Consider the following 112753-nt stretch of genomic DNA (forward strand, 5'->3'; position numbering starts at 1 on the left):
TCCCGCCTTCTCCGCCAGTTCCTCGTTCTCGGTCGCGACGACCTGTGCCGCTGCCTCCTGCAGTGCCAGGTAGTTCGTCGCCGCGGATTCGTCGAGCGCCGTGGTGGCGGTCGCATCCGCTGCCGCATCCCGGAGGGCTACCACGGCGTCGTTGCGGGCGGAGAGATGTGCGGTCTCGAACGCGGGAGCTGCAGAGGCTGCCGCGGTCATCACAGCCAGGCCGCTGCCGGTGATCTCCTTCTGCGCCGCAGAGACATCGGCGGACGCCGTCGTCAATTCGTCGGAAAGAGTGTCCACATCGTCGCGGTGCTGCTCCAGCTCGGCTGCGGCGCCGAAAAGCTCCCAGAACCACGAGGGTTTCGCGCCGACGGAGGGGATGTCGGTGCCGAGGATGTCGTCCGCGTCGGAGGCTGCCGAAGTGCCTGCCGCGACCGCCGCCGAGAACGCCGCTTCGACCTCAGCCGTTACGGCGATCGGCTGGTTCCCGCCGGCGAGGATGAGTTCGCCCGCGTCCGTGGCGCCGCGCAGATCGGCGGTGGCAGTGCGGACCTCAGCCTTCGCTGTGGTGGCGGCCTGTGCAGCGTCCGCGTACTCCGACGCGGTGCTGTCGTAGCCGAGGTTGGCTGTCAACTGCGTGATGGCCAGCGCGGCGACCACGGTGGCGCCGCCGAGCAGGCCGACGACGAGGCCTCGGCGGTTCTTCCGAGGCTTCGACGAGGAGCCGGGGGAGAGGGCGCCTGCCGAGAACTGCACGGGCAGGAGGTGTCCGCCAACCGTGGGCGGCGAGGGACGCTCGGCGGCGCCAGGCCGCGTCTGGTCGGTCACGTCGTGGCCATTCGATGGTGCCTTCTGGTCGGAGACGGTGTGCAGCGATGCTGTCAGCGTATTCGACGGGACGGGCACAGATGCGAGAAGGCCTCCACCGATGGTGGAGGCCTTCTCGAGCGGAGGGGCTGACGGGAATCGAACCCGCATCATTAGTTTGGAAGACTAAGGCTTTACCACTAAGCTACAGCCCCGGAATCGAGCTTCTGGAAAGCTCGATGCCGACTCATCGACTATACCGGACTCTGACGCATGCTCAGGTCCGTTAGACTCGGTGGGGCTGAATCCGCGTGCGGATTCCCCGGGGCGTAGCTCAGCTTGGTAGAGCGCCCGCTTTGGGAGCGGGAGGTCGCAGGTTCAACTCCTGTCGCCCCGACACAGACCCACAGACCTTACAGCCGCGATTCGAAGCGGAAATCACAAGGAGAACACACCAGCATGGCGAACAGCACCGTCGAGAAGCTGACCCCGACCCGGGTCAAGCTCAGCATCACGGTCACCCCGGACGACCTCAAGCCCAGCATCGCTCACGCCTATGAGCACATCGCTCAGGACGTCTCGATCCCCGGCTTCCGCAAGGGCAAGGTCCCGGCTCCGATCATTGATCAGCGCATCGGGCGCGGCGCGGTCATCGAGCACGCCGTCAACGAGGGCCTCGACAAGTTCTTCCGCGACGCGACCGTGGAGCACAAGCTGCGCGTCGTCGGCCGCCCGGCCGCAGACATCACGCAGTGGCCGAACGAGAAGGACTTCTCCGGCGACCTGCTCGTCGACATCGAGGTGGACGTCCGGCCCGAGATCGAGCTGCCCTCCTATGACGGCATCACGGTGACGGTCGACGCGGTCGAGGCCGACGAAGCCGCCCTCGATGCAGAGCTCGACAACATGCGTGCTCGTTTCGGCACCCTCATTCCGGTCGACCGTCCCGCCGCCAAGGGCGACTTCGTCGAGCTCGACCTCGTCGCCACGATCGACGGCGCCGAGATCGACCGTGCCGAGGGCGTCTCGTACGAGATCGGCTCCGGCGAGCTGCTCGAGGGCATCGACGACGCGATCGAGTCGCTCACCGCCGGTGAGGACACCACGTTCCGCTCCGCTCTCGTGGGCGGCGACCACGCCGGCTCCGAGGCTGAGGTCTCTGTGACCATCAAGGCGGTCAAGGAGCGCGAGCTCCCCGAGGCCGACGATGACTTCGCTCAGATCGCGAGCGAGTTCGACACGATCGCCGAGCTCCGCGAGAGCCTGGCCGAGCGCGTCGCGCAGCAGGGCGTCTTCACGCAGGGCTCCGCCGCACGCGACAAGCTGGTCGAGACGCTCCTCGAGCAGATCGAGATCCCCGTCCCGCCGCAGCTCATCGAAGACGAGGTGCACAGCCACCTCGAGGGTGAAGGCCGCCTCGAAGACGACGAGCACCGTGCCGAGGTCACCGAGGCGAGCGAGAAGCAGTTCCGCACGCAGGTGCTGCTCGACACGATCGCCGAGCAGGCCGACGTGCAGGTGTCGCAGGAGGAGCTCAGCCAGTACCTCATCCAGTCGGCTTCGCAGTACGGCATGGCTCCGCAGGAGTTCGTCGAGGCTCTGCAGTCCTCGAACCAGCTCCCCGCGCTCGTCGGTGAGGTCGCCCGCAACAAGGCCCTCGCAGTCGCGCTCGGCAAGGTGAAGGTCGTGGACAGCAACGGCAAGGCCGTCGATCTGTCCGACTTCATCGTCACTGACGACGAGGCCGAGACCACCGAGGCCGCGGCCGAGGAGAAGCCGGCCAAGAAGGCCCCGGCCAAGAAGCCTGCTGCCAAGAAGGCTCCGGCCAAGAAGGCCGATGCGGCTGATGACGCCGAGCCGGCCGAGAAGCCCGCTGCGAAGAAGCCTGCCGCCAAGAAGGCTCCGGCCAAGAAGGCGGCTGACAAGGCCGAGTGATCGGACACGATCCAATGAAGAGGGTGGATGCTGCGGCATCCGCCCTCTTTTCTATCGAGGGGAGAGCGCACTGATGAAGAGCTGGGATGAGCGCATCGAAGCCGTGTGGGCGGACGCGAGCGGAGAAGAGGTCGGCGACGACACGATCGCCCGCATCGACACCCTCGCCGCCGAGCGTGGAACGGACGACGCGCGCGCCGAGTTCGAGCGCGCGGGCGCCCGGGATTCGGCTGGCCGGCCGGCCGAAGCCGTGGAGCTGTACCGGCATGCACTGGTCCTGGGGCTCGACGACGAGCATCGACCGCAGTGCGTGATCCAGCTGGCGAGCTCGTTGCGCAACCTCGGGCGGTACGACGAAGCCCTCGCCGTCGTCGTCGCCGAGGAGGAATTGTCAGCATCGGGGCCGTACCGCGACGCGGTCGCCGCCGTCCACGCTCTCATCCTCGCCAGTGCCGGGCAGCCGGCGCAGGGCCTTTCGGTTGCTCTGCTGGCCCTGGTTCCCCATCTCCCGCGCTACCACCGGTCGATGACGGCGTACGCCCTCGAGATCGCGGACGCCGACACCTGATATGCCGACGGCGAACACGGCCTGAGCGCCGCGTTGACGCCGGTAGATTCGAATCACTGAAACACAGAATCAGGAGCTGACATGGCTGCAGAACCCCTCGTCGCAACGAGCGTCTTCGACAGACTGCTGAAAGATCGCATCATCTGGCTGGGCTCAGAGGTGCGCGACCAGAATGCCAACGAGATCTGCGCGAAGATCCTTCTTCTCGCCGCAGAAGACTCTGAGAAGGACATCTACCTCTACATCAACTCGCCCGGCGGTTCCATCACCGCAGGCATGGCGATCTACGACACGATGCAGTTCGTCCCGAACGACATCGTCACGGTCGGGATCGGCATGGCCGCATCGATGGGCCAGCTGCTGCTGACCAGTGGCACCAAGGGCAAGCGTTACATCACGCCGAACGCCCGCGTGCTCCTGCACCAGCCGCACGGTGGTTTCGGCGGCACGTCGAGCGACATCCAGACCCAGGCGCAACTCATCCTCTCGATGAAGAAGCGTCTGGCGGAGATCACGGCAGGACAGACCGGCAAGTCTGTCGAGCAGATCAACGAAGACGGCGACCGCGACCGCTGGTTCACGGCGGACGAGGCTCTCGCCTACGGCTTCGTCGATCACATCCGTGAGCACGCCAGTGACGTCGCCGGTGGCGGCGGTACCGCGGACGCCGCAGAGTAACCCGGATTCGAAAGGACAACATGTACACCCCTACTTTCCAATCCGCAGGCGACATGCCTTCCAGCCGCTACGTTCTCCCGCAGTTCGAGGAGCGCACGGCATACGGCTTCAAGCGTCAGGACCCGTACAACAAGCTGTTCGAAGACCGCGTCATCTTCCTGGGTGTCCAGGTCGACGATGCGTCGGCGGACGACGTGATGGCGCAGCTTCTCGTTCTGGAGAGCCAGGACGCCGAGCGCGACATCACGATGTACATCAACTCGCCCGGTGGTTCGTTCACCGCGATGACGGCGATCTACGACACGATGCAGTACGTCGCGCCGCAGATCCAGACGGTCGTGCTCGGACAGGCGGCCTCCGCGGCGTCCGTGCTGCTCGCTGCAGGTGCACCGGGAAAGCGTCTGGCTCTGCCGAACGCCCGCGTTCTGATCCACCAGCCCGCCATGGGCGAAGCCGGTCAGGGACAGGCATCCGACATCGAGATCCAGGCGGCGGAGATCCTCCGTATGCGTACCTGGCTCGAAGAGACGATGGCGAAGCACACGGGCAAGCCCGTCGAGCAGATCAACCGCGACATCGACCGCGACAACATCCTCTCCGCCGCGCAGGCGCTGGAGTACGGCATCGTCGATCAGGTTCTCACCTCGCGCAAGCGCGTCTGAGCCCGTTCGATCAGAAAGGGCGCCCGTCATCATGACGGGCGCCCTTTCGGCGTTTCCGGCGAATGCGCAGACGCCTCCGGCCGAAGTGCGCATATGAGCAAGTTGGTGCGCGAACGGGGGATTGGGCCTACGCTGGGGGAGGAAGGAGGATGCCGTGGAAGAAGATCTGCTCATGGTTCGCGTCGCCGAGCTGTACTACGACGAGGACAAGACCCAGGACGAGATCGGCGGACTCCTCAAGATCTCGCGCTGGAAGGTCGGGCGTCTGCTGACGCAGGCCAAGGAGCGCGGCATCGTGCGCATCGAGATCGTGCACCCGCGTGCGCGTCGCCTCGGCCTCGAAAGGCTCCTCGTCGAGCGGTTCGCACTGACGGATGCCGTGGTCGTCCCCGCGCCGGACGGAGATGACGGCACGCTCGAACGTGTCGCGCAGGCCGCAGCAGATTTCCTGACTGCGCTTCGGCCGGTCCCTCGCACACTCGGCGTGAGCTGGGGGCGTACGCTCCGCGCAGTCGCGGAAGCGCTCCCGGACGGATGGGCGAACGGCGTGACCGTCGTGCAGCTCAACGGGGGAGTGAGCCTGAACCGGCGCTCCGGTGGCGCTGCCGGACTCGCCGTCACGATCGCTCAGCGCGCCTCGGGCCAGGTCTCACTCCTGCCGAGTCCCGCCATCCTCGAGCGAGTGGAGACGAAGCAGGCGATCGAGTCCGACCGCACCGTCGCGGCTGTTCTCGAAGAAGCAGCCGAAGCGCAAGCGTTCCTGTTCACCGCCGGACCTTGCGATGCTTCGTCCGCCCACGTCGAGAACGGATACCTCAGTGCGGAGGACGTCGACGAGCTCGCACGTCGCGGCGCGGTCGGTGACGTTCTCGGGCGCTACGTCGACGCCGAGGGGAACATCGTCGACTCGCAGCTCGACGCGCGGACGGTCGGCGTCTCGCTCGACCGACTGCGCGGAGCCGCCCGTGCGATCTTCGTCACGGCCGGCCCCGCCAAGCACGACATCGCACGCACAGTCGTGACCAGTGGCCTTTGCGGCGTTCTGGTGACCGATGAGACCACAGCACGAGCATTGTTGGAGGAACAGTGACGACCAAAGAACTCAGCCGCAGGACGGCGGTGGACGTTCTCGGCGGAGAGCCCGACGACGCCACGCTCCGGCGCTTCCTGCACGGGCTTCCCGGCGTGGACGCCGTCGGCCTCGAGCAGCGCGCTGCCGGGCTCGGCACCCGCTCGATCAAGACGACGTCGAAGGCCTGGGCGCTCGACACGATCATCAAGCTGATCGACCTGACCACGCTCGAGGGCGCGGACACGCCAGGCAAGGTGCGCTCGCTCGTCGCGAAGGCCAAGAACCCGGACGCCGCCGACGCCTCGACCCCTCGGGTCGCAGCGGTCTGCGTCTACGGCGACATGGTCGGCGACGCGGTCACCGCTCTCGGCAGCCTTCATGGCGACCCCGACGACGGCCTGATCTCGGTCGCCGCCGTGGCCACGGCGTTCCCGAGCGGCCGCGCGTCGCTCGCGATCAAGCTCGCCGACACCGCCGAGGCGGTCGCCGCCGGTGCGGACGAGATCGACATGGTCATCGACCGAGGAGCATTCCTCTCCGGACGATACGGCCTCGTCTTCGACCAGATCTCACAGGTGAAGGACGCTTGTCGTCGCGAAGACGGCTCGTACGCCTCTCTCAAGGTGATCCTGGAGACGGGTGAGCTGAACACCTACGACAACATCAAGCGCGCCTCCTGGCTCGGCATCCTGGCCGGCGGCGACTTCATCAAGACCTCGACGGGCAAGGTCCAGCCTGCCGCGACGCTGCCGACGACTCTCCTCATGCTCGAGACGGTCCGCGACTGGCATCGAGGCACGGGCGAGAAGATCGGCGTGAAGCCGGCCGGCGGGATCCGCACCTCGAAGGACGCGGTGAAGTACCTCGTCACGGTCGCCGAGACCGTGGGCGAGGAGTGGCTCCAGCCGCACCTCTTCCGCTTCGGCGCATCCAGCCTCCTCAACGACGTGCTCCTGCAGCGCCAGAAGCTCAGCTCCGGCCACTACTCGGGCCCCGACTACGTCACGATCGACTGACGGGAAGACGAACATGTCATTTCTGGAATACGCTCCCGCACCGGAGTCCACCGCCGTCCTGAACCTCAAGGACAGTTACGGCCTGTTCATCGACGGCGAGTTCGTCGACGGCTCCGGCACACCGTTCAACACCATCTCCCCGGCGACGGAGAAGCACATCGCGGAGATCGCCTCGGCCAGTGACGAGGATGTCGACCGTGCGGTCGCTGCAGCTCGTCGCGCCTACGAGAAGACCTGGTCGAAGATGAGCGGCCGCGACCGCGGGAAGTACCTCTTCCGCATCGCCCGTCTCGTGCAGGAGCGCGCTCGTGAGCTCGCGGTCGCCGAGAGCCTCGACAACGGCAAGCCGATCAAGGAGAGCCGCGATGTCGACGTGCCGCTCGTCGCCTCCTGGTTCTTCTACTACGCGGGTTGGGCTGACAAGCTCGATCACGCCGGGTTGGGTGCGAACCCTCGCGCTCTTGGCGTCGCCGGTCAGATCATCCCGTGGAACTTCCCGCTGCTGATGCTCGCGTGGAAGATCGCGCCCGCTCTCGCCGCCGGAAACACGGTGGTGCTCAAGCCCGCCGAGACCACGCCGCTCACGGCGCTGATCTTCGCGGAGATCCTGCAGCAGGCCGACCTTCCGGCGGGCGTCGTGAACATCGTGACGGGTGCCGGCTCCACCGGGTCGACTCTCGTGCGCCACCCCGATGTCGACAAGATCGCCTTCACCGGCTCGACCGGTGTCGGCCGCGACATCGCACGGGCGGTTGCGGGCACGAACAAGAAGCTGACGCTCGAGCTCGGCGGCAAGGCTGCGAACATCGTGTTCGACGACGCCCCCATCGACCAGGCGGTCGAAGGCATCGTGAACGGGATCTTCTTCAACCAGGGTCACGTGTGCTGTGCCGGAAGCCGTCTGCTCGTGCAGGAGTCGATCCACGACGAGGTCGTCGACCGGCTCAAGACGCGCCTCTCGACACTTCGTCTGGGCGACCCGCTCGACAAGAACACCGACATCGGCGCGATCAACTCCGCGGCACAGCTCGCCCGCATCCGAGAACTCAGTGACATCGGCGAGGCCGAGGGTGCCGAGCGCTGGACCGCCGACTGTGCGATTCCGGAGCAGGGCTTCTGGTTCGCGCCGACGATCTTCACCGGCGTCGAGGCGTCGCATCGCATCGCCCGTGACGAGGTCTTCGGACCCGTGCTCTCGGTGCTCACCTTCCGCACGCCCGCCGAGGCGATCGCGAAGGCGAACAACACGCCCTACGGCCTCTCCGCCGGCATCTGGTCCGACAAGGGATCGCGCATCCTCGCAGTGGCCGATCGCCTGCGTGCCGGTGTCATCTGGGCCAACACCTTCAACCGCTTCGATCCGTCGAGCCCGTTCGGCGGCTACAAGGAGTCCGGGTTCGGTCGCGAGGGCGGCCGCCAGGGCCTCACCGCCTACCTCAAGGGAGCCGCAGCATGAGCAAGCGTCTGACCGTTCCGAAGACGTACAAGCTGGCGATCGGCGGGGCCTTCCCGCGGAGCGAGTCCGGCCGCACGTACGAGGTGCTCACCGCGAAGGGTGCTTTCCTCGCGAACGCCGCGAAGGGCTCCCGCAAGGATGCCCGCGACGCCGTCGTGGCCGCTCGCGCTGCTGTCAAGGGCTGGTCGGGTGCGACCGCCTACAACCGCGGTCAGGTCCTGTACCGCGTCGCGGAGGTGCTCGAGGGTCGCCGTGCGCAGTTCATCGACGAGATCTCCGCGCAGGAGGGCGTGTCGTCCGCGGCCGCAGCCTCCCAGGTCGACGAGGCCATCGACCTCTGGGTCTGGTACGCCGGCTGGTGCGACAAGTACGCCCAGGTGGCGGGCAACGCGAACCCCGTCTCGGGCCCGTACTTCAACATCTCGGTTCCTGAGCCGACCGGCGTCGTGGCGATCGTCGCACCCCAGGACTCGGCGCTGCTCGGCCTGGTGTCGGTCGTCGCCCCAGCCCTGGTCGCCGGGAACGCGGTCGTGGTCGTCGCGAGCGAGCAGCATCCGCTGTCTGCGATCAGCCTCGCCGAGGTGCTGGCAACGAGCGACGTCCCCGGCGGGGTCGTGAACGTGCTCACGGGCTCTCCCGCGGAGATCGCACCGTGGCTCGCCTCCCATCAGGACGTGAACGCTCTCGACCTCGCCGGTGCCGGGGGCCTCGACTGGGTCGACATGCAGATCGCTGCGGCTGAGACGCTCAAGCGCGTCCTGACGCCGGGTGAGGTCGTCGCCTCTCCGGAGCGGATCGGCGCCTTCACCGAGATCAAGACCGTCTGGCACACCAAGAGCATGGTCTGACGAACGTCGGAACGATGAAGGGCCCTGCCGCGCACCATCGCGCCGCAGGGCCCTTTCTCGCGAAGGGGCGTTGCGGGAGCGACACTGTGGTTTCATGGCGGCATGACGATCACGCCACGTCGGAATCCTTCCGCGCTCTTGTCGCTCCTGCTCGCCGGGGCACTCTTGCTCGGGGGATGCGCCGTGGTGTCGACCGAGACGGGTGGTGCCGAGACTCCGTCCACGCCTGCGCCCACGCCCACGGCGGCGTGTCCCCAGATCGACGGTGTGGTGCTTCCCCCGGAATGCGCGCCGTACGATCCAGATCACGCCATGGCGCAGAACGACCGACATCGGGATCGCATGGACCTCTCGGACGAGGCGGCGGCAGCCGCGGTGCAGCCGGTGTCCGACCTTCGTGTGCGTCTGGAAGCACTGCGGGCGGAAGGCGAGATCTCGGTCCAGGCCGTCGAGGGGGCGTTTCAGGAGCTCGGCCTCCCGGACGCCGTGGTCCGCGGTGACGAGGGTGCCGTGGAGTTCGGAGCCGCCGCGCCGGAGGGCGGATGCGTGTTCGGCGAGGTGCGTCACGACGCGGTCCTCGTCGAGGCGGGCGGATACATCATGGACGGAGGCTGCCTGCCCGCGCAGTGAGTCCGGATCCGACTCGCCCCAGACGCGAGCTCGCCGGTATCCGTAACGCGGTCCGCGCCAATGCGGCCCGGTGTCGTATGCAGCGGTTAGGCTCGGAGGACGATCTCTGATCCCCCATAGGAGGACGCGCATGGCCCGCATCGGTGAAAGCGCTGACCTGTTCAAATGCTCTTTCTGCGGAAAGAGTCAGAAGCAGGTCCAGCAGCTCATCGCTGGCCCTGGCGTGTACATCTGCGACGAATGCGTCGAGCTGTGCAACGAGATCATCGAGGAGCGGATGGCGGAGTCTTCCGCTGACGGTGTTGCGGAGTTCGAACTCCCCAAGCCGCGCGAGATCTTCTCGTTCCTCGAGGAGTACGTCGTCGGCCAGGAGCCCGCCAAGAAGGCGCTTGCTGTCGCCGTCTACAACCATTACAAGCGCGTCCGCGCGCTCGGCACTCTGCAGACGGCCGAGCAGAAGGCCGAAGAGGTCGAGATCGCGAAGAGCAACATCCTGCTCATCGGTCCGACCGGCTGCGGCAAGACGTATCTCGCGCAGACGCTCGCGAAGCGCCTCAACGTGCCCTTCGCCGTCGCCGACGCCACGGCGCTGACCGAGGCCGGCTACGTCGGAGAAGATGTCGAGAACATCCTCCTCAAGCTCATCCAGGCCGCCGACTACGACGTCAAGCGTGCCGAGCAGGGCATCATCTACATCGATGAGGTCGACAAGATCGCCCGCAAGGCCGAGAACCCCTCGATCACCCGTGATGTCTCGGGCGAGGGCGTGCAGCAGGCGCTTCTGAAGATCATCGAGGGTACGGTCGCATCGGTGCCGCCGCAGGGTGGTCGCAAGCACCCCCACCAGGAGTTCCTGCAGATCGACACCTCGAACGTGCTGTTCATCGTCGCCGGTGCCTTCGCGGGCCTGGAAGACATCGTGTCGGCTCGTGTCGGCAAGCACGGCATCGGCTTCGGTGCCCCGCTGCATGACAAGGGCAAAGACCTCGACCTGTTCAGCGAGGTACTGCCGGAGGACCTGCACAAGTTCGGTCTGATCCCCGAGTTCATCGGTCGTCTGCCCGTCGTGACCTCCGTCTCGCCGCTCGACCAGGCCGCCCTCATCGAGATCCTCACCGGCCCGCGCAACGCTCTGGTGAAGCAGTACCAGCGCATGTTCGAGATCGACGGTGTGCAGCTCGAGTTCGAAGAAGAGGCATTGCGTTCCATCGCCGACCTCGCCGTCGAGCGCAAGACCGGTGCCCGAGGGCTCCGCGCGATCCTGGAAGACGTCCTCGGACCGATCATGTTCGAGATCCCCTCTGCGGAAGACGTCGCCAAGGTCATCGTGACCCGTGCGGCCGTCGATGAAGGCGCACCGCCCACCATCGTGATGGAGCGCAAGCGCAAGAGCGCATGAGCGCAGAGCCGGCTCCCTGGAAGACGGTGGCGCGAAAGACGCTCGTCGCTGATCGGTGGATCCGGCTGCATGCCGACGATTGCGAAGACGTCGAAGGACACTCGATAGCGCCGTACTACGTACTGGAGTATGGCGACTGGATCTCGGTGCTGGCGCTCGACCGGAACGACGATGCGATCGTGGTCGAGGAGTATCGTCACGGTGCGGGTGTCGTGGCCGTCGGCACCATCGGCGGGGGAGTCGAGGCGGGCGAGACGCCCGAGGATGCCGCGGCTCGGGAGCTCTTGGAGGAGACCGGCTTCGTGGCCGACGACCTCATCGACCTCGGAGCGACGTGGGCGAACTTCGGCAGCCACACGAATCGCGTCCACCATTTCCTCGCGCGTGGATGCACACGCGTCTCGGAGCAGGCGCTCGACGAGAACGAGGCGATCACCGTTCACGTCCTGTCGCTCGATGGACTGGGCGACCTCCTCGGCCAGAGCTACCACCAGCTCACCTGGTACAAGGCGATGGAGTGGCTCGGACGCTGACGCCCGCCGATCCGGTGCGCGTCGTCTCCGGCGTCAGGCGGTCGGCATGATGAGGTCGGTGCGCAGCTCCGCCGGCGGCGTGCTCGGATCGGAGACGTAGACCTCGATCCAAACGCCACCCGGTTGCACCCCCTGGGTTCCTGCGCGCTCGACGAGACCGCCCCACGCGCCGCCCAGCTCCTCGTAGGAGCCGAACAGGGTGGTCGCGACCGCGGGGCCCGCGGGCAGCGCCGAAGCGACGATGACACGCCCGTTTGTCGTGGGGATCGGGTTCTCGGGCGGTGACTGCACGGGGAAGCCGAGCTCGAGGTCGAAGACGCCCATCGGATCCCCGTGATAGATCGCCAGCGCCGGGCCGGTCGGGACCAACACGTCGCCGGCGAAAGTCAGGGCGATTGCCGAGTATCCCGCATCAAAGGCGGCTTGGAGGTCAGAGATGCGGATGCCCTTGTGGCGGATGACGGCGAGGGGGACGGCGTCGAGATCGAGGCGGTCCGCAGGGCCGAACGGTGCGTCGGGAAAAGCGTTCATGCGCTCAGAGTCTCACGACTCATGAGCCGAGTCCACGACGCTTCAGCAGAGGTGCGATCTCGGCGTCGCGGCCGCGGAAGTCACGGTACGCCTCCAAGGGATCCTTCGAGCCGCCCACCCCGAGGAGACGCTCGCGGAACAGGTCGCCGTTGCCCCGCGTCAACCCGCCGTTCTCCCGGAACCAGTCGACTGTGTCGGCGTCGAGCACCTCGCTCCAGATGTACGAGTAGTAGCCCGCGCTGTAGCCTCCCGAGAACACATGGGCGAAGTAGGTCGACGAGTACCGGGTCGGGACCGCAGGATCGTCCAGGCCGATGTCGGTGAGTGCGGCGGCCTCGAACCCGGCGACGTCGTCGACCTCGGTGTCGGTGCCGAGTCGGTGCCAGGCTTGGTCGAGCCAGGCTGCCGCCAGGTACTCGCTGGTCGCGTGGCCCTGGTCGAACGTCTCGGTCGCCCGGAGTCGTTCGACGATGGCAGGGTCGAGCGGTTCTCCGGTCTCGTGGTGGCGGGCATAGTTGTCGAGCACCTCGGGCCACAGGATCCACATCTCGTTCACCTGGCTCGGGAACTCGACGAAGTCGCGGAACACGTTCGTCCCGGCGAAGTGCGGATACGTCACCGTCGCGAAGAGTCCATGCAGCGCGTGGCCGAACTCGTGGAACAGGGTCGTGACCTCGTCGAGGGTCAGCAGCGTCGGCTCACCGTCTCCGGGCAGGGGCACATTCAGATTGTTGACGACGACGGGCGCTGTGCCACGCAGCCGGGACTGACTCACGATCGCGTTCATCCAGGCCCCGCCGCGCTTGGAATCGCGGGTGTACAGGTCGAGCACGTACAGGCCGACCGGGGAGCCATCGGCGTTGCTCACCTCGAACACACGAGCGCCGGGGTGGTAGGCGACGAGATCGTCGCGCTCGGCGAAGGTCACGCCGTACAGTCGCGTGGCCGCGAAGAAGACGCCGTCCTGCAGGACACGCTCCGCTTCGAACCACGGCCGCAGGGCGCTCGAGTCGATGTCGTAACGGGCGGTGCGCACCCGTTCGGTGTGGAACGCCCAGTCGTGCGCCTCGATCCCGAACGGTGCCGTCTCAGTCTCGTCGACGATCGACTGCAGGGCCGCGCGTTCGGCGAGTGCGTTGCGTGCCGCGGGTGCGGCGAGGCGTCGCAGCATCTGCTCGACGGCGTCCGGGGTGCCTGCGGTCTCGTCGGCGGTCACATACGCCGCGTGCGACTCGTAGCCGAGGAGCTTCGCGCGTTCGGCACGCAGGCGCACGATCTCGAGGAGCACTGGGCGATTGTCGTTCGCGTTGTCCCGAGAGGCGCGTGCGAGCGACGCCGCCATGATGCGCCGTCGAGACTCGCGCACGCGCAGCTGGGCCAGTGCGGGATGGCCGGTGAAGAGCGGGAGGGTGATCAGGAGGCTGCCGTCGAGCCCTCGGTCGGCTGCTGCGCGCGCGGCAGCGGAGAGCTCGCCCGCGCTCAGTCCGTCGAGCTCGTCAGGGGAATCGAAGACCACCGCGAGGTCGTTCGTGTCGTTCAGCAGGTTGCGCTCGAACGTGTTGGTCAGCGTCGACAGCTTCTGGTTCAGTGCGGTCAACTGCGCCTTGGCCTCGTCGTCCAGACCGGCACCCGCGTGCGTCATCTCGCGGTGGTGTCGCTCGACGAGGTAACGCTGCTCGGGGTCGAGATCGAGGGCGCCACGCTGCTCGAACACCTGCTGCACTCGCCAGTAGAGCTGCCCGTCGAGCGTGATCGCGTCCTGGTGGGCGGCCATGAGCGGTGCGAGCTGTTCGTCGATCGCCTGGATCTCTGGCGTCGCATCCGCGGAGCTCACGGTGTAGAACGCATGCGCCACCCGGTCGAGAAGCTCGCCGGAACGCTCCAGCGCCTCGAAGGTGTTCTCGAACGTCGGCATCGATCGCACCATCGTGATGCGTCCGATCTCCCGGAGATGCTCCTCGAAACCCGCCTGGAACGCGGGGAGATAGTATTCGGGCCGGATCGCGCGATAGTCGGGGAGTCCATAGGGGAGCGTCGACGGCTGCAGCAGCGGATTCGTGGCATCGGTCATGCTCCGAGCCTAACCATCGACACCCACCCTTCTCAGGAACCGTCTTCGCTCAGGCGCGTCATCACGACCCTCAGGGCTTCGACGACCACACGCACCGATCGGCGGCGCAGATTCTCCGGTCTCGCGAGCAGATCGATCATGCGGTGCGTGCTCACGCCTTCGAGCGGGATGCGCACGATGTCGCGGTCGTCGAGGCTGCGAGACGTGAATCGGGGAAGCATCCCGATCACACCGCCGGCGGCGACCACCGCCGATACTGCACCGTAGTCGTTGATGCGGTGGAGGATGTCGATCGGTCTGTTCGCAACGGCCGACACCGCGCGGAGCACGTCGTCGGGGGAGTAGCCGATGCGGCTGGTGACCCAACGTTCCGAGGCGACATCTGCCGGAGTGAGAGTCGAGCGTCCGGCGAGGGCATGGGATGCGGAGACGGCGACGTCGAGAGGCTCGCGTACGAGTGTGAGGCTGCGCACGCCCTGCGTCGGCCAGGGTTCGGAGTGCTCCATGCGGTGCGCGAGGACCAGCTCGTAGCTGGCGGTGAGTGCGGGGAACTCGCTCTGCGCGACGTCTTCGTCGGTGAGCTGCACCGTCGGGGCGTCTTCCGACCTCGACAGCTCACGCAGCAACGGACCGAACAGCGCCTGACCGACACTGTGGAAGCCGCTGATGCTCACGACGCCCGTCGTCGCGCCCTCGAAGTCGTCGAGGGCGTGCCGTGCCGCCGCCATCGCATCGATCGCCTCTGCCCCCGCTGCCGCCAGCACCTCGCCGGCCGGGGTGAGTGCGAGCGTCCTGCCGAGTCGTCGAGTGAGCGGTGTCGGAAAGCCGCGCTGCAGGGCTGCGAGCTGCTGGGAGACCGCCGAAGGGGTCACTCTGAGGGCTTCGGAGACTGCGGTCACGCTGCCGAGCGCACCGAGTTCCCGCAGGATCTGCAGCTGATGGAGTTCCACGGGAAAAGTGTAGACCGATCTACATCGATGATGCAGACGATGCCGATTGCTCTACAGGGTGGGATGCTGTGGGATCGAGGACATGAAGGCATTGTTCAAAGGCGCACCGGGGGCCGGGCTCGAGCTCGTCGAACGCCCCGAGCCGATCGCCGGCACCGACGACGTCGTCATCCGGGTTCTGCGCACCGGGATCTGCGGCACCGATCTGCACATCCTCCGCTGGGACGACTGGGCGGCGTCAGCGATCGCGGCTCCGTTGATCCCGGGCCACGAGTTCTACGGAGAGGTCGTGGAGGTCGGTCCCGGCGTGCACGACATCGCCGTCGGCGACCGCGTGTCGGGTGAAGGGCACATCGTGTGCGGCACGTGTCGCAACTGCCGTGCGGGTCGCCGCCAGATGTGCATCCGCACCATCGGTCTCGGACTGCAGCGTGACGGTGCCTTCGCCGAGTACCTCGCTCTTCCCGCGGCGAACGTGTGGGTCCATCATTCCGAGGTGACTCCCGAACTCGGCGCGATCTTCGACCCGCTCGGCAACGCCGTCCACACCGCGCTCACCTACCCGCTCGTCGGGGAGGACGTGCTCGTCACGGGGTGTGGCCCCATCGGACTGATGGCGATCGCCGTCGCACGGCACGCGGGCGCACGATTCATCACGGCGACCGATGTCAGCACACCGCGTCTGGAGATGGCCCGTCGGATGGGCGCCGACGAGGTCGTCGACGTCTCGGTCCGCGACATCCGCGACGCCCAGCAGGCTCTCGGCATGCGGGAGGGCTTCGACATCGGATTCGAGATGAGCGGTGCGCCTTCGGCCCTGCCCGCCATGATCGACAACATGAACCACGGCGGCCGGATCGCGATGCTGGGTCTGCCGAGTGCGGGGTTCGGCATCGACTGGGGCAAGCTCGTCACCCACATGCTCACGATCAAGGGCATCTACGGTCGCGAGATGTTCGAGACGTGGAACGCGATGGGGGCGATGCTGCAGACCAGTGCGCCCCTGCGGGACGCCATCGGTCGCGTGATCGCGGAGGTCGTTCCCGCGCGTGACTGGGAACGGGGATTCGCCGCGGCGGAGTCCGCCGGAACGGGCAAGATCATCCTCGACTGGACGGAGCTGTGATGTACGGGACTTTTCAGAAGCATGTTGCTGGCGAGCTGGCGGGTATCGAGGAGGCCGGACTCACCAAGCACGAGCGCGGCATCCGCGGACCGCAGAGCGCCGAGATCACCGCAGACGGCGCCGAGGTGCTGAACTTCTGCGCCAACAACTACCTCGGCCTCGCAGACGACCCGCGCATCCTCGACGCTGCGACAACCGCCCTGCAGGAGTGGGGGTACGGCCTCGCGAGCGTGCGCTTCATCTGCGGCACGCAGGAGCAGCATCTGGAGTTGGAGCGCCGGCTCGCCGACTTCCTCGGCACGGACGAGGCGATCCTGTACTCGTCGTGCTTCGACGCGAACGGAGGAGTGTTCGAGACGCTCTTCGCAGCCGACGACGCCATCATCTCGGACGAGCTGAACCACGCCTCGATCATCGACGGCATCCGGCTCTCGAAGGCACAGAGATTCCGCTATCGCAACCGTGACATGGCAGATCTGGAGGCGCAGCTGCAGGCCGCTTCGGGTGCTCGCTTCCGGGTGATCGTGACGGATGGCGTGTTCTCGATGGACGGCTACATCGCCCCGCTCGCCGAGATCTGCGACCTGGCCGAGCGGTACGACGCCCTCGTCTTCGTCGACGACTCGCATGCCGTCGGCTTCGTCGGCGAGAACGGCCGGGGGACGCCTGAGCTCTGTGGGGTCGCCGACCGCGTCGACATCTACACCGGCACGTTCGGCAAGGCGCTGGGCGGAGCATCCGGTGGGTATGTCGCATCGCACTCCGAGATCGTGGCGCTGCTGCGCCAGCGATCGCGTCCGTACCTCTTCTCGAACACGCTCGCCCCGGCGATCGTCGCCGGCACGTTGACCGCACTCGACCTGGTCGAGGGATCGGCGGATCTTCGCGCGCGTCTGCGCAGCAACGCCGCTCTGTTCCGCGAGCGCATGACGGCCGAGGGCTTCGACCTGCTGTCGGGGGAGCACCCCATCGTTCCCGTGATGTTCGGCGATGCCGCGAAGACTGCACGCATCGCGCGGGAGATGCAGGAGCGAGGTGTCTACGTGACCGCGTTCAGCTTCCCCGTCGTGCCGCGGGGGCTGGCGCGGATCCGTGTGCAGCTGTCGGCGGCGCACACCCCGGAGCAGGTGGAGACCTGCGTCGAGGCGTTCGTCGCCGCGCGCGCCGCGACCGACTGATCACAAGTTGCAAAGAAACGCTTGCAAAGATTCCTTTGCAACGGTACCTTTGCATGCATGACGAATGAGACGCAGGTCAGAACCCTTGACGCCAGTGCGCTGAAGGCACTGGCGCACCCGCTGCGGGTGAAGATCTTCGACCTTCTCGCCGCGCGGGGCCCCCAGACGGCCAGTTCGCTCGCCGCACTCGTGGGGGAGACGTCCGGGTCGACCAGTTACCACCTCCGTGCCCTCGCCGCGCACGACCTCATCCGCGAAGTCGAGGGACGGGGCACCGCTCGCGAGCGGTGGTGGGAGCGACCCAAGGGGCGTATCGACGTACCCGGTCCCGATGAGATGACCTCGCCGGCGAACCGCGCCGCCGCTCAGATCGTGACGTCGGAATTCTTCCGACTGCGGCACGAGACGCTGATGACATACCTCAACCGCCCGCAGTCCGAGGTGCCGGAGGCCTGGCGAGAACTGGGCATCACCATCACGACGCACCTCGACATGACTCCCGAGCAGGCCATGACGCTTCGCGAGGAGCTCGAAGCGATCGTCGAGAGCGCGATCGAGCGATACCGGGGCCAGACGGGCCCCGAAGTTCGTCGGGTCTCGCTTCGGGCCGAACTCTTCGATCTTCCGACGCCGCGATCCGTGACGTCTGGACCCAACGACGACACTGTGGAGGAATCATGACCAGCGCGACACTTCGGCTGGTGGCTCCGACGCAGACCGAGCGCGGTCTGCTTCGACTCGCCGACCGCCTCACCGCCTATGTCGAGCACCGCATCTCGCGGCGTGCCGAGCGGCGTGTGATCGCTCTCGACCTGCTTCGTGAGCAGCAGACCCGCAAGCACGACCCCCGCGCGGTCGACCACGCACTCGCGCAGCTCGGGCTTCCGCGGCGCTGAGGCGCCTTCTTCGAGGGTCAGTCCTGGAAGGGGCGGGCGGTCACTTCTCCGGACGGAGTCTGGAAGACCTCCCACCCCGCATCGAGCTCCGCGATCGCGCGGCCTTCGAGCCAGGTGAGGGTCCAGTGACCGGTGTGTCCCTTCGCTTCGACCGCGGCGATCGCGGGTCGCAGGGATGCGGGGACCGAAGCCGGAGCCTCGGATCCCGCTGCCCAGCGTGTGCCCAGCTGCATCAGGACGCCTCGACCGGGGCGAGCTCGATCGCGGTGACCGCGAACGCCTCCGCCTCGGTGAACTCGAGCTCGGCGATGCGTCCGACCGCCCGGAGGTCATCGGCCGCGGCACGGAGGGCATCGAGCTTCGCGGCGGGGGCGGCGATCGCGGCGCGCGAGACCGGAGTCTTCTGCGAGGCCTTCGCCTCGGTCTTCGCGCGACGGATGCCGATCAGCGCCTCGCTCGCCGCGGCGAGAACCGCGGGGTCGCCGTCGATACCGAGCGGCGTCGGCCAGGCGGCGGTGTGCACCGAGCCCTCTTCGAACCAGGACCACGATTCCTCTGCGGCGAAGGACAGCACCGGCGCGAGCAGTCGGAGAAGCGTCGACAGAGCCAGACGCAGCGAGAGAGCGGCGGAGGCCTGACCCACATCTGCCTGGTTGTAGGCGCGCTCCTTCACCAGCTCCAGGTAGTCGTCGCAGAAGGTCCAGAAGAACGCCTCGGTGAGTTCGAGCGCGCGCGTCGCCTCGTACCGCTCGAACGCCTTCGTCGCCTCGACGACCACGCCATCGAGGGCGGTCAGCATCGATGCGTCCAGCGCGTGCGTGACCTGTGCGCCTTCCGGCACGGGGAACGAGAGCACGAACTTCGCTGCGTTCAGCACCTTGATGGCCAGGCGGCGGCCGATCTTCACCTGCGTGGGGTTCTGCGGGTCGAACGCGGCATCCATGCCGAGGCGGCTGGAGGCTGCCCAGTAGCGCACCGCGTCGGAGCCGTGTGCTTCGAGCACGTCGGCCGGGGTGACCACGTTGCCCTTCGACTTCGACATCTTCTTGCGGTCGGGGTCGACGATGAAGCCGGAGATCGCGGCGTTGCGCCACGGGGTCCGGCCGTCTTCGAGGGTCGAGCGCAGCATGGTCGAGAACAGCCAGGTGCGGATGATGTCCTGACCCTGCGGGCGCAGGTCGAACGGCGCGGTGAGCTGCCACAGCTCTTCGTCGCGCTGCCAGCCTCCCGCCAGCTGCGGCGTGAGGGACGAGGTCGCCCAGGTGTCGAGGATGTCGGCCTCGGCGTCGAACCCGCCGGGAACGCCCCGCTGGTCTTCGGTGTAGCCGGCGGGGATATGCGTCGTCGGGTCGATCGGGAGGATCGCAGCGTCCGGGGTGAGCACGCGGTCGTAGTCGCGGTCGCCGTTCTCGTCGAGTGCGTACCAGAGCGGGATCGGCACGCCGAAGAAGCGCTGGCGCGACACGAGCCAGTCGCCGGTCAGGCCGCCGACCCAGTTCTCATACCGCACGCGCATGAACTCGGGGTGCCAGGCGAGTTCCTGCCCGTGCGCGATGAGCGTGTCGCGCAGCTCGCCGTCGCGGGCGCCGTTGCGGATGTACCACTGGCGCGTGGAGACGATCTCGAGCGGACGATCGCCCTTCTCGAAGAACTTCACCGCGTGATTGAAGGGCTTGCCGACCGCGGTCAGATCGCCGGTCTCCTGGAGCTTCTCGACGATGGCCTTGCGCGCGCTGAAGACGGTCTTGCCTGCGAGCTCATCGGCGTACCAGGTGACCGCTTCGGGATTCCCGACAGAGGCGGGGGCTTCGGGCAGGAAGCGTCCGTCAAGGCCGATCGTGGTCATGTTCGGCAGCGGCTCGTTCTCAGTGGTGCGCAGCTCACGCCACCACACGATGTCGGTCACATCGCCGAAGGTGCAGACCATCGCCGCTCCTGTGCCCTTGTCGGGCTGCGCGAGGTGGTGTCCGTGGATCTCGATCTCGGCGCCGAAGAACGGAGTCTTCACCTTCGTGCCGATGAGGTGCTTGTGAGGACCCTCGGGGTGCGTCACGAGCGCGATGCACGCGGGAAGCAGCTCCGGGCGTGTGGTGTCGATGGCGAGGGCGCCGGAGCCGTCCGCGAAGGGGAACTCGATGGTGTGGTACGCGGCCTGCTGGTCACGGTCCTCGAGCTCGGCCTGCGCGATGGCGGAGCGGAAGTCGATGTCCCACAGGGTCGGAGCCAGCGCCTGGTAGGCCTCGCCGCGCTCGATGTTGCGCAGGAACGCGAGCTGGCTCTGACGGATGGTGTCGTCCGAGATCGTGCGGTAGGTCTGCGTCCAGTCCACGCTCAGCCCGAGCTGACGGAACAGCGCCTCGAACTGCTTCTCGTCTTCGAGCGTGAGCCGCTCGCAGAGCTCGATGAAGTTGCGGCGGCTGATCGGCTGCTGGTCGGCTGCGCGACTCGACTTGTTGTCGCCGCCCTCGAACGGGGGAGTGAAGTCGGAGGTGTAGGGCAGGGTCGGGTCGCAGCGCACGCCGTAGTAGTTCTGCACGCGGCGCTCGGTGGGCAGGCCGTTGTCGTCCCAGCCCATCGGGTAGAACACGGTCTTGCCGCGCATGCGCTCGAAGCGGGCCTTCACGTCGGTGTGCGTGTAGGAGAACACGTGTCCGATGTGGAGGCTGCCGGATGCCGTCGGCGGCGGGGTGTCGATCGAGTACACACCCTCACGGCCGGCCTGTGCCGCGCGCAGACGGTCGAACAGGTAGGTGCCCTGCTCCGCCCACGCGGAGTCCCACTTCGCTTCGAGGCCTTCGAGTGCTGGCTTGTCGGGAATCTGGTTCAGAGCGGATTCAGAAGCAGGCATGGAGGTCTCCTCGAGCGATGTATGCGGCACTGTGTGAGCGTGCCTGAGTGTGGGGTTGTGCCGCCCAGTCTACCGAGCGCCGCCGGGTCCGAAGGTCGTCGCAGATCGACCCGGTCCAACAATCGGCCATAGGATGGATGCATCCCGACCCGTTCGTCCTGAGGAATCGCCATGCCCGCAAATCCTGTGCGTCGTCTCCTGCCCTTCGCCGCGCTCGCCGCTGCCACCGCACTGGTGCTCAGTGCCTGCGCAAGCCCCGGTTCCGAAGGCGACGGGGAGCTGGTGTGGTCCATCGAGGGCGCGAACCTCTCGGCCGGGCACATGGACCCGCAGGTGAGTCAGCTCGACGTCTCCGGCATGGTGCAGCGGGCGGTGCTCGACTCGCTGGTGTTCCAGGAGAACGACGGAACCTTCAGCCCGTGGCTCGCGAAGAGCTGGGAGGTCTCGCCGGACAGCACGGAGTACACGTTCGTGCTCCGTGACGACGTGACCTTCACCGATGGTGAGAAGTTCGACGCTGCGGCGGTCAAGGCGAACTTCGACCGCATCGTCGATCCGGAGACGGCATCCGCTCAGGCGGCCAGCATGCTCGGCGCCGACTTCTACGAAGGAACCGAAGTCGTCGACGACCACACGGTCAAGGTGACGTTCACCCAGCCGTACGCACCGTTCCTGCAGGCGGCGAGCACGCCGCAGCTCGGCTTCTACTCGCCGGCTGTCCTCGCGAAGTCTGCGGACAAGCTCAAGGCGGGCGGACCCGACATCACCGTCGGTACCGGTCCGTTCGAGCTCACCGAGTACACGCCGGACCAGGAGATCGTGTACACCCGCAACGACGACTATGCGTGGGGTCCGCACGACACGAAGGCGCCGAAGTTCGAGACGCTCCGGGTGGAGATCCAGCCGGAGGCCTCGGTCCGTACCGGTGTGGTGACGAGCGGCGAGGCCGACCTCGCCAGCAACATCCCGCCGAACCTCGCGAAGGATCTCGGCGATGGCATCACGGTCGACTCGATCGAGTACCCGGGCCTGCCGTACTCGCTGTACCTGAACGAGAAGTACGGAGTCTTCGCCGACGAGAAGGTGCGTCAGGCGTTCGCGCGGGGCATCGACATCGACGCGGCGGTGGAGGAGATCTACTTCGGCCAGTTCCCGCGTGCATGGAGCATCCTCGGCTCGACGACCCCGGGTTACGACGCGTCGCTCGAGGGCAGCTGGCCGTTCGACCAGGATGCCGCCAATGCGCTCCTCGACGAGGCCGGATGGACCGAACGCGACACCGACGGCATCCGCATGAAGGATGGCAAGCGGCTCTCGGTGCGATGGATCGCCTGGACGCCCGTCCCCGACGACCGCGCCGCGCTTGCGAACGCGATCCAGTCCGACCTCAAGGGGATCGGCTTCGAGGTCGAGCGCGAGGTGCTCGAACCAGGCGCCTACAACGAGCAGTACGAGCCGAAGACGTTCGACCTGACGGACTGGGGCTTCTCTGGCGTCGACCCCGACCTGCTGCGCAGCCACCTGCACACCGACGGGTTCCAGAACGCCTCGCAGGTCAGCGACCCCGAGATCGACGCACTCCTGGAGCAGGCCGTCGCCAGCAGTGATCAGGACAAGCGCAATGAGCTCTACACCCAGCTGCAGCAGTGGAACGCCACGTACACGGCGATCGTGCCGCTGTACAGCCCGTCGGCGATCACGGCCGTCGGCGAGCGCGTCGAGGGACTCGAGTACGACCTGTACGGTCGTCCCCTGTTCTACGATGTGACCGTCGGCTGAACCGCCGGCTGAGCGGAGGGCACGAGTGGTGAAGGCTGCTCTCGTCCGCGTCGCCGGCCTGGCCGCGTCCGTCGTCATCGTCCTGTGGGGAGCGGCGACCGTCACGTTCCTCGCGTTCCGGGTGATCCCGGGAGACCCGGTGTCGGTGATGCTGGGGCCCCAGGCGCAGGTGAGCGAAGCTGTCAAAGACGGCATCCGCGCCGACCTCGGGCTGGACCGCCCGCCGTTCGAGCAGTACCTCGGTTTCATCGGACAGCTCGCTCGGGGGGACCTGGGGGAGTCGTACCAGCTGCGGATGCCGGTGGCGGACGTGATCGGCCGCCAGCTGGGGGCGACGCTGCAGCTCTCTGTTCTGGCCCTTCTGATCGCGCTCGTGCTCGCACTCGCTGTGGCGGTGTTCGTGCGTGGCCAAGTGGGTCGGGCGGTCGCCGCGGGGATCGAGCTCGTGGTGCTGTCGTCGCCGGTCTTCTGGATCGGGCTGGTCCTCCTCAGCGTCTTCGCGTTCGGGCTCGGATGGTTCCCGGTGTCAGGGGCGCGCAACCCCGCCACGCTCGTGCTGCCCGCCATCACGCTCGCACTCCCGGTCGCGGCGCTTCTGAGCCAGGTGCTGCGCGACGGCCTGGTGCAGGCCGAGCGGATGCCGTTCGCAGAGACCGTGCGTGCCCGTGGCGCGAGCCCGACCCGGTTCACGCTCCGGCATGGACTGAGACACGGCGCGGCGTCTGCGATCACCCTCGCCGCGTACCTCACCGGCTCCGTTCTCGGGGGCGCGGTGCTGGTGGAGACCGTGTTCGCCCGTCCCGGTCTCGGCCGGGTCACGCTCGCCGCGATCAGCGACCGCGATCTTCCCGTGATCACCGGGATCATCCTCCTGAGCGCGCTGGTCTTCGTCGCGGTGAACCTCGTCGTCGAACTCGTTCATCCATTGATCGATCCGCGCGTCAGGGGCGTCCGATCCGGTGGCGTCCGATGAAACGGGCGCAGCGAGTACTGCTCTGGGTTGCGATCGTGGTGCTCGCGACGATCGCGTTCGTCGCGCTCTGGCCCGGCGTCCTTGCGACGCACGATCCGTTGCAGACCGACGTCCGCTCCGCCCTGCTTCCGCCGAGTGCCGAGCATCTGTTCGGCACCGATCAGAGTGGCCGCGACGTGTACTCGCGCGTCATCTACGGTGCAGGTCGATCCCTGGGCATCGGGCTCCTCGCGACCGCGGTGGCGCTCGCGGTCGGGCTCGTCATCGGTGCGCTCGCGGGAGTTGCACCGCGCGGTGTCGACACCACGGTGATGCGGGTGAACGACGTGCTGATGGCGTTTCCGGAGTTCCTGGTCGCGCTCGTCGTGGTCGCGGTGCTGGGGCCAGGTCCCGTGAACATCGCCATCGCGGTGACTCTGGCCGCGGTGCCCGTGTACATCCGGCTCGCGAGGGTGCAGACGCAGACGCTGCGGGTCGCCGAGCACGTTGAAGCCGCTCGCATCCTGGGGGTTCCCCGCGTGCGGGCATTCACGCGGCACGTGGTGCCGGGAGTGCTCGGTGCCCTGAGCGTGCTCGCGACGATCGGCATCGGGTCGAGCATCCTGGCTGCGGCAGGCCTCAGTTTCCTGGGTCTCGGCCCGTCCGAGCCGACGCCCGAGTGGGGGCTGATGCTCGCGGGTGGGCGCAACGTGCTCGGACAGGCATGGTGGATCTCGCTCTTCCCCGGTATCGCGATCACTCTCTCGGTCGTGTCGGCGACGGTGGTCGGGCGCATCCTGCGGGCACGTGCGGACGGAGGGGTGGCATGAGCGCGGCGCTCGAGATACAGGGGCTGCGCATCGCGTTCGACGCGACCCCGGTCGTCGACGGCGTCTCGTTCGCGGTCGAACGGGGGGAATGCGTTGCGATTGTCGGTGAGTCGGGGGCTGGTAAGACACTCACGGCTCGCGCGCTGCTCGGGCTGGTGCCACGGGAAGCCGCCGTCACCCTCGACCGGTTGGTCATCGACGGTACAGACGCGTCGGGTCTCGCCGAACGTGAGTGGCGTCAACTGCGGGGGGCGGGCATCGCACTCGTCTCCCAGGATGCGCTGGTCTCGCTCGACCCGCTGCGCCGCATCGGAGCCGAGGTCGCCGAGCCGCTGACCCTGCACCGGATGGTGCGGGGGCGGGTGCCAACGGCAGCACGTGTGCGTGAGCTCCTCGAGCGGGTGTGGATGCCGGAGCCCGACCGTCGTGCGCGACAGCATCCGCATGAGCTCTCCGGCGGGCTGCGGCAGCGCGCGCTGATCGCCTCCGCGCTCGCCGCGGCGCCCGCCGTGCTGGTGGCCGACGAACCGACGACAGCCCTCGATGCCACAGTGCAGGCGCGGATCCTCGGCCTGCTGCGCGAGATCACGGCTGCGGGCACAGCCCTTGTGTTCATCAGTCACGACTTCGCCGCGGTCCGCCGGGTCGCTGATCGGGTGATCGTGATGAAGGGTGGGGCCGTGATCGAGTCCGGCCCGGTCTCCGAGGTGTTGGAGAACCCTCAGCAGGACTACACGAAGCAGCTCATCGCCGCCACGATTCACGAGCCCCGCTCCGCTGCGGAGTCTGCGCCCGCACCGGTGCTGGTTGCCGCCGATCTCTCGAAGACCTTCGACGGGGTGCCCGCGATCATCGACGCCTCGTTCACCGTGTCGGAGGGGCAGACTCTCGGCATCGTGGGGGAGTCGGGATCGGGCAAGACGACACTCGCGCGCATGATCGTCGGCGTCGAGGCGCCGGACAGCGGTGCTCTGCGCTGGACCGGCACACCCCGGGTGCAGCTCGTGCACCAGAACCCGCTCGGTGCCTTCGACCCGCGATGGACGATCGGCCGTTCGTTGAGGGAGGGGCTGGAGGCCGGCGGGGTGCCACGTGCCCGCCGCGGCGCGATGGTCGCCGAGCTCCTTGCCGAGGTCGGACTCGCACCAGAACTCGCCGACAGGCGTCCGAGCGCTCTGTCGGGCGGGCAGCGTCAGCGGGCGGCGATCGCCAGAGCGCTCGCCGCCGATCCTGAGGTGCTGGTGCTCGATGAGCCCGTCTCTGCGCTCGATCCATCGGTGCGGGAGAGGGTGCTGCGGTTGCTCGCGCGGTTGCAGCAGGAACGGCGGCTGACCATGATCCTCGTCTCGCACGACCTAGACGTGGTCGGGGCGGTCGCCGACGAGGTGCTCGTGATGCAGGACGGGCGGATCGTCGAGCAGGGTGTCACGGCGGATGTGTTCGCAGCGCCGCAGCATCCGTTCACTCGGGAGCTGCTGGAGGCGAGTGGCCCCGTCGAGCCTTGAACTGTCGGTCAGCCCTTGACCTGGATGCCGAGGCCGGCGGCGAACATCGGCGCGAGCTGCTGCACCTGGAACGAGGTGAGGGTGGCGCCGCGGAGACTGTTGGCGTCGAGGTAGGCCACGGCGTCGAGGCCGCGCAGGTCAAGGTCTTTCGCACGCATGCCGCGCGGGTCGACCTCGTCGCTCGACGTGGCGGTGAACCGCACACGGGTGAGTTCTGCCCTGGGCATGTCGATCGTGCGGATGGCACAGCCGGTGATCTCGAGATCGGTGACCTTCGCAGCGCCGAGATTGAGGTAATCGATCCGCACATCACGCAGCTCGAGCTCGGAGATGCGGGCCTCGCTGAGATCGAGCGTGCCGATACGGCCTCCGCTGACCCGCAGCCGTCGCACTCCGGCGTCGCGCATGCGGAGGGAGGCGATGCGTGCCCCGGACATCTCGACGTCTATGACGGTCGCACCCGTGAGATCGACCGCGTCGGCGTCGGCGCTCACCGTGCACTGCTCGAGCGTCGCGTAGGAGAGATCGACGGTGCCGGTGAGGTCGAGGCTGGCGGCGAAGAGGTCGGCGCTGCGTGCGGGGGAGGCAGCCTCGAACACGGGCGGCAGGTCGGGAGCGGTCGTGCGCGGTGGGGCAGGGGACTCGGATGTGCGGGCCATCCTTGAAGGCTATGGCCTGGTGCGGACAGAGCGCGGCCGGGGCGCGGCCGAAGGCGCTGCGAGGCCTCGTGCAGGAGGGAAGCCGCGTACACTGGAGGCACGAGCATCGATCCGGCATCACCGGGGAGCTCTCGGAAGAACGGCGAATCCTTCGGGAAGCGCTCAGTAGAACCGAGCGGGGCAGGCCCGTCACAGCCGCAGTGAGAGTGGTCCCGCCGTGAGGCGTGGCACGCGAGGTGGTACCGCGGTCCGCGAGGGTCGTCCTCGCAGGAGCATCCGCCACGACGACCACTGCGAGACACGATGACCTACCCCCGTTCCTCCTTCGGCCCCGCCGCCGATTCCGTCGCGCCCAGCCCCCGCTTCCCGCAGATCGAGGAGGAGGTGCTCGACTTCTGGAAGTCCGACGACACCTTCCGCGCCTCGATCGAGCAACGCGAGGGATCGCCTGAATGGGTGTTCTACGACGGCCCTCCGTTCGCCAACGGACTCCCGCACTACGGGCACCTGCTCACCGGGTACGCCAAGGACGTGTTCCCGCGCTTCCAGACGATGACCGGCCACAAGGTCGATCGCGTCTTCGGGTGGGACACGCACGGTCTTCCCGCCGAGCTCGAGGCCATGAAGCAGCTCGGGATCACCGAGAAGAGCCAGATCGAGGAGATGGGAATCGACGTCTTCAACGACAAGGCGAAGAGCTCGGTCCTGGCCTACACGCACGAGTGGCAGGACTACGTCACCCGTCAGGCGCGTTGGGTCGACTTCGATCGCGGCTACAAGACGCTCGACCTCGGCTACATGGAGAGCGTGCTCTGGGCGTTCAAGACCCTGTACGACAAGGGTCTCGCCTATGAGGGCTACCGGGTGCTGCCGTACTGCTGGCGCGACGAGACCCCGCTCAGCGCGCACGAGCTGCGCATGGACGACGACGTGTACCAGATGCGTCAGGACCCCTCCGTCACCGTGACCTTCCCACTGACGGGAGCCAAGGCCGAGGCGCTCGGGCTCACCGGTGTGCGCGCCCTCGCCTGGACGACGACGCCCTGGACGCTCCCGACGAACCTCGCGCTCGCCGTGGGACCGGACATCGAGTACGTGGTGCTCCCCGCCGGCCCGAACGGCGCAGCAGACGTGCACCAGGCCGCAGGGACGGCGGATGCCGCGATCGAGGCCTCAGCGCACCGCTACCTGCTCGCCCGCCAGCTCGTCGGCGGCTATGCCAAGGACCTCGGGTACGAGAGCCCCGAAGACGCACTCGCGGCCGTCGACGCGACCGTCCGCGGCGCCGAGCTGCAGGACGTGACGTACGACCGGCTGTTCGACTACTACGCCGACACCGAGACGTACGGCACCGAGAACGCCTGGCGCATCCTGGTCGACGACTACGTCACCGTCAGCGACGGCACCGGCATCGTCCACCAGGCTCCGGCCTACGGTGAAGACGACCAGCGGGTCGCCGGTGCCGCCGGAATCCCCACGATCCTGTCGCTCGACGACGGCGGCAAGTTCCTCCCGAACGTCACCGATGTCGCCGGTCAGCTCTGGATGGACGCGAACACCCCGCTCGTGCGCCTGATCCGTGAGAACGGCCGACTGATCCGCCTGCAGAGCTACGAGCACTCGTACCCGCACTGCTGGCGCTGCCGGAACCCCCTGATCTACAAGGCCGTGTCGAGCTGGTTCATCCGCGTCACGGACATCAAGGACGACATGCTCGCGAACAACGAGCAGATCACCTGGGTGCCGGAGAACGTCAAGCACGGCCAGTTCGGCAAGTGGCTCGAAGGCGCACGCGACTGGTCGATCAGCCGCAACCGCTACTGGGGCTCTCCGATCCCGATCTGGAAGAGCGACGACCCCGAGTACCCGCGCATCGACGCCTACGGTTCCCTGGCGGACCTCGAGCGCGATTTCGGCACGCTGCCGCGCAACCCCGAGGGCGAGATCGACCTGCACCGGCCGTACATCGACAACCTGACGCGTCCGAACCCCGACGATCCCACCGGCAAGAGCACCATGCGCCGCATCGAAGACGTCTTCGACGTGTGGTTCGACTCGGGCTCGATGCCCTACGCCCAGGTGCACTACCCGTTCGAGAACCAGGAATGGTTCGACTCGCACTCGCCGGCCGACTTCATCGTCGAGTACATCGGGCAGACCCGCGGCTGGTTCTACGTGATGCATGTGCTGTCGACCGCGCTGTTCGACCGTCCGGCGTTCACGGGAGTGAGCTGCCACGGCATCGTGCTGGGCAGCGACGGCTACAAGATGTCGAAGTCGCTGCGCAACTACCCCGACGTGTCAGAGGTGCTCGACCGCGACGGCTCCGATGCGATGCGGTGGTTCCTGATGTCGAGCTCGGTGCTCCGCGGCGGCAACCTCGCCGTCACCGAAGAGGGCATCCGCTCCGGCGTGCGCGAATTCCTGCTGCCGCTGTGGAGCTCCTGGTACTTCTTCGCGACGTACGCCAACGCCTCCGGTTCCGACGGCTACGAGGCCTCATGGCGCACGGACTCGACCGATGTGCTCGACCGCTACATCCTGGCCCGTCTCGGCGACCTCGTCCGCGAGGTGCGCGCCGACCTGGAGGGACTCGACTCCACCACGGCGGCGGCGCGTCTGCGCGACTTCGTCGAAGTGCTCACCAACTGGTACATCCGGCGTTCGCGCGACCGCTTCTGGACCGGTGTGACAGACGAACCGAAGAGCCGTGAGGCCTTCGACACGCTCTACACGGTGCTCGAGACGCTCACCCGCGTGGCTGCTCCTCTCGTGCCGCTGGTCAGCGAGCGGGTGTGGCAGGGTCTGACCGGCGGACGCAGCGTGCACCTGACCGACTGGCCCGACGAGGCGTCGTTCCCCGCGGCGGACGAGATCCGTGACGCGATGGATGCCGTCCGTGAGCTGTCGAGCGTCGGCAACGCGCTGCGCAAGAAGGAGAAGCTGCGTGTGCGGCTCCCGCTCGCCCGATTCACGGTCGTCTCGCCCTCGGCGGCGCTGCTCGGACAGTTCGAGGACATCCTCCGTGAGGAGCTGAACGTGAAGTCCGTCGAACTCGTCCCGCTCGCCGATGACACGGCAGGGGAGTACGGCATCGCGCACCGCCTGAGCGTCAACGCCCGCGCGGCGGGTCCGCGTCTGGGCAAGGACGTGCAGAAGGCGATCCAGGCCGCGCGCTCGGGAGACTGGAGCGAGGTCGACGGTGTCGTCACGGCGGGTGGCATCGCCCTCGAGCCGGCCGAGTACGAGCTCGTGCTCGAGACGACGGGCCGCCCGGAGGGCGAGGCGCTGGCCATCGTCCCGACCGGTGGCTTCGTGCTGCTCGACACGACGACGACCCCGGAGCTGGAGGCCGAGGGACTCGCGCGCGATGTCATCCGCGCCGTGCAGGAGACCCGCAAGAACGCCGACTTCGACGTCAGCGACCGCATCACACTGGTCCTGCGATTCCACGACGATGCCGACACCAGGGCTGTCGTCTCTGCGTTCGATCTGGCCGGTATCGCCGCCGAGACGCTGGCCGAGGAGTACTTCGTGATCGACGCGCACGGCGACTCGATCTTCGGACACGGGGCGATCCTGGCCGCGGCCGGGGGAGTGACGCCCGAGTTCTCGGCTGATATCCCGGCAGGCACCTACGCCAATGCCGGCGACTTCACGATCGCCGTCACCAGGAAGGGAGTCGGAGCATGAGCGCCAAGGACAGGGCGGATGCCGTCTACGAGGCCCTGCTGAGCCGAGCAGGAGAGCGCTGGGTGCAGCCCCGCAAGGAGCGCACCGCGCGCATCCTCGCCTTCCTCGACGACCCGCAGCGCACCTACCGCGTCGTGCACATCACCGGCACGAACGGCAAGACGTCGACCGCGCGGATGATCGAGAGCCTGCTGCGGGCACACGACCTGCGCACCGGATTGTTCACGAGCCCGCACCTGGAGCGCTTCACCGAGCGCATCATGATCGACGGCGAACCCATCGCCGATGAGGCCGTGGCGGACGCCTGGGACGAGATCGAGCCGTTCGTCGACATCGTCGATGCCGAGCTCGAGGCCGCGGGCGATGCGCCGCTGACCTTCTTCGAGCTGCTGACGGTGCTGGCTTTCGTCGCCGTGGCGGACGCACCGATCGATGTGCTGGTGCTTGAGGTCGGGATGGGCGGGGAGTGGGACTCCACGAACACGGCAGACGGCGACGTCGCGGTGTTCGCCCCGATCGACATCGATCACGCAGATCGGCTCGGCAGCACGATCGCGGAGATCGCCGAGGTCAAGGCCGGAATCATCAAGGAGGGCGCAGCCGTCGTCTCGGCTCAGCAGCCTGCGGAGGCGGCTGAGGTGCTGCGCCGTGTGGCCGCAGAGCGCAACGCGACCATCGCGTTCGAGGGTGAAGAGTTCGGCCTCACCGAGCAGAAGCTCGCCGTCGGCGGGCAGCTGCTCACGATCCGCGGTCTCGCGGGGGAGTACGCCGAGAAGTACCTGCCGCTGTACGGCGCCCACCAGGGCCACAACGCAGCCCTCGCCGTCGCCGCTGTCGAATCGCTCATCGGTGGAGCCACACAGCGCATCGCCGCGGACATCGTGACCGGCGGCCTGCAGGAGAGCACATCGCCCGGCCGGCTGCAGCTGCTCGGCATCGCGCCGACGGTGATCGTCGATGCCGCGCACAACCCGCACGGTGCCAAGGCGCTCGCCCAGGCGCTGGACGACAGCTTCGACTTCGACGAGTGGGGTCTGGTGCTCGGCGTCCTCGCCGACAAGGACGCCGCTGGTATCGTCGCCGAGCTCGCTCCGGCGGTCGCACACGTGTTCGCCACTGCTCCCGACTCCGATCGCGCGAGCGAAGCCGATGCGATCGCCGACCTGGTCGAACAGGCCGGCCAGCGTGCGACCGTGCACCACTCGCTCGCCGATGCCGCTGACGCCGCACGCGAATGGGCGGCATCCTCCGATCGTCGTGCCGTGATCATCGCGGGTTCCGTCGTGCTCGCCGGCGAGGCCATCGCGTTGGCTCAGGCGGAGGACTGGAAGTCGGGGTGGCGCGCATGAGCGCCGATGCGACCCCTGTCCGTCCGCCGCGCACCCTCGTGCAGAAGCTCGCCCCGATCGTGCTCGGCTTCGAGGCGATCGTGGTGTTCCTGGTCGGGCTCACGATCTTCGGGCTGCGCCAGCTCCCCGCCGGGATCGAGCAGTGGTGGGGCATCGTCGGCGGCGCCGTGCTGGCCCTGGCGTGCATAGCCATCGCCGGGATGATCACGAAGCCGTGGGCGATCACGGCCGGGTGGGTCGTGCAGGCCATCGTCGCGCTGTCGGCGTTCTTCGTTCCGTCCATCCTGCTCGTCGTCCTGATTTTCGGCGGCATGTGGGCGTATGCAACCATCGGAGGGGCTCGGTTGGACGCACGACGCCCTGCCGAACCCACGACCGAGACTCAGACAGAGAGTGAATGACATGGCCACCGAAGAAACCCTCGTCCTCGTCAAGCCCGATGGTGTCGCCCGCGGCCTCACCGGCACGATCCTCGCCCGTATCGAGGCGAAGGGATACTCCCTCGTCGACATCCGCCTGGTCGAGCCCGACCGCGATGTGCTCGCCGAGCACTACGCCGAGCACGAGGGCAAGCCGTTCTACGAGCCGCTGCTCGAGTTCATGCTCTCCGGCCCGTCTGTCGCGATCCGCCTCGCGGGCAACCGTGTGATCGAGGGCTTCCGTTCCCTCGCGGGCACCACCGACCCCACGACCGCTGCACCCGGCACGATCCGTGGCGACTTCGGTCGTGACTGGGGCCTCAAGGTGCAGCAGAACCTCGTGCACGGGTCGGACAGCCCCGAATCCGCCGCGCGTGAGCTCGGCATCTGGTTCGACTGAGAGCCGTCAGCAGCGAAAAGCCCGTCCGCCGTTTCTCGGCGGGCGGGCTTTCGTCATGGGGCGGTGGAGATCAGAAGAGGATCCTGGCCATCTCACCCAGGAAGTCGAGTCCCTGCAGCTGCGCCATGAAGATGATCAGCGCGTAGGCGACGACCGTGGCCAGCGGCACCCACGGCATGAGCCTATCGGCGCCCGCTTTCACCTTCTCGTTGCTCGTGAACGTGCCGTTGCGGGTCAGATGGATCATCGTCGCGAAGAACGTGGGGATCGTGACGGCCCAGGTCACCATGCACCACGGGCACAGCACGAAGAGGTCGTACAGGCTCTGGCCGATGAGCCAGCACACGAGGCCGAAGGCGAACGTGATGCCGACGCCGAAGGCGGCCCAGAACCAACGAGGGAACCGGGCGCCCGCGAGGATCGCGACACCGACCACCAGGGGAGCCATCCATCCGGTGAGGCCGAGGAGCGGGTTGGGGAAGCCGAAGACCGATCCCTGCCAGGACTCGAGGTTGGTGCTGCACTGGATGAAGGGACTCAGGTCGCAGGAGAGCGCTTCCTTCGGATTCTCCAGCAGCGCGAACTTCTCGATCGTGAGCTGGAAGGCCGCGAACCAGCCCACCACACTCGCGATGATCAGCCAGACGGCATAGAAGACGGGGCGGGTGCGCTGCTCGCTCATACTGGGGATTATCCCAGCGTCGGCTATGGATGTGCGCAGAACAGGCCGGGGAAAAACGCTCGGCAAGTGAGGTGATGCCGCGAACGGCCCCACTTGATGCGATAATGGCCTGTGATGCGATGAACGGTGTTGCCGCGACACGCATCGAGCAGACTTCGGGGTCCTATGCCCCACGCGATCAGAGCCATGAGCCGGTCGCAAACCGAGTGAGTTCGCGGAACCCGCGGGTACCGCATGAGATTTCACGGAGCACCCAGTGTCCCGTGCAGGGAGTACGCCAGAGATGGCCGATGAGAGCAATGACAACAACAGCCCTACCCTCGACTTCCCGGCTGATGCCGCGGGAGAGCTGACGGAGCCCATCGCTCCCGAAGCGGATGACCTCTCGGGGGCATCGAGCGAGGTCGACGAGCAGTCCGACGCGGCGGAGACGGCAGCGGATGCTGCCGCAGACGACGTCGCTGCCGGATACGCGGCAGACGATGACGCAGCGGCCGCTGCGGATGACGCCGCCGCAGTGCTGATCGCCGAAGCCCAAGCTGCCGCAGAGGCAGAAGACGGTGAGGGCTCTGCACCGGTCGACGACTCGTCGGTCGCGGATGCCGAGGTGGTCGCCGAGACGATCGTCGAGGGTGCCGCCCTCGCCGAAGAACCCGTGGCCGAAGAACCCGTGGTCGACGCGCCCGTGGCCGAAGAGGCCCCGGTCGAGGCGCCGGCTGCGAAGGATGCTCCGTCTGCTGTCGAGGCATCGGCTCCCGAGGCTCCGGCGCCGGTGACGGCCGTCTCCCTCGGCCTGCTGCCCGAGGTGTTCGTCTCCCAGGTCTCCACCCAGCTGCACTTCTACGCTCCGGAGATCGTGCCGCTGCCCGCGCAGCCCGGCCGTGAGCGCATCTTCGACCGCATCGCCGAGCGCGACCAGCCGCAGGAGGAGTCGACAGGCCGCGGTCGTGGCCGTCGCCGTCGCGGTGGTTCCGAAGGCGACGATCAGCACGAAGAACCGCGTCAGCGCCAGCGGGTCGTCGAATACATCACCGAGCCGAAGGCGATCAAGGGATCGACCCGTCTCGAGGCGAAGAAGCAGCGCCGCCGCGACGGTCGCGATGCCGGTCGCCGCCGCCCGGTCGTGACCGAGGCGGAGTTCCTCGCCCGTCGTGAGTCCGTCGACCGCAAGATGGTCGTGCGCTCCAAGAACGGCCGCACCCAGATCGGCGTCCTCGAGGACGGCGTGCTCGTCGAGCACTACGTCGCCCGCAATCAGGACGCGTCGCTCATCGGGAACGTGTACCTCGGCCGCGTGCAGAACGTCCTCCCCAGCATGGAGGCGGCATTCGTCGACATCGGCCGCGGACGCAACGCCGTGCTCTACTCCGGCGAGGTCGACTGGGACGGTGTCGAGACCGGCAACCAGCCCCGTCGCATCGAGCTGGCACTCAAGCCCGGTGACCGTGTTCTCGTGCAGGTGACGAAGGACCCCGTCGGCCACAAGGGTGCGCGCCTCACCAGCCAGATCTCTCTTCCCGGTCGCTACCTGGTCTACGTGCCCGGTGGATCGATGAACGGCATCAGCCGCAAGCTTCCTGACAACGAGCGGGCACGCCTCAAGCGCATCCTCAAGGAGGTGCTGCCGGAGTCGTCCGGAGTGATCGTCCGCACCGCGGCCGAGGGCGCCACCGAGGACCAGCTCACCCGCGACGTGCAGCGCCTCACGGCGCAGTGGGAGCACATCCAGAAGCAGGTCGAGAACCAGCAGGCTCCCGCTCTCCTGCACGCAGAGCCCGACCTGCTCGTCAAGATCGTCCGTGACGTCTTCAACGAGGACTTCACCAAGATGCTGATCCAGGGCGAGGATGCACAGCAGACGATCCGCGCCTACCTGGAGAGCGTCGCGCCCGACCTGCTCGAGCGGGTGGAAGCCTACGAGGACGAGACCGATCCGTTCGACGCGTTCCGCATCACCGAGCAGATCGAAAAGGCCCTCGACCGCAAGGTCTGGCTGCCCTCCGGCGGATCGCTCGTGATCGACCGCACCGAGGCGATGACCGTCGTCGACGTCAACACCGGGAAGTTCGTCGGCACCGGCGGAAACCTCGAAGAGACGGTCACCAAGAACAACCTCGAGGCGGCGGAGGAGATCGTCCGCCAGCTGCGTCTGCGCGACATCGGCGGCATCATCGTCGTCGACTTCATCGACATGGTGCTCGAGTCGAACCGCGACCTCGTGCTGCGACGCCTGATCGAGTGCCTGAGCCGCGACCGCACCAAGCACCAGGTCGCCGAGGTCACCTCGCTCGGTCTGGTGCAGATGACGCGCAAGAAGCTCGGTCTCGGCCTGCTCGAGACGTTCAGCGAGGCGTGCGAGGTCTGTGCCGGCCGCGGTGTCATCGTGCACCACGACCCGGTCGTGAAGCACCGCTCCAGCAGCAACGGCAGCGGCGGTGGAAGCAATGGCGGCAACGGCCAGAGCGGCCGTCGCCAGCGCGGGAACGCCGGTGGCAACAACGGCAACAGCAACGGCAACGGTCAGAGCCAGAATGCGCCGGCCGCGCCGAACGTCACCCACAGCATCACCGAGGGTGCCAAGTCTGCGCTGGCCCAGATCGCGGCCTCCACGATCGCTCCGGCGGCCGAGGGTGCAGCAGAGGCTGAGCCGGTCGAGGTGGCCGCAGAGGCTCCCGCGGCGACGGAGCGCCCGAAGAAGGCCCGTAAGAAGCGTGGCGACCGCAAGGGACCGAAGTCTCCTGCCGAGCAGCTTCTCGACTCGGTGCTCGACGCCCTTCCCGAGCCGAAGGCTCCGGGGCAGGGGCGAGGACGCCGTCGGGTGAGCACGGCTGCGCTGACCGGAACCCCGATCTCGGTGAACTCCGAGACGTCAGCGCCGCCTGTCGCGGGCGCGGATTCGCAGTCCTGAGGCGATCAGACGGCGCACCAGTTCTTTGCCCTTGACGTGCTGGGCGCCGTCGGCGACGAGGCGGGGGATGATCTCCTCCGGCACGTCGTAGTGGTCGAGGTCGAACGCGCGCGCGGGCACATCGTTCGCGCGTGCGAAAGCGTGCAGTTCGTCGAGGCTCTCATCGCTGACCAGATGCGCCCACAGGCGTCCGTGGGCGGGCCAGAGCGGGTCGTCGACGAGTACGGTCACCCCGTCAGCCTAAGTCCGCACCGGCATGGTCGGGCGTGGGAGCAGGGGAGGGACGCTCCGAACTCGGCTCGCTTTGCGACACCGACCCGCATCCGGTAAAGTAGTCCCTTGGTGCGTATGCCGCGTCGTCCTCGTAGGTCGAAGCGGAGAGCCTTGCGTTCGCGCCCGTCGTTCTGCGGCGCATGCAAGCAACAGTCTTCCCGTGAGATCTCGGAGCCGCGAGCTCCCCAACGAAACAGGTATGAAGTGGTTTACGCAGTAGTGCGCGCCGGTGGGCGGCAGGAGAAGGTCGAGGTCGGCACGATCGTTCAGCTCGACCGTGTCAAGGCTGCCCAGGGCGAGAAGATCGAGCTGGCCGCAGTGCTGCTCGTCGACGGCGCCACGGTGACCACCGACGCTGACTCGCTGGCGAAGGTCAAGGTCACGGCTGAGGTCATCGGCAACCTCCGCGGCCCGAAGATCATCATCCAGAAGTACAAGAACAAGACCGGTTACAAGAAGCGCCAGGGCCACCGTCAGGAGCTCACGCGCGTCAAGATCACCGGCATCAAGTAAGCCCGAGGGGACTAGGACATGGCACATAAAAAGGGCGCAAGCTCAACCCGTAACGGTCGTGACTCCAACGCTCAGCGCCTCGGCGTGAAGCGCTTCGGCGGTCAGCAGGTCCTCGCAGGCGAGATCATCGTCCGCCAGCGCGGCACGCACTTCCACCCCGGCGTCAACGTCGGCCGTGGCGGCGACGACACGCTGTTCGCTCTGGCCGCCGGTGCGGTCCAGTTCGGCGCGAAGGGCGGCCGCAAGGTCGTCAACATCGTCGCTGCAGCTGAGTGATCTCAGCACGACACTAGTCATCCGGTTCGGGGCGGGCTTCGGCTCGCCCCGTCCGTGTATCTGCACACCGTCATAAACAGGAACCCAGGGGAACCCGCACATGGTCACGTTCGTCGACACCGTCACACTGCACTTGCGTGCGGGTAAGGGCGGCGGCGGCTGCGTCTCCGTGCACCGCGAGAAGTTCAAGCCCCTCGGCGGCCCCGACGGAGGAAACGGCGGCGACGGCGGCGACGTCGTGCTGGTCGCCGACCCGCAGACGGGCACGCTGCTCTCGTACCACCACTCGCCGCACCGTTCCTCCGGCAACGGCGGCCCCGGCATGGGCGACCACCGCTCCGGTTTCCTCGGCGAGACGCTCGAGCTCCTCGTTCCGGTGGGCACCGTCGTGAAGAACACCGCGGGTGAAGTCCTCATCGACATGATCATCCCCGGCGAGCGGTTCGTCGTCGCCAAGGGCGGCATGGGCGGGCTCGGCAACGCGGCTCTCGCCACCCCTAAGCGCAAGGCTCCGGGCTTCGCTCTGCTGGGTACGCCGGGGTACGAGGGCGACGTCGTCCTCGAGCTCAAGACCGTCGCCGACATCGCCCTCGTCGGCTACCCGTCCGCGGGCAAGTCGAGCCTGATCGGTGCGATCTCCGCCGCTCGACCCAAGATCGCCGAGTATCCGTTCACGACCCTCCACCCGAACCTCGGTGTGGTGCAGGTCGGCGACTTCCGGTACACGGTCGCCGACGTGCCAGGCCTCATCGAAGGCGCGAGCGAAGGACGAGGACTCGGACTCGAGTTCCTCCGTCACGTCGAGCGCTGCTCGGCGCTGCTGCACGTGCTCGACTGTGCGACTCTCGAGCCCGGGCGCGACCCGATCTCCGACCTCGACGTCATCCTCGCCGAGCTGGGGGCCTACGAGGTGCCAGAGGGACAGACTCCGCTGCTCGAGCGCCCGCAGTTCATCGCCCTGAACAAGATCGATGTGCCCGAGGCGCGCGATCTGGCCGAGCTGGTGCGCCCCGACCTCGAAGCCCGCGGGTTCCGCGTGTTCGAGATCTCCACGGTCTCGCACGAGGGCCTTCGTCCGCTCACGTTCGCGCTGGGTGAGCTCGTCGAGAACGCCCGCGCCGAAGCTGCGCTCGAGGCGCCGCCCGAGCGGGTCGTCATCCGTCCGCGTGGCAACAAGAAGGGCTTCACCATCCGCGTCGAGGGTGGTACCTACGGCAACGTCTACCGGATCATGGGTGAGAAGCCGGTGCGCTGGGTTCAGCAGACCGACTTCCAGAACGAAGAGGCCGTGGGCTACCTCGCGGATCGACTCGAGAAGCTCGGTGTCGAGGATGAGCTCTTCCGCCTCGGCGCTGTTCAGGGCTCGACGGTCGTGATCGGCGAGGGCGACAGCATCGTCTTCGACTGGGAGCCGACCATGACCTCGGCGGCCGAGCTCATGAGCGCGCCCCGTGGAACCGACCCCCGTCTGGCACCGAATGCGCGCCGGACGACCTCGGAGCGACGAGAGCAGTACTACGAGCGCATGGACGCCAAGGCCGAGGCTCGCGCCGAGGTGGAGACTCAGCGTCTCGCTGCATATCGCGAGGACGGCGAGTGACAGCACGCACCCGTGCGGATCTCGCCACAGCGGCCCGAATCGTCGTGAAGGTCGGATCCTCCTCGATCAGCGGAGAGTCGTCCTGGCGGATCCCTCTCATCGTCGAGGCTCTGGCTGCAGCGCATGCACGCGGGGCCGAGGTCGTGCTGGTGTCGTCGGGTGCGATCGCCTCCGGAATCCCGTTCCTGCGACTGGACGCCCGTCCGACCGACCTCGCGACCCAGCAGGCAGCGGCAGCGGTGGGGCAGAACATCCTGATGTACCGCTACCAGGAGTCGCTGCGTCCCTTCGACATCGTCGCCGGTCAGGTGCTGCTCACGACCGGTGACCTGGAGAACCCGACGTCGCGCTCCAACGCCCGTCGCGCGATGGAGCGGCTGCTCGGGTTGCGAACCCTGCCGATCGTCAACGAGAACGACACGGTCGCGACGCAGGAGATCCGCTTCGGAGACAACGACCGGCTCGGCGCCCTGGTCGCCCAACTGATCGAGGCCGACGCGCTCATCCTGCTCAGTGACATCGAGTCGCTGTACACGAAGCCCCCGACTGATCCCGGAGCCGAGCCGATCGACATCGTCGCGCCCGACGCCGACCTCACCGGCCTCGAGTTCGGGGCGACGGTCGTCAACAGCGTCGGTACCGGCGGAGCGGCTACCAAGGTCTCTGCGGCACGCCTTGCCGCAGCCTCCGGCATCGGCGTCCTGGTCACGAGCGCCGACCTGGTCGATCAGGCTCTCGCCGGCGCTGAAATAGGAACCTGGTTCGAGCCGGCCACCTCATAAACTGGGCGGATGACCGACCAGACTCCGCAGGTGCGCCTGGAGCGTGCCAAAGAGGCCTCCCGTGCCACCGCCGCGCTCACGAGCGATGACAAGGCCCGGGTGCTCGAGGCGATCGCCGTCGCCCTTCTCGACGCCGCGCCGCGCATCATCGAGGCGAACGGTCGTGACATCGCCCGTGGACGCGAGGACGGCATCGGGGACTCTCTCATCGACCGGTTGCGGCTCGATGACAGGCGCGTGGGCGCTCTGGCAACCGCGGTGCGCGAGGTCGCAGCTCTCGCGGATCCGGTGGGCCGCGTGGTCGGCGGGCATCGGATGCCCAATGGCGTGGCCCTCGAGCAGGTTCGGGTGCCGTTCGGCGTGGTGGGTGCGATCTATGAGGCGCGCCCGAACGTGACCGTCGACATCGCCGCACTCGCGTTGCGATCGGGCAACGCCGTGGTGCTGCGTGGCGGGAGCGCCGCTCGCGAGTCCAACACCGTCCTCGTCGACGTCATGCGCAGTGCGGTCGAGAGCGCCGGTCTGACGGCAGAGGCAATCCAGACCGTGGACGACTTCGGGCGTGAGGGCGCGAAGGCCCTCATGCACGGTCGGGGCCTCATCGATGTCCTCGTGCCGCGCGGGAGTGCGGGTCTCATCGAGACCGTCGTGACGGAGTCGACCGTTCCCGTCATCGAGACCGGAGCGGGCAACGTCCACATCTTCCTCGACGAGACCGCCCCCGACGACTGGGCGCGCGACATCGTCGTGAACGCCAAGGTGCAGCGTCCGAGCGTCTGCAACGCCGTGGAGACCGTGCTGGTGCACCGTCAGGCGGCGCCGCGCCTCGTTCCTCTGGTCGCCAGCGCGCTCCAGAGCGAGGGCGTCGCGATCCATGGCGACGACATGGTCGTCGGGCTCATGTCGAACGTGATCCCGGCCACCGAGGAGGACTGGGAGACCGAATACCTGAGCCTCGACATCGCGTTCAAGGTTGTGGAGTCACTCGACGAAGCACTCGACCACATCCGTAGATACAGCACGGGTCACACCGAGTCCATCATCACGACCGACTCGCGCAACGCCGAGCGCTTCCTCGCCGAGGTGGATTCCGCCGTCGTGATGGTGAACACCTCCACGCGCTTCACCGATGGCGGCGAGTTCGGATTCGGGGCGGAGGTCGGCATCTCGACCCAGAAGCTGCATGCACGAGGACCGATGGGCCTGTCCGAGCTGACCAGCACGAAGTGGCTCGCGCGTGGGGCGGGGCAGACCCGCGGCTGAGCGCTAGACTGGGGGACGCTGTACCTCGCAGGATCCCGAACAGCACGCCACGAAACGGAGTCAGGATGAACCTCGTCGCACAGATCGCGATGGCCGCTGCCGAAACCGAGCACCACGGCAACGTCGCGCTCGAAACGGTGATCTTCGGAGTCATCGCGGCGATCGTCTTCGCATTCCTCGGGCTGGTCACGTTCTCCTACAAGAACGTCGCCAACCGTCACTCGGCCAAGGCCGAGGCATGGGCCGCGAAGCACGGCAAGGACGGCCACGAGGCAGGACACGGCCACTAGGCCCCCATGAACGATGCTGCGACCCCGCGCCCCCCGCGCATCGGCGTGATGGGCGGAACGTTCGACCCCATCCACCACGGCCACCTGGTCGCAGCCAGCGAGGTCGCCAACTCGTTCGATCTCGACGAGGTCGTGTTCGTGCCCACCGGTCATCCGTGGCAGAAATCGGGCGTCTCCCCGAGTGAGCACCGCTATCTGATGACCGTGATCGCGACGGCTTCGAACCCGCAGTTCACGGTGAGCCGCGTCGACATCAACCGCGAGGGCCCGACTTACACGATCGACACGCTGCGTGATCTGAAGCGGGATCGACCGGATGCTGAACTCTTCTTCATCACCGGAGCGGATGCCGTAGCGCAAATTCTCAGTTGGAGGGACCATGATGAGTTGTGGGAGTTGGCCCACTTCGTCGCGGTCTCTCGCCCTGGACATGTCCTGAGCACAGACGGCCTCCCGAGCGACAACGTCAGCCAACTGGAAGTGCCGGCACTGTCGATCTCGTCGACGGTCTGCCGTGAACGCGTTCGCGACGATCAGCCGGTCTGGTACCTGGTCCCTGATGGGGTCGTTCAGTACATCGCGAAGCATCATCTGTATCGGAGCAAGGCATGAGTACATCGGATCAGCAGGAGCAGGGTCCGCTGACGCGAAAGCAGCTGCGGGAGATCCGTCTGACGGGTTCCACCCCGGTCATCTCCAGCGAGGAGGCCGCTGCGGCGGCTGAAGCGGCGCCACCGGCGCCGCCGTTGCCGCGTGCCGTCGAACCTGCCGCCCCCGTCGAGGTCGCGTCCGAGTCCACGGCGGTCGTCGATGACGATCAGGGCGACACTCCGCTGACCCGGCGTCAGGCCCGTGAGCTGGAGAAGGTCCGGACCGCATCCGTGCCTGTCATCGGCGCGGATGATGCCGACGAGACTGAGCAGTCGGTCGAAGCCCGGAGTGAGGCTGACCCCGTCGCGCCCGATTCAGGTACGCAGACGGAGATCGTGTCGGGCGTCCCGAACTTCACCGCGAACGAAGAGCCGGGCGATGCCGACGATGACGATGTGGATGACGAGGTCTCCGTGGCTCCGGTCCGCGCGTCGGGCGTCGCCGAATCGGTGGGTGTCGTCCCACTGGAGGTTGTCGAGGAGCCCGTCGAAGACGCCGAAGGCGAAGACGACGTCGAGTCGGCTCTCGGCATCTCCACCGAGGCCGAAGACGGAGCTGTCGACGACGTGCTCGCCGACGTCGACGATGATGACGATGACATCGCCGAGGTGCGGCCCACGGTCAATCCGGCCTTCGGCGAGGGGATCCTCTCGGATGCTCCCGAAGAGCACGCGCCTTTCCGTCCGTCGTTCGACGAACTCCTCACGGTGGGTGACTCCACCGGTTCGCAGCACTCCGCACCGAACGCACTGATCTTCACCCCGTCTCCGGGGGAGGGGTCGCTCTCGGGCCCCGTCGCATCCACCGGCGAGATTCTCGTCACCGGGTCATACGAACTGCCGCAGGGCATGGGCTCCCAGGGCCATGCATTCGGCACGACCGACGGCAAAGACGTCGACGCCGTTCTCATCGACGGCGAGCTGCCTCCTTCCTCGTCGCCCACGCCGATCGCCGCGAGCTCGGCGGTCAGCACCATCAAGCCCGCGGGTGAGGTCATCCGACCTCCTGCCCCCGAGAAGGGGAACCGCCTCATGGTGACCCTCGCCATCATCGCCGGCGGACTCGCCCTCGCGATCGGCGTCGTTCTCGTCATCGCCTTCACCACGAAACTGATTTGATGCAATCTCCTGAAACAGCCGAAGAGATGCTGCGCCTCGCAGCACAAGCCGCCATCGACAAGGGCGGTGAGGACCTCGTCGCGCTCAACGTCTCCGAGCCCCTCCCGCTCGTCGACATCTTCCTGCTCGTCACGGGAAACAGCGAGCGCAACGTCGCCGCTATCGCCGACGAGATCGAGGACCGACTGATCGAGTCGGGGCACAAGCGTGTTCGCCGTGAAGGACGTGCGGAAGCACGCTGGGTCCTGCTCGACTTCGGCGACCTGATCGTGCACGTCTTCCACCAGGAGGAGCGCGTGTACTACGGGCTCGAGCGCCTGTGGAAGGACTGCCCCGTCGTGCCGATCGACGTGGTCGAGCCTGCCGCAGACCCCAGCTGATATGCCGACGCACCTGATCACCGGTGCGGGTTCCGGCATCGGCGCGGTTCTCTCGCGTCGCCTGCTGGATCGCGGCGATCACGTCGTGGCTTTGGCTCGCGACGCCGGGCGTGCCAGGCAGATCGCAGCGGAGCTCCCCGGTGCTTCGGTGTTGGTCGGAGATCTCGCTCAGCCAGGACGCCTGTCATGGGCGCTGTCGAAGCAGCATCTGCCCGATCGTATCGACGCGCTCGTGCACGTCGCCGGCGTCGTCGACCTCGGCGATGTGGCGGATCTGGCTCCTGCGCTCTGGGAGCAGCAGCTCGCGGTGAACCTCATCGCTCCGGCCGAGCTCACCAGACTTCTTCTTCCTGTCCTGCGCGTATCGCAGGGCCAGGTCGTCTTCGTGAACTCGGGTGCCGGCCTACGTGCCAACGCCGGGTGGTCCGCCTACGCGGCGTCGAAGCACGGGCTCCGTGCCCTCGCCGATGCGCTGCGGGCGGAGGAGGCGCAGCACGGTGTGCGGGTGACGTCGATCTATCCCGGGCGCACGGCCACTCCGATGCAGGAGCGCGTGCACCAGCAGGAGGGGCAGGATTACGACGCCGGGCGTTTCATCACTCCCGACGCCGTCGTCACGACCATCCTCACCGCCCTCGATCTTCCGCGCGACGCGGAGATCACCGACCTCACGGTGCGGCCGGGCCGCTGATTCGGCGCGTCGGTCGCGGCCGGGGCTCAGGCCGTCAGCCGGGTTCGGCGCTCCAGCATGCCCCGTTCTGCTCGGGTCTGGGGCGGGATCGCCGACAGCAGCGACCGGGTGTACGGGTGCTCGGGGTGGCGGTAGACGTCTTCGGTCTTCCCGATCTCGACCATGTTCCCCAGGTACATCACCGCCACACGATCGGCGATGTGGCGCACGAGCGACAGATCATGCGCGATGAACACGATCGACATGCCCAGTCGTTCGCGCAGCTCGCACAGCAGGTCGATGATCTGGGCCCGGATCGACACGTCCAGCGCTGACACCGGCTCGTCGCACACGAGGACGTCGGGGTCGAGCGCGAGGGCCCTCGCGATGCCGATCCGCTGACGCTGGCCGCCGGAGAACTGGTGGGGGAAGCGCGAGCCCATCTCGGGGGTGAGCCCGACGAGTTCGAGCAGCTCTGCGACACGTCGGCGCCGGGACACCGGGCTTCCGGTGTGCGTCGCGGCGAGGGGTTCAGCGATGATCTGCTGGACGGTCATCCGCGGGTTCAACGACATGTACGGATCTTGGAACACCATCTGTACTCCGCGGCGAAGGATCTTCCGATCGCGGAGGCGTCCGCGCGTCACGTCCTGGTCGCGGTAGCGCAGGGTGCCGGCATCCGGTGAGTCGAGTCCCACCAGCATTCGCGCGAGTGTCGACTTGCCGCTGCCTGATTCGCCGACGATCGCCAGGATCTCTCCGTGTCGCAGCTCGAGGTCGACGCCGGCGACTGCGGCGACACGGTGCGCACGACGCCCGCTCCCGGATCGGAAGGTGCGCTCCAGGCCTCGTCCTTCCAGGATGGGAGCAGTACCGTCTTCGTCGGTGGCCGCGCTGACGTCACGCGGCATCGAGTGCAGCAGCTGGTTCGTGTACGGATGCTGCGGGTTCGTGAGCACCTCGTCGGCCGAACCGGACTCCACGATGAGGCCCGTGCGCATGACGGCGACCTGGTCGGCGACCTCCATCACGACGCCGAGGTCGTGGGTGATGAGCAGGATTCCCATACCGAGGCGCTCGCGCAGCGACAGCAGCAGATCGAGGATCTGCGCCTGCACCGTCACATCGAGCGCGGTCGTCGGTTCATCCGCGATGATGAGATCAGGATCCAGTGCGATCGCCATGGCGATCAGGATGCGCTGGCGCTGACCGCCGGAGAACTGGTGCGGATAGTCGTGCACACGCTTGTCGGGGGTGGGGATACCGACGAGGGTCAGCAGCTCGACCGCGCGCGCCTGTGCGGCGCGGCGGCCGATGCTGCGATGTGCGCGGATGAGGTCGATGATCTGGTCGCCGATGCTGAGGACCGGGTTCAAAGCGGAGAGGGCATCCTGCATGACCAGACTGACTCGCACGCCACGCAGGCGGCGGTGCTGTTCCGGCGTGAGGGAGAGGAGGTCGGTTCCGCCCAGTGTCAGGGCTGTCGCTTCGACGTCGCCGTTGTCGATGAGACCCATGATCGCGCGGGCGGTCATCGATTTGCCGGAGCCCGACTCGCCGAGCAGCGCGAACACCTCACCGCGCCGCACGGCGATGTCGATGCCGTCGACGACGCGATTGCGGCGGCCATCGCCGGTGAGGGTGACGGTGAGGCCCTTGACGTCCAGGACCACGGCGTTCTGGGGGGCGGATGTGTTCTCCATGGATCACATCATGCCAGCTTCCACGTTCTGAATTGTTTCGAACAGGAAACATTTCAGCCGAAGATAATCACAACAGTTGACATCTGCGCCGAATTCCTCCAGATTCGAGGAAACTCCCGCTCGTTGACCGGGAGTGGTACCCCGCATCATCGAACCGAAGGAGCGCATCCGTGCTCGAACAAGCTGGCCGGTACTCCGGCTACACCGCGTACGACTACCTGGAAGCCGGCAAGGACTACCGCGAATTCCGCTACGCCAAGCAGATCGGCCGCGTGCCGGCCTACGATCTCGGTCTGAGCGACACGCAGCAGGAGCGCACCGAGCGTCTGCTCCGCGAAGAGACCGTCATCTCGCTGCACGAGCACGTGCAGGTGTTCCCCGAGGACATGGGCGAGCTCCGCGATCACATCCGTCAGGGTCGGGAACCCACCGGCTACCAGGGCCTCGCCCGTTCGGGTCTGACTGCCGTGTTCGACAACGGCATGGACGGCACCTGCTGCATCTCGAGCGACGCCGGGTGGAAGTACCAGGACGTCCTGTTTGACCTCGGTGTACGCATGGCCGACCTTGCCCACCAGGACTTCGTGATCAAGGCTGAGTCGATCAAGGACATCCGCCATGCGGCGGAGACCGGACGCGTCGCGCACATCTTCGCTCTCGAAGCCTCGACCATGATCGAGAACGAGGTCGACCGCCTCGACGTGCTGTACGGCTTCGGCGTCCGGCAGATGGGCATCGCCTACTCCGAGGCCAACATGCTCGGCGGCGGGCTCAAGGAGCGCGGCGACGGCGGGCTGACGTACTTCGGCGAGCGCGCGGTCGAGCGGATGAACAAGCTCGGCATCGCGATCGACATCTCGCACTCCGGTGACCAGACCTGTCTGGATGTGATCGCGCACTCGACCAAGCCGGTGTTCATCACGCACGCCGGTGCGCGTGGCCTGTGGCCGACGAACCGCATGAAGACGGACGAGACGATCATCGAATGCGCCAAGCGAGGCGGCGTGATCGGAATCGAGGCGGCCCCGCACACGACGATCTCGCCTCAGCACCCGAAGCACTCGCTCGATTCGGTCATGGATCACTTCCAGTACTGCGTCGACCTCGTCGGCCTGGAACACGTCAGTTTCGGCCCCGACACGCTGTTCGGCGACCATGTCGGCCTGCACGACGCGTTCTCGTCGAACCTGTCGCTCGGCCAGGCGCACGCCAACGTCGAGTACGAGAAGCAGCCGTATGTCGACGGCATCGAGAACCCGGCCGAGGCTTTCTACAACATCATCGGCTGGCTCGTGAAGAACGACTACTCCGACGACGAGATTCGCGCCGTCGTCGGTGGGAACACCATGCGCGTACTCGAGGAGGTCTGGGTCTGATGAAGTACAGCAAGTTCATCGCGCTCGGTGCGGCCGCGGCTCTCGCCGTCGGTCTCGCCGCCTGCGCCCCGTCTGCGCCGGAACCGGGGGAGTCCTCGGGCGCCACCGGACCGAGCGACGAGACGATCAGCATCGGCACCACGACGGATGTCGTGAACTTCAACCCCGTCCTCGGCAACAGCCGGACGGACTCGTGGATCACGAATCTGATGTATCCCCATCTGCTGAGCATCAGCGACGACGGCACCAAGGAAGCCCATGTGGCGACCGACTGGGGCTACGTCGATGACACCACCGGGTTCTACGAGATCCGCGACGATCTCACCTGGAGCGATGGCGAGCCGCTCACTGCGGAGGACGTGGCCTGGACGCTGAACGCGGTCAAGCGCGACCAGGCTCCCGGCACGTTCTACGGACAGTTGGGCAACCTCGACACCGCGACCGCTGTGTCGGACACCCGTGTCGAGCTCACGCTCACGCAGCCGGACTCGTCCATCATCGAGGAGATCGGCTTCTGGGGTGTCGTCGTGCCGAAGCACGTGTTCGAGCCGCAGGGTTCGATCGCGGAGTTCGCGAACGACGGCAGCGACGGCGGCTGGGTCGGAATGGGACCGTTCATCATGAGCGACTTCCAGGTCGGCCAGCACTACACGCTCAAGCGCGTCGACGAGTACCCGCTCGTCAAGGGCGGAGTCCCCGGCCCCGCCGAGGTCGTGTACCGCGTCTACCCGGACGTGAACACCGAGATCCTGGCGCTGCAGAGCGGCGAGATCGACGTGATCGCGAACGCCCTGCCACCCGCACAGGTGGAGCAGCTCGGCAACACCGACGGGCTGCAGGTCGTCGAGGCTCCGGGGCTCGGCTACGCGCATCTGGTCTACAACATGGACAAGCCCGACCTCGCCAAGACCGAGGTCCGGCAAGCGCTCGCTCAGGCGGTCGACTACGACGCGATCCGCACGGTCGTGCTGCAGGGGCAGGCCGTCTCGACCGGCTCCAGCGCGCTGATGCCGGTGCTCGCGAAGTACTACGACAAGTCGGTGAAGGAGTACGAGTTCGATCCCGAGAAGTCGCGTTCCCTGATGGAGAAGGCCGGCTACACCGCAGACGCCAGCGGGAACTTCCCCGTCTCGTTCCGGCTGATCTACTCGCTGCAGGACAGCGTGACGAGTCAGTGGGCTCAGATGGTCAAGGACAGCGCGGCCGAGGCCGGCATCACGATCGAGCTGCAGGGCACCGAGCGGAACACGTACCTCTCGATGACCAGCGAGGGCGACTACGACATCTATGCGGGCAACTTCGCCATCATGGACGACCCGGTGACGAACTTCGCCCTGTCGTACCTCCCCGGCGGGGCGATCAACTACACCCACGTGGACGACGCCGACCTGAACGCGCTGATCGAGGAGGGCATGGTCGCCTTCGATGAGGACGAGAAGATCTCGATCATGCGCGAGGCGAACAAGATCGTGCACGAGCAGGTCTACGACAACATCATGTACACGCAGAACCTGTTCTTCGCTGCCAGCGACGAATGGGCGGGCTTCATCTCGAAGCCGAGCGAGCTGCTCTCGATCGTGAACCCGCTTTCGCTCGCGAGCGCGCACCCGGTCAAGTAACAACAAACTGAAATCTCGAGGAAGGTCGCCCGGGTGTCCCGAGCATCGTTCATTCTCCGTCGCATAGGTAGAGGTCTGCTCACGATCTGGTTCGCCGTGACCGTGACGTTCCTGCTCCTGCGTCTGCTTCCCGGTGACCCGGCGCTCGCGCTGGCGAGCCCGAACATGACGGACGACATCCGGGCGACCATCCTCCAGCAGTACGGCCTCGATCAGCCGCTGATCATCCAGTACGGGCTCTACATGTGGCAGCTGTTGCAGGGCAATCTCGGCATCTCCTTCACGCAGTCGATCCCGGTCACCGACGTTCTCGTGCAGCGGCTGCCATGGACACTCCTGCTCACGATCACCGCGCTTGTGCTCACGATCCTCATCGGGGTGCCGCTGGGAGTCGCGGCCGCTTCGCACAAGGGGAAGTTCATCGACCGCGCGGTGCAGATCATCGGCGTGACGGGGCAGTCGCTGTTCGTCCCGAGTGTCGCGATCCTCCTCCTGTTCGTGTTCGGCTTGAACCTCGGCTGGTTCCCGATCGGCGGTGCGTACACCAACAACACCTACGGTTTCGAGTGGTATCTCAGCGTCGCTCAGCACCTGGTGCTCCCCGCTGTCTCGCTCATGCTGATCCAGGTCGGCTCCTATGTGCTCACGATGCGTTCGACCCTGATCGAGACGCTCGGTGAGGACTACATCCTCCTGGCGAAGGCGAACGGCATCCGCGGCAGCCGCATCCTCTGGAAGCACGCGCTGCGCAACGCCCTGCTGCCCACCACGACCCTGATCGGTCTGCAACTCGGCTTCCTGGTCGGCGGTGCCGTGCTCACAGAGACGGTGTTCGCCTACCCGGGCATCGGTCGCGGCATCTACGAGGCCGTCACGCAACTCGACTTCCCGGTGCTGCAGGGCGCCTTCCTCATGCTCGCCGCCACCGTCGTGGTCGCGAACACGATCACCGACATCATCTACGGCTACCTGGACCCGAGAGTGAAGACCTCATGACCGCTCCGATGCCCTCCTCAGAGACCCTCGCTCCGAGCGAGCCGACAGCCGCCGGAAGCGAGCGGGCGAGCGCGCACACCTGGCGTGCGTTCCGACGCGATCCGCTCGGGATGATCTCCCTGGGACTGCTGATCCTGCTCGTGATCGTCGCCCTCGCGGCTCCTCTGATCGCACCCTACCCGGCCAGCTACGGACCTGACGTGTTGCAGCCGCCGAGCGGCGACCACTGGTTCGGCACCGATGCGCTCGGCCGCGACGTCTTCTCCGAGGTGATCTGGGGAACACAGCAGAGTGTGCTCGTGGCGGTGGCTGCCTCGCTGATCGCGATCGTGTTCGGCACGATCATCGCGGTGCTCGGCGCCTACTTCCGCAGGCTCGACGGTTTCATCAGCGTGATCGTCGATATGACCCTCTCGCTGCCGGTGCTCCCGCTCATGATCCTGATCGCCGCGCTGGTGGGACCGAGCACCTCGACGATCATCTTCGTCGTCGCGGCGTTCTCCTGGCCGGAGGTGACCCGTCTCGTGCGTTCGCAGGCGCTGACAGTGGTAGGTCTGCCCTACGTCGACGCGTCGCGCCTGATGACCACGTCGCCGGTGTGGATCATCACGAGGCACGTGCTGCCTGCGGTGACACCCGTTGTCGTGGTCTCAGTGGTCGTGACGGCGTCGAGGGCCGTGCTGTCGGCTGCAGGGCTCGCCTTCCTCGGCCTCGGAGACCCGACCACCTGGTCGTGGGGCCGCATCCTCTATGAGGCGCAGCAGGCCGGCGCGATGGTGAGCGCCTGGTGGCTGACGCTCTTCCCCTCGATCGCGATCCTCATCCTGGTGCTCTCCGCCACGCTCCTCTCGATCGCCTACAACGACGCGCGCAACCCGCGTCACCTCGCTCGATAGGAGCATGTGATGACCGAGTTCGACCAGCGTCTCGCGCCGGAGTTCTTCGACCGCGTGCAGACGCGTGTGCGGGAGCGGATGGGTGAGGAGGGCTTCGACGCCTTCCTCACCGACCACCCCGAGGACATCGCGTACCTCACCGGCTTCTTCCACCACCCGTCCGAGCGCCCGGTGGCGATCTGGATCGAGGCGAACGGTCGGGTCGTGATGCTGCTGCCGGAACTCGAGCGCGAGTACGCGGATTCGCAGTCCTCCCGAGCCGAGCTCGTGGCGTTCTTCGAGTTCCCGGGGGTCGTCGCGCCGTTCGAGGTGTTGGCCCTGGCGGTCTCTCCTCGAGGCCGTGTCGGGTTCGCGGCGACGATGCCCTACTCACGCCTCTCGGCGGTACGACAGGCGATGCCCGATGCCGACCTCGTCGCCTCCGATCTGCTCACCCGTGCCCGCTACGTCAAGTTCCCCGAGGAGGTGGCGCTGCACCGCGAGGCGGCCCGTGTCACCGACCGGATGCTCGACGCCGGGGTGGCGCTGGTGGCTGACGCCGTCGCCGCTGGCGGAGAGCTCCCCACCGAGGCTGAGCTCGAGCGACACGTCACAGCGGCCGGCACCGGCATCATGTACGCCGAGCACCGCAACGTGGTCGTGGCTTCGCTGCTGGCCGGGGGACTGGTCTACTCGGGGGCGAACTCCGCTTTCCCGCACGGCCTTCCCTCGGTGAACCGCCTCAAGGCCGGAGACACCTTCATGCTCTCGCTGGGTTGCGCTGTCGGTGGTCGCTTCATCGAGGGGGAGCGGACCTTCGTCCTGGGCGAGGCCACGGCCGAGCAGCGGCGCTACCACGACACGATCCATGCGGCTCAGCTGCTCGGCCGCGAGACGATCCGCGCCGGACTCGAGTGCCGAGAGGTAAATCGTGTCTGCCTCGACGTGATTCGGGAGGCCGGGCTCGGCGAGTTCATCCGCCACCGCCAGGGGCACGGCATCGGTCTCGGCATGCACGAGGCGCCCTGGCTCGAAGACGGCGATCTGACAGTGCTGGAAGCCGGGATGGTCGTGTCGAACGAGCCCGGCATCTATGTGCCGGGACACGCCGGGTACCGCATCAGCGACAGCATGCTCGTGACCGCCGCCGGCGCCGAACCCCTGACCACCTTCCCCCGCAGCCTCGACGACTGCACCATCGCGCTCTGACGCCCCGGAATTCGAGAGAGAAGTAGAGAACATGACATCAACGCCGCCGGTATCCCCGGAGTTCGCCGCAGCCACCAGCGCCCACGAATGGGTCGAGATCAACGGGAATCACCTGGCCGTCGAGGTGCTGGGGCCTGAGGGCGCTCCCGTCATCATCACTCACCACGGAGCGCCGGGTCTGGGGTCGAGAGCCGAGCCTCGTGCGAGCTTCGGGCGCCTGGCCGATGAGTACCGCGTGGTCGTGTTCGACGCGCGCGGCAGCGGTGCGAGCGAGGGTGAGGGCACCTACAGCCATGAGCAGTGGGCCGCCGACATCGATGGTCTGCGCGAGTGGGTCGGCGCCGAGAAGATCGTGTTGGCCGGCGGCTCCTATGGCGGGTTCATGGCCATGGAGTACGCCTTGCGGTATCCGGATCGCGTGGCCGCGGTCGTGCTGCGAGACACCTCAGCCGACAACGGAAACGCGCATCTGGCGCGTGAGAATGCGCTCGCCTCCGACCGCGTGACGATCGACATGGAGAAGTTCGACCGCATCGATGTCGGCGAGGTCTACGACGATGAGGATCTCAAGGACTGCTGGCGCGAGATCCTGCCGCTGTACGACTTCGTCTACGACCCCGAGGCCACCGAGCGCAAGGTGCAGGCGACGCCGTACCGCTACCGCGCACACAACTACGCCTTCTCCGTCAACCTCCCCAACTACGACCTCAAGCCGCGGCTGCACGAGATCGGTGTGCCGACACTCATCACCGTGGGCCGGACGGACTGGATCACGCCAGTATCGTGTAGCCAGACGATCGCCGATCTCATCCCGGACTCCGAGATGGTGGTGTTCGAGAAATCGGGGCACTCCCCGCAGATCGAGGAGGCAGAGGCGTGGACCAAGACCGTGCGCACGTTCCTGCACCGGGTGTACCCGCCGACCCGATGAGCGGTGCCCATCCGACGAGGGAAGTGAGCGACCTCGATCGGCGGATCGTCGTCGCGTTGCAGCAAGACGGACGAGCGAGCTGGACGTCGATCGCCGAATTCGCCGGCGCCTCGGTATCGACCGTGACCCGCCGCGGGCAGCAGCTGCTGGCCGAGGGGCTGGTACGGGTCGGGATCGTGCCGACCCTGGGCAGCGAAGGACATGTGGAGACCTTCTTCGTGCGCATCAACTGCACGCCGGGGTCGCAGCTGCAGGTCGCGCAGGCGCTCATCGGCTCGCCGTACGTGCGCTTCGTGACGCTCGTCACCGGGAAGTTCGATGTGTTCGCCGAGGTCGTCATCCCCGGAGACTCGGCGACCTACGCGCATGTCCTCACCGACCTTCAGGCGATACCCGGTGTCGAGCGCTGGCGCAGCGATCTGGTCGTGCACACCTACAAAGTGAGCTTCGACTGGGGTCGCCAGCTCTACGACGCGCACGCCGAGGCCACCACCGACCCGAAGTCCTACATGCCGGCGCCGAACACGTGCGACCCGACCCACTTCGACGATGCCGACCGGGCGATCGTCGAGGAATTGCGTGACAACGGCCGTGCCTCGTTCCAGTCGATCGGCGACAAGCTCGACATGAACGAGAGCAGCGTGCGCCGTCGGTACGAGCGGATGCGCAACGCGGGGTGTCTGACGACCGTGACGATGGTGCCGGCATCGGCACTCGGGATGAGTGCGGAGACGCTGCTGATCCTCCGAGTCGAGCCCTCGCGGATCGCCGCAGTCGCCCAGACGCTCGCCCAGCACGTGTCGGTGCGGTTCCTCGCCGCGGCACTCGAGGAGAACTCGCTCTACTGCGAGATCATCCTCCCGACCACCGAGACTCTGCACGACTTCCTCACGGGGACGATCGCGCACCTCAAGGGAGTCAGGGGCTGGAATGCGGCGATGGAACTCGTGTTCATGAAGCGCGGCTTCATCGAGACGCCCTGGTGGCGCGTTCAGGTCGCGTCCGCCGGTGCCACGGATACCAGCTCTTAGCGCACCGGCCCGCCCAGGCATCGTGCAGGGATCGTGTCAAGGGGCTTCCCCAGCCGCCGCCCGTGCCGCATGCTCTCTCCAGAGAGAGTCCTGGAGGGCCCCCAGATGTCTGAACTTCCGGATCCGCGTTTCATGTTGAATCGCATCACGGCGTCGGAGTGGGTGATCAACGACCTTCGTTACTCACCCAACGATCCGCGACATGTGGTCGCATGCGTGTACGAGATGGCCGAGACCGAGGTCGAGGTGACGTGGCTGCGCGATCTGCCACTCGCGACCCGCTATGGAACAGTCTTCGAGGTGCTCGAAGACGTCGAGAGGATGCGCGGTGTGAGTCGGGCGACGCGACCCGTGTCGATCCCGCACCACCCGCCACTCCTTGCGACCTAGACCGCCCAGCTACTGTCGCCGCACGCAGAAGCGCACCCCTCGATCGTCGAGGTGGTGCGCTTCTGTGTCTTCGGTTGCGTGCGAACTCAGAGCAGCTGCAGGCTCGTGATGCAGGTCGGGTCGTCGGCCGCCATCGTGGAGACGGGAGCCCTTCCCGCGAGACCCTCGTGCTCGATCGTGAGCGTGGCCTCGATACCTCGGGCGACCCAGAGTCCGGTGAAACCGTTGTCGTAGGTGCGCCGGGTCTCATCGATCAGCACGGCTCCGTCGTCGGAGGTGAGGGTGATCCGGATCTCGGCGTCGGAGAGCTCACCGAGACAGGTGGTCAGACTGTGGAAATGGCACTCGTGAGTCTGATCTCGGAACGGCGCGACAGAGATGTAGACCTCGTCTTCCGGCATCGGCAAGCGGCTCTCCCCGCCACTCTCGTCCTTCAGCACGAGCGCGTCGGGCTGCACGGATGCGAGCAGACCGGAAGGGCGGTCGGCGACGGGCATGGTGTCGAGGCGCTCGATCACTTCGGCGACGTCGAGGCGATCCAGGTCATACGCCGCGAGGATATCCGGCGCGTTGGTGGACTGAGCGGCTCCGGTCGCTCCGGTGCCGGGTGCGGCGACGCAGCCGGCGAGGGCGACGCCGGTGGCCACCAGCGCGGCGAGGGCGGTGAACAGCTTCATTCGGTGCGGTGAGGCGGGGGAGGGGCGGGTGAGGTCGTTCATGGTGTGATCCTTCGAAAGCAGGTGGGCCGATGCCCGGCCGTAGTGGCAGAGCATCGGCCCGGAGGAGGGGTCAGAGAGCAGAGAGGAGAGTCTTCATCTCCTGGATCTCTTCGGTCTGTGCGTCGATGATCTTCTGCGCGAGCTCGACCGCGTCGGGGTTGCTCCCGTCGTCGACCTGCACCTGCGCCATCTCGACAGCGCCCTCGTGGTGGACGATCATCTGCTCGAGGAACAGCCGCGATGCTTCGGGGCCATCTGCTGCCTGGAGTGCGGCGAGGTCGTCCTCGCTCATCATCCCGTCACCGTGGTCCATCCCGCCCGTGTCCTCGTCATCAGGACTGACGCCCCAGTCGGTCAGCCAGCCCTGCAGCTGCTCGATCTCGGGGCCTTGAGCCGCCTTGATCTGCTGGGCGAGCTCGGTCACCGCCGGGTCGACACCGTCGGCGGCGAGGACGATGTCGCTCATCTCGATCGCCTGCTCGTGGTGCACGATCATCATCGACGCGAACATCGCGTCGGCTTCGTTGGCGTCGGCGGACGGCGCCGACGAGCCGTGGTCCATGCCGGGCATGGACTCCTCACCGGCGCCGGTCGCGCATCCGGACAGGGCCAGGACGGCAGAGAGGGCGAGTGCGGCCGTTGCCGCAGCACGAATCTTCATGGTGTTCTCCAATATGCACAGTCGTTGCGCACGCAGGCCAAGACGGCTGCGCACGGGTGTGAGCGGGGGAGAGCCCTGGCGAGAGAACGCGGGCTCTACTCCGCTCAGGTACGACTGATGCAGAGAACGTGCAGAGAAGGTGCGCGGGGGCGAATCTGCGCTGTGAGGTCCTCGACGAGGGATGGTCGGAGGAGGGATCGCGTCCAACCGCGCAGAACACGAGGGGGAACGACGAGGAGCAGGGCGAGCAGAAGAGCGAGCACGCACATCATCGCCATGCCGGCGTGGTCGTCGGTGGTGCATCCGGCGCACGACATGTCGCCGCCGCTCGTGGAACCCGCCGGGGCGTGCATCTCGGCCGTCGTGTGATGGGCGGCGGGCTGATCAACAGCAGGCGACATCGACATCGTCGCCGGTGCGTCGGCGGCTGCGGTCCCGTGCAGGTTCAGGGTGTGCATCGCCAGGAGGCCGAGGATGACAGCGGTGACGAGCATCACACCCGACAGCACACCCCGGAAGACGCTGGAGGAGCCTCTTCCGGACCGCGTCGCCGCCACCGGTGCCATGAGAGGAAGTCTACGGGGGTCGTCGAGCGATCACGGCTTCGGATGCGCCAGGAGGAAGGCCTCGAGTGCGAGGGGAATTCGTCCGGTGAGGGTCGCGACATCATCGCTGACCGGTGCCATGACATTGCTGCGGATCGCGGTGTAGGTGCTCACCCATGCGTCGAGCTGCCACTGCGGGGCTCCGTATCCGCTGCGGGAGGCATACGCCTCATCGATGCTCTCGTCGTGGAACACGACTGCGCTGTCCCGGACTCGAGCGATGATCGCGGCGACCTCTGCGAGTGAAAGGGCCGCAGGTCCCGTGATGTCATAGGTGCGTCCGGCGTGCGATGCCGGATCGACGAGGATCACGGCGGCCGCGCGGGCGACATCCTCGCGGGTGACGATTGCGCACCGGCCGTCGCCCGCGGGGCCACGGATCACGCCGTCCTCACCGACCAGCGCCTCCATGAAGTCGATGTAGAAGCTGTCGCGCAAGAACGTCCATGACATCCCCGAGGACTTGATGTACTCCTCGGTGACGTAGTGGTCCCGAGCGAGAGTGAAGGTGGCGTCGGGAGCGGCGGCGATGAAGGAGGTGTACACGACATGCCGAACGCCTGCGGCTGCCGCAGCGTCGATGAAGGCGCGGTGCTGGTCCAGCCGGTCGGCGCTCTCGGCAGCCGACACCATGAAGAGAGTCTGTACCCCGTCCAGCGCTTCTCGTGCGGCGCTCTGATCGCTGTAGGTGAAGGAGTGTACCGAGGTTCCGAGTATCTCGGGTGCCTTCGAGGGGGTGCGCACCAGCAGGCGGTGCGGAATTCCGCGACCGGCCAGGTCGCGAGCGACGAGGCCGCCGAGAACGCCGGTCGCGCCGGTGACGGCGAGAGTGGTTTCGATGGTGTTCATGAGGATGCTCCTTCAGGCGAGGTGGTGCTGCTCGGTGCTCCTGCGGCCTCGAATCGCTCGCGGGCTTCGAGGATGGGGGCCATGTGCGCCTTCGCCCAGTCCTCGAGTCCCTTCAGCGGATCTCGCAGGGTGTGGCCGGCCTCGGTGAGCTCGTAGTCCACTCGTACCGGAACGGCGGCCGTGACGGTGCGGCGCACGAGCCCGTCCTGCTCGAGGCCTCGCAGCGTCTGGGTGAGCATCTTCTGCGAGACCCCGTCGATGCGGGCGGCGAGTTCGGAGAAGCGCAGCGGGCCGTCGGCCAGCGAACCGACGACGAGGACAGTCCATCGGTCGCCTATGCGGTCCAGAAGCTTGCGCGTCGGGCAATTGCGGTCATACGGATTCCACTCGATCATTTGATCACCCCAAGTTACCAAAATACTTGTAACGCACCTTTTGGTGCCTTATTAATTTTCCGTTGTAACTCTCTTATGGTAACTCATGGATCGACCGCCGGTCGCATCCGGAGCAGCCGACACCCGGCCATCCATGAAGGAGAATCCCATGTCCGACCCGACACCCACCACCCCCGCCGACGTCGTCACGACAGCTGTGAAGGCGTTGTTCGGTGATCGCGATGTCTCAGCGATCGGGGCCTATTTCGGCCCGACCTACACCCAGCACTCCACGCTCGCGACCGATGGCACCGATGGCCTCGAGGCCCTCGTCTCGTCATTGACCGACAGCTTCCGTTATGAGCCCGTGCGTGTGATCTCAGAGGGCGACCTCGTCGTCACCCAGGGCGCATACTTCGGTTTCGGCCCGGATCCTCTCACCGGATTCGATGTCTGGCGCGTCCAGGGCGGGCGCATCGTCGAGCACTGGGATGCACTTACGCCGATCATGACCGAGACGGCGAGCGGGCGTACGCAGACCGATGGTCCTCGCGAGATCGCCGACCTCGACCGCACGGCGCAGAACAAGGCGCTCGTCCTCGATTTCGCCGAGAAGGTGCTCATCGGCGCCGACTACAGCGTGCTGACCGACTACATCTCGACCGACACCTACGATCAGCACAACCCCGAAGCGGCCGATGGCCTCGCCGGCTTCGGTGCCGCGGCGGAGAAGTGGGCGTCCGAGGGCAAGATCCTCGCCTACAAGAAGGTGCATCACATCATCGCCGAGGGTGACTTCGTGTTCACACGGGCCGAGGGCGACTTCGGCGTTCCGTCGATCTACAACGACCTCTGGCGTGTCCAGGACGGCAGGATCGTCGAGCACTGGGATGTCATCGTCCCTGTGCCGGCGGAGCTGCCGCACGACAACGGCGTCTTCTGAACGAAGAGGCGCCGAGCCGAAGTGGACCCGAGGCGTCTAGAGCTGAGCCGCGCGGGGGTGATAGACCGACTGATCTTCCACCGGGGATGCGGCGAAATCGCCATCGCCGTTGATCACTTGCCCGCGGCCCAGCACGATCCCGGTGGCGCGTCCCCGGCCTTTGAGGACGGCGCCTCGGAGGTCGGCGTCGGGTTCGCGGTAGCTTCCTCCGCCGGCAAGCGATACGTTCACCGCGTTGATGTCTCCGAGGATCTGAGATCCGTCCTCGAGGACGCTGACTCCTGCGACCTCGATGCGTCCCAAGAGTCTGACGCCTCTGCTGATCGCGATCGCGGCACCGGGGCGATTGGCCATGAGGGTCACCGCATGCGGGCCGAACTCGTTGTCGGAGTCGATGGCGACGTGACCGCCGCCGGTCGCATCGATACGGGTGCCCTCGAAGAATCTGTTGTTGTCGCCGATTCGCACGGTGCCGGGGACCGCGTCGATCCTGACGTACGGATAGAACACGTTTCCCGTGCCGATCCGAGCGTGCGTCGAGATGAGGGCGGAGTACGGGTCGATGAAGATGTTGTCGCCATCGGCGAGGAGCCTGCTCACGGTCCGATAGCCCTGCAGCGTGCGCACCCGGTCCGCGTAGGCGAGGGGAGTCTCGGCCATGTGATCTCCTGAGCGCTCGTCGTCTGCATTGCATCTGCTTCGAGAACGAAGAAAGCCCCCGGGGTGACCCGGGGGCTTCTCTGTGGACCTGAGGGGATTCGAACCCCTGACCCCCTGCATGCCATGCAGGTGCGCTACCAGCTGCGCCACAGGCCCAGATGCCGCTCCGTAGAAGCCGGAGCAACTTGAAAAGAGTACTACACGAATCTGCGCGAGCACCAATCGGGAACGGGCGCCCGGGAGTGTCGCCGCCCGGTGGAACAACTGCGCCGGGCAGGACGTTCTTCTCTGCGTGAGCATCCTCGACAGTGTGGTGATCGGCGCAGGGCAGGCCGGTCTCTCGGCATCCTTCCACCTGTCCCGATTGGATATCTCGCACGTGGTCCTCGATGCAGGGTCACGGCCAGGAGGAGCATGGCAGCACCGCTGGGATGCACTGACGATGCGTGACGTGCACGGCGTCGCAGAACTCCCCGATGACACGCCACCGCCGCGGGACGACGCGCGCGCCAACATCGCAGTCCCCGGCTACTTCGCCGCGTACGAGACGAAGCATGCGCTGCCGGTTCTCCGCCCGATCCATGTCGAGCGGGTGGAGGATGAGGGCGGACTGCTGGTCGTGCGAGCCCGTGAGGGGGAGTGGACGACCCGCACGCTCGTGAATGCGACAGGGACCTGGTCTCATCCGTTCCTGCCGCACTTCCCCGGCATGGAGACGTTCGTGGGTGAACAGCTGCACACGGTGGACTATCCGGGGCCGGAGCACTTCCTCGGCAAACGGGTGCTCATCGTCGGCGGAGGCGCGTCTGCTGTGCAGTTCCTCGGCGCGCTCGCTCCGATCACCGAGACGCTGTGGGTCACCCGCCGTGAACCGGTGTGGCGGCACGACGACTTCACGCCGGAGGCGGGAGCAGCCGCGGTCGCCCTCGTCGAGCAGCGCGTCGCCGCCGGGCTCCCTCCTGAGAGCGTGGTCAGCGTCACCGGACTCATGCTCCGCCCGCAGGAGCGTGAAGCGGAGCGTCTGGGTGCTTACGCTGCTCGACGCCCGATGTTCGAGCGCATCGAGCCGGACGGCGTGCGCTGGGCAGACGGCAGCTTCGAGCAGGTCGACGTCATCCTGTGGGCCACCGGGTTCCGCCCTGCGATCAGTCACCTGGCGCCCCTGCACCTGCGCAGTGCGGCCGGCGGCATTCAGCTCGATCGGAACGGTCGCGGTACCACGGCCGTCGCCGATCCTCGTGTGCAGCTGGTCGGCTACGGGCCGTCCGCCAGCACGATCGGTGCGAATCGTGCCGGGCGCTCCGCCGCGAAGGGCGTGCAGCGGATGCTGCAGTCCACGGGCGCGAACATCACCAGCGGTTGAGCACCTCTTCGGCGAAACCCTCGATGCCGTCGACGTGCACGCGGGTTCCGGTGTCGTCGAGCGCCCACCCGGTCCAGACGCCGAACAGCTGGTCGGTCCTGCTCTCGATGACCAGGCGTTCGTGCGCGAGCGCTTGTCGTAGAACGGTGTGAAGGTCAGATCGGCTGTGGCGCCATGCACATGCCACGGCTGCATGAAGCGCTCGGGGTCGTAGTCCCAGACGAGCTCTTCACTGATCTTCGACAGACGCCCGTCGACGAGCAGCGCGTTCTCCGTCGCCCCTGAGCCGTCGGTCCATTTCGAGCCCAGCTGCAGGCCGATGACACGGCCATCGACGATGCCGCTGCCTGCCGCCCAGTTCCATTGCACGCGGTACGGCCAACGCCCGCGGCCATGGTCGAGCACTGCCCAGCTCCCTGCCGCGATGTCGTGCGCGACGCCGTCCACCGTCACGGTTCCGGTCGTCGGCCGCGCCACATCCTTGACCGTGTACTGAAAGTGCGGGACGTCGTCGCCGCGCCGCCACGGCACCACGACGCCGAGCGATTCGTGTCCCGCCGGGCGAGCGGCATGCAGATCGAACGACAGTCGAGGTGCGGTGCCGCGCAGGCGCGTCCCGTCGAAGGTCTCGTCGATGTCGAGGGTGATGCGGCGGGTGCGAGCTCGTGCCGGTCCTTCGCCGAGAGATGGTGGCAGCACGGCACTGCGTCCCCCTGGGGCGATCACCGTCGATCCGATGTCGACGCCGGTCGCGCGATCCAGCACCCAGACCTCGTGCAATGCCATGTAGTCGACGTTCGAGATGGTGAAGGCGATGATGTGCGACGGGGTCATCACGTTCCAGTACTCCCACCGCTTGTTGCGGCCCCAGCGACCGCGGCCCGGGATCCCCGAGGTGTCGTGAACCGGTGTGCGCGACCAGCCCAGCGCATCGCGGTTCAGGGCCCCGTCGGGCGTGGTGAGCGACACGTGCGCGGTGATCTCGCGCTCGATCAGCGGTGTGGGCATCGTCGTCCTGCTGTCGGGAGGGACGCCGTCTCGGGTCGGCATCGTTGACCTGAGTGTAGAGGACCGAGTCTCGAACGATGTGGGACCGGGTGCGGAATCTGTGTTCGGGAGGGAATCGGTGGCTGGATACCCTGAGGGCATGCTCCGCATCGTGTTCTTCGTCGTCTGGCTGCTGCTCTCCGCCTGGCTCGTCATCTGGGTCGGCGAGGGTCTGTTCGGAGTCGACCAGAGACAGTCGATCCTCCCCTTCTCCGGTGAGGACACTCTCGGCGCTCCGATCATGATCGGGGTCGCCTGGGGTCTGCTGCTGACCTTCGGCGGGATGCTGTCGGGTCTCGGGCGCCGCAAGACGGTGCGCGGTGAGGCGCAGATCGGTGTCGGCACGATCGTCGAGGTCTCGCGCACCGGATTGACCGTCAACGACGTTCCGCAGTACGACCTGTTCATCCGCGTGACGCCGAGCACCTCTGAGGAGTTCATCGCGCAGCTTCGGATGCTCGTCGACGCGGCCGACTTCGCCACGCTTCAGGTCGGGCTTCCGGTACCGGTGCGTTACAGCCTGACCGACCAGGACAACGTCGAGCTCGCGGATCTCAGCGATCCGGCCGTGCGCGACGCGATGCTGCAATGGCGGATCGAGCGAGGGCTGATCGATCCGACGCAGGTGCGCGCGCGTACGAGCGGCACTCAGGTGTCCGCATCCGTGCTCGAGGTGCGACCGACGGGGCGCCGTCGAGAAGGGCAGGCCGAACTCGCACTGCGTGTCCTGATGGCGCCGGACGGGGCGGCGACGTGGGAGGCCGACACCACGGTCTTCGTGTACCCGCAGGCGATCCCGCATCTGCAGGTGGGCGCGCCCATCTGGGCGTTCTACCGCCGGGAAGATCCGCAGACCGTCGCGGTGACGATCGAGAAGGAGGCGGGGCGATGAACCCGATGGACACGCTCATCTGGCTGGTGAACTTCCCGGCATCTCACGGCTACGCGATGGTCTTCATCGCCGGGTTCTCGATCCTCGGCCTGTTCGCGTTGTCGGCACGCGGTGCGGTGCCGGGAGGAGCGCTCCGGGCCGTTCGCGAGCGGGAGGGGCTGCTGCCGCTGGACGCTCGGCCGCGTGGACGGGTCTGGGGGAGCTTCGTGCGCGTCGGCGCCCGGATCCTGGCCTTCCTGATGCTGGGCTCTCTCGTGATCGGAATCCTCAGCCTGACCGGCGTGCCGGTGACCCGGGCGTACATCTACGACAACGGCCGTCCGACGTCGGCGACGATGCAGGGCGACTGGGTGACGTTCACGACGGCGGAAGGGGTCGAGTACACGCTCGAGAGCAACTTCTTCACACCTGCCGTGTACCCCGATCGTGACGCCTACATCCCCGGCGGTGAGCTGATCGTGGTGCGCTACCTGCCCAGCCACCCGCAGGCGTTCGTGATCGACAGCGACCAGACCCCGCGCTGACGTCGGACAGGGCGCGTAGGGTGAAGGCATGTCGCGCATCATCGTCTTCGGCGGCCATGGCCGCATCGCCCTTCTGCTCGCGCCGCTCCTCGTCGCACGAGGAGACGAGGTGACCGGAGTGATCCGGAATCCGGATCATGCGGCCGAGGTCGAAGCGGGTGGGGCGACGGCGCTGGTCGCCGATGTCGAGAACATGGACGTCGAGGCCATCGCCGAGATCATCAGCGGGCACGACGCCGTCGTATGGTCGGCCGGTGCCGGTGGGGGCTCTGCGGAGCGCACCTACGCCGTCGATCGCGACGCCGCGCAGCGATCGATGAATGCGGCCGAGCGTGCGGGGGTCCGACGCTACGTCATGGTGTCCTGGCTCGGGTCCACCGCCGATCACGGTGTTCCGGAGGGCGACTCCTTCTTCCCGTACGCCGACGCCAAGTGGGCTGCCGATGAGCACCTTCGGGGCACCGGGCTCGAAGGCACGATCCTCGCACCGGGCACGCTCACCTTCGACGATCCGACCTCCCGTATCCAGATCGACCCCGCCGGTCGTGGAGCGGTGTCGCGCGCCGACGTCGCCACGGTCATCGCAGTCTCCCTCCACGAGCCCTGCACGATCGGCCGGACGATCCGTTTCGGCAACGGCGACGCGGAGTCCGCGGTGCCGATCGCCGAGGCGCTCGCCTGCTGACGCCGACCGTCTGGAGGCAGAGCACGTGATGTCTCGACACCGTGGATGGGCGGCGGCCTCTCTGGCAGCCGTCGCGGTGGCGGGACTGTGCATCTCGCCGGTCGCATCGGCCGCAACGCTTGACGTGTCCGTCTCAGCGTCCGCCTCCGCATCTGGGGTAGTGGCCGCCTCGCCGAAGTCTGCCGCCGCAGAGCGTGCGACCGCGCTGGTGCAGGGCATGTCTGTCGCTGAGCAGGCTTCGACCGTCGTGATGGGGCATGTGGCGGGAACCGACCCCGCCGCGCTCCGGTCGTACATGGAGTCGGGCCTCGGCGGATTCATCCTCATGGGTGCGAACATCCCGTCGTCCGAAGCGGAGCTGCAGAACCTGACCGCGTCGTTGACCGTCGACCCCGATCTGCCGCCGCTCATCGCCGTCGATCAGGAGGGTGGTCTGGTCTCGCGCCTGCACGGCGATGACTACCCCGCGTCCACGTCGTTGAAGAGTCTCCCCGTCGCCGATACGCTCGCCGCCTTCGCAGCCCGTGGGTCGCTGGTGGCGCGTGCGGGGATCACCGTGAACTTCGGCACCGTGGCCGACTACACGCCCGATCCAGGCTCGTTCATCCACGGACGCGCCCTCGGCACCGATCCGAAGAGCGCCGCCGATCGGGTGGCGGCTGCGACGATGGCGCAGGAGCAGTTCGTCGCGTCGACTCTCAAGCACTTCCCCGGGCACGGAGCGGCACCGGGCGATTCGCACCGCGCGATCCCGAGTACGACGATGGGGCTCGAGGAGTGGCGAGACACCGAGGCCGTCCCATTCGCGGCCGGTATCGACGCCGGCGCATCCATGCTCATGTACGGCCACCTCGCCTACGCGTCCGTCGATGCGCTTCCGGCGTCTCTGTCGCCGAAGTGGCATGCGATCGCCAGAGACGAGCTCGGCTTCGAGGGCGTTGCGGTGACCGACGATCTCGGGATGCTGTTGTCGTCAGGCGACCCGGCGTATGCCGATCCGGTGGCGAACGGTGTGGCGGCGATCGCCGCGGGAAACGACCTGGTGCTGATGATCGCGGGTTCCGACGCCCAGACGGCGGGAGCGATGGCGGCCGGAATCGCGTCAGCGGTCGAGACGGGAGCGCTGCCTGCGGAGAGGCTCGAAGAAGCCGCGACCCGTGTCGTCACCTTGCGTGTGCAGGTCGCCGGAGCCACCGCCAGATGGGCGGTCTGTGCCGACTGCGAGCCGGCGGGCTGACCTCAGGCAGCCTCGCGGGCACCGTCACCGAGCCAGGCGTTCAGCAGCGCGGCGCGAAGAGCGGCACCGCGATCGGCGAAGACGCGCTGCCGTCGCACGTACTCCGCCTTTCCCTCGGCCGTCTCGATGGGCACCGGGGTCATGTCCCATGCCGAGAGGTCGTAGGGCGCGGCCTGCATGTCGAGAAGACGGATGTCGCGGGCGAGCTCGAACGAATCCAGGAGAAGCTCCCCGGGGACGAGAGGCCCGAGTTTCGTCGCCCACTTGTAGAGGTCCATGCCCGCATGAAGACAACCAGGCTGCTCGAACAGCGGCTGGTCATCGCGGCTCAGCGCAGTGCGGTTGCGGGGCACGGCCTCCGGGGTGAAGAAGCGGAACGCGTCGAAGTGCGTGCAACGCAGATCGTGGCTCTCGACGACGGCATCGGTGCCCGCCTGTCCCAACCTCAGCGGCACCGCGTGCCGGTGCTCGTCGGCGCGGTACACCATCGCCCACTCGTGCAGACCGAAGCAGCCGAACTGTCCGGGGCGCGATGCCGTGCGGCGCAGCATCTTCTCGATGAGGGCCGCCAACTCCGCCTTCTCATCGCCGAAAGCTCGGGCATCGGGAACGGCGCTGTCGGCGGCTCGTCCCGGGGAGTACCAGCGCCAGTCGAGGCGTTCGGTGGCGTCGGCAAGCTCCACACCGGCGCCGGGATGCCAGCGCCGCAGCTGTGCAGGCTTGTAGGAGTAGTAGGTGAACAGGAAATCCCACACCGGATGCCTCTCGGCACGCGTCGCCCGGTCCCGGTGCCGAGCGGTGAGAGCGTCGGCACGTTCGCGGTGGGCTTCCTCGCGGAGGGCCCAGTCCTGTCGGGCGATGGTCATGTCAGTGCAGGATGCCGGCTTCGCCGAGCAGGTCGCGAAGGCCGGCGCCGTCTTCGGCACTCACCCACGGTGCTGTGCCCTCGGAGTGCGGTTCGTGGCCGGTGCGGCCACCGGCGAGCACAGCCTCGGCAGGCAGCAGACGACGGATCGCCACGCCCGCGACGGAATCGGGGTACTCGTCCATGAACTGACTGTAGATCGACTCGTCGTGCTGGCCGTCGTCGCCGATCAGCAGCCACTTCACGTCGGGGAACTCGGTCGCCAGTCGACGCAGGTTGGTGAGCTTGTGCTCACGACCGCTGCGGAACCAGCGTTCGTGCGTCGGACCCCAGTCGGTGAGCAGCATGGAGCCGGCGGGGAAGAGATGCCGACCGAGGAAGCGCCACAGCGTGGGGGCCACGTTCCACGCACCGGTGGACAGATAGACCATCGGGGCGCCCGGGTGCTGCCGCAGCAGCTGATCCAGGAGAACGGCCATCCCCGGCACGGGCAGACGGGCGTGCTCGTCGAGCACGAAGGAGTTCCAGAAGGCGATGAAGGGGCGGGGGAGCGCCGTCACCATCACCGTGTCGTCGACGTCGGACACGACACCGAACCTGATGCCCTCGGCGACGATGAACACGCGCGCCTCGATGGGCTCCTGGCCCTCGACCGAGAAGGTGAACGTCTGCCAGCCGGGCTCCAACTCGACGCGGATCATCGCATCCACGACACCGCCGCGGTCAGCCGCCACCTGGTGCGTGGTGTCGCCGATGTTCACGGTCACCGCGGCGAATCCCACGGGGATGCCGACGAAACTGCGCCAGCCCCGGACACTGGCAGGTTCTCCGTCGCGGGTACGACGCTGCGGGGGCACGATCAGCACTCGACCGACGACCCGAACCCAGCCGGGTCCGCCGTAACCGGGGAACGGGAGGATGGTCGCGACGCGGCCGCGACGGCGCGCACGACCTTCACGCCAGACATGGAGGCGATGCTCGAGTCGGGCGAACCAGTGGATCCGGGGGGCTGGGGGAGCCGATGCCATTGGCTCAGTCTTTCATGTCGGCGTCGGCCTCAGCCTCCGGAGCCTCCAGGTGGCGAGCTTCACGACGCTGCAGCAGCTTCTTGCCGAGGAAGGCCAGCAGCAGGAACAGCGCGATCACCCCGACGAAGATGTACCCGGCGAAGTGCACGCGATCGACGAGCTCGCGGAAGCTGCCGGCAGCGAGCGACGTGACGCTCACATACGCGGTGGCCCACAGGATGCACGCCGGGGCGGTCCAGGCCAGGAACTTGCGGTACGGGTACTCGCTCATGCCGACGGTGAGGGGGACGAGGGAGTGCAGCACGGGGAGGAAGCGGGACAGGAAGATCGCGATGCCGCCGCGGCGCTCGAGGTAGTTCTCGGCGCGGACCCAGTTGTGCTCGCCGATCCGGCGGCCCAGCCACGACGCCCGGATGTGCGGGCCGAGCCAACGACCGAGCCAGAAGCCGATGCTCTCGCCGATAAGTGCGCCGATCACGACGGCGACACCCATCGCGATGCCCTCGAGAGGAGTCGCGACTCCCATCGAGGCGATGATGACGATCGTGTCACCGGGGACGATGAGGCCGATCAGGATGCTCGTCTCCAGCATCACGGCGAGCCCGGCTATCAGCGTGCGAGTGACCGGATCGATCGACTGCACGGTGTCGAGGAGCCAGATCAGGAGGTCGTCCACCCCATGAGGATACGGGAGCCGACCGGTCCTAGGCTGGCAAGGTGCCCGAACATCTGACTGCTCGATCGCTTCCCTCCTGGGTGGAGCCCTCGTCGGTGTTCGGCATGCTGGAGGCCAGGGCGGCCGATGTGTTCTGGCTCGACGCGGGCACCGACGCCGCGACGGGGTGGAGCTTCGTCGGGACCGGGGAGCAGTCGGTGCTTCCGCGAGAGGTTCGCATCGACGTCGCCCCCGCCGATCCCGCACTCCCGCCGTTCACCGGGGGATGGGTCGGCTGGCTCGACTACGAGAGCGGCGCGGCCGTGGCGGGTGCGCCGGTGGCCGGTTCCCCCGACGCGACAGCCGGCGCATGGCTGCACGTCACCCACGTCGTCGCTTTCGACCACGTCACGCAGTCCGTCTGGGTGCTCAGTGCCGCGGAGGATCTCGAGAACTGGGAGGCAGAAGTCGCCACGGTGGCAGAGGCCGGAGGGGACGCATCCGCGTCCACGACAGGCGTCGACCCGCGGGGACCGCTTCGCACCGCAGAGGCCCGACACGACCCACGCCAGTACGCCGCTCTGATCGAACGCTGCCGCGACCTCATCCGTGCGGGTATCGCATATCAGCTGTGCTTGACCACACGCTTCACTGTCACGGGTGCGCATGACGCCGTCGACATCTACCGAAGGCTTCGCACCGCGACCCCGGCCCATCACGGCGGATTCCTGCGGATCGGCGACCGCACGCTGTTGAGCGCGAGCCCTGAGCAGTTCCTCCACGCAGCGGGGGGCGTCATCCGCACACGCCCCATCAAAGGCACCAGACCCCGCAGCATCGATCCGGTCGAAGATGCCGCGCTCGCCGCGGAACTCGCGATCGATCCCAAGGAACGCGCCGAGAACGTCATGATCGTCGATCTGATGCGCAACGATCTCTCCCGCGTGTGTGAGCCTGGCAGCATCCGCGTCGACGGTCTCTGGGTCGTGGAGAGCTATCCCGCCGTGCACCAGCTCGTGAGCACGGTGAGCGGTGTGGCGGCTGAGGCGACGACGGTCGGGGCGCTGCTGGAAGCGACGTTTCCCGCGGGCAGCATGACGGGGGCCCCGAAGCTCTCGGCGATGACTCGGCTGCACGAGCTGGAGGGCGGGCCTCGTGGGGTCTACGCCGGATGCTTCGGTTACATCGGCGACGACGGGGCATTGGATCTCGCGATGGTGATCCGCAGCATCCTGATCGAGGGGGAGCAGGCCGTGGTCGGTGCCGGCGGGGGGATCACCTGGGGCTCGGTTCCCGCCGCCGAGGTCGCCGAGGTCGCGACCAAGGCTCTGGCGCCTCTCGCGGCGCTGGGCGCTGGAATGCCTGTGCTCTGGCGTTCCGATATCCTGAACTGATCCCGCTTATTCCACCAGATTGGTCGTGCGTTCGTTGTCTGAGAACCTGTCCGCCGCTCCTGCCGACGACGAGACTCCGTCGGCGCACGCCATCCAGAACAAGTGGCAGAAGTATTGGGCGGAGAACGGCACGTTCCTCACGGGCGGCGACGACGACACCCGCCCGCGCAAGTACGTGCTCGGGATGTTCCCCTACCCATCGGGCGACATGCACATGGGGCACGCCGAGAACTACGCCTACGTCGACATGGTCGCGCGGTTCTGGCGTCATCGCGGGCACAACGTGCTCAATCCCATCGGCTGGGACTCCTTCGGGCTGCCCGCCGAGAATGCGGCGATCAAGCGCGGCGCAGACCCCCGCGAGTGGACCTACGCGAACATCGACCAGCAGAAGCAGAGCCTGAAGGAGTTCGGCACCTCCTACGACTGGACCAGGGTTCTGCACACCTCCGACCCCGAGTACTACCGCTGGAATCAGTGGCTGTTCCTGAAGCTCTACGAGCGTGGGCTGGCGTACCGCAAGAAGAGTGCGGTGAACTGGTGCCCCAACGACCAGACGGTGCTGGCGAACGAGCAGGTCGTCGACGGCCGCTGCGAGCGCTGCGGCGCCGAGGTCATCAAGAAGAAGCTCACCCAGTGGTACTTCCGCATCACCGACTATGCCGACCGTCTGCTCGACGACCTGAACCAGCTCGAGGGCTTCTGGCCGCACAAGGTTCTCCAGATGCAGCGCAACTGGATCGGCCGCTCGATCGGTGCGGATGTCGACTTCGTGATCGAGGGTCGGGCCGAGCCGGTGACGGTCTTCTCCACGCGCCCTGACACCCTCCACGGTGCGACGTTCTTCGTCGTGGCCCCCGACTCCGACCTGGCTTCCGAGCTCGCGGCCGATGCGTCGGACGATGTGCGGAAGCGTTTCCAGACGTACCTCGAGCAGGTGCAGAAGGAGACCGACATCGCCCGGCAGTCGACGGATCGCCCGAAGACGGGTGTGTTCCTCGAGCGGTATGCGATCAACCCGGTCAACGGTGAGAAGCTCCCCGTGTGGGCTGCCGACTACGTGCTGGCCGACTACGGTCACGGTGCGGTCATGGCCGTTCCCGCGCACGACCAGCGCGACCTGGACTTCGCCCGCGCGTTCGACCTGCCCGTCAAGGTCGTCGTCGACACGACGGCCCCCGTCACCGGTGCGATGCCGGTGATCGAGGTCGACGAAGAAGGCGTCCCGATCGACACCGGCGCCGCTCTCGACGAACAGAATCCGGCTTCCACCGGGCTCGCGCTGACCGGCGAAGGCCGCTTGATCAACTCCGGTTCGCTGAACGGGCTGTCCAAGCGCAACGCGATCGCTCGCGCGATCGAGCAGCTGGAGGCATCCGGCACCGGGCGCGCTGCGAAGAACTACCGCCTGCGCGACTGGCTGATCTCCCGCCAGCGCTTCTGGGGTACTCCCATCCCGATGCTGCACACCGAAGACGGCCGGATCATCCCGGTGCCCGAGGACAAGCTCCCCGTGAAGCTGCCGCGTGTCGACGGTCTCGACCTTTCGCCCAAGGGCACCTCGCCCCTCGGGGCTGCCGAGAGCTGGGTGCGCACGACCGACCCCGAGACGGGCGACCCGGTGCTGCGCGACACCGACACCATGGACACGTTCGTCGACAGCTCCTGGTACTTCCTGCGCTTCCTCTCGCCGAACAGCGACACCGTGGCGTTCGATCCGGCCCAGGCTGATCGCTGGGCGCCTGTCGATTCGTACATCGGTGGTGTCGAACACGCGATCCTGCACCTGCTGTACGCGCGCTTCATCACCAAGGTGCTGTTCGACATCGGGCTGATCGACTTCACCGAGCCCTTCACGACGCTGATCAACCAGGGCATGGTGCTGCTCGACGGATCGAAGATGTCGAAGAGCAAGGGCAACCTCGTCGAGTTCGCCTCGAGCATGATCGACCCCGGTGCCGATGTCGTCCGCGTCGCGCTGGCATTCGCCGGCCCCGTCGAAGACGACATCAACTGGGAGGACGTGTCGACGGCCGGGGCACAGAAGTTCCTGGCACGCGCCCTGCGGATCGCAGGCGACGTCTCGTCCTCGGTCGACGTGGTCTTCGACGGCGGAGACGCTGCATTGCGCCGCGCGACGCACAAGCTGTTGTTCGAAGCGCCCGGCCTCGTCGAGCAGACGAAGTTCAACGTGCTCGTCGCGCGCCTGATGGAGCTGGTGAACATCACCCGCAAGACGATCGATGGTGCAGCGGGCGCGGCCGACCCCGCCGTTCGCGAGGCCGCCGAGACGCTCGCGGTGATGCTCGACCTCTTCGCACCGCACACCGCGGAGGAGATGTGGGAGATCCTGGGTCACGAGCCGTCCGTCGGTCTGGTGACGTGGCGTTCCGCCGATCCTGCGCTGCTGGTCGAAGACACGATCACGGCAGTCGTGCAGGTGGGTGGCAAGGTCCGCGCCCAGCTCGAGGTCCCCGCGCGAATCGGCGAGGCCGAGCTCGAGGCACTGGCACGTGCCGATGAGCGCGTGATCCGTTCGATCGGTGACCGCGAGATCGTGAAGGTCGTGGTGCGCGCGCCGAAGATCGTCAGTTTCGTCGTCAAGGGCTGATCGACTTCTCCACGGCGGCCTCTCCACGCGGGTTGTCCACCGTGGGCGCTTACCGGGCGAACCGGGACTGTTGACCGCGCCTAGCTTGGCCGGATGGCATCCCCGCAGGCACCTCCTCCGTCCCGGCGTCGGTTGCGCCTGAGCATCGGTGCGGCGGTGGTGTTGGCGCTGGTCGTGCTGTCGGCGGCCGTCGGCCTCGGCATTCTTCGCGGGCAGGCGGCACCGGTCGAGTCCGTGCCGTTGGCCGATGAGGGTGCCGCTGCCGAGCCGACCGGTGAGCTCTACGTGCACATCCTGGGGGCCGTGGAAGCACCAGGCCTGTACGTCCTCGACCTGGATGCGCGAGTCGTCGACGCGTTGGCCGCAGCGGGTGGGACGACCGAGGTCGCCGATCTCGCTGCGGTCAACCTCGCTCGGGTGCTCGACGACGGGGAGCAGATCGTGGTGCCGACGGTCGGTGCTGCCGCGGATGCCCCGGGATCTGCCGGACTCCCGGCTGATGGCCGGATCGACCTCAACAGTGCGGATCAGGCGGCGCTCGAGACGTTGCCACGCATCGGGCCTGCACTGGCTGAGCGGATCATCGCCTGGCGGGATGAGAACGGCAGGTTCGCCTCGGTCGACGATCTGCTCGCCGTGCCGGGCATCGGAGAGAAGCTGCTTGAAGGTGTGCGCGACGGGGTCAGGGTGTGAAGCCGAGAGATCTCCGGCTGGTGCCGCTCGCCGTGACGGTGTGGGCGACAGCGCTGCTGTGCGTGATGGTCTCAGAGGTCGTGTGGTGGTGCGCGGCAGTGTGCTTCGGCGCAGGTGTCGGCGCATTGGCGGTTCTTCATCGACGACAGCGACGGGGCAGAACACCGCTCGTTTACGGCACGCTTGCGGTGGTCGTGCTTGCCGCGTCGGCAGGCACGGCGTTGTCGGTGGGGTTCGCGCTCCCGGCGCGCGAGCAGGCGATGGCATGGGACGGCCGCGTCGTGGAGATCGAGGCGGAGGTCACATCTTCCGCTTCGCTGGGGCGGGACGGGAAGCTGTGGGTGGAGGTGCTCACGACGCGACTCGGCCCACCGGGAGGTGCTGCCGTCGTGGCGGTACCGGTGCGTATCGGGACAGACCAGGTGGATGGGTTCGACCTGGGTGCGCATATCCAGGTGGTCGGGGAGGCGTCGGCGACAGATACGGGGGAGCGCTCGACTCTGGTCGTGTTCGCGAGCGAGGCCGAGGTCGTATCGCCCGCTTCCGGCGTGTTCGCTGCCGCGGCGACTCTCAAGAACGGGATCGTCGAACGGTCGCTGCGCCTCCCCGAGCCCGGAGCCGGCCTCCTTCCAGGGCTCGCGGTGGGAGACACCCGGGCTGTGACGGAGGCCCTGAACGACGACATGCGCACGAGTGGCCTCAGCCACCTCACCGCGGTCAGCGGCGCGAACTGCGCGATCGTCGTCGGCGCGATCTTCTGGCTGACTGCACTGTGCGGCGGCGGGCGCTGGTTGCGAGTGCTGCTGTCGCTGGCGGGCTTGGCCGGTTTCGTTGTCCTGGTGACTCCCGAGCCGAGCGTGATCCGTGCGGCGGTGATGGCGGCGGTCGGCATGCTCACCGTGCTGCTGGGCCGACCCAGCGCCGGGGCCGGCATGCTCTCGCTGTGTGCGGTGGGAATCCTTGTTGCCGATCCCTGGCTGGCGGCGACTCCCGGCTTCGCCCTGTCGGTGGCGGCTTCCGGCGCGCTGATCCTGCTCGCGCCACCGCTCGCCCGGGGGCTCGGCAAGGCGATGCCTGCACCTGTGGCGCTGGCGATCGCGGTGCCGCTCGCCGCACAGCTGGCGTGTGGTCCGATCATCGCCCTGTTCGCCGAGCAGCAATCGCTGATCGGTATCGCCGCGAACCTGATCGCCGCACCCGCGGCCCCGGTCGCTACGGTGATCGGGCTTCTCGCCTGCCTTGCGATGCCCCTTCCCGGTCTTGCCGACCTGTTGGTGGCGGCCGCCTGGCTCCCCACCGCCTGGATCGCGACGACCGCGACGACCACCGCCGGGTTGCCGGTTGCGCAGATCCTGCTGCCGGCCGGAATCGGCAGCGCTGTGCTGGTTGCTCTTGTGAGCGGAGCCATCGCGATCGTCTTGATCCGGCGCCCGACGGAATCCCGGAAGCGCACAGACGCACGCCCGATCCGATGGATGCGGGCAGGTGCAGCTGCCGTCCTCGTGGTGGTGCTGTCGCTCGCGGGGTCCCGCATGCTCCTCGACGGCCCACTGGCTACAGCAACGGCACCGGCGGGCTGGTCCATCGCGGCGTGCGACGTCGGACAGGGAGATGCTGTGCTCGTCCGCTCCGCGACGAAGGTCGCTCTCATCGATGCAGGGCCAGACCCGGAGCCCCTGGCTGCTTGCCTACGGTCTCTCGGCGTCGAGCGCATCGATCTTCTCGTCCTCACACATTTCGACCTCGACCACATCGGCGGGGTCGCCGCCGTCAGAGGGCGGGTCGCCGCGGTTCTGCATGGCCCCGTGGCAGAGGAATCCGACCGCCGGCTCCTCGCAGATCTCGCCGATGCGGGCGCACGTGTCGATGAGGGATCGGCAGGGCAGCACGGCATGCTCGGCGACGCGAAGTGGCGGGTTCTCTGGCCGCTACGGGGATCCGCTGCCTTTCCCGCCGGCAACGATGCGAGCGTGGTGATGGAGTTCGACGGGGGAGGCGTGCCCCGCTCGATCTACCTCGGTGACCTCTCGGCCGCGCCCCAGCGCATGCTGCTGCGTACGGCCAGGCTCGGCCACTACGGGGTGGTCAAGGTGGCCCACCATGGCAGCGCTGATCAGGATCCCGGTCTGTATGAGGCGATACAGGCTCGTGTTGCTCTGTTCAGCGTCGGAGCGGACAACGACTACGGGCATCCGCGCGCAGAAACCCTCGATCTCCTGGCCGCGTCCGGCGCGTACACTCTGCGGACCGACGAGCAGGGCCGCATCCTGCTCGGCCTCCGCGATGACGAGCTCGAGGTCTGGACGGAACGGGCGGCGCGGTAGTCCCGCAGCGGGGCTCTGTCGGCGACCGCCGGTAGGCTGGATCCATGGCAGCTTCGCGTCCTCCTTCCCGCGGTGGCGCGAAGCCCACCAAGATCCCGCAGGTCTCGTGGCGCGAGCCGCGTCCCGCCCCCATCGTGCTCGTCTCCGGGCCGGAAGAGGTCTGCGCCGAGCGAGCGATCGCCGGGGTGCGTGACTACCTCCGTGCGGAGGATCCTGCGCTCGAGGTCAGCGATGTCCGTGCCGATGACTACGCGCCGGGAACCCTGCTCTCGCTCACCTCGCCCTCCCTGTTCGGGGAGCCGCGTCTGGTGCGTGTGTCCGGCGTGGAGAAGTGCTCCGATGCCTTCATCCAGGAGGCGGTGTCGTACCTCGACAACCCTCAGGAGGGGGCGACCGTCATCCTCCGCCACACCGGCGCGAGTGTGCGGGGCAAGAAGCTCCTCGATGCGCTCCGTGCCGGGAACGGCGGGGGGATCGAGATAGCCTGCGCCGCGATCAAACGCGACGGCGACCGTGTCGACTTCGCCGCCGGCGAGTTCCGGGCCGCGAAGAAGCGCATCGCTCCTCCCGCACTGCGTGCGCTGGTCTCCGCCTTCGCCGACGATCTGACCGAGCTCGCGGCGGCCTGCCAACAGCTCATCGGCGACGTCGAGGGCGACATCTCAGAAGAGATCATCACCAAGTACTACGGCGGCCGGGTCGAGGTATCGGCTTTCGTCGTCGCCGACACGGCGATCGCCGGTCGCTACGGAGAGGCGTTGATCGCCCTCCGCCATGCTCTCTCATCCGGTGCCGACCCGGTTCCGATGGTCGCAGCTTTCGCGATGAAACTCCGCACGATGGCTCGCGTCGCCGGCAACCGCGAGCCCAGTCGCCAGCTCGCACAGCGCTTGGGGATGAAGGATTGGCAGGTTGATCGCGCCCGCCGCGACCTCGCCGGCTGGAACGAGAGGTCACTCGGTCTGGCGATCCAGGCGACGGCCAGAGCCGATGGTGAGGTCAAGGGCGCGGCTCGTGACCCGATCTTCGCTTTGGAGCGCATGGTCACCGTGATCGCCACGCGTCGACCATTCGGCGAGTAGCCGGTCGATTCTGTGTCCGGGCAAGCGCACGGGAAGACGAAGAAGGCCCGCCCCGGTAACGGGACGGGCCTTTCTCAGATGCTTCAGCTCAGAGAGAAGCGACCTGCTTGGCGAGAGCCGACTTGCGGTTCGACGCCTGGTTCTTGTGCAGGACACCCTTGCTGACGGCCTTGTCGAGCTTGACGGCCGCCTTCTTCATGGTGGCCTCGGCTGCTGCCTTGTCGCCGGCGGTGACTGCCGTGCGGGTCGAGCGGATGAGCGTCTTGAGCTCGCTCTTGACGGCCTTGTTGCGCTCGCGAGCCTTCTCGTTGGTCTTGTTGCGCTTGATCTGCGACTTGATGTTTGCCACGTGTGGACGCTTTCTGTACAGGAGTGTTCGGAATGCCGGCAGCAGAAGAGGGCTGCTGCACAGCGGTCGTGAGGGAAGAACCCACACGCAAGCCAAGAGTCGAGTCTACCAGCAGACGGGGTGTTGACGCGAAACGGGGAAGAGATCACGACACTCGGTCGCGGATTCGATGGTACCGGGTGCAGAATCATCACTATCCCGACACTGATGTCAAGGAGCCACATGACCCCCGAAGCCGTTCGTCCGTCCGCGCCCGCAGGTCTCCGCTGGTCTGCGGCGACCTCTGCGTTCCAGATCGAGGGTTCCCGCCCCACAGGGCCAGCCGGAAGATCCATCTGGGACGACTTCCTCGAGAGGCCGGGGGCGATCATCGACGGGTCGACCGCGGAGCCCGCGTGCGACAGCTATCGGCATCCTGAGTCCGATGTGGCTCTGGCCTCCGGGCTCGGTCTCGACCGCTACCGATTCTCCATCCCGTGGGCACGCGTCCAGCCGGACGGCAGGGGAATCGGTGAAGTCGCGGTTCTCGACCACTACTCCCGTCTCATCGATCTCCTGCTCGACGCCGGAGTGGTCCCGTTCCCGACTCTCTTCCACTGGGAGATGCCCAGTGCGGTCGAAGCGGAGGGCGGATGGCTCAACCGGGACACGGCCGAGCGCTTCGCCGAGTACACGGACATCGTGGCCGAGCGCCTCGGCGACCGGGTCGCGCACTGGTACACCCTGAATGAGCCGGCGATGACGACGTTGCAGGGCTATGCGGTCGGCGCCCTGGCGCCGGGCAGGCAGCTGCTCTTTGACGCGCTGCCGACCGCCCACCACCAGCTCCTCGCGCATGCCCGAGCGGCGGCAGTGCTTCGAGAGAAGGGAGCAGAAGCGGTCGGACTGGTCAACAACCACACCTGGGTGCTGCCGTTGCGCGACACCGCCGAGGACCATCAGGCCGCGGCGGTCTACGACCTGATCCACAACAGGGCCTTCAGCGAGCCGCTCCTGGCGGGTGCGTACCCCGATCTGGAGGCACTCGGCCTGCCGCCGATGCCCGTGCTGGACGGCGACCTCGAGGAGATCGGGCGTTCGATCGACTTCTACGGGATCAACTTCTACAACCCGACCACGGTCACCGCAGCCGAACAGGGGAGTCCGATCCCCTTCGACATCGTGCCGACCCCCGGAGTGCCCGTCACCGGATTCGGTCCCGAGTGGCCGATCATGCCGAGCGCGCTGCGCGACCTCCTGGTAGACCTGCACGCCCGGCATCCCCAGCTGCCGCCCGTGATCATCGGGGAGAACGGTGCATCGTTCCCCGAGCCCGAGCGCGCCACCCGCGTCGACGACACCGATCGGATCTCGTATCTGGCCGAACATCTCGCAGCAGTCGGGGAGGCGATCAATGCCGGTGTGCCGGTGGAGGAGTACACGGTGTGGTCGCTCCTGGACAACTGGGAATGGGCAGACGGCTACACCCAGCGATTCGGACTCGTCCACGTCGACTTCGAGACGGGTGAACGAACGCCCAAGGCATCTTACGACTGGTACCGCGAGCTCATCGCGAGTACGCGAACGAGTGGGACAGCGTCGGAGGCCACGAGATGATGACCGCGGCCGGGCCCCGCACGGTGAGAGCCGGTGCGAGGTGGATGTCTCTGTTCACGCTGGCATGGCTCGCGATCTGGACGGTGCAGCTCACACCCGTCCAACTGCTTCTGCCGCTTCAGCTCGACACTCCGGAAGACGACTGGATCCGCGGGGTCGTCTCGTCGGGGCTCGTGCTCGGCATCGGCGGGCTCGCCGGCATCATCGCCGGCCCCGCGGCAGGTGCGCTCTCAGATCGCGTGGCGGCAGGGCATCATCGTCGCCGCCCGTGGGCGCTGGGCGGCGTGCTGTTCACCGCTGTCTGCCTGGTCCTCACCGGTTTCGCCGAGGGCCCCTGGGCCGTAGGTGCGGGCTGGGTCGGGGTCTCGATCGGCGTCGCCGTGTCGTCTGCCGCCTTCACCGCACTCATCGCCGACCAGCTCCCGTCGACGCAGCGCGGCGCCGCCTCCGCAGCCGTGGGTTCCAGCCAGGCCGTCGGCATCGTGGTCGGGGTCGGACTCGTCGTCCTGCTCCAACTCGAAATCGGCGCCGGGTATCTGCTGCTCGCAGGGATCATCGCCGTGGTCGGCACAGCGGCTGCACTGCTGCTCCCCGACCCGCCCAGCACCGAGGCGATGCGGCCGAAGCCGGCACGAAGGCGCCCGCTCGCATCCCTCCGGGATCGTGACTTCGCCTGGATGCTCTCGGGCCGTCTGGTGACCAATGTCGGCAATGCGCTCGGAACCGCACTGTTCCTGTTCTTCCTGCTGCACGGACTCGGGCAGCCGAGTGCGGTCGCCCAGGACAACCTCCTGCTTCTGATCGTCGTGTACACGGTGTTCGTGGTGATCGCCTCGGTGATCACCGGCATCGTGTCTGATCGAACCGGGAACCGGCGGACCCTCGCGGTCGCCGCGACGGTCGTGCAGGCGGCATCGGGTGTGGCGATCGCGCTCGTGCCGACGTTCGAGATGACGATGGTGGCGGCAGCCCTGATGGGCCTCGGCTACGGCGCCTTCTCGACGGTGGGCCTCGCGTTCGCCGCCGATCTCCTGCCGGATGAGCAGGATCACGCCAGAGATCTGGGCATCGTGAACGTCACAGCAGCTCTCGGGCAACTCATCGGCCCGGTGCTCGGGGCAGGCTTGGTCGCGCTGGTCGGCGGCTTCTGGCTCGTGTTCATCGCGGCCGCAGTGCTGTCGCTGGTCGGAGGTCTTCTCACCGCGTTCGCGAGGCAGCCGGTCAGGGAGTCATGAGTCTGCTGCGCCCCGCGCGATGTCACCCTCCACAGTGGCGATGGCGAGCTGCAGCACCGCATTGAAGATCCGTGGACGCATCGCGGTGACCAGATGGGTCGTGCGCGGCACGATGATCAACTCGGCGTGCGGTGCGAGTCGCCGGAACAGGGACTCATTCAGGCGCAACTGGTCGTACTGCCCGTTCACGAACCAGAGCGGCACCGTGATGCGGGGGACCGCGGCGGCGATGTCGAGCGCGGCAAGGCTGCGCAGCGCCGCGTCCTGGGTGTCCAGCGCATAGCCGCCCGCAGCGAAGTCCGATCGGGTCTCGGAGGGGATGGTGGCCTCGAGGATCCTTCCGGTGAGCCACATCCCACGGTCGGGGAGTGAATCGACGGCTCGGGTGAAGAGCCGGTATGCGCGCAGACCGGCGCCGTGGGGGAGCGAGGTGCAGGACGCCGCGACCAACCCGGCCACCGGCGGCCGTTGCGCGCCCCCGACGTACGCGAGGCAGAGCAGGCCGCCCATCGAGTGCCCCACCAGCACGACAGGGCCGTTCTCCGCTGCGGCGCGCACCGCGACATCGATCGTGTGCAGCGCCTCGTGGAGGGTGAAGTCCTCGTGCATCCTGGAGCCGTGTCCGGGGAGATCGACGGCTGTGAACGCGTAGCCGCGCTCTTCGAGGTAGACAGCCTGCGACCGCCACATGGTGGCGGACGTGCGGATGCCGTGCACGAAGACGATCTGTGCGTTCACGCGTTCAGCATAGAGAAAGCGGGGCCCACGCCGCAGGCCCAAGTCAGTTGCACGACCTGCGCGATCGGAAGAGTGGTGTCTTTGCGCCTAAATACGGAGTGCTATCGATTCATGCGATAACCAATATATTCTTTGCAGATCTGTGGTTCGGAGACGTATCCGCGACGCCTTGTGCGATTCTTGTCATTCATTGATTGACCGGAGGTTCGCATGACCAGAGTTGTGAAGAAGGCTGTCGTGGGGATGCTGTTTGCCGGCGTTCTCGCTGCGGGTGTGGCGGGAGTAGCCGTGCAAACGAGCTCGACGTCGTCCAGTATCCAGGCTAGCTGGAAGTTTGCTCCCGCAGATGGCGCAGGGGGTGGTGGCGGCGGGTGCATAACACTCGCCGGTTGCTCGACATTCTGAGCAGAGTCGGACGGGGCGGTGGGTAACCATCGCCCCGTCCTTTTGCGCGCCGACCGCGGTGAAGGAGGATGGCGAGGTGCCGCGCGGTGCAGTATCGCATGGGCATCGCGAGGGCAGGTATGAAGTCAACGATGATTGTTGTGTCGACGAGATATTCGCGGATACGGCTGGGCGATTCAGGGAGAAACAAAGACATCGCAGGCTCAAATTGAGCGGGGCCGGTGGATGAACCACCGACCCCGCTTCGACACGATGTGTGTCAGAGAGTGTTACTTCTCCCAGCCGACGTTCTCGACCGGCTGGATGCCGAACAGGTCGAGACCGACGTAGGGCTCAGGCGTGAGGTTCGCCAGGCCTTCCTTGACGGTGTAGATCTGCGGGCCGTTGTACAGCGGGATGAGACCCCAGCGCTTGTAGATCTCGGGCTCGAGCTTCATCGCAGCCGCGGTCTGCGCCTCGGGGTCGGTCTGCGACTCGACCTTGTCCTTGATCTCGGCGTCGAGCTCGGCGTCACCGACACCCGACAGGTTGAGGCCAGAGTCCGAGCAGTACAGCTGGCAGAACCAGGCAGCACCGAACGGGTCGGAAGCCGTGAAGCGGAGTCCCGAGACATCCCAGTTCTTCGAGGTGTAATCGTCGGAGAACTGGCTGGAGGGACGCACCTCGACCTTGACGTCGATGCCGATCGCCTTCTGCTGAGCCTGCAGCGACTGTGCGAGCGCCTTCTGCGTCGCCGAGTCATTCCAGATCGGATAGACGACGGAGAGCTTGACGCCGTCCTTCTCGCGGATGCCGTCGGAGCCTTCCTTCCACCCGGCCTCGTCGAGGAGCTTCTTGGCGCCCTCGACATCGAACTTCCAGCCGGCTTCCTTCATGGAGTCGGTGTAGCCCGGCTGGAACGAGTACAGGGTCAGCGAGCCGGCCGGGTCCTCGGTGTAGCCGAGGCCGTTCCAGGCGATCTGCTTCTGCTGGTCGATGTTGATGGCCTTGAAGAACGCCTCACGAACCTTGACGTCCTCGAACTGCGGCTTGGTCGAGTCGACCTGCAGGATCGTGTTGGCGGTCTGCTGAGCGCGGTACACCTTCGCACCGTCGACGTCCTTGACCTGGTCGATGAGCTCCTGGGAACCCGTCTCGACCATGTCGACCTCACCGTTCTTGAAGGCGTTGACGCCGGCCTGCGAGTCCATGCCGGTCATCGTGACCTTGTCCAGCAGCGGGGCGTCGCCCCACCACTCGGGGTTCGGCTTGAACGAGATGTAGTCCTTGTTGGCGTCGAACTCATCCACGGTGTACGGACCTGCGCCCCACTCGGGGTGCGGGTTGTCGATCATCGCTTCGTTGAAGTTCGTCGGGTCGGCGAGAGCCGGGTGCAGGACGCCGCTGTTGAACGGCATCTGCGGCCAGGCGAACTCGCCCTTGAACGTCACGATCGCGGTCTTCGCGGTGTCGCCCTGCTCGACGGACTCGATGTCCTTATAGCCGTCGGTCGCGTTGGGGTTGAAGCTCTCGTCGTACGAGCGGTTGGCCTTCCACGTGGCATCGATGGCGGTCCAGTCCATGTCGGTGCCGTCGTTCCAGTGCGCCTCATCGGTGAACGTGAACGTCAGGACGGTCTTCCCGTCCTTCACCTCGTTCTTCCACTCGCTGAGGTAGTTGTCGTTCTTGTACTGCGTGCCATCCGGCTTCATGAGGATGATCTGCGGTGTGTACCAGGCGGCGACGCGCGCGGTGTCGGCGCTGCCGTCGCTGTTGAACGCGTTCAGCTGGTCCGGAACCTCGCGAATGGCGAAGTTGACGTCGCCGCCCTCTTTGAGGTTCTCGCGGGGCTGGGGGTTGTAGTTCGCCATCTCGACCGCGGCTGCTTCGCCGTCGTCGCCTTTGTCGCTACTGCCGGTGTTGCCGGCAGCGCACCCGCTGAGCGCGAGTGCGAAAGCGCCGGTGAGTGCCAGCGCTCCCATCAGCTTGTACTGCTTCATGGTGCTCCTTTCGCCTTGCGGCGTGTCATAAGGGGAGAATAGTTCGCCCGGTGCACGAATGCTCCAGCGGCAAGTGAATCTGGACTAACCGTTATCGGACGGTGATCCGTCGCCCGATCAGGAGGCGACGGTCCGAGCGGACTCGGTCGCGGGGTCGAACACGATCCGCTGGCGCGTGCGCTCGATATCGGGGTCGGGGACCGGGATCGCCGACAGCAGCGCCTTGGTGTACGGGTGCTGCGGGTTGTCGAAGACGTCGTCGACATCGCCGTGCTCGACGAAGTCGCCGAGGTACATCACGGCGACCCGGTCGGCGATGTGACGGACGACCGAAAGGTCGTGCGCCACGAACAGGTACGACAGGCCGAGCTTGACCTTGAGGTCATCGAGCAGATTGATGACACCAGCCTGGATCGACACGTCGAGCGCGGAGACCGGCTCGTCGAGCACCAGGATCTTGGGGTTCGTCGACAGCGCCCTGGCGATGCCGATGCGCTGGCGCTGTCCGCCGGAGAACGCCTGCGGGAAGCGATCGCTGTGCGCCGGATTGAGCCCGACGAGGTCCATCAGCTCTTCCACGCGCTGGTGTGCCTCGGCCCTCGGCGTGCCGATCGCTGAAAGCGGCTCCGAGATGATGTCCGCGACGGTCATACGCGGATCCAGGGCGCCCATCGGGTCCTGGAACACGATCTGGATGTCGCGGCGCAGTGCGCGCTCCACCTTGTGGCTGTGGATGTCGTTGACGCTGGTGCCGGCGATGATGATGTCGCCGTCGGTCTGCTTGACCATGTCCATGATCTGTAGGAGCGTCGTGGTCTTGCCGCTGCCGGACTCGCCGACGATGGCCAGGGTCTCGCCCTCTCGCACATCGAAGCTGATGCCCTTGATCGCATGCACCTCGCCGACCTTGCGCTTCAGGAACGCGCCCTTGAGCAGCGGGAACGTCTTGGTGAGATTCTTCACCTCGAGCGTGATGGGGCGCTCCTCGCGGGGGAGCCGGGTCAGCGCGCTCTCGGGCGCTTCGCGCACCGGATACACGGGGAGGCCGCCGAGCAAGCCTCCGTCGGTGATCTCGTTCGCACGGATGCACGCTGCGCGGTGTTCCTCGCCGCCGCCGGTCAGCACCGGGAGAAGTTCGGGCTCGCTGGTGCGGCATGCGTCCATGACGATCGGGCAACGGTCAGCGAACGGGCAGGCGTCGGGGAGGTTGATCAGGAGGGGCGGATTGCCCTTGATCGGGGTGAGCGGCTCCTTCTCGGCCTTGTCGACACGTGGGATCGCGCCCAGGAGGCCGATCGAATACGGCATCCGGGTCTGGTGGAACAGCTCGCGCACCGGCGCCTGCTCCACCGGCTTGCCGGCGTACATCACCATCACGTCGTCGGCCGTGCGTGCGACGACACCCATGTCGTGGGTGATCATCATGACGGCGGCACCGGTCTCGGCCTGGGCCTTCTCGATGAGGTCGAGGATCTGCGCCTGGATCGTGACGTCGAGTGCCGTGGTCGGCTCGTCAGCGATGATCAGCTTCGGGTCGTTGGCCATCGCGATGGCGATGACGACGCGCTGCCGCATGCCTCCGGAGAATTCGTGCGGGAACGACTTCATCCGCTTCTCGGGCTCAGGGATTCCGACAAGCTTGAGGAGCTCGATCGAGCGCGCGGTCGATTCCTTGATGCTGAGGTTGCGGTGCACGGTCAGCGCCTCGATCAGCTGGGCGCCGATCGTGTACACCGGCGTCAGAGAGGTGAGAGGGTCCTGGAAGACCATCGAGATGCCGTTGCCCCGGATGGCGGAGAGCTGTGCATCGGTCTTGCCGAGGAGCTCCTGGCCATCGAACACGATCGAGCCGGAGACCTTGGCGTTCTCGTCGAGCAGGCCCATGACGGCGAGCGAGGTGACGGACTTGCCGGAACCGGACTCACCGACGATCCCGAGGGTCTTTCCTGCCTCGAGATCGAAGGAGACGCCGCGGACGGCGTCGACGCGGCCGGCCTCGGAGGCGAAGCTGACCCTGAGGTCGCGGACGGAGAGTACAGGGCTCATGCGCGGCCTCCTGCAGCCGAGGTGGGATCGAGGGCATCGCGCAGTCCATCGGCGATGAGCGCCATGGACACGGTCAGCAGAGTGAGGATCAACGCGGGGAAGTAGAACAACCAGGGCGCGCTGATGATGGAGGAGCTACCCTCGCCGATCAGCGACCCGAGCGACACATCGGGGATCTTCACCCCGAAGCCGATGAATGACAGACCGGTTTCGGTCGTCACCGCGGCGACGATGCCGAGCGTGAAGTTGATCACCAGCAGCGACCCGATGTTCGGGATCAGGTGCCGCGTCACGATACGGAGGCCCCGGACACCCATGTAGCGCGCGGCCTGAACATACTCGCGCTCGCGCAGCGACAGCGTCATCGTCCAGATGATCCGCGCGGGGAAGAACCAGCCGACGAAGATCATCACGAACGCGATGACCCACCACACGCCGCCGGAGTCGTTCGAGATGATCGACAGGAGAAGGAAGGTCGGCACGACCATCATGAAGTGGATGAAGAGCAGGGCGAAGCGTTCGAACCAGCCGCCGAAGTAGGCGGCTGCGGTTCCGACGAGCGCCGAGAGGATCGTGGTGCCCACCGAGACAGTGATCGCGATCATGAGGGATCGCTGCAAGCCGATGGCCGTCTGCGTGTAGGTGTCGTTGCCGGCACCGTTGGTTCCGAACCAGTGCGTCGCCGACGGCGGCTGGCTCAGCGCGAGGAAGTCCATGCTGTCGACCGCGTAGGGAGACAACAGCGGTCCCAGCGTCGAGAAGAGGACCAGCACCAGGAGGACGACGACTCCACCAACGGCCGCCTTGTTGCGCATGAATCGGCGGGTGTAGAGCGTCCACTTGGACAGCGACTTGCCCGTGGTGCGCCCTGCGGTCGGCGGGGCTGCCGGCGGCTCGACGAGGGGATCGATCATATCGGTGGTCATAGTCAGCTCACCCTCACTCGCGGGTCGAGAACGACGACGACGATGTCGGCGAGCACAGCGCCGATCGCGGTCAGCACGGCGCCGAAGGCGGCGACGGCGACGACGCCGTTGATGTCGTTGTTGTTGATGGTGTCGAGGAAGTATCTGCCCATGCCCTGCCAAGCGAAGATCCGCTCTGTCAGGATCGCGCCGGTGAAGATGGTCGGGATCGTGAAGGCGACCTGCGTCGCGACGGGGATGAGCGATGTGCGCAGGGCGTGCTTGCGAACCGCCTGCGCCTTGGTCAGGCCCTTGGCCCGCGCGGTGCGCACGTAGTCGGCGTTGATGTTGTCGAGCAGGAGCGAACGCTGCAGGAAGTGGTACTGGGCGTATCCGACGATCACCAGCGCGATCGTCGGCAACGTGAGGTGCTGCAGCGTGTCGACCAGGACGGGGAAGAAGCCGGTGACGCCTGGACTGGACGAGCCGGTGACGTAGAAGATGCGGACGCCGGTCCACTCGTTGAGGGAGATAGCGAGAAGCACCACGGCGAGACCGGCGACGATGATGTTCACGTTCATCGTGATGATCGAGGTCGCCTGGCCGATGCGGTCGGCGAGCTTGTACTGGCGCGAGGCCGTGTAGACGCCGAGCCAGATGCCCAGCACTGCGGCGATGATCGTGGCACCGAGCACGAGCTCGGCACTGACCCACATGCGATACGAGACCTGCTCGTTGACTGATTGCCCGGTCGGACTCACGCCCCAGTCCCAGCGGAACAGGATGCTGCTGAACCAGTTCCACCAGCGCTCGATCAGAGGAACCGTGTCGCTGAGGTTGCGCGGGGTGAGGACGTTGTCGATCTGCTCCGGGGAAAGCGGAGGTCGGCGGCCGACGTAGTTGCTGCGGGGATCGAGGAACCCCCACGCCAGGAAGAACGTGAGGTTCGTGGCGACCACGATCATGAGCAGCCAGCCGAGTGCTCGGCGCAGGAGGTACTTGATCAAGGGGGGTCAGTCTTTCTCTTCTACAGACGCGCTCGGGATCTGCCGACGCAACGCTGAGTCAGTTGGATACACAATCGCCATCCACCGAACTCTGCGATGCGACGACCATCACGGGGTGTGTGACGGAGTCTTATCGCTTGCGGGATCCGGTGTCACGGATTTTCCCTGGCAACTTCGGGAGACTATCACCGGTATGGCCGAATCGGGGATTAGCCTCCCCTGACCGTACAATCGAGTGGACATGTCCCCACGCGCTCTCACCCCTCTTCAGCCTGCCTCGACGCCGGCTGCGCAGATTCGTAACTTCTGCATCATCGCCCACATCGACCACGGCAAGTCGACGCTCGCCGACCGCATGCTCCAGATCACGGGAGTGGTCTCTGATCGCGACATGCGCGCGCAGTACCTCGACCGCATGGACATCGAGCGCGAGCGTGGCATCACCATCAAGAGCCAGGCCGTTCGGATGCCATGGGAACTCGATGGGCAGACCGTCGCGCTGAACATGATCGACACGCCCGGTCACGTCGACTTCACCTATGAGGTCTCGCGCTCGCTCGCAGCTTGCGAGGGAGCTATCCTGCTCGTCGACGCGGCCCAGGGCATCGAGGCGCAGACGCTCGCGAACCTCTACCTGGCGCTGGAGAACGATCTCCACATCATCCCGGTGCTGAACAAGATCGATCTTCCGGCCGCCGACCCGGAGAAGTACGCGAAGGAGCTCGCCTCTCTCATCGGCGGCAAGCCGGAGGACGTGCTGCGTGTCTCGGGCAAGACCGGTGTCGGTGTGGAGGATCTGCTCGACCGGCTGGTGAAGGAGATCCCGGCGCCCGTGGGCGATGCCGACGCTCCCGCCCGCGCGATGATCTTCGATTCCGTGTACGACTCCTACCGAGGCGTCGTCACCTACGTCCGTATGGTGGACGGCAGCCTGTCTCCGCGTGAGCGCATCCAGATGATGTCGACCGGTGCGAACCACGAGGCGCTGGAGGTCGGCGTCTCGAGCCCCGAGCCGGTCCCGTCCAAGGGCCTGGGCGTCGGCGAGGTGGGCTACCTCATCACCGGTGTCAAGGACGTCCGTCTGTCGAAGGTCGGCGACACCATCACGACAGCCCGCAAGCCGTCGACTCAGCCCCTCCCTGGCTACACCGACCCCAAGCCGATGGTCTTCTCCGGTCTGTACCCGATCGATGGCAGCGACTACGCGGAGCTCCGCGAGGCGCTCGACAAGCTCAAGCTCTCCGACGCCTCGCTCGCCTATGAGCCCGAGACCTCGGTGGCGCTCGGATTCGGTTTCCGCTGTGGATTCCTCGGTCTGTTGCACCTCGAGATCATCACCGAGCGTCTCGAGCGCGAGTTCGGTCTCGACCTCATCACCACCGCACCCAGCGTGATCTACGAGGTGCTCACGAGCGACACCGGCGAGACCGTCACGGTGACCAACCCGAGCGAGTACCCCGACGGGCGCATCGGCTCGGTGTCGGAGCCGATGGTGAAGGCAGCGATCCTGCTGCCCAAGGACTACGTCGGCACCGTGATGGAGTTGTGCCAGTCGCGTCGTGGAACGTTGCTCGGCATGGAGTACTTCTCCGAAGAGCGTGTGGAGCTGCGGTACAACATCCCGCTCGGTGAGATCGTCTTCGACTTCTTCGATCAGCTCAAGTCGAAGACGCAGGGCTATGCCTCGCTCGACTACGAGCCCTCAGGGCAGCAGGAAGCCGACCTCGTGAAGGTCGACATCCTCCTCCAGGGCGAGAAGGTCGATGCGTTCAGCTCCATCGTGCACCGCGACAAGGCCTACGCCTACGGCACGATGATGGCCGAGCGCCTTCGCAAGCTCATTCCCCGCCAGCAGTTCGAGGTTCCGATCCAGGCGGCGATCGGTGCACGCATCATCGCCCGCGAGACGATCCGCGCTATTCGCAAGGACGTGCTCGCCAAGTGCTATGGCGGTGACATCACGCGTAAGCGCAAGCTCCTCGAGAAGCAGAAGGAGGGCAAGAAGCGCATGAAGATGGTCGGCCGCGTCGAGGTCCCGCAGGAGGCGTTCATCGCCGCGCTCTCCGGTGACGTCGAGGGCAAGGACAAGAAGTAGCGGGACCGGATCGCGCCCGGGGATGTGACGCCCTGCGGCGCGTGGGGGTGTTCGCTCAGGCAACGCGAAGTAGGGTGGATCTCATGCGGCGCGGGACTTTCCGAGACGACACGGTGGACTATGCGGCCGTGGGTGCGACCCACGCCCCCGATCTGATGCAGTACCCGCCGGAGCGCAGTACCCCGGCGGAGGAATCCTGGCGGATCGGCAGCGGCGTCGAGCGGTTCCAGACCGCCGGCGAGGCGCTTCTCTCCTGGACGGCGCAGCGTGCCGCGGGCCTTTCGGTCGAAGACGTGCGCCCTGCTCCCGGCCCGGCCTATGCGGGTGTGAGCTTCGACGCGGAGGGCAATCCGATCGCGCCGAGCAAGCGCGATGTCGAGCCACGCTACGACGCGGAGGGCATGCCGTTCGTCGGCGCGGGGATGACCCTTCACCTCCGGGGCCGCGTCGGCGGGATGCGTGCCGACTCCGAGCTCCGTGTGATCTCGGTCACCGAGGAGACCCGACGCATCGGCTTCGTGCTCGGGACCGTCGGCGGTTCGGTCGTCAGCGGCGAGGAATCCTTCGACGTGGACTGGCGTGAAGACAACGACGAGGTCTGGTTCACGGTTCGCGCCTTCGACGCGCCCAACGGTCTGCTGTACCGCACCGTTCCGGCTCTCGTGAAGCGTCGCCGTCGCGAGCTCTTCGCACGATACCTCCGGGCGATCTCGCCGCTGTACGCGACCCCCCTCTGATGGCAGGACCGCTTCCCCTCGGAGATCCGGCGCCGACGGACGGGCATCTGCCCTCCGACCTTCCGATCGACACGAGCGTGCCGTTCTCCGCCTACCTGCACATTCCGTTCTGCACGGTGCGCTGCGGCTACTGCGACTTCAACACCTACACGTCGACCGAGCTGCGCGGTGCGAAGCAGGAAGACTACGCGTCGACGTTGATCTCCGAGATCGCACTCGCCCGTCGAGTGCTGCACGACGCAGGCGCGCTGCGGCCGATGGACACCGTCTTCTTCGGGGGTGGAACGCCGACACTCCTCCCCGCCGGCGATCTCGCACGCATGCTCGAGGCCGCGACCTCGTCGTTCGGCCTCGCTGAGGGAGCCGAGGTGACGGTCGAGGCCAACCCCGACACCGTGACCCCTGCGGTCGCGCGGACGCTGGCCGACGCCGGAGTCACGAGGATGTCGGTCGGCATGCAGTCGGCCGTTCCGCACGTGCTCGCCGCGCTCGATCGCACGCACCGTCCGGAGAACGTGCTCACCGCCGTCGCTGCGGCGAAAGACGCGGGACTCGCCGTGAGTGTCGATCTGATCTACGGGGCACCGGGGGAGTCGCTCGCCGACTGGGAGGCGTCGCTCGATGCGGCGCTCGCGCTCGAACCGGATCACATCTCCGCCTACGCCCTCATCATCGAGGACGGCACGAAGCTTGCCAGGCAGATCCGCCGCGGCGAGGTCCCGACCCCGGATGACGACCTGCAGGCTGACATGTACGAGCTCGCCGACGCGCGCCTCGCTGAGGGCGGGTTCGACTGGTACGAGGTCAGCAACTGGGCGCGCACGCCTGATCAGCGATCGCGGCACAACCTCGCCTACTGGCGAGGGAGTGACTGGTGGGGTTTCGGCCCGGGGGCGCACAGTCATGTCGCGGGGCTGCGGTGGTGGAATGTGAAGCACCCCGCCGCGTATGCGCAGCGGCTCGCGGCATTCGAGTCACCAGCAGCCGGTACAGAGCGTCCTGACGACGAGTCGAGGACGCTCGAGCGCATTCTGCTGCTCAGCCGGATCCGCGAGGGGATCGCCGTCGACGACGTGCCGAGCGACAACCGGAACAGGGTCGCCGGCCTCATGGCGGATGGTCTCGTCGATCCGGTCGCCGCTCTCCAAGGCCGCATTCAGCTGACCCTGCGCGGTCGCCTTCTCGCCGACGCGGTGGTGCGGGAGCTGACGGACTGACCGCTGCCGCCCGGATCAACCGGGCAGGAGGTCCAGTCCTGCTGTGCGGCGCTGCGCGACGGTGGCGCTTTCCGTGTCGAACACGCGCGTCCTGCGGTCGGGCCCGAAGGCGGGCCAGCCGGGATCGCCATCGGTGATGAAACCGATCCAGGCCTTGTTCATCTCGACTGCGAGCTGCTGCGGGGCATCGGGGCCCGCCATGCGCTCGGCCTCCTCGTCACGGAGTCCATCGAACACGAATCCGAGCTCGAGCGCGTGGGCCGCCCGCAGATCTCGCACCGGACTCTGCCACGCGAACTCGTAGACGTGGGTCGTTTGCGGACGTGCGGTCGCCACGCGGGTCAGCGGCGCACGCAGCATCATGTCCGTGACGAGCTGCCCGAACACCTCTCCTGTGCTCGCTCCCGGGAACGCGGATCGGTACTCGGCGACCGCGCGACGAGGGATCCGGGAGAGGAGGCGCGCCGCCTGCAGCTTCAGCTCGCTGATGGCGGCGAGCGCCTCGGGCGGGAACCAGAGCCGATACTCGTCGGTGTTGCTGCCGATCAACAGCGGGGTGTCGATCTCGCCGAGCACCTCGTGCGGAGAGCGCGGGAGGCTGTCCTCGTCGATCGCGAACTGGAAGCCGGGGGCACCGCCGAGGGGCGACGAGCCCGCAGACTGCGCCCTGCGTGCCTCGAGCAGTTGCTCGGGCGTCAGGGCGACGAATGAATCGCGGTCGGCTCTCACGCCGAGCCGCTTCGCGAGCTGCGCTGTCACGCGCCCTGCCTTCTTCGCGGTCTGCGCCTGGAGTGGGCCCGACTCGATGATGGCTCGGGCGACCAGCGCACGAGAGGCGTCTCGGGCGAGGAGGCCGGCGACGATCGCGCCGCCGGCGGACTCGCCCATCACCGTTATCCGCCCAGGATCGCCGCCGAAGGCCTCGACCTCCTGATGCACCCACTCCAGCGCGGCGGCGGCATCGCTCAGGCCGAGGTTGCGGGGTGCGCCTTCGAGCACCGAGAAACCCTCCGAACCCAGGCGATAGTTGATGGAGACGAAGACGATGCCCGCTTTCGCGAACACCGTGCCGTCGTAGAGCGGCAGTGCCGCCGTGCCGCGTTCGAGCGCGCCGCCATGGATCCACAGCAGGACAGGCGCACCGGATCCCTCTGCCGGGGCCCAGACGTTCGCCGTGAGGATGTCGTCGCCGTCGATGTGCACCGAGCCCAGGAGCTCGCCGATCGCACCCGAGTACGGAACCTGGGGCGGCGTGGGACCGAACTGCGTCGACTCTCGCACGCCCTCCCAGGCCACGACAGGTTGCGGCGCGCGGAACCTGTTCGCCCCGAACGGGGCCTGGGCATACGCAATGCCGAGGTAGCGGACGATCCCGGCCTCCTCGGTGCCGCGGACGTTGCCGCTCGACAGGGTGGCCTGGGGGGAGGTGGTCATGAGCGTCATCCTAGGGTCGTGCGCCCGCGGTACGGAAAATCCCGAGCTGCACGGGGTAGGATTGGCACTCTGAACGTCCGAGTGCCAGCGGAAGGGAAGGGCGATGGTCACAGAGCGAGGACTCCAGGTTCTCCGAGCGATCGTGCAGGACTACGTCGAAACCCACGAACCCGTCGGCAGCCGCTCGATCGTGGACCGGCATTCGTTCGGCGTCTCCGCCGCGACGATCCGCAACGACATGGCCCTGCTCGAAGACGAAGAGCTCATCACCGCACCGCACACCTCGTCCGGCCGCGTGCCCACCGACAAGGGCTACCGCGTGTTCGTGAACCACCTCGCCCAGCTGCGGCCGCTTTCATCCGCCCAGCGCACGGCGATCGAGTCGTTTCTCGGCGAGCCCGCCGACCTCGACGACCTGATGGTGCGCACGGTGAGAGTGCTCACGCAACTGACCGGTCAGGTCGCTCTCGCCCAGTACCCGTCGTTCGCCCGCGCCCATGTCTCGCACGTCGAGCTCGTGGCGCTGGCGCCGAATCGACTCCTGATCGTTCTGGTGACCGATGCGGGCGGCGTCTCGCAGCGCATGGCCGTCGTCTCTGAGGCGATCGACGATGCAGCACTTGCGGTGCTGCGCGGGCGGCTGTCCGCGTTGATCACCGGTCAGGCCATCAGCGACGCCTCCGACCGACTCCAGGCGCTGCTCGCTGCAGATGAGACGCCTCAGGACCTCGTCCTGCGCACGGTCGCGGTCGTCGTCATGGACGAGCTCGGCAGCTTCCGGCAGGAGCGGCTGGTGATGGCGGGAGCCGCGACCCTCGCGCGTCGGGAGCAGGACTTCCGCGGCAGCATCCATCCGCTTCTGGAGGCGATCGAAGAGCAGGTCACACTCCTGCGACTTATGAGCGAGATGGTGACGGACGAGCACGGGCTCGCTGCCAGCATCGGTACCGAGAACGCCCCGTTCGGTCTCGGTGAGGCATCGATCGTCGCCAGCAACTACGCCGCGCCCAGCGGCACGGCGCGGGTCGGCGTGATGGGCCCGACACGGATGGACTACCCGAGCAACCTCGCAGCAGCGCGGGCCGTGGCCCGCTACCTGTCGCGGATGCTCGACGAAGACGAGGCCGGCCGCTGAGGCGGCCGCCGACAAGACACACGCAGAAGGGCGATTGTGGCGGACCATTATGAGGTTCTCGGGGTGTCCCGAGACGCTTCCACCGACGAGATCAAGAAGGCGTATCGACGCCTAGCGCGACAGCTGCACCCGGATGTGAACCCGGGAGAAGACGCTTCCGAGCGCTTCAAGCTGGTCACCCACGCGTACGACGTGCTCAGCGACGACGAATCGCGTCGCCGCTACGACATGGGCGGTGGAGACGGCGCCGCCGGCAACTTCGGCGGGTTCGGTGGCTTCGGCGACATCTTCGAGACCTTCTTCGGAGCCTCGCAGGGCGGCGGGCGCGGTGCGCGTCCGCGTTCGCGTCGAGAGCGCGGGCAAGACGCCCTCGTTCGTGTGACGCTCGACCTCGGCGATGTCGTGTTCGGCGCACACCGTGACATCGACGTCGACACCGCCGTGTTGTGCGAGACGTGTCAGGGCTCGTGCTGCCAGGAGGGCACGTCGCCCGTCACCTGCGACATCTGCGGCGGCTCCGGCCACGTGCAGCGTCAGGTGCGGAGTCTGCTCGGCAACGTCGTCACCTCGCAGCCCTGCGGTACCTGCGAAGGCTATGGCACGACGATCCCTTACCCGTGCGGTACCTGCGGCGGTCAGGGGCGCGTACGTTCGCGCCGCACGGTGTCGCTCGACATCCCGGCCGGCGTCGAGACGGGGCTTCGTCTGCAGCTGCCCGGTTCGGGCGAGGTCGGCAAGGCCGGCGGGCCGAACGGCGACCTGTACGTCGAGGTCACGGTGAATCCGCACGCCGCGTTCAGCCGCGATGGCGACGACCTGCTCGCCACCCTCGAGGTGTCGATGACCGATGCGATCCTCGGCACCGAGACCAAGATCCAGGGACTGGATGGCGAAGTCGACCTGGAGATCCGGCCCGGCGTGCAATCCGGCGACGTGCTCACCATCAAGGGCCGCGGCATCACTCCTCTGCGAGGCACGCAGCGCGGCGACCTGCGCGTCGGCGTGCAGGTGCTGACGCCCACCAAGCTCGACTCTGCACAGCGCGCACTGATCGAGGACTTCGCGAAGAAGGCGAAGTCGCCGGCCCCCGAGCTCGCGCAGTTCCAGCAGGGACTCTTCTCGAAGCTTCGCGACCGCTTCCGCAACCACTGATCATGGCACTGCACTTCCTGGTCGAGTCGTCGACGGGCGCCGGTGTCGGCGACGTCGTGTCGTTGACCGGTGCTGAGGCGAAGCACGCGGCCGTCGTGCGGAGGCTCCGCGTCGGCGAAGCGGTCACGGTCGGCGACGGCGCCGGGGTGTGGCTCACCGGGGTCGCCGAAGAGGTCTCTCCGACTCGAGTCGAGGTTCGTATCGCGGAGCGCACCGAACACCCCGCTCCAGCGCCGCGGATCGTCCTGGTCCAGGCGCTCGCGAAGGGTGATCGCGATGAACTCGCCGTGCAGGCCGCGTGCGAACTCGGCGTCGATGAGATCGTGCCGTGGCAGGCGAGCCGCAGCGTGTCGCGCTGGGAAGGGCCGAAAGCGGTGAAGGGCCGAGAGCGATGGGCGACCATCGTGCGCGAAGCGGCCAAACAGGCGCACCGGGCCTGGGTTCCTACGGTCTCGGCGCCCATTTCTACGGCGGAGCTCACCGCGCGGACCGCCTCCCACCGCGTACTGCTACTTGATCCGAGCGCGCCGACCCGTCTTTCGGAGCTCGAGCCCGACGGTCGTGACATCGTGCTGGTGGTCGGTCCGGAGGGCGGCATCTCGGATCACGAACTCGCGATGCTCTCCGACGCCGGAGCCGAGCGCGTGCTGCTCGGCTCCACGGTGCTGCGCACATCGACGGCAGGGCCTGCAGCGATCGCCGTCCTCTCTGTGGCGCTCGCTCGCTGGTGATGCGAAGAGGGTGCGCGTCCGACGGACGCGCACCCTCTTCGTCGTGAAGACGATCCGGAGATCAGGGCACCAGCGGCTTGAGCTCTGTCCACTCGGCGAGTGCGCGGGCGCGTGCCGCGATCACACCGACCAGTCCCAGTCGCACCCGTCGGATCTGCGGGTCGTCGTCGAGAACGCGCGCATCGTTGAAGAAGCGATCGATGTGCGGAGCGAGCTCGCGAAGTGCGCCCAGGAAGCTCTCGATGTCGCCTTCTTCGCCCAGAGCGTCGTCGAAGCGGCGGACTTCCGCAGCGAACGCGGCGTCTCCGGCGTCTCCGCCCTCGATGATCTCTCCGACCACGTCAGCAGGTGCGATGTTGACGACTCGCAGCAGCGCCTCGAACTCCGCAGTGAAGTTCTCCGAGGCGAGCCAGGATTCCAGAGCGCTGATCGTGCGATCGGCCGCGCTCGGACTGCCGACGGCCGGGAGCGCTGCCCGGACTATCGCGATGTCGTGGCCCTCGGAGACGAGCTGCTGCGAGTAGCGCTTCTCGAGCACATCCACCACCGCAGCGCGGACCTCGTCGGACACCTCCAGTCCTTGGGCGGACAGGCCGGACGCCGCGTGAGCGATGCCGGTGTCGATCGTGATGCTGATGCCCGGGCGGCTGCGGAGAACGCCGATGATGCCGCCGGCGATCCGACGGATGCCGAACGGGTCTGAGCTGCCGGTCGAGCTGATCCCCACGGTCGTGAGGCCGGTAAGGAGATCGAAGCGATCGGCCAGCGAGAGCACGGCGCCGGGCAGGGTCTCGGGCAGTAGAGCTCCGGAGAAGCGCGGGCGCTCCATCTCCTCGAGGGCGATGCTCGTCGCCTCGTCGAAGCCGGCCCGCCTCGCGTATTCCTCGGCCATGGTCCCTGCGAGACCCGAGAACTCGATGACGAGCTGAGAGGCGAGGTCGAACTTCGCGACGGCACCGGCCTTCTGCACGACCGCCTTCGATGCCGCATCGAGCTCTGCGATCTCAGCGAACTCCGCGGCGAGGGCGTCGATCCGTCGCGAGCGGTCGAGGAAGGAGCCGAGGCGATCCTCGACGAGAAGCTTTTCGAGCATCAGCCGGAACTCCGACGGCGTCTTCTCGAGGTCGGCGCGCCAGAAGAACTTCGCGTCCTCGAATCGTGCACGCAAGACGTTCTCGTTGCCGCCGCGGACGACATCCTCATCGAACGGGCCATTGGCGACGATGATGAAGGAGTTGCTCAGAGCTCCATCGACCCAGATCGGAAGGTAGCGCTGGTGCTTCTTCATCACGGTCGTGAGCACCGAAGATGGGACTTCGAGGTACTCGGCGCTGAACGAGCCGAGAATCGGGCCAGGAGCCTCGACGAGATCTGTGATCTCGTCGATGAGCTCCGCGTCGGTCTCCGCGTCGATCGCGCCGCCGACGGACGCGGCGAGCCTCTCTGCGGCGGCGACGATGACCGCGCGTCGCTCTGCGCGGTCGAGGATGATCTGCTCGTCGCGGAGGATCTGGTCGAAGTCCTCGAGCGAGCGCACCTCGCGCACAGGAGGCTCGCTCGTTCGCAGCACCCGGGTGCTGCGCGAAGAGGCGACGGTGGAGACTGCGAGCGGGATCTCGACAGTCCCCCAGAGGGCGAGGAGCCAGCGGATCGGACGGACGTAGGTGAGCTCGGGGTCCGACCAGCGGATGTTCTTGTGAGCGCGGAGGCCCACGACGACCTGCTCGAACACGGTGGAGAGGACTTCCGTGACCGGACGCCCCGGGAGCGTGCGGGTCACGGCGACATGGCGGACACCGTTGACATCGACCTCGACGATCTCGTCCGGGTCCGCGGCGTTCTTGCGGAGGAACCCGTTCAAGGCGTTCGTCGGAGCGCCGGCGTCGTCGAATGCCGCCGTCCAGCGCGGACCGCGAGCGACATGCTCGAGTTCTGCCTCGACGGCCGGGACGCCGGAGAGCCGCACGACCACTCGGCGCGGCGTGCTGTCGACACGAAGATCATCGAACGCGAGGCGAGTCGTCGCGAATGCTCCCTGGAGAAGCTCGCGCACGCTTTCTGCGATCGCCGGGACTTCGGAGGCGGGCAGTTCTTCGAGGCCGATCTCGAACAGCACATCGGCGGGGGAGGCGTCAGGTGCGACCACGGCGGCATCGGCTCGCACCGCCTTCTCCGAGACGGCCGATTCTCCGAGGGGGTGATCCAGTTCGTCGCGGATCTCGACCCAGAGCTGTGCGCAATCACGGACCAGATTGCGCATGAGCTTGAATGCCTTCGTGCGCTCCGTCGTGCTCACGGCACCACGGGCATCGAGGATGTTGAACGCGTGGCTGCACTTCAGGGCGAAGCTGTAGGCGGGCACGGGAAGGCGGTTCTCGACGAGGCGGCGTGACTCCAGCGCATAGGCGTCGAAGAGTGCCCGCGTCGTCTCGATATCGGCGTCGTCGAGGTAGTAGCGGCTCATCTCGTACTCGGACTGACCGAAGATCTCGCCATACGAGACGCCGTCGGAGTACTCGATCTCCTTGAAGTGATCGACACCCTGGAGGGCCATGAGAATCCGCTCGAGCCCGTAGGTGATCTCCACCGGGATCGGGCTGAGGTTGATGCTGCCGAGCTGCTGGAAGTAGGTGAACTGCGTGATCTCCATGCCGTCGAGCCAGACTTCCCAGCCCAGGCCCCACGCACCGAGCGCGGGCGAGGCCCAGTTGTCCTCGACGAAGCGGACATCATGCGCCTGCAGATCGACACCGATGGCCTCGAGGCTCTTGAGATAGAGCTCCTGCGGGTTTCCCGGCTCCGGCTTCAGGATCACCTGGAACTGGTGGTGCGTCTGCAGACGGTTGGGGTTGAGGCCGTACCGCGAGTCGTCGGGTCGCACACTGGGCTCGACATATGCGACCGCCCACGGTTCCGGACCGAGCACCCGAAGCGCGGTCGAGGGGTTCGCCGTACCGGCTCCGACCTCCGCGTTCAAGGGTTGCATCACCATGCAACCGACGCCTGCCCAGTACTCCTGGAGCTTCAAGATCGCATCCTGCATGGAGAGCGCGTGCTTCGTCACCTGTACCTCGGTTTCTCGAACACCCCCGATTTCGGGCGACGCGATCGACGGCGCGTCAGTGACTCCGAGCGGTGGGTGTCCACCCATCCTAGCCGCCGGTGCGGAAGGCTCAGGGCTGCGCGGACGCGGCGATCAGTAGACTTGTGGGTATGACGGAACCCTCGATCTTCACCCGCATTCTGAACGGGGAGATCCCTGCCGAGATCCTCGGTGAGACGGACCGCCTCTTCGCGCTGCGCGATATCGCACCGCAGGCGCCCGTGCATCTCCTCGTCGTACCCAAGGTCGCCGACTACCGTGACGTCGCTGAGCTCGCAGCCGGCGACCCGAGCCTGCTCGCCGAGATCGTCGTCTTCGCGAAGAAGCTGGCAGCCGACCACACCGAGGACGGCGACTTCCGCCTCGTCTTCAACACCGGCGCGAATGCCGGGCAGACCGTGTTCCACGTCCACGCCCATGTCCTGGCCGGCGGACTGACCGAGAAGAGTGTCGGTGCCTGAGAATCACGAACCGCAGGAGCGGAGCCTGGGCGGTCAGCCCCCTGAGGCGGTCGAGAAGATCTATGTCGACGGCATCGCCATGGTCCAGCTTCTCGGACCGCAGGACCGACTCCTGCGCATGCTCGAGAAGGAGCACCGCGATGTGCAGGTGCTCGTGCGCGGCAACGAGATCACCCTCAGCGGTGGCACAGACGCCGTGGCGAAGGCGAAGTCGTTGGTCGACGAGCTGCTCGCCATGACCAAGGCCGGGAATGATCTGGCTCCGAGCGACGTCGCGACCTCCGCGCGCATGCTGCGGGAAGAGGGCGGACCGCGTCCCAGCGAGGTTCTCGGCGAGGCGATCCTCACGACTCGTGGCAAGTCGATCCGCCCGAAGACGCTCGGGCAGAAGGAGTACGTCGACGCGATCGAGGAGAACACGATCGTGTTCGGGATCGGTCCCGCCGGAACCGGCAAGACCTACCTCGCCATGGCGAAGGCCGTGCAGGCACTGCAGCGCAAAGAGGTCTCGCGCATCATCCTGACCCGTCCAGCCGTCGAGGCGGGGGAGCGGCTGGGATTCCTCCCCGGCACACTCACGGACAAGATCGATCCGTACCTGCGGCCCCTGTACGACGCGCTCAACGAGATGATGGACCCCGAGATCGTCCCGCGTCTGATGGCGACGGGAACGATCGAGGTCGCACCTCTCGCCTACATGCGCGGACGCACCCTGAACGACTCGTTCGTCGTTCTCGACGAGGCCCAGAACACCACGCCGGAGCAGATGAAGATGTTCCTCACGCGCCTCGGATTCGGAACGCGGATGGTCGTCACCGGCGACATCACGCAGGTCGATCTTCCTCAGGGGGCTTCCGGCCTCCGCCTGGTCACCCGCGTGCTCGACGGCATCGACGACATCCACTTCTCCAGGCTCACCAGCGATGACGTCGTGCGGCACTCGCTGGTCGGCCGCATCGTCGACGCGTACAGCGAGTACGACGAGAAGCGCACTGCGCAGCGGTTCGAGCGCGAACAAGCAGCCGAGTTCGCCAACCGCGCCGACCGCAGGGGCGCACAACGACCAGGACCGCGTGATCGCACGCCGAAACGAGGACTCTCATGATCGAGATCAACAACGAGTCAGCCATCGACGTCGACGAGACCGTGCTGCAGCGGCTGACCGACTACAACCTCGCGCAGCTGCACGTCAGCCCGGACGCCGAGGTGGCGATCGTCCTCGTCGACGAGGGCGCCATGGAGGCTCTCCACGTGCAGTGGATGGACGAACCCGGTCCCACCGACGTCCTCAGCTTCCCGATGGATGAGCTGCGCCCTGGGACCGAGGACCGGCCGACCGCTCCCGGCCTGCTCGGCGACATCGTGCTGTGCCCACAGGTGGCCGAGACGCAGGCCCAGGCCGCCCACCACACTCTGATGGACGAGCTCATCCTGCTCACCACGCACGGGCTGCTCCACCTCCTGGGATTCGATCACGCCGAGCCCGACGAGGAGCGTGAGATGTTCGGACTGCAGAAGGAGCTCATCCAAGGCTTCGCCGCGGCTGAACGCCGTCGATGACAGCGACGCTCCTCCTCGTCGCCGCCGTGCTGCTGGTGGCGTTCGGCGGTCTCATGTCGGCGATAGACGCCGCCTACGGCGTCACCTCGCGCGCCGGCCTCGCCGACATGGCGACGCAAGGGCGCAGAGCGAAGGCTCTGGGTCGGATCGCTGGCGACCTCGATGCGCACGTGAACGCGGTCGCCTTCATCCGTGTGCTGGCTGAGGTCACCGCTGCGGTTCTCGTCACGGTCGCGTTCACGATCCTCATCGACAACAACTGGTGGGCGATGCTCGCCGCCGCGGTCCTCATGACCGCGATCACGTTCGTGCTGGTGGGGGCGAGTCCGCGATCGTTCGGACGTCAGCACGCCGAGGCGATGATCCGCGGCACCGCGTCCATCGTGCGCGGGCTTCGCATCTTCCTCGGTCCGCTCGCCCAGGGACTCGTGCTGCTCGGCAACCGGGTCACCCCTGGTACCGGTCGCAGCTCCTTCACCAGCGAGGACCAGCTGCTCAGCATGGTCGACGAGGCTGCCTCGAACGACCTCATCGAGGAGGATGACCGTGACCTCATCCACTCGGTGTTCGACTTCACGGACCAGTTCGTCCGGGCCGTCATGGTGCCCCGCACCGAGATGGTGACGGTGGATGCCACTGCGACCACCGATGAGGCGATGTCCCTGTTCCTGAATCGTGGCGTGTCCCGGATGCCGGTCGTCGACGACGATGCCGACGACGTGGTGGGTGTGCTGTACCTCAAGGACCTCGTGCAGTTCGCCTACCGTGACGACAGCGCCTGGCGCGCGGCATCCGTCCGTCCGATCGCCCGACCGGCGACCTTCGTCCCGGAGTCGATGCGCGCGGAGACGCTCCTGCAGCAGATGAAGCGCGATGCCGTGCACGTGTGCCTCGTGATCGACGAGCACGGCGGGATCTCCGGGCTCGTGACCCTGGAGGACCTGATCGAGGAACTCGTCGGGGAGATCTCCGACGAGTACGATCAGGTATCGGCGGAATTCGTCGATCTAGGTCACGGACGATACCGCGTGAGCGCCCGGCTCTCGCTCGAAGACGTGGGCGATCTTTTCGGTCTCGAGCTCGAGGACGAGGATGTCGACTCGATCGGCGGCTTGCTCGGCAAGGCGCTGGGACAGGTACCGCAGCCCGGTGCGACAGCGACGCTGGATGGTCTGGTCCTCACGGGCGGGGCATCCCGTGGTCGTGGGCGAGGTATCGCGACGGTGTTCGTGGAACGTGCGGCGGGGGAACCCGACGCTTCGCAGGATGAAGGAGATCGAGACGATGACTGACGACACTCGAAGCGGGTTCGTGACATTCGTCGGCCGCCCCAACGTCGGGAAGTCGACCCTGACGAACGCACTCGTCGGCGAGAAGATCGCCATCACCAGCGAGAAGCCGCAGACCACCCGGCGGGCGATCCGCGGCATCGTGAACCGTCCTGAGGGTCAGCTCGTGATCGTCGACACCCCCGGAATCCACAAGCCGCGCACCCTGCTCGGCGAGCGGCTGAACGATCTCGTCGAGCAGGTGCTGGGCGACGTCGACGTCATCGGCTTCTGCGTACCGGCGAACGAGAAGGTCGGACCCGGTGACCGGCGGATCGCCGCGTCGCTCGACGGCTACGCCCGCGCGAAGAAGATCGCGATCGTGACGAAGATGGATGCCGCCGGGCGAGATGAGGTCACTGCACGGCTGCTCGAGGTCGATGCGCTGCGTGAGGACTGGGCCGCGGTCATTCCGCTCTCCGCCCTGACGCACGAGCAGCTCGACGTGCTCTCCGACGAGATCCTCACGCTGATGCCGAAGGGACCGGCGCTGTATCCGGAGGGGATCACGACAGACGAGTCCCAGGAAGACCGCATCGCGGAGATGATCCGCGAAGCCGCCCTTGAGGGCGTGCGCGACGAACTCCCGCACTCGATCGCCGTCGTCATCGACGACATCGCGCCGCGCGAGGGCACCGACCTGACCGACGTGCACGCCTCGATCGTGGTGGAGCGCGACAGCCAGAAGGCGATCATCATCGGGCACAAGGGCAAGCGGCTCAGCGAGGTGGGAGCGCGAGCTCGCGCTGGTATCGAGGAGCTGCTGGGGACACGAGTGTTCCTGGGCCTGCACGTCAAGGTCGCGAAGGAATGGCAGCGCGATCCGAAGCAGCTCGGCCGGCTCGGCTTCTGAGATGAGCTCGGGCACCACGTCGATGGCGGCGGGAAGACCGCCGACCCCGGCGACATGAGCGTTCGCAGCGAAGACCCGAATCCGCTGCGAAACGAGGTCTTCACCCGAGTGTTCGACGAGCATTGGGCGGCAGTTCGGCACCACATCGAGGGTGTCGTCGGTGACGAGGACGAGGTCACCGAGATCGTCTCCGAGGTGTTCCTGTACGCCTGGTCGCGGCTCCGACCCGCACGACCGCCCGGCAGGGTCTGGCTGCTGCGTGCCGCGGACCGGCGTCTACGGTCTCGCTCCGGTCGCGCATCCACGCCGCACGGTGCTCTGGATGCCGTTCACTGGGGGGTGTCGGGCGAGGAGGAGCGGCCAGGTCATATCGGCCGCATCGAGGTCGTTCGGGCTTTGGCTGTCCTCACCCCGCCTCAACGGCGTATCATCATGCTCACGTACTGGGATGGACTCGCGGTGGGGGAGATCGCGGAGTTGTTGCGCGCTTCTGAGTCACGGGTACGAAAGACGCTGAGCCGCGCGCAGGACCGCCTGCGCGAGGAGCTGGGCCTGGAGGGGCTGATAACGGGTGATGACTGAGAACGCCGTGCTCGAGCGGATGCTGAGCGATGCCGACCCTGCACCGACGCCGCGTGATGCGGCGCCTGACGCCCGGGCCCTCGCGACTCGCGACCGCATTCTCCGCACGGCTGGCGCGCCGAAGCGACGCCGCGCGCGGACGCTGGGCTGGACCGGCGGGCTCACGGCCGTTGCCGCATCCACTGCTCTCGCCATCGCCGTCTTCTCTCCGCAGGGTGCCGCCGTTGCAGGGACGCCATCGCCGCTCGACTTCAGCGGCTCGAGCACGGTTGCCCAGATCGTGGACAACGCCGGTGTGGCTCTCGCCGACTCACCCGGTCCCACAGCGCCTGCCCGCACCGTCAGGTCGGCCTCCTGGGGATTCGCCGTCGAAGTCGACGCGAAGACCACGACCGTCGTGCCGCAGCTCTCGACATTGACCTGGGAGCCGGACGGTTCGGGGCGGATGACGATCATCGCCGGCGTTCCGTATGATCCCTCCGACGCGGTCGCCAGCAATGCTGCCGAGGTCACGAGCAGCGGAAAGGTCGTCACCGATCTCGTGATGGCGCCTGGCGACTTCGAGAGCCCGTGGACGACCGTGCCCGGCGAGACGCGCGACGACATGGTCGAGATGCTCCGTGCGTTCGGGATGCCCGTCGACCCGACGGCGTTCGACGTGGAGATGGCGGTCACAGCGGCCCTCGACCAGTGGACGCTGACGGATGCGCAGCACGAGGAGATGCTCCTCCTCCTCGAGGAGGCCGGTGGCGGCGACGCCCTGGGCACCACGACCGACAGGCTGGGCCGCGCGGTTACCGGGATCCGCGTGCAGTCGCCGGACGGTGCGGTGAGTGACCTGATCCTGGTGTCTCGTGAAACCGGGCGGATCGTCGGTGCCGAGCGCACCGTGCTGATCGCCGATGACGTTTTCCCCGCGGGCGCGATCATCTCCTACCGCATGTGGGACCTCGATGAGGGGACTGTTCGATGAAGCGCAGCACTCTTCTGGCCGCGGCCCTGCTGGGGCTGGTCATCACCCTGGGTGCGTCACCCGCGAATGCCGCCGTCGATGACCCCGAGGTCGATCCTCTGGTCGCTGCGGTGCTCGAGGAGGTGCCCGGTGGGGTGCTCATCGACGCGACGCACGCCGTGTGGCCCGAGCTGGGGATGGAGCTGAGCGTGCCTTCGGCGTCACGCATCACGGCGCGTTCCGTCGGGAGCTGTGCGACGGGGAAGATCTGCGCCTACAACGCGAGCTCGCTCGGCGGGGGATCGCTGACGTTCGCGACGTGCAGCGTGAGTACGGTCCCGTCGAGCTTCACGGTGAAGTCCGTGGCGAACGCGCGCAGCACCGGGTCCGTGCAGGTACGAAACGGAACCACGGTGCTCACGACGGTGAATGCCGGCACCTGGGGCAACGTCTCCGGCTCGGTGACCAACCTCCGCTGCCTCCTCTGAGCGGTGTCGTCGTCGATGCTCGTCGGAGGGGTGCCCGTGGTGCAGCACTGGATCGCGACCGCGTGGGGTTCGCCTGACTGCTGGGAGTTCGTCGAGGAGTACCTGCCGGCGCCGGGCGCCGGTGAGGTCACGATCCGGGTGCACGCCGCGGGCGTGAACCCGGCGGACGCGAAGCATGTCGCATCCGAACGACCGGGTCTCGCGCTCCCGGTTCCCATCGGGTACGAGGTCTCCGGTGAGGTCAGCGCGATCGGGCCGGACACCCGGATCGGCTCAGGGGCTGCGGAGGTCGGTGACGAGGTCATCGCGTTCCGGGTGCGCGGAGGGTATGCGACGGAACTCACCGTCCCGGCGGAGAAGGTGTTCGCGAAGCCGACGACGCTGTCGCACCCGGAGGCGGCGAACCTCCTGCTCGTCGGGACGACCGCAGCCGAGATGCTCGCTGTCACGGGAGCGGCGCCCGGCGAGACGATCCTGCTCCACGGCGCCTCGGGTGCGGTGGGAGCGAGCGTGTTGCAGCAGGCGCGGCTGCGCGACGTCCGCGTCATCGGCACCGCGAGCCCTGAGCGCTTCGACGAAGTGCGGCGCTTCGGCGGCATCCCCGTGGCATACGGGCCCGGTCTCGCCGACCGCGTCGCCGTGCTGGCAGACGGGTCGATCGCCGCTGCGCTCGACGCCGTCGGCACCGATGAAGCGGTGGACACGTCGCTCGACCTGGTCGCGAACCGTGGGCGCATAGTGACGATCGCCGCCTTCGGACGCGCGGGAGCGGAGGGTATTCTCGCGATCGCCGGATCGATGCCGGACAGCACCCGATTCCGTGACGAGGTGCGCGGTGAGCTCATCGCGCTGGCGCAGAACGGCGATCTCGTGGTGCCGGTGGCCGAGACGTTCCCGCTGGAGCGAGCGCGAGCCGCCCACCGGCTCCTGGCCACCGGCCACCCGGGAGGCAAGCTCGCGTTGATCCCGTAGTTCAGTCGATCTCGCGCAGTGCAGAGGTCACGAACACCACGTCTTCGCCGAACTCCGCATCCGCGGCATCCTGCATCGTGCCGTCGTCCCACACGACGCTCAGCCAGACATAGCCGCGATCCGTGCCCACCGTGAGGGCTTCGGCGCCGAGTCGGGCGGAGATGTCGTCCTGGATCCGGGTGAGTTCCTCGGCGGGCGTCTTGCCCTCGACGCCGCCGGTGGGGTCTTCCGGAGCAATCGGGTCGTAGAGCGCGAGCATGATGGGCGGATCGGTGTTGGTCAGCCGATCACCGTCGTACGTCGCATACACGGCATACGTGCCCCAGGTGGTCTCGCCGCTGGTCTCGCTGCCTTCGACGCCATCCCACGACCAGTCATCGAGCGGTACTCCGCTGCACTGTGGAGGGAACGACTCCATGATCGCTCCCATGCACAGCTGCACGTCGCCGGCGACGTCCAGCACGGTGCCGGTCCCGATGACGCGCCCTTCCGGCAGGTCCGGCTGGGCATTCTCGAGGCGTTGATCGGAGGGGACGGTCGTGCTCGTCGGGGCCGCGGAGCTTCCCGGACCCGTCGCGCATGCGCTCAGGAGCAGGAGGCCGACGGTGGATGCCGCGGCGATGGACAGGCGACGCTGCGATGTGCTCATACCGGGGAGTGTCGTGAAGGCCGGGATCGTCTCACAGCTCGTCGAAACGGCCGAGGCATCCCTGCTACCATGACCACATGCCTTTCGGCGGTCTGCTTCTTCTTAGCTGCCGCGACGAGTCCTAAAGCTAGGGCCTTCCTCGTCGCGGCGCTTGTGTTGGCCCGTTCATCTTGACGAAGAGAAGAAGCCCCATCATGCAGAACACTCAGCGCTCGTCCGCGATGCCGATCCACAAGTACCGGCCGTTCCACGAGCAGATCAACGTTCACCTGCCTGACCGCACCTGGCCCGATGCCCGCATCACCGAGGCACCGCGCTGGTGCGCCGTCGATCTCCGCGACGGCAACCAGGCGCTCATCGACCCGATGTCGCCCGAGCGCAAGCGCGTCATGTTCGAGCTCCTCGTCAGCATGGGATACAAGGAGATCGAGGTCGGCTTCCCGTCGGCGAGCCAGACCGACTTCGACTTCGTGCGTCAGCTCATCGAAGAGAACCTGATCCCCGACGACGTCACGATCCAGGTGCTGACCCAGGCGCGCGAGCACCTGATCGCCCGCACCTACGAATCGATCGCCGGCGCCAAGCAAGCGATCGTTCATCTCTACAACTCCACCAGCGTGCTGCAGCGCGAGGTCGTCTTCCGCACCGACAAGCAGGGCATCATCGACATCGCGCTCGAGGGCGCGCGCCTGTGCCGCCAGTTCGAGAAGACCATTCCCGACACGAAGGTCTACTACGAGTACTCACCGGAGAGCTACACCGGCACCGAGCTCGAGTTCGCCGTCGACATCTGCAATCAGGTGATCGAGGTCTTCGAGCCCACGCCCGAGCGCAAGGTGATCATCAACCTGCCGGCGACGGTCGAGATGGCTTCGCCGAACGTCTACGCCGACTCGATCGAGTGGATGAGCCGCAATCTCGCACACCGCGAGAACGTGATCCTGTCGCTGCACCCGCACAACGACCGCGGTACGGCGATCGCCGCCGCCGAGCTCGGCTACATGGCAGGGGCCGACCGCATCGAGGGCTGCCTGTTCGGCAACGGCGAGCGGACCGGAAACGTCGACATCGTCGCTCTGGGCATCAACCTGTTCACCCAGGGCATCGACCCCCAGATCGACTTCAGTGACATCGACCAGGTGAAGCGCACCGTCGAGTACTGCAACCAGCTGCCCGTGCCCGAGCGCAGCCCCTGGGCCGGCGACCTGGTCTTCACCGCGTTCAGCGGTTCGCACCAGGACGCGATCAAGAAGGGCTTCGAGGCCATGGCCGTCCGTGCCGAGGCCGAGGGCGTCACGGTCGACGACATCGAATGGGCCGTGCCGTACCTGCCCATCGATCCGAAGGACCTCGGCCGCTCGTATGAGGCCGTCATCCGCGTCAACTCGCAGTCCGGCAAGGGCGGCGTCGCCTACCTGCTGAAGGCCGACCACGCGATCGATCTGCCCCGCAAGCTGCAGATCGAGTTCTCGGGCGTCGTGCAGTCGAAGACGGATGCGGAGGGCGGCGAGGTCACGAGCGAGCAGATCTGGTCGACGTTCAACGACGAGTACCTGCCCGCTGTCGACACCGCAGCCAAGTGGGGTCGCTTCGAGTTGCTCGCGACGCAGACCCGCAGCGACATGTCGGGCGATGTCGTGCTCGATGTGGTTCTGCGCGACGACGACCAGGAGGTGTCCGTCTCGGGCAACGGCAACGGTCCGGTCGCGGCCTTCGTCGAGGTGCTCCGAGGGCAGGGCTTCGACATCACCGTCTACGACTACGTCGAGCATGCTCTCAGCGCCGGTGGCGACGCGCAGGCCGCGGCCTACGTCGAGCTGCAGGTCGGTGACCAGCGTCTGTGGGGCGTCGGCATCGACGGCGACATCTCGACCGCATCCCTCAAGGCGATCGTGTCGGGCGTGAACCGCTCCATCCGCACCCGCCGACAGGAGCTCGCGGCGGTCTGATCACCGAGTCTGATCACCGTAGGGCGGCGGCCAGGATCCCTGTGGATCCCGGCCGCCGTCGTCCGTTCAGCGGATCACTCGATCCACTGCACCAACTGCCAGATGAGTCCGTTCGGATCCGCGAACTGGCAATAGCGCTCGCCCCAGGGCTCGGTCTCCGGGGGAGTGATGACTCGTGCTCCGGCATCCGCGATGCGCGCGAAGTCTCCATCGATGTCATCCACGACGAACACGAGCAGCGTGCCTTCTCCCGCGGAACCGGCGATCGCCTGCGGGCGGAATGTCGGCAGCCCGGTTTCGAGGAAGATGATGTTGGGTGGCGAGTCCGGGTGTTGCAGGGAGATGAAGCCTTCGGCGGACATCGCCTCCTCGAACCCGAAGTGGGTCATGGCGAACGACGCCGAAGCGGCTACGTCGGGGACGTTGAGCGAGATGGCGGTCTGGGTGATGTTCATGGTCTCTCCTGTCATAAACTACGTACAACGTACAGAGTTAAGCGAATGAACAGCGAGGATATTCCGAGATGGCGAAGAATCTTGTGGATCTGCTCTGGCGCAACGACGCACCCGCCCGGCCGTTCGGCCGCCGTGGCCCACGGTCCCGGCACTCGACCGATGACGTGTTGGCCAGGGCGATCGAGATCGCCGACGAAGGGGGATTGGACGCGCTGACGATCCGCGCTCTGGCACAGTCCCTCGAGCTCACTGCGATGTCGGTGTACACGCACGTCAACAGCCGCGCTGACCTGCTCGTGTTGATGATGGACGAGATGCACGCGCGGATGCTGGTGACTCCGATCGATGAAGCGGGGTGGCGTCGGCGGGTACGGGCCTTGGCTGAGGACAACCTCGCTCTGCTCCGCGCACACCCCTGGATGCTGGATGTCGAGGATCATCGGATCGCGCTCGGCCCTGGGACGATCGCGAAGTACGATCGCGAACTGCACGCGTTCGACGAGGCAGGGCTGTCTGATGTGGACCGTGACGCGGCGCTCTCCTTCGTCGTCGACTTCGTCGAGGCCGCGGCCTCGAGGATGCACGCGAGCGCGCGACGAGCGCAGTTCGGCCCGTTCTGGGCGGATGCAGGGCCGCGGCTGGCGAACTACCTCGGAGACGACCTTCCGCTCGCGCAGTCGGTCGGGCGGGCCGCCGGCGAGTCGATGGGCGGACCGTATGACGCCGAGGTCGCGTGGGAGTTCGGCCTGGCGCGTGTGCTCGACGGTCTGGCCGGCATCATCTCGGAGCCGCGCTGAAGGGTGAGTGCCGTGACCGAGGCGCTCAGCGGTCGGCGCTGGGCTTGACGATCGCGATGGCGCCCGTCTCGGCGGCGACCTTGCGGCGGTAGATGCGGCGCTGCTCCGGCAGGGAGACGTCGAAGGTGACGGCGAGGATGCGGATCACGGTGGTCACCGCGATGCCGACGATGGCCGCGATCGTGATGGGCATGCCCAGCGCCACGGCGATCACGATGAATGTGCAGCCTGCGCCGGCGGCGACCGCATAGAGCGAGCCGACGTGCATGATCGCAGTCGGCAGCCCCATCAGCATGTCGCGGAGCACGCTCCCGCCGACGGCTGCGCAGACGCCGATGAAGACCGCCGGTACCTCGGGGATGCCGAAGGCGAGGGCCTTACTCGTCCCGAAGGCGCCGAACATACCGATCACTACTGCGTCGAGCACGACGATCGCCGTGTTGAGGCGGGTGAAGAGTCCCGCGAGCAGCATGCCGAGGAGCGCCGCCCCACCCGCGGTGACCAGGTACCACTGGTTCTGGAGGGTCGCGGGTGTCTGTCCGAGCAAGATGTCGCGGATCAGACCGCCACCCATGCCGATCATGATTCCGATGATCGCGACGCCGAGCCAGTCGAGGCGTCGCTGCCCCTGGAACCCGGATGCGAACATCGCGCCCTGGACCCCGCCGAGGCCGACGCCGAGCAGGTCCGCCCACAGCGGAATGGTGAAGAGCGGTTCGGTCACGCGTCCATTCTCGCGCACAGAGGATAATCGAAGGGTGCCCACCTATCGAGACGAAGCGGTGATCCTGCGCACTCACAAGCTCGGTGAGGCGGATCGCATCGTCACGATGCTCTCGCGGCGGCATGGCAAGGTGCGTGCGGTGGCGAAAGGCGTGCGTCGCACATCGTCGAAGTTCGGCGCCAGGCTCGAACCGTTCATGGTCGCCGACGTGCAGCTCTATCAGGGGCGTTCGCTCGACATCGTGCAGCAGGCCGAGTCGCTCGGCTCGTACGGCACCGACATCGCCGCGCACTACGACCGGTTCACCGCGGCGAACGCGATGGTGGAGACTGCTGATCGTCTGAGCGATTCCGAGGCGACCCCCGACCAGTACCTGCTCCTCGTGGGCGGGCTGCGCGCGCTGTCTCGTGGCGAACACGTCGCGCGCAGCATCCTCGACTCCTATCTGCTGCGGGTGATGTCGCTCTCGGGGTGGGCGCCATCTCTTGACGAGTGCGCGCGCTGCGGCACCCCGGGGCCGCACTCGAAGTTCGTCGCGCAGCTGGGCGGAGTCGTATGCGGGAACTGTGCTCCAGCCGGTAGCCCGCGCGTCGCCGAGAAGACGTTGACGCTGCTGCGTGCTCTGATCGCGGGGGAGTGGGACGTCATCGATGCGTCCTCGCATGCCGACACCGCAGCTGCGTCCGGACTCGTCTCCGCCTACGCCCAATGGCACCTGGAGCGCGGCATCCGCTCGCTCGCTCATGTGTCCGACATTCCTCCGGAAGGACCACGGTGAGCCCGAAGCCCTACACCCACAAGGACGCCGTGCCGTATCGCCCACTGGACTGGACGGGCGCGCACCCGCCGGCGTTCCCGGCCGTGCCCGAGCACGTCGCGATCGTGATGGACGGCAACGGCCGCTGGGCCAACCGCCGGGGTCTCAATCGGATCGAAGGCCACAAGGCGGGCGAGGAAGTGCTCCTCGACGTGGTCGCCGGTGCGATCCAGGCAGGTGTGAAGCACCTCTCCGTGTACGCGTTCTCGACCGAGAACTGGGCGCGCTCTCCCGAGGAGGTCCGCTTCCTCATGGGCTACAACCGCGATGTGCTGCACCGCCGTCGTGACCAGCTCAACGAGTGGGGCGTGCGCATCCGCTGGGCCGGGCGTAAGCCGCGGCTGTGGGGCAGCGTCATCAAGGAGCTGCAGCACGCCGAGCAGCTGACTCGCGGCAACGACGTGCTCACCCTCACGATGTGCGTGAACTACGGCGGGCGGGTCGAACTCGTCGATGCGATGCGCGCGATCGCCGAAGACGTCGCAGCCGGACGAGTGAAGCCGAAGGCGATCAGCGAGAAGATGATCCGTCGGAACCTCTATGTGCCGGACATGCCGGACGTCGATCTGTTCCTGCGCAGCTCGGGGGAGCAGCGCACCTCGAACTTCCTGCTGTGGGAGTCGGCCTACGCCGAGATGGTGTTCCTCGACACGCTCTGGCCCGATTTCTCGCGCGAGGAGCTCTGGCGGGCGATCGGCATCTACCTCTCGCGCGACCGTCGCTTCGGTGGCGCGATCGACGTTCCCGACGCCCCGGCCTGAGCCTGCAGCCAGCGTTCGGTCTCCCGCGGATGCTGGAGCCGGACGATCGTGAGGTGCGGGAAGCGCGCCTGCAACTCGGGGAAGCGTTCTGCCCACTTGTGCAGTGTCGCCGTCTGCCACGCGAGGATGTTCTCCTCGGGGTCGTGGTTGAGCAGGTTCCACGGCCCCTTCTCCCGGTTGCCGTTCCAGAGCTCTCGTCGCAGGATGCCGCGAGCCAGGGTGCGCCTGATCAAGCGGCTGCGCACCACCCGGTACGGGTAGTCGAGCCAGAGCGCGAGCTGCGCACGTGGCGCGAGGATCTCGTCAGTGCCCTTGCTCGTGTACTGCCATTCGGTGATCCACCGGTCGTCGGCGGCGAATGCGCGCACGTCGTCGAGGAACTCGCCCCTCGGCGTCCAGTTCGCGCCATGGAACAGTCCGTCGATCTCGACGTGGCGGAGCCCCCACATGGCGCCGAGGCGGCCCGACAGGGTGGTCTTCCCCGCCCCGGAGACACCCGCCACCAGAACGCGTTCGGGTCGGAACGGCAGGGGGTCGACGGCGGAGAGCATCCGAGAATCCTAGCTGCGGCGCCTGCACCCTGGAATAGCTCACAGAACCATGCGGTTGGATGAAGTGTGACTGAACCCATCTCCATCGACATCTGGTCCGACATCGCCTGCCCCTGGTGCTACATCGGCAAGCGCAACCTCGAGAAGGGTCTCGAAGCGGTCGCCGCTGACGAGGACGCACCGCAGGTCAACATCACCTTCCATTCATTCGAGCTCTCGCCCGACACCCCCGTCGACTTCGACGGCGACGAGATCGACTTCCTCGCCGGTCACAAGGGCATGCCCCGCGAGCAGGTCGAGCAGATGCTGTCGAACGTGACAGGCGTCGCCGCGAACGCGGGACTCCAGTACCGCTTCGACCTGCTGCAGCACACCAACACGGTGAAGGCGCACGAGCTGCTGCACTTCGCGAAAGCCGAGGGGCTGCAGCACGAGCTGGAGGAGCGCCTCATGTCCGCCTACTTCACCGAGGGCAAGCACGTCGGTCGCATCGATGACCTCGTCGAGCTCGCGACCGAAGTCGGCTTGGACGCTGACCGTGCGCGCGTGGCGCTGGAGAGCGAGCAGTACCTTCCGGCCGTGCGTCAGGACCAGGCCCAGGCCCGCGCATACGGCATCCAGGGCGTGCCGTTCTTCGTCGTCGACGGCCAGTACGGCATCAGCGGCGCACAGCCGCCCGCCGCGTTCGAGAACGTTCTGCGTGACCTCTGGTCCAAGCGCGGAGAGACCGAAGCGGAGACCGCCGCGGTCTAGCGGGTCAGTGCCGCCTCGATCGCGCTGACGATCTCGGGGGCGTCCGGCTTCTGCTTCGGGCGGAAGCGCAGGACGTCCCCGTCCGGCAGCACGAGGAACTTCTCGAAGTTCCACTCCACACGACCGGCCTTCCCGCCGGCGTCCGGCGCCGCCTTGAGCGCCTTGTAGAGCTCCGACGCGTTCTTGCCGTTCACCTTGACCTTGTCGTTCACCGGGAAGCTCACGCCATAGGTCGTCGAGCAGAACTCGAGGATCTCGTCGACCGAGCCCGGCTCCTGGCCGAAGAACTGGTTGCAGGGGAAGCCGACGACGGTGAAGCCACGGTCCCCGTACAGACGCTGCAGTTCTTCGAGCTGCTCGTACTGCGGCGTCAGGCCGCACTTGGATGCGACGTTCACGACCAGCACCACGTCGGCGCCGAGGTCGTCGAGGGTCTTCTCCTCGCCCTTCGCGTCGGTGAACGGGATCGTACGGAGCGCGGAATCGGTCATATTCACAGCTTAGATCGCAGCGTCCGCCCTGGCTCCGCGTCTGGGAGAATAGAGGGGACATGACTCTCGCCACCGCCCCAGCCCGCCCCCTCCGCATCGGTCCGATCGATCTCGACGTGCCGGTCGTCCTCGCGCCCATGGCCGGCATCACCAACACCGCTTTCCGGCGTCTGTGCCGTGAGTACGGTGCGGGGCTCTATGTGAGCGAGATG

Annotated in this window: 108 protein-coding genes, 3 tRNA genes and 1 pseudogene (2 of these 112 running past the window's edge); 77 read left to right on the forward strand and 35 right to left on the reverse strand. The window is 67.1% G+C overall.

The window, feature by feature from the left end; translation table 11 throughout:
* Nucleotides 1-825: the 5' portion of a hypothetical protein gene (locus CQ040_RS06115; RefSeq protein ID WP_146113845.1), read on the reverse strand. It extends 411 nt beyond the left edge of the window; only the first 825 of its 1236 coding nucleotides appear in the window; the start codon lies at nucleotides 823-825; its stop codon lies off the left edge, out of view.
* A gap of 123 nt (nucleotides 826-948) precedes the next feature.
* Nucleotides 949-1019: transfer RNA gene (locus CQ040_RS06120), tRNA-Gly, on the reverse strand.
* Nucleotides 1020-1127: 108 nt separating this feature from the next.
* Between CQ040_RS06120 and CQ040_RS06125 the strand changes: the two genes are divergently transcribed.
* From CQ040_RS06125 to CQ040_RS06180, 12 genes are all read left to right on the forward strand, one after another.
* Nucleotides 1128-1201: transfer RNA gene (locus CQ040_RS06125), tRNA-Pro, on the forward strand.
* A gap of 62 nt (nucleotides 1202-1263) precedes the next feature.
* Nucleotides 1264-2739: a trigger factor gene (gene tig, locus CQ040_RS06130; protein ID WP_105525766.1), complete on the forward strand. Its 1476-nt coding sequence runs from the start codon at nucleotides 1264-1266 to the stop codon at nucleotides 2737-2739.
* A gap of 73 nt (nucleotides 2740-2812) precedes the next feature.
* Nucleotides 2813-3307 (forward strand): tetratricopeptide repeat protein, encoded by a 495-nt coding sequence (locus CQ040_RS06135; protein ID WP_105525767.1) that lies wholly within the window; start codon nucleotides 2813-2815, stop codon nucleotides 3305-3307.
* A gap of 81 nt (nucleotides 3308-3388) precedes the next feature.
* Complete coding sequence (locus CQ040_RS06140) at nucleotides 3389-3985, forward strand: ATP-dependent Clp protease proteolytic subunit (RefSeq protein WP_028501574.1); 597 nt, start codon at nucleotides 3389-3391, stop codon at nucleotides 3983-3985.
* Between the two features lie 20 nt (nucleotides 3986-4005).
* Nucleotides 4006-4647, forward strand: coding sequence for an ATP-dependent Clp protease proteolytic subunit (locus CQ040_RS06145; protein WP_028501575.1), 642 nt, complete (start codon nucleotides 4006-4008; stop codon nucleotides 4645-4647).
* Between the two features lie 154 nt (nucleotides 4648-4801).
* The gene (locus CQ040_RS06150; protein ID WP_028501576.1) at nucleotides 4802-5737 is read left to right on the forward strand and encodes a sugar-binding transcriptional regulator; all 936 of its coding nucleotides are present in this window, start codon (nucleotides 4802-4804) and stop codon (nucleotides 5735-5737) included.
* Entirely contained in the window at nucleotides 5734-6735 is a 1002-nt protein-coding gene (gene deoC, locus CQ040_RS06155) for a deoxyribose-phosphate aldolase (protein WP_105525768.1), read from the forward strand. The genes CQ040_RS06150 and deoC overlap by 4 nt, the downstream gene beginning before the upstream one ends.
* A gap of 13 nt (nucleotides 6736-6748) precedes the next feature.
* Nucleotides 6749-8191: an aldehyde dehydrogenase family protein gene (locus CQ040_RS06160; protein ID WP_028501578.1), complete on the forward strand. Its 1443-nt coding sequence runs from the start codon at nucleotides 6749-6751 to the stop codon at nucleotides 8189-8191.
* Nucleotides 8188-9039 carry an aldehyde dehydrogenase family protein gene (locus CQ040_RS06165; protein ID WP_105525769.1) on the forward strand — a complete coding sequence of 284 codons (852 nt, stop codon included), beginning with the start codon at nucleotides 8188-8190 and terminating at the stop codon, nucleotides 9037-9039. The genes CQ040_RS06160 and CQ040_RS06165 overlap by 4 nt, the downstream gene beginning before the upstream one ends.
* 102 nt (nucleotides 9040-9141) lie before the next feature.
* Nucleotides 9142-9669, forward strand: coding sequence for a hypothetical protein (locus CQ040_RS06170; protein ID WP_105525770.1), 528 nt, complete (start codon nucleotides 9142-9144; stop codon nucleotides 9667-9669).
* 130 nt (nucleotides 9670-9799) lie between these two features.
* Nucleotides 9800-11068 carry an ATP-dependent Clp protease ATP-binding subunit ClpX gene (gene clpX, locus CQ040_RS06175; RefSeq protein ID WP_028501581.1) on the forward strand — a complete coding sequence of 423 codons (1269 nt, stop codon included), beginning with the start codon at nucleotides 9800-9802 and terminating at the stop codon, nucleotides 11066-11068.
* Complete coding sequence (locus tag CQ040_RS06180) at nucleotides 11065-11601, forward strand: NUDIX hydrolase (RefSeq protein ID WP_105525771.1); 537 nt, start codon at nucleotides 11065-11067, stop codon at nucleotides 11599-11601. The genes clpX and CQ040_RS06180 overlap by 4 nt, the downstream gene beginning before the upstream one ends.
* A gap of 33 nt (nucleotides 11602-11634) precedes the next feature.
* On the opposite strand, the gene CQ040_RS06185 is transcribed toward CQ040_RS06180, so the two are convergent.
* From CQ040_RS06185 to CQ040_RS06195, 3 genes are read right to left on the reverse strand one after another with little or no spacing between them, the layout of a single operon-like run.
* On the reverse strand, nucleotides 11635-12132 hold the full coding sequence (locus CQ040_RS06185) for a GyrI-like domain-containing protein (RefSeq protein ID WP_105525772.1): 498 nt from the start codon (nucleotides 12130-12132) through the stop codon (nucleotides 11635-11637).
* Nucleotides 12133-12151: 19 nt separating this feature from the next.
* Complete coding sequence (locus CQ040_RS06190; RefSeq protein ID WP_105525773.1) at nucleotides 12152-14203, reverse strand: M3 family metallopeptidase; 2052 nt, start codon at nucleotides 14201-14203, stop codon at nucleotides 12152-12154.
* 32 nt (nucleotides 14204-14235) lie between these two features.
* Nucleotides 14236-15153: a LysR family transcriptional regulator gene (locus tag CQ040_RS06195; RefSeq protein WP_105525774.1), complete on the reverse strand. Its 918-nt coding sequence runs from the start codon at nucleotides 15151-15153 to the stop codon at nucleotides 14236-14238.
* An 82-nt stretch (nucleotides 15154-15235) separates the two neighbouring features.
* Between CQ040_RS06195 and tdh the strand changes: the two genes are divergently transcribed.
* From tdh to CQ040_RS06215, 4 genes are read left to right on the forward strand one after another with little or no spacing between them, the layout of a single operon-like run.
* Nucleotides 15236-16279 carry an L-threonine 3-dehydrogenase gene (tdh, locus tag CQ040_RS06200; RefSeq protein WP_105525775.1) on the forward strand — a complete coding sequence of 348 codons (1044 nt, stop codon included), beginning with the start codon at nucleotides 15236-15238 and terminating at the stop codon, nucleotides 16277-16279.
* Nucleotides 16279-17457: a glycine C-acetyltransferase gene (locus CQ040_RS06205; RefSeq protein WP_105525776.1), complete on the forward strand. Its 1179-nt coding sequence runs from the start codon at nucleotides 16279-16281 to the stop codon at nucleotides 17455-17457. Before tdh ends, CQ040_RS06205 begins: the two co-directional genes overlap by 1 nt.
* 57 nt (nucleotides 17458-17514) lie before the next feature.
* Nucleotides 17515-18138: a transcriptional regulator gene (locus tag CQ040_RS06210; protein ID WP_028501587.1), complete on the forward strand. Its 624-nt coding sequence runs from the start codon at nucleotides 17515-17517 to the stop codon at nucleotides 18136-18138.
* The gene (locus CQ040_RS06215) at nucleotides 18135-18353 is read left to right on the forward strand and encodes a hypothetical protein (protein WP_028501588.1); all 219 of its coding nucleotides are present in this window, start codon (nucleotides 18135-18137) and stop codon (nucleotides 18351-18353) included. Before CQ040_RS06210 ends, CQ040_RS06215 begins: the two co-directional genes overlap by 4 nt.
* Nucleotides 18354-18370: 17 nt before the next feature.
* On the opposite strand, the gene CQ040_RS06220 is transcribed toward CQ040_RS06215, so the two are convergent.
* Together CQ040_RS06220 and valS are read right to left on the reverse strand one after the other, a co-directional pair.
* Nucleotides 18371-18586 (reverse strand): hypothetical protein, encoded by a 216-nt coding sequence (locus tag CQ040_RS06220; RefSeq protein ID WP_105525777.1) that lies wholly within the window; start codon nucleotides 18584-18586, stop codon nucleotides 18371-18373.
* Nucleotides 18586-21201 (reverse strand): valine--tRNA ligase, encoded by a 2616-nt coding sequence (valS, locus tag CQ040_RS06225; protein ID WP_105525778.1) that lies wholly within the window; start codon nucleotides 21199-21201, stop codon nucleotides 18586-18588. The genes CQ040_RS06220 and valS overlap by 1 nt, the downstream gene beginning before the upstream one ends.
* Nucleotides 21202-21372: 171 nt before the next feature.
* On the opposite strand from valS, the gene CQ040_RS06230 reads away from it, so the two are divergent.
* Genes CQ040_RS06230 through CQ040_RS06245 form a run of 4 tightly spaced genes read left to right on the forward strand, consistent with a single transcriptional unit; the run spans nucleotide 21373 to nucleotide 26267 of the window.
* Nucleotides 21373-22980 (forward strand): ABC transporter substrate-binding protein, encoded by a 1608-nt coding sequence (locus CQ040_RS06230; protein ID WP_105525779.1) that lies wholly within the window; start codon nucleotides 21373-21375, stop codon nucleotides 22978-22980.
* A 25-nt stretch (nucleotides 22981-23005) separates the two neighbouring features.
* Nucleotides 23006-23953, forward strand: a complete 948-nt coding sequence (locus CQ040_RS06235; protein ID WP_105525780.1) for an ABC transporter permease — start codon at nucleotides 23006-23008, stop codon at nucleotides 23951-23953.
* The gene (locus CQ040_RS06240) at nucleotides 23950-24762 is read left to right on the forward strand and encodes an ABC transporter permease (protein ID WP_105525781.1); all 813 of its coding nucleotides are present in this window, start codon (nucleotides 23950-23952) and stop codon (nucleotides 24760-24762) included. The genes CQ040_RS06235 and CQ040_RS06240 overlap by 4 nt, the downstream gene beginning before the upstream one ends.
* Entirely contained in the window at nucleotides 24759-26267 is a 1509-nt protein-coding gene (locus tag CQ040_RS06245) for an ABC transporter ATP-binding protein (protein ID WP_105525782.1), read from the forward strand. The genes CQ040_RS06240 and CQ040_RS06245 overlap by 4 nt, the downstream gene beginning before the upstream one ends.
* 8 nt (nucleotides 26268-26275) lie before the next feature.
* Here the strand turns inward: CQ040_RS06245 and CQ040_RS06250 are convergent, their stop codons facing one another.
* Complete coding sequence (locus CQ040_RS06250) at nucleotides 26276-26926, reverse strand: pentapeptide repeat-containing protein (protein ID WP_105525783.1); 651 nt, start codon at nucleotides 26924-26926, stop codon at nucleotides 26276-26278.
* Nucleotides 26927-27229: 303 nt separating this feature from the next.
* Between CQ040_RS06250 and ileS the strand changes: the two genes are divergently transcribed.
* Genes ileS through ndk form a run of 4 tightly spaced genes read left to right on the forward strand, consistent with a single transcriptional unit; the run spans nucleotide 27230 to nucleotide 32787 of the window.
* The gene (ileS, locus tag CQ040_RS06255) at nucleotides 27230-30619 is read left to right on the forward strand and encodes an isoleucine--tRNA ligase (RefSeq protein WP_105525784.1); all 3390 of its coding nucleotides are present in this window, start codon (nucleotides 27230-27232) and stop codon (nucleotides 30617-30619) included.
* A complete protein-coding gene (locus CQ040_RS06260; protein ID WP_105525785.1) occupies nucleotides 30616-31968 on the forward strand; it encodes a folylpolyglutamate synthase/dihydrofolate synthase family protein in 1353 nt (450 codons plus the stop codon). The genes ileS and CQ040_RS06260 overlap by 4 nt, the downstream gene beginning before the upstream one ends.
* Nucleotides 31965-32369, forward strand: a complete 405-nt coding sequence (locus CQ040_RS06265; RefSeq protein WP_105525918.1) for a DUF4233 domain-containing protein — start codon at nucleotides 31965-31967, stop codon at nucleotides 32367-32369. The genes CQ040_RS06260 and CQ040_RS06265 overlap by 4 nt, the downstream gene beginning before the upstream one ends.
* Before the next feature lies 1 nt (nucleotide 32370).
* Nucleotides 32371-32787 carry a nucleoside-diphosphate kinase gene (gene ndk, locus CQ040_RS06270; protein ID WP_028501598.1) on the forward strand — a complete coding sequence of 139 codons (417 nt, stop codon included), beginning with the start codon at nucleotides 32371-32373 and terminating at the stop codon, nucleotides 32785-32787.
* Nucleotides 32788-32857: 70 nt separating this feature from the next.
* Here ndk and CQ040_RS06275 read toward each other — a convergent pair whose 3' ends face one another.
* On the reverse strand, nucleotides 32858-33469 hold the full coding sequence (locus CQ040_RS06275; protein ID WP_105525786.1) for a vitamin K epoxide reductase family protein: 612 nt from the start codon (nucleotides 33467-33469) through the stop codon (nucleotides 32858-32860).
* Nucleotides 33470-33752: 283 nt separating this feature from the next.
* On the opposite strand from CQ040_RS06275, the gene CQ040_RS06280 reads away from it, so the two are divergent.
* Entirely contained in the window at nucleotides 33753-36377 is a 2625-nt protein-coding gene (locus tag CQ040_RS06280; RefSeq protein ID WP_105525787.1) for an Rne/Rng family ribonuclease, read from the forward strand.
* On the opposite strand, the gene CQ040_RS06285 is transcribed toward CQ040_RS06280, so the two are convergent.
* Entirely contained in the window at nucleotides 36339-36608 is a 270-nt protein-coding gene (locus CQ040_RS06285) for a DUF4031 domain-containing protein (protein WP_028501601.1), read from the reverse strand. The two genes, CQ040_RS06280 and CQ040_RS06285, sit on opposite strands and share 39 nt — an antisense overlap.
* A 246-nt stretch (nucleotides 36609-36854) precedes the next feature.
* On the opposite strand from CQ040_RS06285, the gene rplU reads away from it, so the two are divergent.
* From rplU to CQ040_RS06335, 10 genes are all read left to right on the forward strand, one after another.
* Entirely contained in the window at nucleotides 36855-37163 is a 309-nt protein-coding gene (gene rplU / locus CQ040_RS06290; protein ID WP_028501602.1) for a 50S ribosomal protein L21, read from the forward strand.
* 18 nt (nucleotides 37164-37181) lie between these two features.
* On the forward strand, nucleotides 37182-37439 hold the full coding sequence (rpmA, locus tag CQ040_RS06295; RefSeq protein ID WP_028501603.1) for a 50S ribosomal protein L27: 258 nt from the start codon (nucleotides 37182-37184) through the stop codon (nucleotides 37437-37439).
* Nucleotides 37440-37539: 100 nt separating this feature from the next.
* The gene (obgE, locus tag CQ040_RS06300) at nucleotides 37540-39039 is read left to right on the forward strand and encodes a GTPase ObgE (protein ID WP_105525788.1); all 1500 of its coding nucleotides are present in this window, start codon (nucleotides 37540-37542) and stop codon (nucleotides 39037-39039) included.
* Complete coding sequence (proB, locus tag CQ040_RS06305; RefSeq protein WP_028501605.1) at nucleotides 39036-39821, forward strand: glutamate 5-kinase; 786 nt, start codon at nucleotides 39036-39038, stop codon at nucleotides 39819-39821. Before obgE ends, proB begins: the two co-directional genes overlap by 4 nt.
* A gap of 9 nt (nucleotides 39822-39830) precedes the next feature.
* Nucleotides 39831-41084 carry a glutamate-5-semialdehyde dehydrogenase gene (locus CQ040_RS06310; RefSeq protein ID WP_105525789.1) on the forward strand — a complete coding sequence of 418 codons (1254 nt, stop codon included), beginning with the start codon at nucleotides 39831-39833 and terminating at the stop codon, nucleotides 41082-41084.
* Between the two features lie 65 nt (nucleotides 41085-41149).
* Entirely contained in the window at nucleotides 41150-41374 is a 225-nt protein-coding gene (locus CQ040_RS06315; RefSeq protein WP_105525790.1) for a hypothetical protein, read from the forward strand.
* Between the two features lie 6 nt (nucleotides 41375-41380).
* Nucleotides 41381-41986, forward strand: a complete 606-nt coding sequence (gene nadD / locus CQ040_RS06320; protein ID WP_105525791.1) for a nicotinate-nucleotide adenylyltransferase — start codon at nucleotides 41381-41383, stop codon at nucleotides 41984-41986.
* Nucleotides 41983-43143: a hypothetical protein gene (locus CQ040_RS06325; protein ID WP_105525792.1), complete on the forward strand. Its 1161-nt coding sequence runs from the start codon at nucleotides 41983-41985 to the stop codon at nucleotides 43141-43143. The genes nadD and CQ040_RS06325 overlap by 4 nt, the downstream gene beginning before the upstream one ends.
* The gene (gene rsfS / locus CQ040_RS06330) at nucleotides 43143-43523 is read left to right on the forward strand and encodes a ribosome silencing factor (RefSeq protein ID WP_028501610.1); all 381 of its coding nucleotides are present in this window, start codon (nucleotides 43143-43145) and stop codon (nucleotides 43521-43523) included. The genes CQ040_RS06325 and rsfS overlap by 1 nt, the downstream gene beginning before the upstream one ends.
* A 1-nt stretch (nucleotide 43524) precedes the next feature.
* The gene (locus CQ040_RS06335) at nucleotides 43525-44214 is read left to right on the forward strand and encodes an SDR family oxidoreductase (protein ID WP_028501611.1); all 690 of its coding nucleotides are present in this window, start codon (nucleotides 43525-43527) and stop codon (nucleotides 44212-44214) included.
* Between the two features lie 26 nt (nucleotides 44215-44240).
* Here the strand turns inward: CQ040_RS06335 and CQ040_RS06340 are convergent, their stop codons facing one another.
* The gene (locus CQ040_RS06340; protein ID WP_105525793.1) at nucleotides 44241-45896 is read right to left on the reverse strand and encodes an ABC transporter ATP-binding protein; all 1656 of its coding nucleotides are present in this window, start codon (nucleotides 45894-45896) and stop codon (nucleotides 44241-44243) included.
* Nucleotides 45897-46066: 170 nt separating this feature from the next.
* Here CQ040_RS06340 and CQ040_RS06345 point away from each other — a divergent pair, with 170 nt between their 5' ends.
* The 8 genes from CQ040_RS06345 to CQ040_RS06380 all read left to right on the forward strand — a co-directional run bounded on the left by CQ040_RS06345 (nucleotide 46067) and on the right by CQ040_RS06380 (nucleotide 54323).
* Complete coding sequence (locus tag CQ040_RS06345; RefSeq protein WP_028501612.1) at nucleotides 46067-47272, forward strand: dipeptidase; 1206 nt, start codon at nucleotides 46067-46069, stop codon at nucleotides 47270-47272.
* Nucleotides 47272-48891, forward strand: coding sequence for an ABC transporter substrate-binding protein (locus tag CQ040_RS06350; protein ID WP_105525794.1), 1620 nt, complete (start codon nucleotides 47272-47274; stop codon nucleotides 48889-48891). The genes CQ040_RS06345 and CQ040_RS06350 overlap by 1 nt, the downstream gene beginning before the upstream one ends.
* 33 nt (nucleotides 48892-48924) lie before the next feature.
* Nucleotides 48925-49887, forward strand: coding sequence for an ABC transporter permease (locus CQ040_RS06355; protein WP_028501614.1), 963 nt, complete (start codon nucleotides 48925-48927; stop codon nucleotides 49885-49887).
* Entirely contained in the window at nucleotides 49884-50783 is a 900-nt protein-coding gene (locus CQ040_RS06360; protein ID WP_181156712.1) for an ABC transporter permease, read from the forward strand. Before CQ040_RS06355 ends, CQ040_RS06360 begins: the two co-directional genes overlap by 4 nt.
* Before the next feature lie 9 nt (nucleotides 50784-50792).
* Nucleotides 50793-51971: a Xaa-Pro peptidase family protein gene (locus CQ040_RS06365; protein ID WP_105525795.1), complete on the forward strand. Its 1179-nt coding sequence runs from the start codon at nucleotides 50793-50795 to the stop codon at nucleotides 51969-51971.
* 31 nt (nucleotides 51972-52002) lie between these two features.
* On the forward strand, nucleotides 52003-52902 hold the full coding sequence (locus tag CQ040_RS06370) for an alpha/beta fold hydrolase (RefSeq protein WP_105525796.1): 900 nt from the start codon (nucleotides 52003-52005) through the stop codon (nucleotides 52900-52902).
* A gap of 23 nt (nucleotides 52903-52925) precedes the next feature.
* Nucleotides 52926-53933 carry an Lrp/AsnC family transcriptional regulator gene (locus CQ040_RS06375; RefSeq protein ID WP_258131170.1) on the forward strand — a complete coding sequence of 336 codons (1008 nt, stop codon included), beginning with the start codon at nucleotides 52926-52928 and terminating at the stop codon, nucleotides 53931-53933.
* A gap of 105 nt (nucleotides 53934-54038) precedes the next feature.
* Entirely contained in the window at nucleotides 54039-54323 is a 285-nt protein-coding gene (locus CQ040_RS06380) for a hypothetical protein (RefSeq protein WP_105525797.1), read from the forward strand.
* 86 nt (nucleotides 54324-54409) lie between these two features.
* Here the strand turns inward: CQ040_RS06380 and CQ040_RS06385 are convergent, their stop codons facing one another.
* From CQ040_RS06385 to CQ040_RS06405, 5 genes are all read right to left on the reverse strand, one after another.
* Entirely contained in the window at nucleotides 54410-55042 is a 633-nt protein-coding gene (locus CQ040_RS06385; protein WP_258131171.1) for a CueP family metal-binding protein, read from the reverse strand.
* Between the two features lie 70 nt (nucleotides 55043-55112).
* Nucleotides 55113-55703, reverse strand: coding sequence for a DUF305 domain-containing protein (locus CQ040_RS06390; RefSeq protein WP_105525798.1), 591 nt, complete (start codon nucleotides 55701-55703; stop codon nucleotides 55113-55115).
* A 104-nt stretch (nucleotides 55704-55807) separates the two neighbouring features.
* Nucleotides 55808-56269 carry a DUF6153 family protein gene (locus CQ040_RS06395; protein ID WP_105525799.1) on the reverse strand — a complete coding sequence of 154 codons (462 nt, stop codon included), beginning with the start codon at nucleotides 56267-56269 and terminating at the stop codon, nucleotides 55808-55810.
* Between the two features lie 30 nt (nucleotides 56270-56299).
* Nucleotides 56300-57157: an SDR family oxidoreductase gene (locus CQ040_RS06400; protein WP_105525800.1), complete on the reverse strand. Its 858-nt coding sequence runs from the start codon at nucleotides 57155-57157 to the stop codon at nucleotides 56300-56302.
* Entirely contained in the window at nucleotides 57154-57552 is a 399-nt protein-coding gene (locus CQ040_RS06405) for a helix-turn-helix domain-containing protein (RefSeq protein ID WP_105525801.1), read from the reverse strand. The genes CQ040_RS06400 and CQ040_RS06405 overlap by 4 nt, the downstream gene beginning before the upstream one ends.
* A gap of 148 nt (nucleotides 57553-57700) precedes the next feature.
* Between CQ040_RS06405 and CQ040_RS06410 the strand changes: the two genes are divergently transcribed.
* Complete coding sequence (locus CQ040_RS06410) at nucleotides 57701-58474, forward strand: nuclear transport factor 2 family protein (protein WP_105525802.1); 774 nt, start codon at nucleotides 57701-57703, stop codon at nucleotides 58472-58474.
* Nucleotides 58475-58510: 36 nt separating this feature from the next.
* Here the strand turns inward: CQ040_RS06410 and CQ040_RS06415 are convergent, their stop codons facing one another.
* Nucleotides 58511-59134: a hypothetical protein gene (locus CQ040_RS06415; RefSeq protein WP_105525803.1), complete on the reverse strand. Its 624-nt coding sequence runs from the start codon at nucleotides 59132-59134 to the stop codon at nucleotides 58511-58513.
* A gap of 83 nt (nucleotides 59135-59217) precedes the next feature.
* Nucleotides 59218-59290, reverse strand: a tRNA-Ala gene (locus CQ040_RS06420).
* A gap of 136 nt (nucleotides 59291-59426) precedes the next feature.
* Here CQ040_RS06420 and CQ040_RS06425 point away from each other — a divergent pair.
* On the forward strand, nucleotides 59427-60497 hold the full coding sequence (locus CQ040_RS06425; RefSeq protein ID WP_105525804.1) for an NAD(P)-binding domain-containing protein: 1071 nt from the start codon (nucleotides 59427-59429) through the stop codon (nucleotides 60495-60497).
* On the opposite strand, the pseudogene CQ040_RS06430 reads toward CQ040_RS06425, so the two are convergent.
* A pseudogene (locus tag CQ040_RS06430) lies at nucleotides 60484-61700 on the reverse strand (DUF2804 domain-containing protein). The gene CQ040_RS06425 and the pseudogene CQ040_RS06430 sit on opposite strands and share 14 nt — an antisense overlap.
* Between CQ040_RS06430 and CQ040_RS06435 the strand changes: the two are divergent.
* From CQ040_RS06435 to CQ040_RS06450, 4 genes are read left to right on the forward strand one after another with little or no spacing between them, the layout of a single operon-like run.
* Nucleotides 61645-62436 (forward strand): hypothetical protein, encoded by a 792-nt coding sequence (locus tag CQ040_RS06435; RefSeq protein ID WP_105596220.1) that lies wholly within the window; start codon nucleotides 61645-61647, stop codon nucleotides 62434-62436. The pseudogene CQ040_RS06430 and the gene CQ040_RS06435 overlap by 56 nt on opposite strands.
* A complete protein-coding gene (locus CQ040_RS06440) occupies nucleotides 62433-62960 on the forward strand; it encodes a hypothetical protein (protein WP_105525806.1) in 528 nt (175 codons plus the stop codon). Before CQ040_RS06435 ends, CQ040_RS06440 begins: the two co-directional genes overlap by 4 nt.
* A 28-nt stretch (nucleotides 62961-62988) precedes the next feature.
* Nucleotides 62989-63645, forward strand: a complete 657-nt coding sequence (locus CQ040_RS06445; protein WP_105525807.1) for an SDR family oxidoreductase — start codon at nucleotides 62989-62991, stop codon at nucleotides 63643-63645.
* 28 nt (nucleotides 63646-63673) lie between these two features.
* Nucleotides 63674-64882, forward strand: a complete 1209-nt coding sequence (locus CQ040_RS06450) for a glycoside hydrolase family 3 N-terminal domain-containing protein (RefSeq protein WP_181156722.1) — start codon at nucleotides 63674-63676, stop codon at nucleotides 64880-64882.
* A 2-nt stretch (nucleotides 64883-64884) separates the two neighbouring features.
* Here CQ040_RS06450 and CQ040_RS06455 read toward each other — a convergent pair whose 3' ends face one another.
* The 3 genes from CQ040_RS06455 to CQ040_RS06465 are packed head-to-tail and all read right to left on the reverse strand — an operon-like array spanning nucleotide 64885 to nucleotide 67451.
* Nucleotides 64885-65748 carry a 3-methyladenine DNA glycosylase gene (locus CQ040_RS06455; RefSeq protein ID WP_105525922.1) on the reverse strand — a complete coding sequence of 288 codons (864 nt, stop codon included), beginning with the start codon at nucleotides 65746-65748 and terminating at the stop codon, nucleotides 64885-64887.
* A 1-nt stretch (nucleotide 65749) separates the two neighbouring features.
* Nucleotides 65750-66775, reverse strand: a complete 1026-nt coding sequence (locus tag CQ040_RS06460; RefSeq protein WP_105525808.1) for an App1 family protein — start codon at nucleotides 66773-66775, stop codon at nucleotides 65750-65752.
* Between the two features lie 4 nt (nucleotides 66776-66779).
* A complete protein-coding gene (locus CQ040_RS06465) occupies nucleotides 66780-67451 on the reverse strand; it encodes a DedA family protein (RefSeq protein ID WP_028501631.1) in 672 nt (223 codons plus the stop codon).
* Between the two features lie 41 nt (nucleotides 67452-67492).
* Between CQ040_RS06465 and CQ040_RS06470 the strand changes: the two genes are divergently transcribed.
* The 5 genes from CQ040_RS06470 (at nucleotide 67493) to holA (ending at nucleotide 75534) form a co-directional block, all read left to right on the forward strand.
* Nucleotides 67493-68824 (forward strand): anthranilate synthase component I family protein, encoded by a 1332-nt coding sequence (locus CQ040_RS06470; protein WP_105525809.1) that lies wholly within the window; start codon nucleotides 67493-67495, stop codon nucleotides 68822-68824.
* 25 nt (nucleotides 68825-68849) lie between these two features.
* Nucleotides 68850-71435, forward strand: a complete 2586-nt coding sequence (gene leuS, locus CQ040_RS06475; RefSeq protein ID WP_181156710.1) for a leucine--tRNA ligase — start codon at nucleotides 68850-68852, stop codon at nucleotides 71433-71435.
* A 93-nt stretch (nucleotides 71436-71528) separates the two neighbouring features.
* The gene (locus CQ040_RS06480; RefSeq protein WP_105525810.1) at nucleotides 71529-72128 is read left to right on the forward strand and encodes a ComEA family DNA-binding protein; all 600 of its coding nucleotides are present in this window, start codon (nucleotides 71529-71531) and stop codon (nucleotides 72126-72128) included.
* A complete protein-coding gene (locus CQ040_RS06485) occupies nucleotides 72125-74452 on the forward strand; it encodes a ComEC/Rec2 family competence protein (protein ID WP_258131173.1) in 2328 nt (775 codons plus the stop codon). Before CQ040_RS06480 ends, CQ040_RS06485 begins: the two co-directional genes overlap by 4 nt.
* Nucleotides 74453-74496: 44 nt before the next feature.
* Nucleotides 74497-75534 (forward strand): DNA polymerase III subunit delta, encoded by a 1038-nt coding sequence (holA, locus tag CQ040_RS06490; RefSeq protein WP_105525811.1) that lies wholly within the window; start codon nucleotides 74497-74499, stop codon nucleotides 75532-75534.
* 88 nt (nucleotides 75535-75622) lie between these two features.
* On the opposite strand, the gene rpsT is transcribed toward holA, so the two are convergent.
* Nucleotides 75623-75883: a 30S ribosomal protein S20 gene (gene rpsT, locus CQ040_RS06495; protein ID WP_028501636.1), complete on the reverse strand. Its 261-nt coding sequence runs from the start codon at nucleotides 75881-75883 to the stop codon at nucleotides 75623-75625.
* A 222-nt stretch (nucleotides 75884-76105) separates the two neighbouring features.
* Between rpsT and CQ040_RS06500 the strand changes: the two genes are divergently transcribed.
* The gene (locus CQ040_RS06500) at nucleotides 76106-77479 is read left to right on the forward strand and encodes a glycoside hydrolase family 1 protein (RefSeq protein ID WP_105525812.1); all 1374 of its coding nucleotides are present in this window, start codon (nucleotides 76106-76108) and stop codon (nucleotides 77477-77479) included.
* Nucleotides 77480-77523: 44 nt separating this feature from the next.
* On the forward strand, nucleotides 77524-78714 hold the full coding sequence (locus CQ040_RS06505) for an MFS transporter (RefSeq protein ID WP_181156708.1): 1191 nt from the start codon (nucleotides 77524-77526) through the stop codon (nucleotides 78712-78714).
* Here CQ040_RS06505 and CQ040_RS06510 read toward each other — a convergent pair.
* The 5 genes from CQ040_RS06510 to CQ040_RS06530 form a co-directional block, all read right to left on the reverse strand.
* Nucleotides 78709-79452: an alpha/beta fold hydrolase gene (locus CQ040_RS06510; RefSeq protein ID WP_105525814.1), complete on the reverse strand. Its 744-nt coding sequence runs from the start codon at nucleotides 79450-79452 to the stop codon at nucleotides 78709-78711. The genes CQ040_RS06505 and CQ040_RS06510 overlap by 6 nt on opposite strands.
* Nucleotides 79453-80126: 674 nt before the next feature.
* Nucleotides 80127-81836 carry an ABC transporter family substrate-binding protein gene (locus tag CQ040_RS06515; RefSeq protein ID WP_105525815.1) on the reverse strand — a complete coding sequence of 570 codons (1710 nt, stop codon included), beginning with the start codon at nucleotides 81834-81836 and terminating at the stop codon, nucleotides 80127-80129.
* Between the two features lie 117 nt (nucleotides 81837-81953).
* A complete protein-coding gene (locus tag CQ040_RS06520) occupies nucleotides 81954-83882 on the reverse strand; it encodes an ABC transporter ATP-binding protein (RefSeq protein WP_105525816.1) in 1929 nt (642 codons plus the stop codon).
* The gene (locus CQ040_RS06525; RefSeq protein WP_105525817.1) at nucleotides 83879-84808 is read right to left on the reverse strand and encodes an ABC transporter permease; all 930 of its coding nucleotides are present in this window, start codon (nucleotides 84806-84808) and stop codon (nucleotides 83879-83881) included. The genes CQ040_RS06520 and CQ040_RS06525 overlap by 4 nt, the downstream gene beginning before the upstream one ends.
* Before the next feature lie 2 nt (nucleotides 84809-84810).
* Nucleotides 84811-85794 (reverse strand): ABC transporter permease, encoded by a 984-nt coding sequence (locus CQ040_RS06530; RefSeq protein ID WP_028501643.1) that lies wholly within the window; start codon nucleotides 85792-85794, stop codon nucleotides 84811-84813.
* Between the two features lie 241 nt (nucleotides 85795-86035).
* On the opposite strand from CQ040_RS06530, the gene lepA reads away from it, so the two are divergent.
* The 3 genes from lepA (at nucleotide 86036) to hemW (ending at nucleotide 89843) form a co-directional block, all read left to right on the forward strand.
* Nucleotides 86036-87889, forward strand: a complete 1854-nt coding sequence (lepA, locus tag CQ040_RS06535; protein ID WP_105525818.1) for a translation elongation factor 4 — start codon at nucleotides 86036-86038, stop codon at nucleotides 87887-87889.
* 83 nt (nucleotides 87890-87972) lie between these two features.
* Complete coding sequence (locus CQ040_RS06540; RefSeq protein ID WP_028501645.1) at nucleotides 87973-88626, forward strand: DUF1990 family protein; 654 nt, start codon at nucleotides 87973-87975, stop codon at nucleotides 88624-88626.
* The gene (gene hemW / locus CQ040_RS06545) at nucleotides 88626-89843 is read left to right on the forward strand and encodes a radical SAM family heme chaperone HemW (protein ID WP_105525819.1); all 1218 of its coding nucleotides are present in this window, start codon (nucleotides 88626-88628) and stop codon (nucleotides 89841-89843) included. The genes CQ040_RS06540 and hemW overlap by 1 nt, the downstream gene beginning before the upstream one ends.
* A 15-nt stretch (nucleotides 89844-89858) precedes the next feature.
* On the opposite strand, the gene CQ040_RS06550 is transcribed toward hemW, so the two are convergent.
* The gene (locus CQ040_RS06550) at nucleotides 89859-91277 is read right to left on the reverse strand and encodes a carboxylesterase/lipase family protein (RefSeq protein WP_258131174.1); all 1419 of its coding nucleotides are present in this window, start codon (nucleotides 91275-91277) and stop codon (nucleotides 89859-89861) included.
* Between the two features lie 103 nt (nucleotides 91278-91380).
* Here CQ040_RS06550 and hrcA point away from each other — a divergent pair, with 103 nt between their 5' ends.
* From hrcA to CQ040_RS06565, 3 genes are read left to right on the forward strand one after another with little or no spacing between them, the layout of a single operon-like run.
* Nucleotides 91381-92412 carry a heat-inducible transcriptional repressor HrcA gene (gene hrcA, locus CQ040_RS06555; protein WP_105525821.1) on the forward strand — a complete coding sequence of 344 codons (1032 nt, stop codon included), beginning with the start codon at nucleotides 91381-91383 and terminating at the stop codon, nucleotides 92410-92412.
* Nucleotides 92413-92448: 36 nt separating this feature from the next.
* On the forward strand, nucleotides 92449-93564 hold the full coding sequence (gene dnaJ, locus CQ040_RS06560) for a molecular chaperone DnaJ (protein WP_105525822.1): 1116 nt from the start codon (nucleotides 92449-92451) through the stop codon (nucleotides 93562-93564).
* 2 nt (nucleotides 93565-93566) lie between these two features.
* Entirely contained in the window at nucleotides 93567-94295 is a 729-nt protein-coding gene (locus CQ040_RS06565; RefSeq protein WP_105525823.1) for a 16S rRNA (uracil(1498)-N(3))-methyltransferase, read from the forward strand.
* A 61-nt stretch (nucleotides 94296-94356) separates the two neighbouring features.
* On the opposite strand, the gene CQ040_RS06570 is transcribed toward CQ040_RS06565, so the two are convergent.
* Nucleotides 94357-97359 carry a glycine--tRNA ligase gene (locus CQ040_RS06570; RefSeq protein WP_258131175.1) on the reverse strand — a complete coding sequence of 1001 codons (3003 nt, stop codon included), beginning with the start codon at nucleotides 97357-97359 and terminating at the stop codon, nucleotides 94357-94359.
* Between the two features lie 149 nt (nucleotides 97360-97508).
* On the opposite strand from CQ040_RS06570, the gene CQ040_RS06575 reads away from it, so the two are divergent.
* The 9 genes from CQ040_RS06575 to CQ040_RS06615 all read left to right on the forward strand — a co-directional run bounded on the left by CQ040_RS06575 (nucleotide 97509) and on the right by CQ040_RS06615 (nucleotide 104594).
* Nucleotides 97509-97859, forward strand: coding sequence for an HIT domain-containing protein (locus tag CQ040_RS06575; RefSeq protein ID WP_105525824.1), 351 nt, complete (start codon nucleotides 97509-97511; stop codon nucleotides 97857-97859).
* 79 nt (nucleotides 97860-97938) lie between these two features.
* Nucleotides 97939-98964 (forward strand): PhoH family protein, encoded by a 1026-nt coding sequence (locus CQ040_RS06580; RefSeq protein ID WP_258131216.1) that lies wholly within the window; start codon nucleotides 97939-97941, stop codon nucleotides 98962-98964.
* Nucleotides 98961-99419, forward strand: a complete 459-nt coding sequence (gene ybeY, locus CQ040_RS06585) for an rRNA maturation RNase YbeY (protein WP_028501654.1) — start codon at nucleotides 98961-98963, stop codon at nucleotides 99417-99419. Before CQ040_RS06580 ends, ybeY begins: the two co-directional genes overlap by 4 nt.
* Nucleotides 99416-100711, forward strand: coding sequence for a hemolysin family protein (locus tag CQ040_RS06590; protein ID WP_105525825.1), 1296 nt, complete (start codon nucleotides 99416-99418; stop codon nucleotides 100709-100711). The genes ybeY and CQ040_RS06590 overlap by 4 nt, the downstream gene beginning before the upstream one ends.
* Nucleotides 100704-101600, forward strand: a complete 897-nt coding sequence (gene era / locus CQ040_RS06595; RefSeq protein ID WP_028501656.1) for a GTPase Era — start codon at nucleotides 100704-100706, stop codon at nucleotides 101598-101600. The genes CQ040_RS06590 and era overlap by 8 nt, the downstream gene beginning before the upstream one ends.
* A gap of 54 nt (nucleotides 101601-101654) precedes the next feature.
* A complete protein-coding gene (locus CQ040_RS06600) occupies nucleotides 101655-102182 on the forward strand; it encodes an RNA polymerase sigma factor (RefSeq protein WP_105525826.1) in 528 nt (175 codons plus the stop codon).
* The gene (locus CQ040_RS06605) at nucleotides 102175-103155 is read left to right on the forward strand and encodes a hypothetical protein (protein ID WP_105525827.1); all 981 of its coding nucleotides are present in this window, start codon (nucleotides 102175-102177) and stop codon (nucleotides 103153-103155) included. The genes CQ040_RS06600 and CQ040_RS06605 overlap by 8 nt, the downstream gene beginning before the upstream one ends.
* Nucleotides 103152-103622: a hypothetical protein gene (locus CQ040_RS06610; RefSeq protein ID WP_105525828.1), complete on the forward strand. Its 471-nt coding sequence runs from the start codon at nucleotides 103152-103154 to the stop codon at nucleotides 103620-103622. The genes CQ040_RS06605 and CQ040_RS06610 overlap by 4 nt, the downstream gene beginning before the upstream one ends.
* Before the next feature lie 15 nt (nucleotides 103623-103637).
* A complete protein-coding gene (locus CQ040_RS06615; protein WP_105525927.1) occupies nucleotides 103638-104594 on the forward strand; it encodes an NADP-dependent oxidoreductase in 957 nt (318 codons plus the stop codon).
* Nucleotide 104595: 1 nt separating this feature from the next.
* Here CQ040_RS06615 and CQ040_RS06620 read toward each other — a convergent pair whose 3' ends face one another.
* On the reverse strand, nucleotides 104596-105243 hold the full coding sequence (locus CQ040_RS06620) for a hypothetical protein (RefSeq protein ID WP_258131176.1): 648 nt from the start codon (nucleotides 105241-105243) through the stop codon (nucleotides 104596-104598).
* Nucleotides 105244-105437: 194 nt separating this feature from the next.
* Between CQ040_RS06620 and leuA the strand changes: the two genes are divergently transcribed.
* Nucleotides 105438-107192, forward strand: coding sequence for a 2-isopropylmalate synthase (leuA, locus tag CQ040_RS06625; protein WP_105525830.1), 1755 nt, complete (start codon nucleotides 105438-105440; stop codon nucleotides 107190-107192).
* Between the two features lie 74 nt (nucleotides 107193-107266).
* Here the strand turns inward: leuA and CQ040_RS06630 are convergent, their stop codons facing one another.
* Entirely contained in the window at nucleotides 107267-107647 is a 381-nt protein-coding gene (locus tag CQ040_RS06630; RefSeq protein ID WP_105525831.1) for a VOC family protein, read from the reverse strand.
* Nucleotides 107648-107715: 68 nt separating this feature from the next.
* Between CQ040_RS06630 and CQ040_RS06635 the strand changes: the two genes are divergently transcribed.
* Entirely contained in the window at nucleotides 107716-108444 is a 729-nt protein-coding gene (locus CQ040_RS06635) for a TetR/AcrR family transcriptional regulator C-terminal domain-containing protein (protein ID WP_105525832.1), read from the forward strand.
* Between the two features lie 25 nt (nucleotides 108445-108469).
* Here CQ040_RS06635 and CQ040_RS06640 read toward each other — a convergent pair whose 3' ends face one another.
* Nucleotides 108470-109168 (reverse strand): trimeric intracellular cation channel family protein, encoded by a 699-nt coding sequence (locus CQ040_RS06640; RefSeq protein WP_105525928.1) that lies wholly within the window; start codon nucleotides 109166-109168, stop codon nucleotides 108470-108472.
* A 34-nt stretch (nucleotides 109169-109202) separates the two neighbouring features.
* On the opposite strand from CQ040_RS06640, the gene recO reads away from it, so the two are divergent.
* Together recO and CQ040_RS06650 are read left to right on the forward strand one after the other, a co-directional pair.
* Nucleotides 109203-109946, forward strand: coding sequence for a DNA repair protein RecO (gene recO, locus CQ040_RS06645; protein WP_028501666.1), 744 nt, complete (start codon nucleotides 109203-109205; stop codon nucleotides 109944-109946).
* Complete coding sequence (locus tag CQ040_RS06650) at nucleotides 109943-110746, forward strand: isoprenyl transferase (RefSeq protein WP_028501667.1); 804 nt, start codon at nucleotides 109943-109945, stop codon at nucleotides 110744-110746. The genes recO and CQ040_RS06650 overlap by 4 nt, the downstream gene beginning before the upstream one ends.
* On the opposite strand, the gene CQ040_RS06655 is transcribed toward CQ040_RS06650, so the two are convergent.
* On the reverse strand, nucleotides 110686-111297 hold the full coding sequence (locus tag CQ040_RS06655) for an AAA family ATPase (RefSeq protein WP_105525833.1): 612 nt from the start codon (nucleotides 111295-111297) through the stop codon (nucleotides 110686-110688). The genes CQ040_RS06650 and CQ040_RS06655 overlap by 61 nt on opposite strands.
* Nucleotides 111298-111363: 66 nt before the next feature.
* On the opposite strand from CQ040_RS06655, the gene CQ040_RS06660 reads away from it, so the two are divergent.
* The gene (locus tag CQ040_RS06660; protein WP_105525834.1) at nucleotides 111364-112050 is read left to right on the forward strand and encodes a DsbA family protein; all 687 of its coding nucleotides are present in this window, start codon (nucleotides 111364-111366) and stop codon (nucleotides 112048-112050) included.
* Here CQ040_RS06660 and CQ040_RS06665 read toward each other — a convergent pair.
* Entirely contained in the window at nucleotides 112047-112541 is a 495-nt protein-coding gene (locus CQ040_RS06665; protein ID WP_105525835.1) for a glutathione peroxidase, read from the reverse strand. The genes CQ040_RS06660 and CQ040_RS06665 overlap by 4 nt on opposite strands.
* Before the next feature lie 59 nt (nucleotides 112542-112600).
* Here CQ040_RS06665 and dusB point away from each other — a divergent pair, with 59 nt between their 5' ends.
* Nucleotides 112601-112753 carry the start of a tRNA dihydrouridine synthase DusB gene (dusB, locus tag CQ040_RS06670; protein ID WP_105525836.1) on the forward strand. 1002 nt of this gene lie beyond the right edge of the window, so the window shows 153 of its 1155 coding nt (coding positions 1-153); the start codon lies at nucleotides 112601-112603; the stop codon falls past the right edge of the window.

Origin of the sequence: Microbacterium sp. MYb54, from assembly GCF_002979515.1 — a bacterium.
Classification (GTDB): Bacteria; Actinomycetota; Actinomycetes; order Actinomycetales; family Microbacteriaceae; genus Microbacterium.

What these genes read in the sequence shown, in the direction of transcription:
- CQ040_RS06500 (WP_105525812.1), top strand. Translation starts at nt 76,106, where the DNA reads ATGACCCCCGAAGCCGTTCGTCCGTCCGCGCCCGCAGGTCTCCGCTGG.
- CQ040_RS06360 (WP_181156712.1), top strand. Translation starts at nt 49,884, where the DNA reads ATGACCGCTCCGATGCCCTCCTCAGAGACCCTCGCTCCGAGCGAGCCG.
- CQ040_RS06620 (WP_258131176.1), bottom strand. Translation starts at nt 105,243, where the DNA reads ATGAGCACATCGCAGCGTCGCCTGTCCATCGCCGCGGCATCCACCGTC.
- CQ040_RS06605 (WP_105525827.1), top strand. Translation starts at nt 102,175, where the DNA reads ATGACTGAGAACGCCGTGCTCGAGCGGATGCTGAGCGATGCCGACCCT.
- lepA (WP_105525818.1), top strand. Translation starts at nt 86,036, where the DNA reads ATGTCCCCACGCGCTCTCACCCCTCTTCAGCCTGCCTCGACGCCGGCT.
- tdh (WP_105525775.1), top strand. Translation starts at nt 15,236, where the DNA reads ATGAAGGCATTGTTCAAAGGCGCACCGGGGGCCGGGCTCGAGCTCGTC.
- CQ040_RS06630 (WP_105525831.1), bottom strand. Translation starts at nt 107,647, where the DNA reads ATGAACATCACCCAGACCGCCATCTCGCTCAACGTCCCCGACGTAGCC.
- CQ040_RS06165 (WP_105525769.1), top strand. Translation starts at nt 8,188, where the DNA reads ATGAGCAAGCGTCTGACCGTTCCGAAGACGTACAAGCTGGCGATCGGC.
- rsfS (WP_028501610.1), top strand. Translation starts at nt 43,143, where the DNA reads ATGCAATCTCCTGAAACAGCCGAAGAGATGCTGCGCCTCGCAGCACAA.
- CQ040_RS06140 (WP_028501574.1), top strand. Translation starts at nt 3,389, where the DNA reads ATGGCTGCAGAACCCCTCGTCGCAACGAGCGTCTTCGACAGACTGCTG.
- CQ040_RS06540 (WP_028501645.1), top strand. Translation starts at nt 87,973, where the DNA reads ATGCGGCGCGGGACTTTCCGAGACGACACGGTGGACTATGCGGCCGTG.
- CQ040_RS06220 (WP_105525777.1), bottom strand. Translation starts at nt 18,586, where the DNA reads ATGCAGCTGGGCACACGCTGGGCAGCGGGATCCGAGGCTCCGGCTTCG.
- CQ040_RS06635 (WP_105525832.1), top strand. Translation starts at nt 107,716, where the DNA reads ATGGCGAAGAATCTTGTGGATCTGCTCTGGCGCAACGACGCACCCGCC.
- CQ040_RS06170 (WP_105525770.1), top strand. Translation starts at nt 9,142, where the DNA reads ATGACGATCACGCCACGTCGGAATCCTTCCGCGCTCTTGTCGCTCCTG.
- CQ040_RS06380 (WP_105525797.1), top strand. Translation starts at nt 54,039, where the DNA reads ATGTCTGAACTTCCGGATCCGCGTTTCATGTTGAATCGCATCACGGCG.
- CQ040_RS06315 (WP_105525790.1), top strand. Translation starts at nt 41,150, where the DNA reads ATGAACCTCGTCGCACAGATCGCGATGGCCGCTGCCGAAACCGAGCAC.
- CQ040_RS06515 (WP_105525815.1), bottom strand. Translation starts at nt 81,836, where the DNA reads ATGAAGCAGTACAAGCTGATGGGAGCGCTGGCACTCACCGGCGCTTTC.
- CQ040_RS06260 (WP_105525785.1), top strand. Translation starts at nt 30,616, where the DNA reads ATGAGCGCCAAGGACAGGGCGGATGCCGTCTACGAGGCCCTGCTGAGC.
- CQ040_RS06230 (WP_105525779.1), top strand. Translation starts at nt 21,373, where the DNA reads ATGCCCGCAAATCCTGTGCGTCGTCTCCTGCCCTTCGCCGCGCTCGCC.
- CQ040_RS06615 (WP_105525927.1), top strand. Translation starts at nt 103,638, where the DNA reads ATGCTCGTCGGAGGGGTGCCCGTGGTGCAGCACTGGATCGCGACCGCG.
- CQ040_RS06460 (WP_105525808.1), bottom strand. Translation starts at nt 66,775, where the DNA reads ATGGCATCGGCTCCCCCAGCCCCCCGGATCCACTGGTTCGCCCGACTC.
- CQ040_RS06365 (WP_105525795.1), top strand. Translation starts at nt 50,793, where the DNA reads ATGACCGAGTTCGACCAGCGTCTCGCGCCGGAGTTCTTCGACCGCGTG.
- CQ040_RS06400 (WP_105525800.1), bottom strand. Translation starts at nt 57,157, where the DNA reads ATGAACACCATCGAAACCACTCTCGCCGTCACCGGCGCGACCGGCGTT.
- CQ040_RS06335 (WP_028501611.1), top strand. Translation starts at nt 43,525, where the DNA reads ATGCCGACGCACCTGATCACCGGTGCGGGTTCCGGCATCGGCGCGGTT.
- CQ040_RS06265 (WP_105525918.1), top strand. Translation starts at nt 31,965, where the DNA reads ATGAGCGCCGATGCGACCCCTGTCCGTCCGCCGCGCACCCTCGTGCAG.
- holA (WP_105525811.1), top strand. Translation starts at nt 74,497, where the DNA reads ATGGCAGCTTCGCGTCCTCCTTCCCGCGGTGGCGCGAAGCCCACCAAG.
- CQ040_RS06205 (WP_105525776.1), top strand. Translation starts at nt 16,279, where the DNA reads ATGTACGGGACTTTTCAGAAGCATGTTGCTGGCGAGCTGGCGGGTATC.
- CQ040_RS06180 (WP_105525771.1), top strand. Translation starts at nt 11,065, where the DNA reads ATGAGCGCAGAGCCGGCTCCCTGGAAGACGGTGGCGCGAAAGACGCTC.
- CQ040_RS06280 (WP_105525787.1), top strand. Translation starts at nt 33,753, where the DNA reads ATGGCCGATGAGAGCAATGACAACAACAGCCCTACCCTCGACTTCCCG.
- CQ040_RS06610 (WP_105525828.1), top strand. Translation starts at nt 103,152, where the DNA reads ATGAAGCGCAGCACTCTTCTGGCCGCGGCCCTGCTGGGGCTGGTCATC.
- CQ040_RS06580 (WP_258131216.1), top strand. Translation starts at nt 97,939, where the DNA reads ATGGTCCAGCTTCTCGGACCGCAGGACCGACTCCTGCGCATGCTCGAG.
- hrcA (WP_105525821.1), top strand. Translation starts at nt 91,381, where the DNA reads ATGGTCACAGAGCGAGGACTCCAGGTTCTCCGAGCGATCGTGCAGGAC.
- CQ040_RS06655 (WP_105525833.1), bottom strand. Translation starts at nt 111,297, where the DNA reads ATGCTCTCCGCCGTCGACCCCCTGCCGTTCCGACCCGAACGCGTTCTG.
- CQ040_RS06310 (WP_105525789.1), top strand. Translation starts at nt 39,831, where the DNA reads ATGACCGACCAGACTCCGCAGGTGCGCCTGGAGCGTGCCAAAGAGGCC.
- CQ040_RS06210 (WP_028501587.1), top strand. Translation starts at nt 17,515, where the DNA reads ATGACGAATGAGACGCAGGTCAGAACCCTTGACGCCAGTGCGCTGAAG.
- CQ040_RS06215 (WP_028501588.1), top strand. Translation starts at nt 18,135, where the DNA reads ATGACCAGCGCGACACTTCGGCTGGTGGCTCCGACGCAGACCGAGCGC.
- leuA (WP_105525830.1), top strand. Translation starts at nt 105,438, where the DNA reads ATGCAGAACACTCAGCGCTCGTCCGCGATGCCGATCCACAAGTACCGG.
- obgE (WP_105525788.1), top strand. Translation starts at nt 37,540, where the DNA reads ATGGTCACGTTCGTCGACACCGTCACACTGCACTTGCGTGCGGGTAAG.
- CQ040_RS06550 (WP_258131174.1), bottom strand. Translation starts at nt 91,277, where the DNA reads ATGACCACCTCCCCCCAGGCCACCCTGTCGAGCGGCAACGTCCGCGGC.
- CQ040_RS06240 (WP_105525781.1), top strand. Translation starts at nt 23,950, where the DNA reads ATGAAACGGGCGCAGCGAGTACTGCTCTGGGTTGCGATCGTGGTGCTC.
- CQ040_RS06435 (WP_105596220.1), top strand. Translation starts at nt 61,645, where the DNA reads ATGCTCCGCATCGTGTTCTTCGTCGTCTGGCTGCTGCTCTCCGCCTGG.
- era (WP_028501656.1), top strand. Translation starts at nt 100,704, where the DNA reads ATGACTGACGACACTCGAAGCGGGTTCGTGACATTCGTCGGCCGCCCC.
- rpmA (WP_028501603.1), top strand. Translation starts at nt 37,182, where the DNA reads ATGGCACATAAAAAGGGCGCAAGCTCAACCCGTAACGGTCGTGACTCC.
- tig (WP_105525766.1), top strand. Translation starts at nt 1,264, where the DNA reads ATGGCGAACAGCACCGTCGAGAAGCTGACCCCGACCCGGGTCAAGCTC.
- CQ040_RS06325 (WP_105525792.1), top strand. Translation starts at nt 41,983, where the DNA reads ATGAGTACATCGGATCAGCAGGAGCAGGGTCCGCTGACGCGAAAGCAG.
- ileS (WP_105525784.1), top strand. Translation starts at nt 27,230, where the DNA reads ATGACCTACCCCCGTTCCTCCTTCGGCCCCGCCGCCGATTCCGTCGCG.
- CQ040_RS06405 (WP_105525801.1), bottom strand. Translation starts at nt 57,552, where the DNA reads ATGATCGAGTGGAATCCGTATGACCGCAATTGCCCGACGCGCAAGCTT.
- CQ040_RS06190 (WP_105525773.1), bottom strand. Translation starts at nt 14,203, where the DNA reads ATGACCGATGCCACGAATCCGCTGCTGCAGCCGTCGACGCTCCCCTAT.
- CQ040_RS06390 (WP_105525798.1), bottom strand. Translation starts at nt 55,703, where the DNA reads ATGAAGATTCGTGCTGCGGCAACGGCCGCACTCGCCCTCTCTGCCGTC.
- CQ040_RS06275 (WP_105525786.1), bottom strand. Translation starts at nt 33,469, where the DNA reads ATGAGCGAGCAGCGCACCCGCCCCGTCTTCTATGCCGTCTGGCTGATC.
- CQ040_RS06385 (WP_258131171.1), bottom strand. Translation starts at nt 55,042, where the DNA reads ATGAACGACCTCACCCGCCCCTCCCCCGCCTCACCGCACCGAATGAAG.
- CQ040_RS06410 (WP_105525802.1), top strand. Translation starts at nt 57,701, where the DNA reads ATGTCCGACCCGACACCCACCACCCCCGCCGACGTCGTCACGACAGCT.
- ybeY (WP_028501654.1), top strand. Translation starts at nt 98,961, where the DNA reads ATGATCGAGATCAACAACGAGTCAGCCATCGACGTCGACGAGACCGTG.
- CQ040_RS06505 (WP_181156708.1), top strand. Translation starts at nt 77,524, where the DNA reads ATGTCTCTGTTCACGCTGGCATGGCTCGCGATCTGGACGGTGCAGCTC.
- CQ040_RS06450 (WP_181156722.1), top strand. Translation starts at nt 63,674, where the DNA reads ATGTCTCGACACCGTGGATGGGCGGCGGCCTCTCTGGCAGCCGTCGCG.
- CQ040_RS06135 (WP_105525767.1), top strand. Translation starts at nt 2,813, where the DNA reads ATGAAGAGCTGGGATGAGCGCATCGAAGCCGTGTGGGCGGACGCGAGC.
- nadD (WP_105525791.1), top strand. Translation starts at nt 41,381, where the DNA reads ATGAACGATGCTGCGACCCCGCGCCCCCCGCGCATCGGCGTGATGGGC.
- CQ040_RS06455 (WP_105525922.1), bottom strand. Translation starts at nt 65,748, where the DNA reads ATGACCATCGCCCGACAGGACTGGGCCCTCCGCGAGGAAGCCCACCGC.
- CQ040_RS06250 (WP_105525783.1), bottom strand. Translation starts at nt 26,926, where the DNA reads ATGGCCCGCACATCCGAGTCCCCTGCCCCACCGCGCACGACCGCTCCC.
- CQ040_RS06340 (WP_105525793.1), bottom strand. Translation starts at nt 45,896, where the DNA reads ATGGAGAACACATCCGCCCCCCAGAACGCCGTGGTCCTGGACGTCAAG.
- CQ040_RS06600 (WP_105525826.1), top strand. Translation starts at nt 101,655, where the DNA reads ATGAGCGTTCGCAGCGAAGACCCGAATCCGCTGCGAAACGAGGTCTTC.
- valS (WP_105525778.1), bottom strand. Translation starts at nt 21,201, where the DNA reads ATGCCTGCTTCTGAATCCGCTCTGAACCAGATTCCCGACAAGCCAGCA.
- CQ040_RS06245 (WP_105525782.1), top strand. Translation starts at nt 24,759, where the DNA reads ATGAGCGCGGCGCTCGAGATACAGGGGCTGCGCATCGCGTTCGACGCG.
- CQ040_RS06160 (WP_028501578.1), top strand. Translation starts at nt 6,749, where the DNA reads ATGTCATTTCTGGAATACGCTCCCGCACCGGAGTCCACCGCCGTCCTG.
- CQ040_RS06480 (WP_105525810.1), top strand. Translation starts at nt 71,529, where the DNA reads ATGGCATCCCCGCAGGCACCTCCTCCGTCCCGGCGTCGGTTGCGCCTG.
- CQ040_RS06415 (WP_105525803.1), bottom strand. Translation starts at nt 59,134, where the DNA reads ATGGCCGAGACTCCCCTCGCCTACGCGGACCGGGTGCGCACGCTGCAG.
- CQ040_RS06565 (WP_105525823.1), top strand. Translation starts at nt 93,567, where the DNA reads ATGGCACTGCACTTCCTGGTCGAGTCGTCGACGGGCGCCGGTGTCGGC.
- CQ040_RS06520 (WP_105525816.1), bottom strand. Translation starts at nt 83,882, where the DNA reads ATGAGCCCTGTACTCTCCGTCCGCGACCTCAGGGTCAGCTTCGCCTCC.
- CQ040_RS06350 (WP_105525794.1), top strand. Translation starts at nt 47,272, where the DNA reads ATGAAGTACAGCAAGTTCATCGCGCTCGGTGCGGCCGCGGCTCTCGCC.
- CQ040_RS06440 (WP_105525806.1), top strand. Translation starts at nt 62,433, where the DNA reads ATGAACCCGATGGACACGCTCATCTGGCTGGTGAACTTCCCGGCATCT.
- ndk (WP_028501598.1), top strand. Translation starts at nt 32,371, where the DNA reads ATGGCCACCGAAGAAACCCTCGTCCTCGTCAAGCCCGATGGTGTCGCC.
- CQ040_RS06370 (WP_105525796.1), top strand. Translation starts at nt 52,003, where the DNA reads ATGACATCAACGCCGCCGGTATCCCCGGAGTTCGCCGCAGCCACCAGC.
- CQ040_RS06445 (WP_105525807.1), top strand. Translation starts at nt 62,989, where the DNA reads ATGTCGCGCATCATCGTCTTCGGCGGCCATGGCCGCATCGCCCTTCTG.
- CQ040_RS06525 (WP_105525817.1), bottom strand. Translation starts at nt 84,808, where the DNA reads ATGACCACCGATATGATCGATCCCCTCGTCGAGCCGCCGGCAGCCCCG.
- CQ040_RS06185 (WP_105525772.1), bottom strand. Translation starts at nt 12,132, where the DNA reads ATGAACGCTTTTCCCGACGCACCGTTCGGCCCTGCGGACCGCCTCGAT.
- CQ040_RS06575 (WP_105525824.1), top strand. Translation starts at nt 97,509, where the DNA reads ATGACGGAACCCTCGATCTTCACCCGCATTCTGAACGGGGAGATCCCT.
- CQ040_RS06395 (WP_105525799.1), bottom strand. Translation starts at nt 56,269, where the DNA reads ATGGCACCGGTGGCGGCGACGCGGTCCGGAAGAGGCTCCTCCAGCGTC.
- hemW (WP_105525819.1), top strand. Translation starts at nt 88,626, where the DNA reads ATGGCAGGACCGCTTCCCCTCGGAGATCCGGCGCCGACGGACGGGCAT.
- CQ040_RS06145 (WP_028501575.1), top strand. Translation starts at nt 4,006, where the DNA reads ATGTACACCCCTACTTTCCAATCCGCAGGCGACATGCCTTCCAGCCGC.
- CQ040_RS06665 (WP_105525835.1), bottom strand. Translation starts at nt 112,541, where the DNA reads ATGACCGATTCCGCGCTCCGTACGATCCCGTTCACCGACGCGAAGGGC.
- CQ040_RS06590 (WP_105525825.1), top strand. Translation starts at nt 99,416, where the DNA reads ATGACAGCGACGCTCCTCCTCGTCGCCGCCGTGCTGCTGGTGGCGTTC.
- clpX (WP_028501581.1), top strand. Translation starts at nt 9,800, where the DNA reads ATGGCCCGCATCGGTGAAAGCGCTGACCTGTTCAAATGCTCTTTCTGC.